This is a genomic window from Streptomyces sp. NPDC057428, from assembly GCF_042803195.1.
Classification (GTDB): domain Bacteria; phylum Actinomycetota; class Actinomycetes; order Streptomycetales; family Streptomycetaceae; genus Streptomyces.
Map to the genome: position 1 here is coordinate 1 of NZ_JBHVCT010000005.1, position 115343 is coordinate 115343.

Annotated in this window: 95 protein-coding genes, 2 tRNA genes, 1 other RNA gene, 4 pseudogenes and 1 riboswitch (1 of these 103 running past the window's edge); of the genes and pseudogenes, 67 read left to right on the forward strand and 35 right to left on the reverse strand. The window is 70.7% G+C overall.

The features are described 5' to 3' along the window. Positions 1 to 28: 28 nt before the first annotated feature. Positions 29 to 829 carry an ABC transporter ATP-binding protein gene (locus ACFU5K_RS03110; RefSeq protein WP_384056023.1) on the reverse strand — a complete coding sequence of 267 codons (801 nt, stop codon included), beginning with the start codon at positions 827 to 829 and terminating at the stop codon, positions 29 to 31. Beyond that, positions 822 to 1763, reverse strand: a complete 942-nt coding sequence (locus tag ACFU5K_RS03115; RefSeq protein WP_384056025.1) for an ABC transporter permease — start codon at positions 1761 to 1763, stop codon at positions 822 to 824. Before ACFU5K_RS03115 ends, ACFU5K_RS03110 begins: the two co-directional genes overlap by 8 nt. Before the next feature lie 139 nt (positions 1764 to 1902). Here ACFU5K_RS03115 and ACFU5K_RS03120 point away from each other — a divergent pair, with 139 nt between their 5' ends. Continuing rightward, the gene (locus ACFU5K_RS03120; RefSeq protein WP_384056029.1) at positions 1903 to 2508 is read left to right on the forward strand and encodes a TetR/AcrR family transcriptional regulator; all 606 of its coding nucleotides are present in this window, start codon (positions 1903 to 1905) and stop codon (positions 2506 to 2508) included. On the opposite strand, the gene ACFU5K_RS03125 is transcribed toward ACFU5K_RS03120, so the two are convergent. Continuing rightward, entirely contained in the window at positions 2498 to 5935 is a 3438-nt protein-coding gene (locus ACFU5K_RS03125) for a CDP-glycerol glycerophosphotransferase family protein (RefSeq protein ID WP_384056032.1), read from the reverse strand. The two genes, ACFU5K_RS03120 and ACFU5K_RS03125, sit on opposite strands and share 11 nt — an antisense overlap. A gap of 100 nt (positions 5936 to 6035) precedes the next feature. Between ACFU5K_RS03125 and ACFU5K_RS03130 the strand changes: the two genes are divergently transcribed. The 6 genes from ACFU5K_RS03130 to ACFU5K_RS03155 all read left to right on the forward strand — a co-directional run bounded on the left by ACFU5K_RS03130 (position 6036) and on the right by ACFU5K_RS03155 (position 17287). Next, entirely contained in the window at positions 6036 to 8051 is a 2016-nt protein-coding gene (locus ACFU5K_RS03130) for a CDP-glycerol glycerophosphotransferase family protein (protein WP_384056035.1), read from the forward strand. A 75-nt stretch (positions 8052 to 8126) separates the two neighbouring features. Next, on the forward strand, positions 8127 to 8837 hold the full coding sequence (locus ACFU5K_RS03135; protein ID WP_384056038.1) for a methyltransferase domain-containing protein: 711 nt from the start codon (positions 8127 to 8129) through the stop codon (positions 8835 to 8837). Between the two features lie 11 nt (positions 8838 to 8848). Then, entirely contained in the window at positions 8849 to 9712 is an 864-nt protein-coding gene (locus ACFU5K_RS03140) for a TylF/MycF/NovP-related O-methyltransferase (RefSeq protein WP_384056041.1), read from the forward strand. 116 nt (positions 9713 to 9828) lie between these two features. Next, on the forward strand, positions 9829 to 13281 hold the full coding sequence (locus ACFU5K_RS03145) for a CDP-glycerol glycerophosphotransferase family protein (protein WP_384056044.1): 3453 nt from the start codon (positions 9829 to 9831) through the stop codon (positions 13279 to 13281). Next, the gene (locus tag ACFU5K_RS03150) at positions 13278 to 16133 is read left to right on the forward strand and encodes a CDP-glycerol glycerophosphotransferase family protein (RefSeq protein ID WP_384056048.1); all 2856 of its coding nucleotides are present in this window, start codon (positions 13278 to 13280) and stop codon (positions 16131 to 16133) included. The genes ACFU5K_RS03145 and ACFU5K_RS03150 overlap by 4 nt, the downstream gene beginning before the upstream one ends. Further along, positions 16133 to 17287 carry a glycosyltransferase gene (locus ACFU5K_RS03155; RefSeq protein ID WP_384056050.1) on the forward strand — a complete coding sequence of 385 codons (1155 nt, stop codon included), beginning with the start codon at positions 16133 to 16135 and terminating at the stop codon, positions 17285 to 17287. Before ACFU5K_RS03150 ends, ACFU5K_RS03155 begins: the two co-directional genes overlap by 1 nt. Positions 17288 to 17342: 55 nt before the next feature. Here the strand turns inward: ACFU5K_RS03155 and ACFU5K_RS03160 are convergent, their stop codons facing one another. From ACFU5K_RS03160 to ACFU5K_RS03180, 5 genes are all read right to left on the reverse strand, one after another. Next, on the reverse strand, positions 17343 to 19574 hold the full coding sequence (locus tag ACFU5K_RS03160; RefSeq protein WP_384056053.1) for a CDP-glycerol glycerophosphotransferase family protein: 2232 nt from the start codon (positions 19572 to 19574) through the stop codon (positions 17343 to 17345). 169 nt (positions 19575 to 19743) lie between these two features. Next, entirely contained in the window at positions 19744 to 20658 is a 915-nt protein-coding gene (locus ACFU5K_RS03165; protein ID WP_384056057.1) for a carbohydrate ABC transporter permease, read from the reverse strand. Positions 20659 to 20758: 100 nt separating this feature from the next. Then, positions 20759 to 22126, reverse strand: coding sequence for a carbohydrate ABC transporter permease (locus tag ACFU5K_RS03170; RefSeq protein WP_384056060.1), 1368 nt, complete (start codon positions 22124 to 22126; stop codon positions 20759 to 20761). Between the two features lie 4 nt (positions 22127 to 22130). Further along, complete coding sequence (locus ACFU5K_RS03175; RefSeq protein ID WP_384056062.1) at positions 22131 to 23498, reverse strand: ABC transporter substrate-binding protein; 1368 nt, start codon at positions 23496 to 23498, stop codon at positions 22131 to 22133. 306 nt (positions 23499 to 23804) lie between these two features. Beyond that, the gene (locus ACFU5K_RS03180; protein ID WP_384056064.1) at positions 23805 to 27122 is read right to left on the reverse strand and encodes an FHA domain-containing protein; all 3318 of its coding nucleotides are present in this window, start codon (positions 27120 to 27122) and stop codon (positions 23805 to 23807) included. Between the two features lie 420 nt (positions 27123 to 27542). Between ACFU5K_RS03180 and ACFU5K_RS03185 the strand changes: the two genes are divergently transcribed. The 4 genes from ACFU5K_RS03185 to ACFU5K_RS03200 all read left to right on the forward strand — a co-directional run bounded on the left by ACFU5K_RS03185 (position 27543) and on the right by ACFU5K_RS03200 (position 32981). Beyond that, positions 27543 to 29195, forward strand: coding sequence for a serine/threonine-protein kinase (locus tag ACFU5K_RS03185; protein ID WP_384056066.1), 1653 nt, complete (start codon positions 27543 to 27545; stop codon positions 29193 to 29195). Between the two features lie 147 nt (positions 29196 to 29342). Then, complete coding sequence (locus ACFU5K_RS03190) at positions 29343 to 30578, forward strand: serine/threonine-protein kinase (RefSeq protein ID WP_384056068.1); 1236 nt, start codon at positions 29343 to 29345, stop codon at positions 30576 to 30578. Positions 30579 to 30647: 69 nt separating this feature from the next. After that, a complete protein-coding gene (gene prfB, locus ACFU5K_RS03195) occupies positions 30648 to 31754 on the forward strand; it encodes a peptide chain release factor 2 (protein WP_384056071.1) in 1107 nt (368 codons plus the stop codon). 348 nt (positions 31755 to 32102) lie between these two features. Then, positions 32103 to 32981 (forward strand): hypothetical protein, encoded by an 879-nt coding sequence (locus ACFU5K_RS03200; protein WP_384056073.1) that lies wholly within the window; start codon positions 32103 to 32105, stop codon positions 32979 to 32981. A gap of 133 nt (positions 32982 to 33114) precedes the next feature. Here ACFU5K_RS03200 and ACFU5K_RS03205 read toward each other — a convergent pair whose 3' ends face one another. Then, on the reverse strand, positions 33115 to 33306 hold the full coding sequence (locus ACFU5K_RS03205) for a hypothetical protein (RefSeq protein WP_384056076.1): 192 nt from the start codon (positions 33304 to 33306) through the stop codon (positions 33115 to 33117). A 258-nt stretch (positions 33307 to 33564) separates the two neighbouring features. Between ACFU5K_RS03205 and ftsE the strand changes: the two genes are divergently transcribed. The 5 genes from ftsE (at position 33565) to ssrA (ending at position 37530) form a co-directional block, all read left to right on the forward strand. Then, the gene (ftsE, locus tag ACFU5K_RS03210) at positions 33565 to 34254 is read left to right on the forward strand and encodes a cell division ATP-binding protein FtsE (protein WP_327118012.1); all 690 of its coding nucleotides are present in this window, start codon (positions 33565 to 33567) and stop codon (positions 34252 to 34254) included. Between the two features lie 68 nt (positions 34255 to 34322). Beyond that, positions 34323 to 35243 carry a permease-like cell division protein FtsX gene (gene ftsX, locus ACFU5K_RS03215; RefSeq protein ID WP_384056080.1) on the forward strand — a complete coding sequence of 307 codons (921 nt, stop codon included), beginning with the start codon at positions 34323 to 34325 and terminating at the stop codon, positions 35241 to 35243. Positions 35244 to 35311: 68 nt separating this feature from the next. After that, positions 35312 to 36499 carry a S41 family peptidase gene (locus ACFU5K_RS03220; RefSeq protein ID WP_384056083.1) on the forward strand — a complete coding sequence of 396 codons (1188 nt, stop codon included), beginning with the start codon at positions 35312 to 35314 and terminating at the stop codon, positions 36497 to 36499. 18 nt (positions 36500 to 36517) lie between these two features. Then, positions 36518 to 37006, forward strand: coding sequence for an SsrA-binding protein SmpB (smpB, locus tag ACFU5K_RS03225; protein WP_384056085.1), 489 nt, complete (start codon positions 36518 to 36520; stop codon positions 37004 to 37006). 136 nt (positions 37007 to 37142) lie between these two features. Then, positions 37143 to 37530, forward strand: a transfer-messenger RNA (tmRNA) gene (gene ssrA / locus ACFU5K_RS03230). Between the two features lie 84 nt (positions 37531 to 37614). On the opposite strand, the gene ACFU5K_RS03235 is transcribed toward ssrA, so the two are convergent. Further along, a complete protein-coding gene (locus ACFU5K_RS03235; protein ID WP_384056088.1) occupies positions 37615 to 38841 on the reverse strand; it encodes an MFS transporter in 1227 nt (408 codons plus the stop codon). Positions 38842 to 38924: 83 nt separating this feature from the next. On the opposite strand from ACFU5K_RS03235, the gene ACFU5K_RS03240 reads away from it, so the two are divergent. The 13 genes from ACFU5K_RS03240 to ACFU5K_RS03300 all read left to right on the forward strand — a co-directional run bounded on the left by ACFU5K_RS03240 (position 38925) and on the right by ACFU5K_RS03300 (position 55059). After that, positions 38925 to 39896 (forward strand): LysR family transcriptional regulator, encoded by a 972-nt coding sequence (locus ACFU5K_RS03240; RefSeq protein ID WP_384056090.1) that lies wholly within the window; start codon positions 38925 to 38927, stop codon positions 39894 to 39896. A 153-nt stretch (positions 39897 to 40049) separates the two neighbouring features. Then, positions 40050 to 40715, forward strand: a complete 666-nt coding sequence (locus ACFU5K_RS03245; RefSeq protein ID WP_384056093.1) for a hypothetical protein — start codon at positions 40050 to 40052, stop codon at positions 40713 to 40715. Next, positions 40716 to 42914, forward strand: a complete 2199-nt coding sequence (locus ACFU5K_RS03250) for a glycosyltransferase (RefSeq protein ID WP_384056096.1) — start codon at positions 40716 to 40718, stop codon at positions 42912 to 42914. Further along, on the forward strand, positions 42911 to 44272 hold the full coding sequence (locus tag ACFU5K_RS03255) for an acyltransferase (protein ID WP_384056099.1): 1362 nt from the start codon (positions 42911 to 42913) through the stop codon (positions 44270 to 44272). Before ACFU5K_RS03250 ends, ACFU5K_RS03255 begins: the two co-directional genes overlap by 4 nt. A gap of 158 nt (positions 44273 to 44430) precedes the next feature. Then, positions 44431 to 45762 (forward strand): nitrate/nitrite transporter, encoded by a 1332-nt coding sequence (locus ACFU5K_RS03260; RefSeq protein ID WP_384056102.1) that lies wholly within the window; start codon positions 44431 to 44433, stop codon positions 45760 to 45762. A gap of 130 nt (positions 45763 to 45892) precedes the next feature. Then, positions 45893 to 47038, forward strand: a complete 1146-nt coding sequence (locus tag ACFU5K_RS03265; RefSeq protein WP_384056104.1) for a uroporphyrinogen-III synthase — start codon at positions 45893 to 45895, stop codon at positions 47036 to 47038. Positions 47039 to 47058: 20 nt separating this feature from the next. Beyond that, entirely contained in the window at positions 47059 to 47622 is a 564-nt protein-coding gene (locus ACFU5K_RS03270) for a GNAT family N-acetyltransferase (protein ID WP_384056107.1), read from the forward strand. Positions 47623 to 47845: 223 nt separating this feature from the next. Beyond that, positions 47846 to 48433 carry a CGNR zinc finger domain-containing protein gene (locus ACFU5K_RS03275; protein ID WP_384056109.1) on the forward strand — a complete coding sequence of 196 codons (588 nt, stop codon included), beginning with the start codon at positions 47846 to 47848 and terminating at the stop codon, positions 48431 to 48433. A gap of 135 nt (positions 48434 to 48568) precedes the next feature. Beyond that, positions 48569 to 49156, forward strand: coding sequence for a sigma-70 family RNA polymerase sigma factor (locus tag ACFU5K_RS03280; RefSeq protein ID WP_384056112.1), 588 nt, complete (start codon positions 48569 to 48571; stop codon positions 49154 to 49156). Beyond that, positions 49153 to 50025, forward strand: a complete 873-nt coding sequence (locus tag ACFU5K_RS03285) for an anti-sigma factor family protein (RefSeq protein WP_384056114.1) — start codon at positions 49153 to 49155, stop codon at positions 50023 to 50025. The genes ACFU5K_RS03280 and ACFU5K_RS03285 overlap by 4 nt, the downstream gene beginning before the upstream one ends. 129 nt (positions 50026 to 50154) lie before the next feature. Beyond that, the gene (locus ACFU5K_RS03290) at positions 50155 to 52527 is read left to right on the forward strand and encodes a HelD family protein (protein WP_384056116.1); all 2373 of its coding nucleotides are present in this window, start codon (positions 50155 to 50157) and stop codon (positions 52525 to 52527) included. A 416-nt stretch (positions 52528 to 52943) separates the two neighbouring features. Next, positions 52944 to 54377, forward strand: coding sequence for an NAD-dependent malic enzyme (locus tag ACFU5K_RS03295; protein WP_384056119.1), 1434 nt, complete (start codon positions 52944 to 52946; stop codon positions 54375 to 54377). 400 nt (positions 54378 to 54777) lie between these two features. Beyond that, positions 54778 to 55059 (forward strand): HU family DNA-binding protein, encoded by a 282-nt coding sequence (locus ACFU5K_RS03300; protein ID WP_003968811.1) that lies wholly within the window; start codon positions 54778 to 54780, stop codon positions 55057 to 55059. 414 nt (positions 55060 to 55473) lie between these two features. On the opposite strand, the gene murA is transcribed toward ACFU5K_RS03300, so the two are convergent. Next, on the reverse strand, positions 55474 to 56814 hold the full coding sequence (gene murA / locus ACFU5K_RS03305) for a UDP-N-acetylglucosamine 1-carboxyvinyltransferase (protein ID WP_384056122.1): 1341 nt from the start codon (positions 56812 to 56814) through the stop codon (positions 55474 to 55476). A gap of 297 nt (positions 56815 to 57111) precedes the next feature. Here murA and ACFU5K_RS03310 point away from each other — a divergent pair, with 297 nt between their 5' ends. From ACFU5K_RS03310 to ACFU5K_RS03335, 6 genes and pseudogenes are all read left to right on the forward strand, one after another. Then, positions 57112 to 57672, forward strand: a complete 561-nt coding sequence (locus ACFU5K_RS03310; RefSeq protein WP_384056125.1) for a YqgE/AlgH family protein — start codon at positions 57112 to 57114, stop codon at positions 57670 to 57672. Positions 57673 to 57702: 30 nt separating this feature from the next. Beyond that, positions 57703 to 57999: a DUF3039 domain-containing protein gene (locus tag ACFU5K_RS03315; RefSeq protein WP_384056128.1), complete on the forward strand. Its 297-nt coding sequence runs from the start codon at positions 57703 to 57705 to the stop codon at positions 57997 to 57999. A 293-nt stretch (positions 58000 to 58292) separates the two neighbouring features. Beyond that, positions 58293 to 58493: pseudogene (locus tag ACFU5K_RS03320) on the forward strand (ABC transporter substrate-binding protein); the annotation flags it as partial. Further along, positions 58493 to 58624 (forward strand): annotated as a pseudogene (locus ACFU5K_RS03325) (ABC transporter permease subunit); the annotation flags it as partial. The pseudogenes ACFU5K_RS03320 and ACFU5K_RS03325, both read left to right, overlap by 1 nt. 152 nt (positions 58625 to 58776) lie before the next feature. Further along, positions 58777 to 59970: an RNA-guided endonuclease InsQ/TnpB family protein gene (locus ACFU5K_RS03330; protein ID WP_384056131.1), complete on the forward strand. Its 1194-nt coding sequence runs from the start codon at positions 58777 to 58779 to the stop codon at positions 59968 to 59970. 34 nt (positions 59971 to 60004) lie between these two features. Continuing rightward, positions 60005 to 60184: pseudogene (locus ACFU5K_RS03335) on the forward strand (carbohydrate ABC transporter permease); the annotation flags it as partial. Between the two features lie 37 nt (positions 60185 to 60221). Here the strand turns inward: ACFU5K_RS03335 and ACFU5K_RS03340 are convergent. Then, positions 60222 to 60917, reverse strand: a pseudogene (locus ACFU5K_RS03340) (RNA-guided endonuclease InsQ/TnpB family protein); the annotation flags it as partial. A gap of 10 nt (positions 60918 to 60927) precedes the next feature. On the opposite strand from ACFU5K_RS03340, the gene tnpA reads away from it, so the two are divergent. The 5 genes from tnpA to ACFU5K_RS03365 all read left to right on the forward strand — a co-directional run bounded on the left by tnpA (position 60928) and on the right by ACFU5K_RS03365 (position 68205). Beyond that, on the forward strand, positions 60928 to 61356 hold the full coding sequence (gene tnpA, locus ACFU5K_RS03345) for an IS200/IS605 family transposase (protein WP_384056133.1): 429 nt from the start codon (positions 60928 to 60930) through the stop codon (positions 61354 to 61356). Between the two features lie 102 nt (positions 61357 to 61458). Further along, positions 61459 to 63099, forward strand: a complete 1641-nt coding sequence (locus ACFU5K_RS03350) for a beta-N-acetylhexosaminidase (protein WP_384056135.1) — start codon at positions 61459 to 61461, stop codon at positions 63097 to 63099. Between the two features lie 249 nt (positions 63100 to 63348). After that, the gene (locus ACFU5K_RS03355) at positions 63349 to 64245 is read left to right on the forward strand and encodes an FAD binding domain-containing protein (RefSeq protein WP_384056138.1); all 897 of its coding nucleotides are present in this window, start codon (positions 63349 to 63351) and stop codon (positions 64243 to 64245) included. Then, entirely contained in the window at positions 64242 to 65795 is a 1554-nt protein-coding gene (locus ACFU5K_RS03360) for a 2Fe-2S iron-sulfur cluster-binding protein (protein ID WP_384056140.1), read from the forward strand. The genes ACFU5K_RS03355 and ACFU5K_RS03360 overlap by 4 nt, the downstream gene beginning before the upstream one ends. Before the next feature lie 76 nt (positions 65796 to 65871). Beyond that, on the forward strand, positions 65872 to 68205 hold the full coding sequence (locus ACFU5K_RS03365; RefSeq protein ID WP_384056143.1) for a xanthine dehydrogenase family protein molybdopterin-binding subunit: 2334 nt from the start codon (positions 65872 to 65874) through the stop codon (positions 68203 to 68205). A gap of 259 nt (positions 68206 to 68464) precedes the next feature. On the opposite strand, the gene ACFU5K_RS03370 is transcribed toward ACFU5K_RS03365, so the two are convergent. Then, a tRNA-Cys gene (locus ACFU5K_RS03370) sits at positions 68465 to 68539 on the reverse strand. Between the two features lie 229 nt (positions 68540 to 68768). On the opposite strand from ACFU5K_RS03370, the gene ACFU5K_RS03375 reads away from it, so the two are divergent. Together ACFU5K_RS03375 and ACFU5K_RS03380 are read left to right on the forward strand one after the other, a co-directional pair. Then, a complete protein-coding gene (locus ACFU5K_RS03375) occupies positions 68769 to 70256 on the forward strand; it encodes an MFS transporter (protein WP_384056146.1) in 1488 nt (495 codons plus the stop codon). A gap of 193 nt (positions 70257 to 70449) precedes the next feature. Beyond that, the gene (locus ACFU5K_RS03380; protein WP_327118080.1) at positions 70450 to 72231 is read left to right on the forward strand and encodes a DEAD/DEAH box helicase; all 1782 of its coding nucleotides are present in this window, start codon (positions 70450 to 70452) and stop codon (positions 72229 to 72231) included. A gap of 63 nt (positions 72232 to 72294) precedes the next feature. Here the strand turns inward: ACFU5K_RS03380 and ACFU5K_RS03385 are convergent, their stop codons facing one another. Genes ACFU5K_RS03385 through ACFU5K_RS03395 form a run of 3 tightly spaced genes read right to left on the reverse strand, consistent with a single transcriptional unit; the run spans position 72295 to position 75724 of the window. Then, positions 72295 to 72939 (reverse strand): hypothetical protein, encoded by a 645-nt coding sequence (locus ACFU5K_RS03385; protein ID WP_384056150.1) that lies wholly within the window; start codon positions 72937 to 72939, stop codon positions 72295 to 72297. Between the two features lie 41 nt (positions 72940 to 72980). After that, entirely contained in the window at positions 72981 to 75275 is a 2295-nt protein-coding gene (locus ACFU5K_RS03390) for a hypothetical protein (RefSeq protein WP_384056152.1), read from the reverse strand. Continuing rightward, positions 75275 to 75724, reverse strand: a complete 450-nt coding sequence (locus tag ACFU5K_RS03395) for a hypothetical protein (RefSeq protein WP_384056156.1) — start codon at positions 75722 to 75724, stop codon at positions 75275 to 75277. The genes ACFU5K_RS03390 and ACFU5K_RS03395 overlap by 1 nt, the downstream gene beginning before the upstream one ends. A 668-nt stretch (positions 75725 to 76392) precedes the next feature. On the opposite strand from ACFU5K_RS03395, the gene ACFU5K_RS03400 reads away from it, so the two are divergent. Together ACFU5K_RS03400 and ACFU5K_RS03405 are read left to right on the forward strand one after the other, a co-directional pair. Then, a complete protein-coding gene (locus ACFU5K_RS03400; RefSeq protein WP_384056159.1) occupies positions 76393 to 77034 on the forward strand; it encodes an IclR family transcriptional regulator in 642 nt (213 codons plus the stop codon). 65 nt (positions 77035 to 77099) lie between these two features. Beyond that, complete coding sequence (locus ACFU5K_RS03405) at positions 77100 to 77888, forward strand: S16 family serine protease (protein WP_384056161.1); 789 nt, start codon at positions 77100 to 77102, stop codon at positions 77886 to 77888. Here ACFU5K_RS03405 and ACFU5K_RS03410 read toward each other — a convergent pair. The 8 genes from ACFU5K_RS03410 to ACFU5K_RS03445 form a co-directional block, all read right to left on the reverse strand. Continuing rightward, positions 77818 to 79140, reverse strand: a complete 1323-nt coding sequence (locus tag ACFU5K_RS03410; protein ID WP_384056360.1) for an MFS transporter — start codon at positions 79138 to 79140, stop codon at positions 77818 to 77820. The genes ACFU5K_RS03405 and ACFU5K_RS03410 overlap by 71 nt on opposite strands. Before the next feature lie 2 nt (positions 79141 to 79142). Further along, on the reverse strand, positions 79143 to 79325 hold the full coding sequence (locus ACFU5K_RS03415) for a hypothetical protein (RefSeq protein WP_384056164.1): 183 nt from the start codon (positions 79323 to 79325) through the stop codon (positions 79143 to 79145). 13 nt (positions 79326 to 79338) lie between these two features. Beyond that, positions 79339 to 79956 carry an ArsR/SmtB family transcription factor gene (locus ACFU5K_RS03420; RefSeq protein WP_384056167.1) on the reverse strand — a complete coding sequence of 206 codons (618 nt, stop codon included), beginning with the start codon at positions 79954 to 79956 and terminating at the stop codon, positions 79339 to 79341. A 187-nt stretch (positions 79957 to 80143) separates the two neighbouring features. Next, entirely contained in the window at positions 80144 to 81115 is a 972-nt protein-coding gene (locus tag ACFU5K_RS03425; RefSeq protein ID WP_384056170.1) for a glycine betaine ABC transporter substrate-binding protein, read from the reverse strand. After that, entirely contained in the window at positions 81112 to 81966 is an 855-nt protein-coding gene (locus tag ACFU5K_RS03430) for an ABC transporter permease (protein WP_384056172.1), read from the reverse strand. Before ACFU5K_RS03430 ends, ACFU5K_RS03425 begins: the two co-directional genes overlap by 4 nt. Continuing rightward, positions 81963 to 83231, reverse strand: a complete 1269-nt coding sequence (locus ACFU5K_RS03435; protein WP_384056175.1) for an ABC transporter ATP-binding protein — start codon at positions 83229 to 83231, stop codon at positions 81963 to 81965. Before ACFU5K_RS03435 ends, ACFU5K_RS03430 begins: the two co-directional genes overlap by 4 nt. Continuing rightward, positions 83224 to 83871 (reverse strand): ABC transporter permease, encoded by a 648-nt coding sequence (locus tag ACFU5K_RS03440; RefSeq protein WP_384056178.1) that lies wholly within the window; start codon positions 83869 to 83871, stop codon positions 83224 to 83226. The genes ACFU5K_RS03435 and ACFU5K_RS03440 overlap by 8 nt, the downstream gene beginning before the upstream one ends. Before the next feature lie 16 nt (positions 83872 to 83887). After that, positions 83888 to 84361, reverse strand: a complete 474-nt coding sequence (locus ACFU5K_RS03445) for an Lrp/AsnC family transcriptional regulator (protein WP_384056180.1) — start codon at positions 84359 to 84361, stop codon at positions 83888 to 83890. A 122-nt stretch (positions 84362 to 84483) separates the two neighbouring features. Between ACFU5K_RS03445 and hppD the strand changes: the two genes are divergently transcribed. Then, positions 84484 to 85629: a 4-hydroxyphenylpyruvate dioxygenase gene (gene hppD / locus ACFU5K_RS03450; protein WP_384056183.1), complete on the forward strand. Its 1146-nt coding sequence runs from the start codon at positions 84484 to 84486 to the stop codon at positions 85627 to 85629. A gap of 120 nt (positions 85630 to 85749) precedes the next feature. Here hppD and ACFU5K_RS03455 read toward each other — a convergent pair whose 3' ends face one another. Then, the gene (locus ACFU5K_RS03455; RefSeq protein WP_384056186.1) at positions 85750 to 87378 is read right to left on the reverse strand and encodes a tetratricopeptide repeat protein; all 1629 of its coding nucleotides are present in this window, start codon (positions 87376 to 87378) and stop codon (positions 85750 to 85752) included. A gap of 97 nt (positions 87379 to 87475) precedes the next feature. On the opposite strand from ACFU5K_RS03455, the gene ACFU5K_RS03460 reads away from it, so the two are divergent. Then, entirely contained in the window at positions 87476 to 88843 is a 1368-nt protein-coding gene (locus ACFU5K_RS03460) for an FAD-binding oxidoreductase (RefSeq protein ID WP_384056189.1), read from the forward strand. A gap of 16 nt (positions 88844 to 88859) precedes the next feature. On the opposite strand, the gene ACFU5K_RS03465 is transcribed toward ACFU5K_RS03460, so the two are convergent. Further along, the gene (locus ACFU5K_RS03465) at positions 88860 to 89336 is read right to left on the reverse strand and encodes an SsgA family sporulation/cell division regulator (RefSeq protein ID WP_384056192.1); all 477 of its coding nucleotides are present in this window, start codon (positions 89334 to 89336) and stop codon (positions 88860 to 88862) included. A gap of 216 nt (positions 89337 to 89552) precedes the next feature. Here ACFU5K_RS03465 and ACFU5K_RS03470 point away from each other — a divergent pair, with 216 nt between their 5' ends. Continuing rightward, entirely contained in the window at positions 89553 to 91097 is a 1545-nt protein-coding gene (locus ACFU5K_RS03470) for an RDD family protein (RefSeq protein WP_384056195.1), read from the forward strand. An 89-nt stretch (positions 91098 to 91186) separates the two neighbouring features. Further along, entirely contained in the window at positions 91187 to 91855 is a 669-nt protein-coding gene (locus ACFU5K_RS03475) for an RDD family protein (RefSeq protein WP_384056198.1), read from the forward strand. A gap of 10 nt (positions 91856 to 91865) precedes the next feature. Here ACFU5K_RS03475 and ACFU5K_RS03480 read toward each other — a convergent pair whose 3' ends face one another. Beyond that, positions 91866 to 92162 carry a hypothetical protein gene (locus ACFU5K_RS03480; RefSeq protein WP_384056201.1) on the reverse strand — a complete coding sequence of 99 codons (297 nt, stop codon included), beginning with the start codon at positions 92160 to 92162 and terminating at the stop codon, positions 91866 to 91868. Positions 92163 to 92542: 380 nt separating this feature from the next. On the opposite strand from ACFU5K_RS03480, the gene ACFU5K_RS03485 reads away from it, so the two are divergent. Beyond that, entirely contained in the window at positions 92543 to 94942 is a 2400-nt protein-coding gene (locus ACFU5K_RS03485; RefSeq protein WP_384056204.1) for an immune inhibitor A domain-containing protein, read from the forward strand. Between the two features lie 121 nt (positions 94943 to 95063). Next, a complete protein-coding gene (locus ACFU5K_RS03490) occupies positions 95064 to 95408 on the forward strand; it encodes a hypothetical protein (protein ID WP_384056207.1) in 345 nt (114 codons plus the stop codon). Between the two features lie 70 nt (positions 95409 to 95478). On the opposite strand, the gene ACFU5K_RS03495 is transcribed toward ACFU5K_RS03490, so the two are convergent. Beyond that, positions 95479 to 96063: an isochorismatase family protein gene (locus ACFU5K_RS03495; protein ID WP_384056210.1), complete on the reverse strand. Its 585-nt coding sequence runs from the start codon at positions 96061 to 96063 to the stop codon at positions 95479 to 95481. 232 nt (positions 96064 to 96295) lie between these two features. Then, positions 96296 to 97627 (reverse strand): nicotinate phosphoribosyltransferase, encoded by a 1332-nt coding sequence (locus ACFU5K_RS03500; RefSeq protein ID WP_384056213.1) that lies wholly within the window; start codon positions 97625 to 97627, stop codon positions 96296 to 96298. A 79-nt stretch (positions 97628 to 97706) separates the two neighbouring features. Between ACFU5K_RS03500 and clpS the strand changes: the two genes are divergently transcribed. The 7 genes from clpS to ACFU5K_RS03535 all read left to right on the forward strand — a co-directional run bounded on the left by clpS (position 97707) and on the right by ACFU5K_RS03535 (position 102670). Further along, entirely contained in the window at positions 97707 to 98024 is a 318-nt protein-coding gene (gene clpS / locus ACFU5K_RS03505) for an ATP-dependent Clp protease adapter ClpS (protein WP_383191954.1), read from the forward strand. 50 nt (positions 98025 to 98074) lie between these two features. Further along, positions 98075 to 98659 carry a DUF2017 domain-containing protein gene (locus ACFU5K_RS03510; protein ID WP_384056216.1) on the forward strand — a complete coding sequence of 195 codons (585 nt, stop codon included), beginning with the start codon at positions 98075 to 98077 and terminating at the stop codon, positions 98657 to 98659. Positions 98660 to 99014: 355 nt separating this feature from the next. After that, entirely contained in the window at positions 99015 to 100562 is a 1548-nt protein-coding gene (locus ACFU5K_RS03515) for an alanine/glycine:cation symporter family protein (protein ID WP_384056219.1), read from the forward strand. A gap of 98 nt (positions 100563 to 100660) precedes the next feature. Then, complete coding sequence (locus ACFU5K_RS03520; protein ID WP_384056222.1) at positions 100661 to 101095, forward strand: Mov34/MPN/PAD-1 family protein; 435 nt, start codon at positions 100661 to 100663, stop codon at positions 101093 to 101095. 119 nt (positions 101096 to 101214) lie between these two features. After that, positions 101215 to 101328 carry a putative leader peptide gene (locus tag ACFU5K_RS03525; RefSeq protein WP_015577357.1) on the forward strand — a complete coding sequence of 38 codons (114 nt, stop codon included), beginning with the start codon at positions 101215 to 101217 and terminating at the stop codon, positions 101326 to 101328. 113 nt (positions 101329 to 101441) lie between these two features. Next, positions 101442 to 101720, forward strand: coding sequence for a MoaD family protein (locus ACFU5K_RS03530; RefSeq protein WP_384056225.1), 279 nt, complete (start codon positions 101442 to 101444; stop codon positions 101718 to 101720). Next, complete coding sequence (locus tag ACFU5K_RS03535) at positions 101720 to 102670, forward strand: PLP-dependent cysteine synthase family protein (RefSeq protein WP_384056228.1); 951 nt, start codon at positions 101720 to 101722, stop codon at positions 102668 to 102670. Before ACFU5K_RS03530 ends, ACFU5K_RS03535 begins: the two co-directional genes overlap by 1 nt. A gap of 99 nt (positions 102671 to 102769) precedes the next feature. On the opposite strand, the gene ACFU5K_RS03540 is transcribed toward ACFU5K_RS03535, so the two are convergent. After that, on the reverse strand, positions 102770 to 103240 hold the full coding sequence (locus ACFU5K_RS03540) for a type II toxin-antitoxin system PemK/MazF family toxin (RefSeq protein ID WP_384056231.1): 471 nt from the start codon (positions 103238 to 103240) through the stop codon (positions 102770 to 102772). Between the two features lie 172 nt (positions 103241 to 103412). Here ACFU5K_RS03540 and ACFU5K_RS03545 point away from each other — a divergent pair, with 172 nt between their 5' ends. Then, positions 103413 to 104165 carry an MBL fold metallo-hydrolase gene (locus tag ACFU5K_RS03545; RefSeq protein WP_384056234.1) on the forward strand — a complete coding sequence of 251 codons (753 nt, stop codon included), beginning with the start codon at positions 103413 to 103415 and terminating at the stop codon, positions 104163 to 104165. A gap of 82 nt (positions 104166 to 104247) precedes the next feature. Here ACFU5K_RS03545 and ACFU5K_RS03550 read toward each other — a convergent pair whose 3' ends face one another. Then, the gene (locus tag ACFU5K_RS03550; RefSeq protein WP_384056237.1) at positions 104248 to 105498 is read right to left on the reverse strand and encodes a PTS transporter subunit EIIC; all 1251 of its coding nucleotides are present in this window, start codon (positions 105496 to 105498) and stop codon (positions 104248 to 104250) included. 222 nt (positions 105499 to 105720) lie between these two features. Here ACFU5K_RS03550 and ACFU5K_RS03555 point away from each other — a divergent pair, with 222 nt between their 5' ends. From ACFU5K_RS03555 to rdgB, 4 genes are all read left to right on the forward strand, one after another. Next, complete coding sequence (locus tag ACFU5K_RS03555) at positions 105721 to 105954, forward strand: glucose PTS transporter subunit EIIB (RefSeq protein ID WP_014156020.1); 234 nt, start codon at positions 105721 to 105723, stop codon at positions 105952 to 105954. 125 nt (positions 105955 to 106079) lie between these two features. Next, a complete protein-coding gene (rph, locus tag ACFU5K_RS03560) occupies positions 106080 to 106817 on the forward strand; it encodes a ribonuclease PH (protein ID WP_384056240.1) in 738 nt (245 codons plus the stop codon). 101 nt (positions 106818 to 106918) lie between these two features. After that, entirely contained in the window at positions 106919 to 107308 is a 390-nt protein-coding gene (locus ACFU5K_RS03565) for a hypothetical protein (RefSeq protein WP_384056242.1), read from the forward strand. A gap of 66 nt (positions 107309 to 107374) precedes the next feature. Next, complete coding sequence (gene rdgB, locus ACFU5K_RS03570; protein ID WP_384056245.1) at positions 107375 to 107977, forward strand: RdgB/HAM1 family non-canonical purine NTP pyrophosphatase; 603 nt, start codon at positions 107375 to 107377, stop codon at positions 107975 to 107977. A 64-nt stretch (positions 107978 to 108041) separates the two neighbouring features. On the opposite strand, the gene ACFU5K_RS03575 is transcribed toward rdgB, so the two are convergent. The 3 genes from ACFU5K_RS03575 to bcp all read right to left on the reverse strand — a co-directional run bounded on the left by ACFU5K_RS03575 (position 108042) and on the right by bcp (position 110336). Further along, a tRNA-Leu gene (locus tag ACFU5K_RS03575) sits at positions 108042 to 108125 on the reverse strand. A 117-nt stretch (positions 108126 to 108242) separates the two neighbouring features. Beyond that, positions 108243 to 109739 (reverse strand): glycine betaine/L-proline transporter ProP, encoded by a 1497-nt coding sequence (gene proP / locus ACFU5K_RS03580; protein WP_384056248.1) that lies wholly within the window; start codon positions 109737 to 109739, stop codon positions 108243 to 108245. 129 nt (positions 109740 to 109868) lie between these two features. Beyond that, positions 109869 to 110336, reverse strand: coding sequence for a thioredoxin-dependent thiol peroxidase (gene bcp / locus ACFU5K_RS03585; RefSeq protein ID WP_384056251.1), 468 nt, complete (start codon positions 110334 to 110336; stop codon positions 109869 to 109871). A gap of 128 nt (positions 110337 to 110464) precedes the next feature. Here bcp and ACFU5K_RS03590 point away from each other — a divergent pair, with 128 nt between their 5' ends. The 3 genes from ACFU5K_RS03590 to ACFU5K_RS03600 all read left to right on the forward strand — a co-directional run bounded on the left by ACFU5K_RS03590 (position 110465) and on the right by ACFU5K_RS03600 (position 111718). Next, positions 110465 to 110785 (forward strand): DUF3618 domain-containing protein, encoded by a 321-nt coding sequence (locus tag ACFU5K_RS03590; protein ID WP_384056254.1) that lies wholly within the window; start codon positions 110465 to 110467, stop codon positions 110783 to 110785. 116 nt (positions 110786 to 110901) lie between these two features. After that, positions 110902 to 111237, forward strand: coding sequence for a co-chaperone GroES (locus tag ACFU5K_RS03595; RefSeq protein ID WP_073747983.1), 336 nt, complete (start codon positions 110902 to 110904; stop codon positions 111235 to 111237). A gap of 48 nt (positions 111238 to 111285) precedes the next feature. Continuing rightward, positions 111286 to 111361: riboswitch (guanidine-III (ykkC-III) riboswitch) on the forward strand. Positions 111362 to 111397: 36 nt separating this feature from the next. Then, positions 111398 to 111718, forward strand: a complete 321-nt coding sequence (locus ACFU5K_RS03600; RefSeq protein ID WP_384056257.1) for a DMT family transporter — start codon at positions 111398 to 111400, stop codon at positions 111716 to 111718. A 4-nt stretch (positions 111719 to 111722) separates the two neighbouring features. Here ACFU5K_RS03600 and ACFU5K_RS03605 read toward each other — a convergent pair whose 3' ends face one another. Next, positions 111723 to 114224 (reverse strand): transglycosylase domain-containing protein, encoded by a 2502-nt coding sequence (locus ACFU5K_RS03605; protein WP_384056260.1) that lies wholly within the window; start codon positions 114222 to 114224, stop codon positions 111723 to 111725. 167 nt (positions 114225 to 114391) lie between these two features. Here ACFU5K_RS03605 and ACFU5K_RS03610 point away from each other — a divergent pair, with 167 nt between their 5' ends. Further along, the gene (locus ACFU5K_RS03610) at positions 114392 to 115192 is read left to right on the forward strand and encodes an ABC transporter permease (RefSeq protein ID WP_384056263.1); all 801 of its coding nucleotides are present in this window, start codon (positions 114392 to 114394) and stop codon (positions 115190 to 115192) included. After that, a protein-coding gene (locus tag ACFU5K_RS03615) for an ABC transporter permease (protein ID WP_384056265.1) crosses the window boundary here: on the forward strand, positions 115185 to 115343 show its start. Its footprint extends 723 nt past the window's final position; 159 of the gene's 882 nt are visible here — the first part of the coding sequence; it begins with the start codon at positions 115185 to 115187; its stop codon lies off the right edge, out of view. The genes ACFU5K_RS03610 and ACFU5K_RS03615 overlap by 8 nt, the downstream gene beginning before the upstream one ends.

Consider the following 115343-nt stretch of genomic DNA (forward strand, 5'->3'; position numbering starts at 1 on the left):
GGCCTTCGCGGCCCGTCCGGCGGACGTGTCACTTCTTGGGCCTCCGGGGCTTGGCCGGGCCGGTGAACTCCTCGTAGGCCGCCACGACCTCCTTGGCCGGGCCGTCCATCCGGAGCGTGCCCGCCTCCAGCCAGATCGCGCGGTCGCAGGTGTCGGTGATCGACCTGTTGCTGTGGCTGACCAGGAACACCGTGCCGGCCTCCTCGCGGAGCTCCATGATCCGGTCCCTGCTGCGCCGCTGGAACTTCGCGTCTCCCGTGGACAGGGCCTCGTCGATCAGCAGGACGTCGTGGCTCTTGGCGGCGGCGATGGAGAAGCGCAGCCGGGCGCCCATGCCGGAGGAGTAGGTGCGCATCGGCAGGGTGATGAAGTCACCCTTCTCGTTGATGCCGGAGAACTCGACGATGGCCTGGTAGCGCTCACGGATCTGTTCGCGCGTCATTCCCATGGCGAGCCCGCCGAGCACGACGTTGCGCTCGCCGGTCAGGTCGCTCATCAGGGCGGCGTTCACCCCGAGGAGGGAGGGCTGGCCCTGGGTGTGGACCTGTCCCTTCGACGGCGGCAGGAGACCGGCGATGGCCTTGAGCAGGGTCGACTTGCCGGAACCGTTGGAACCGATCAGCCCGATGGCCTCGCCCTTGTACGCGGCGAAGCTGACGCCCTTCACGGCGTGCACCTGGCGCGCTCCCCGGGGCTGCTTGCGCGACACGATCCGGTTCAGCGCGGAGGTGGCGCTGCCCCGGCCGGTGCGGGCGCCGTTCACGGTGTAGGTGATGTGGACGTCGTCGACGACGACGGTGGGCACTCGGGTGTCGGGGGTGTCAGCCACGTCCGTACCTCTCCTCGGCCTTCCAGAAGTAGACGAAGCCGCCGATGCCGGCGACGAGCGCCCATCCCGTCGCGACGGCCCACACGTGCGGGGGCAGTTGCGCGCCGGTGAAGCTGTCGATCAGGGCGTAGCGCATCAGGTCGATGTAGACGGCGGCCGGATTGCATTCGAGTGCGAGCAGGACGAGCCGCGGGACCCGGTCCCCCGAGAGCAGGGTGTCCAGGCTCCACATGACGCCGGAGGAGTACATCCAGGTACGCAGGATGAAGGGGGTGAGCTGCGCGATGTCCGGGGTCCTGGCGGCGAGCCGCGCCACGACCATGGAGACGCCGGTGTTGAACAGCGCCTGGAGGGCGAGTGCGGGGATCGCCAGCAGCCAGGAGGGCTGCGGGTACTGACCGAACGCGAGCAGGATCAGGAACAGCGCGCCCAGGGAGAACAGCAGTTGCTGAAGCTGCTGGATGGCCAGCGCGATCGGGAGGGACGCCCGGGGGAAGTGCAGCGCCCTGACGAGTCCGGTGTTGCCGCTGATGGCCCGGGTGCCGGCCGTGATCGAGCTGGAGGTGAAGGTCCAGATGAAGACGCCGGTGACGAGGAAGGGCACGAAGTCGGGGATTCCGCGCTTGGTGCCTATCAGGACGCCGAAGATGAAGTAGTAGACCGTCGCGTTGAGCAGCGGGGTCATGATCTGCCAGATCTGGCCGAGCTTCGCCTGGCTGTACTGCGCGGTCAGTTTGGCGGTGGCGAAGGCGGTGATGAAGTGCCTGCGCCCCCAGAGCTGCCGGACGTACTCCCCGAGCGTCGGCCGGGCTCCGCTGACGGTCAGCCCGTGCCGGGCCGCGAGCGCGGCCAGCTCGCCGGGTTCGTACACGGGGAGGAGGGCGGGAGATGCGGTGTCCACCGGGGCCGGCGGGGCTGCTGTCTGGCTCACCACGATCGCTTTCGATGGGGGGCTTGGGGAGAGGGCGGACGACCCGGGCGGATGGGACGGGACCGTATCGTCGTAACGCTGACAGTAAGACGTATGTGCGTCGCAACGCAACCGTTTCGTCGTTACGGTCTATCATCGGGCCATGACCACCGAACGGCGAACCGGGCGCCGCACCCCGGCAGGTGCCGCGGTGCTGCGCGAGGACGTGACCGACGCGATCCGCGTCGCCGTCTTCGAGGAGCTGGCCGCCGTCGGATTCGCGCGGATGTCGATCGAGGGCATCGCCCGACGCGCGGGTGTGGGCAAGACCGCCGTCTACCGGCGCTGGAAGTCCAAGCTGCACCTCGTCCTGGACCTGGTCGCCGCCGTCGCGGCGCAGGGCATGCCCGCGCCCGCCACCGGTTCGCTGTACGGAGACGTGCGGGCCGTGCTCGAACTGGCCTCGTACGCCCTCCGGCACCCCGTCGCGGCCCAGGTGATCCCGGACCTGCTGGTCGAGGCGGCCCGCAACCCGGAGATCTCCGACGCCATCAAGGCGGCCCTGCTCGACCAGCAGCAGGGTGTGGCCGCCGTCGTCGTGCGCGAGGCGGTGGCCCGCGGCGAGCTGCCTGAGGGCAGCGACCCGGACCGGGCACTGGACCTCATCGTCGGACCGCTCTACTGGCGTCTCGCCGTCGTCCGCGGCAGCCTGCCGAAGGGCTACCTGGACGATCTGGCCGCCTCGGCGGTCCGCGCGCTCAAGGGCTGACGGGCCGGAGCCCTCCGGGCTCCTCGTCGAGCAGCCGGTCCACGACGCGGCGGGCGGCACCGCCGTCGGCCGGACCGCAGAAATCCCGCCGGAAGCTCTCGTAGGCGTCCGAGTGCAGCGCCGCCGACGCCGGAGTGGCCCGCAGCGCCTGGGCCACCTCCTGGGTGCTGACGAGGAGGGGGCCTGGCGCACGGGTCTCGAAGTCCAGGCAGAAACCGCGCACGGTGTCCCTGTAGTGCTCCAGGTCGTAGGTGTGGAAGAGCATCGGGCGGCCGGTGTGCGCGAAGTCGAAGGTCAGCCCCGCGTAGTCGGTCACCAGCACGTCGGCGATCAGCAGCAGCTCCGCGACGTCCGGATGGCCGGACACGTCCCGGAGCGCGGGGTGCGCCGGAACGCTGCCCGTCACTTGCGGGTGCCTGCGGACCAGTACCGTGGTGCGCCCGTCGAGCGACCGCGCCAGCTCCGCGTGATCGAGCGCCGGATCCCAGCGGTACAGCGGCGGGGACCCGGAAGGGAGGCTGCCCGGGGCGTGCGCGAGATGGTCGCGGTAGGTCGGTGCGTGGAGAACCACCCGGTGGCCGTCCGGGACGCCCAGCGAGCCGCGTACCCGCTCGGCCGTCTTGTCCCGGCCGGGTGCGGACAGCAGGTCGCCGGCCGGGGAGCCCGCCTCCAGCACCTCGCCCTCGTAGGCCAGCGCCCGGCGCAGGTGCGGGGTGGCGAAGGCGCTCGGGGAGACCAGGACCGACCACTGGGCGGATCGGTGGGCCAGCGTGTCCAGGTGCTGGTGGTCGGCGTACAGGGTGCCGGCGAGGTCCAGGCCGAACCGGCCGAGGGGGGCGCCGTGCCAGGTCTGCACGACCGTCTGGCCCGGACGGCGCTCGAACCACTCCGGCAGCTGACCCGCCGCCACGATGCGGCGGGCGCGGGCCAGCGCCTCGTACCACTGGGCACTGTGCGCCACGACGGGGACGGCGGTGGCCGGGACGCGTGCGGCGTCACCCGCCGACCCGTCGGTTACCCAGAGGTGCTCGGCGTCGGTGCTCCGGCGCACGAGCTCGGCGTGCACGGCGCGCGGCGAGCCGTCCCCGGCGTAGAGAACCGCGTCCCGCAGGGGCAGTCCCCGCTGCGCCGGGTAGTGCGCCGAGCGCAGCCGGCCGCGATGGTACGCGCTGCGCTCCGCGTCCCCGAGCGCCGGTGCGCAGCGCACGGTCAGCCGGTCGCCGTTGCGCCGGTCGAGCCGGAAGCGGGCACCGGCCGCGCTCACCGGCAGGCGGGCCGCGAGCAGGCCGGTCACGCGGACGGGCCTGCTGTCGAGGGACACCTCCCAGTCGCCCTCGCGGGGCGGCTCGGAGAACACCGCGCGGAAGCGTCCGTCCCGCTCCTCGACGGGCACGGTCACCGTCTCGCCGAGGGCGGTGTTGCGCAGCACGAGAACTCCTGATCCGGTCCCCTCGACCCACACTCCCCCGTCCGGAGCGGTCGAGGCGGCGTCCACGAGGGGTTCGCCGGACACCTCCACCACCAGGTGGCCGGCCGCGTCGGCGAAGAGGGGCGGCGGCAGGTCCGGTGCGGCGGCAAGGGGCAGGCGCGCGCCGTCATCGGTCAGGAGCAGGGCCCGCCACCGCGCACCGGGCGAAGGGGCGGCCGCGGGGCTTGCGGCGGGGGGCGGGCCGGACTCTGCGGCGAGCGCGGCCAGCGGGATACGGACGGCGAAGCGGGTCCCGGCCGGTCCGTCCCCGCCCCCCTCCTCGCCGGCCCCGCCGTTCGGGATCCGCAGCGGGCAGACGTGCTCGGCCGACCCGGTCCGCGTGAGCACGAGAGAGGCGGGGCGCGCGCTCCCGTACAGCCGGCCGGTCAGCTCCGCGGCCTCCGGACCGCCGTCATGGGCGAGAGCCATGGCGGGCAGACGCTCCACGGCCAGTTCGAGCCTGCCCTCCCGGTAGCCGAGCACCGCACGCAGCCCACCGCCCAGGTCGTGGACCAGCGGTTGGGCGGCGGCGGCCTCCACGGCACGCAGGGCTGCCCGGCGTACGACGCCGTGCCCGGCCACGACCACGCCCACCAGCCACCTGCCGGGTCCGAGCCGCCCCGGGTTCAGGACCATCTCGAAGCCCGCGTGGTCGTAGCGGTGCAGTTCCTGGCCGGAGTCCGCCGTGGCGGTGCCGGTCCGCACCGTGCGGACCGGCACCGCCCGCAGCCGTCTGCCGCCCGACTCCCTGACCAGACCCGCCTTCAGCGACTGCCGGGCCGTAGCCGCCGGGAGGTTGCGGACGTACGCGTAGCCGCGCAGCCGCAGCCGGCCGTCGGCGCCCCAGGAGGATTCCACGAGCCGTGCCACCGCGGGCAGATCACCGCTGCCGAGGCGCGCCGACACACCGCTGGAAGGCGCCACCCCGGGATGTGCGGCACGCCGCCTCCCCGGCAGTCCCTCGACGGTGAACGTGCCGCTCCCGTTCGCCCGTTCGAAGGCCAGGACGGCCAGCAGTTCGCCGAGCCGGCGCTCCCGGACCAGCCGCCACCTGATCCGTGCATCGGCGGGCAGACCGGTCAGGGCCGCGTCGCCCGCGCGGTCGAGGAAGGCGCCGGCGTCCTCCATGAACGCCGAGCGGTAATCGGGGCCGCCCATCGGCAGCCCTTCCAGGAAGTAGACGAAGTCGTCGCGCAGGCACGAGGCGTCGTAGCGCAGCCGCTGCCCGGGGCCGCGGTCCGCCAGGAACTCGCTGACCCGCTCGCAGGCCGCGATACGGTCCCGTACGCCCCGGACGTCCGTACGCCGCCGGGTGATCGACCCCTCTCGCACCCGCCAGAGGTAGACGTGCTCGTGGAGGACGTCCACCGACCCCGCGAGGTAGTGCGCGGGGATCATCACCGGCGTGTCCTCGTAGAGCCTGCCGACCGGGAAGGAGAAGGCGTGCCGGTCCCAGAACGCGCGCCGGAACACCTTGTTCCACGCGACCCGGTCGGCCAGCAGCCGGGCGTCGCGGGTGATGTGGGTGCGCGGGCGGTCGCCGGTGAGCCAGCGGTACTGCCAGGCCTGCTGCCTGCCGTGCTCGTTCAGCCGCCACACGTTGCCCGTGACCAGGTCCGAGCCCGTCGACTCCAGGGACGCCAGCATCCGTTCGTACGCGTCGCGGACGAGCACGTCGTCACTGTCGGCGAACGCCAGGTACGGCACCCCCGGGGTGGTGTGGGCGACTCCCGTGTTGCGGGCGGCACTCAGCCCGGCGTTGGGCTGGTGGACGCAGCGGAAGCGCCCGTCCCGGGCCGCGAAGTCCTCCGCGATGCGGCGGCTCCCGTCCGTCGAGCCGTCGTCGACCAGCACCACCTCGATGTCCCGCAGCGACTGGCCGGCCAGCGAGGCGAGGCACTCCTGAAGATAGTCCTCGACGTTGTGCACGGGGACGACGACGCTGAGGAGTGGCTTCATGTACGGCACAACCCGGGGGAGCGCCGGGGGTCACGCCGTTGACCCGAACGGGTGAAGATTTGTAGGTCGGGCCGTGCGGGCCGCACTACGCTCGGCTGCCATGCTCCTCAGTGTCGTCGTGCCCGCCCACCACGCCCGGGGCCGTCTGAGGGCGGCCCTGGAGTCCGTGACCGGACAGGCCGCTGCCGGAAGCGGGACGGTGGAGATCGAGCTGATCGCCGTCGGAACCGGCACCCCGGACGGCGCGCCGGAACTCGCCATCGCGCGGGAGTGCGCCGCGCTCGACCCCCGTCTGCGCGTACTGCTCCTCGACGGCCCCTGGGACACCGGCGCCGCCCGCAACGCAGGCGCGGCGGCGGCCCGGGGGACCTATCTGCTCTTCCTGGACGGGGACGACCTGCTGCTCCCCGGCGCGGCCGCGGAGATCGCCGCACGGCTGGCGGCGGACCGGCCGGACGTCCTGCGTGTGGGGCACGACCGCGTCGACTGGCGGGGGGTGCGGCAGCCGGGCCCGGCGCTCCCGGCCGCCCGTGGCCACCTGTTCCGCCGCGCCTTCTGGGACGACGCCCGGCTCCGCTTCACCGAGGGTCCGTACGGCGATGTCGTACCCGTCCACCGCGCCCTGCTCCTCGCCTCCGACGCGGGCACCCTGGCCGCGCTCGACCGGATCTGCGTGCGCCACCACCCGCGCCGCAGGGGCACACCAGCCACGACGCCGGGCCGCGCGCACTTCGCGGTGATCGACGCCTATGACCGGCTGGCCGGCGAGGGCGGCGACGGCCCCGGAACCGCTGCCGCGCGCACCGCGCATCTGACGGCGGTGCTCGGCGACCGGGGCCGCATCGCCCCCGCCGACCGCGCCGCGTTCTTCCGCGCGGCAGGTCTCCCCGGCCCGTACGCCGCGCACCGGCTCCGGGAGACCGTCCGCGCCGGGCGTGCCCGGGCGCGTGCGCTCCTGCGCGCGGGACACAAGTCGCTGCGCGCCCGCGTGATGCGGGCCGTCTACCGCGCCGACCTGCGCCGCCCGCTTGACCCCCGCCTCGCCGTCTACGGGGCCTACTGGAACAGGGGCGTCGCCTGCAATCCGGCCGCCGTCTACGAAAAGGCCCGCGAACTGGTCCCGCACATCAGGGGCGTATGGGTCGTCTCCTCCCGCCACCTGGACCGGATGCCGCCGGGCGTGCCGTACGTCATCGAGGGCTCGCGCGCCTACTGGCGGACCATGGCCACCGCGACGTACCTCGTCAACAACTCCAGCTTTCCCGGCGGCTTCACGAAGCGTCCGGGCCAGGTCTACCTGCAGACGCACCACGGGACCCCGCTGAAGACCATGGGCCTGGACCAGTACCCGTATCCCGCCCTCACCAACGGCGTCGACTTCGAGCGGATCGTGGCGCACACCGACCAGTGGGACTTCAGTCTCTCCGCCAACCCGCACAGCTCCGAGGTCTGGGACCGGGTGTACCCGTCGGCCTACGAGCAGCTGCCCTACGGCTATCCGCGCAACGACGTCCTGTGCACCGCAACGGCGGAACAGGCGGGGAAGATCAGGGCGGAGCTCGGTATCGCACCCGGCGCGACCGTCCTGCTGTACGCGCCGACCCACCGGGACTACCGCAGGGGTTTCGTCCCCCGGCTGGACGTGGAGCGCCTGGCCCGCGAGCTCGGTCCCGGGGGAGTGCTGCTGGTCCGCGCGCACTACTTCTACGGGCGCTCGGCCGGCACGGAGGCGACGGAGCGGGTCATCGACGTCACCGGACATCCACGGGTCGAGGAACTCTGTGTCGCCGCCGACGCGTTGATCACCGATTACTCGTCCCTGATGTTCGACTACGCGTGCCTGGACCGCCCGATCATCATCTACGCACCCGACTGGGAGGCCTACCGGGCATCCCGCGGTACCTACGTCGACCTGCTGTCCGGGCGTCCGGGTGACACCCCCGGGGTGGTGGCCACCACCGAGGACGAGCTGTCCGAGGCCCTGCGCACCGGCGCCTGGCGTTCGGAGGGGGCGGCCGCGCTGCGCGCCGCCTTCCGCAGCCGCTTCTGCCCGTACGACGACGGGAAGGCGGCGGAGCGCGTGGTGCGGCGGATCTTCCCGGTGAGCGCGGGCTGAAATCCCGGGTGTCCTCCGGACCCCGCCGTCGTTGTGTTCAACAGCGCGCGCACGTGGAAACGTTGGGAGAGGCACATGCACCGGTCCGCCTACGAGCAGATGCGGATCTGCATCGAGGAGTACCTGCCCAGAGACCGCAGGCACCGTGTCGTGGACCTCGGCTCGCGGATCTCGGGGAAACAGTCCCGCACCCATCGCGGCCTGCTCGCGGACCACGACATCGACTACTTCGGGGTCGACGTCCTCGACGGCCCCAACGTGGACGCCGTCATGAAGCGCCCCTACCGCATCCCAGCCCGCTCCCGCAGCGCCGACGTCGTCATGTCCGGACAGGCCTTCGAGCACATCCCGTTCTTCTGGGTGTCGATGATGGAGATCGCCCGGGTCCTCAAGCCCGGGGGCCACGCCTTCATCACCGCACCCTCGCGCGGCCACGCCCACGACGCCCAGGACTGCTGGCGCTACTACCCGGACGGCTTCCGGGCGATGGCCGCCCACTCCGGCCTCGAACTCCGCGAGGCGTACACGGACTTCCCGCCCACCAGGGGCATCTGGCACGACTACGGGTCCATCGACTCCAAGGCCGCCTACTGGGGGGACTCCGTCGGCGTCTTCCGCAGGCCGCCGCGCTATCGCGGGCTGACCATGTTCGCCGTGCGGGAGACGGCGGTGTGGTGGGCGAACCGGGTCGGCGGGGTGGACCGGGTCCCGGTGCCGCGCCCGCTCGACGGCCGCGAGCTCTGCGGGCGCCCGGACACGCGTACGGTCCCATCAACTACAGGTTGACGAAAGATGACATGAGCCGCAAAACGCGCGTACTGTCCCGCCCCATGGCTTGGCGCAACGCCGTCAACGGCGTCCTTCAGCAACTCACCGGGTACCAGCTCAGGCGCGCGACCGTGCCCGCTCCCCGGCCCGCGCCCGAGGCCGCCGAGGCCCCTGCCGCGGCGAAGCCGGCCCCCGCGAAGCCCGCCGCGAGGAAGCCGCAGTTCCCGGCGGACTACGACGACGAGGCGAAGGACATCATCCGCGCGGTCAAGCCGTACACGATGACCTCGCCGGAGCGGCTCAACGCCTTCGTCCTCGCGACACGGCACGTCGTCAAGCACGGCATCCCCGGTGACATCGTCGAGTGCGGGGTGTGGCGCGGCGGTTCCATGCAGGCCTGCGCCAAGACCCTGCTGTCGCTAGGCGACACCGGCCGCGACCTCTACCTCTTCGACACCTACGAGGGCATGACCCCGCCCACCGCCGAGGACCTGCGCCGGGACGGCAGGCCCGCTCAGGAGCTGCTGGACGCCCAGGGCAAGGACCGGCCCATCTGGGCGGTGGCCTCACTCCAGGACGTACAGGCCGGGTTCGAGCAGGTCCCGTACCCGAAGGACCGCGTCCACTACGTGCAGGGCAAGGTCGAGGACACCGTCCCCGGGCAGGCACCCGAGCGGATCTCTGTCCTGCGGCTCGACACCGACTGGTACGCCTCGACGAAGCACGAGCTGAAGCACCTGTACGGGCGGCTGGTGAGCGGCGGGGTGCTGCTGATCGACGACTACGGATACTGGCAGGGATCGCGCCAGGCCGTGGACGAGTTCCTGGAGGAGACCGGCGAGCAGCTTCTCCTGCTGCGCATGGACGAGGGCCGGATCGCCGTCAAACCCTGAACGGGCAGGTCCCGTTGCGAGCCCCGTGCCTCACCGGCACGGGGCTCGTTCCATACAGAGGACGTCCGTCGCAGAGGATGTCCGTCCGTCCTCCCGGAAGGATCGTGCGCAGCGCCATGGCACCCCGTCTCACCGTCGTCGTCCCGATCTACAACGTCGAGGATTTCCTCGGAGCCTGCCTCGGCTCACTCGCCGGACAGAGCATGGCCGACCTGGAAGTCGTCATGGTGGACGACGGTTCGACGGACGGCAGCGCCGCTGTGGCCCGGGAGTTCGCCGGGAGGGATCCGCGCTTCCGTCTGGTCAGCCAGAAGAACGCGGGGCTCGGGGCCGCCCGCAACGCCGGGGCCGGACACGCGCACCCGGACGCCGAGTTCCTGGCCTTCGTCGACAGCGACGATGTCGTCCCGCCGGACGCCTTTGCCCTGCTGCTGGGTGAACTCGACGCCTCCGGATCGGACTTCGCGACCGGCAACGTGCTCAGGCTGCGCGCCGGCGGCGTGCTCGAACAGTCGCCGATGTTCCGCAAGCCCATGGAGACGTCCCGCCGGGCCACGCACATCACCCGGGACTGGATCCTGCTCGGCGACCGCATCGCCTGCAACAAGGTGTTCCGCAGGTCCTTCTGGGACGGGCACGCCTTCGCCTTCCCCACAGGGGTCATCTACGAGGACATCGCCGTCGTCCTGCCGGCGTACTTCCTGGCCCGCAGCGTCGACGTCGTCGCCACGCCGGTCTACCACTGGCGGGACCGTGACGGCTCGATCACCACCCGGCGCGCGGTCGTCCGGGGCATCCGCGACCGGGTCACCGCGGTCTCCACCGTCAGCCGGTTCCTCGCGGACCGGGGTATGACGGAGGCGAAGCGGCGCTACGACGAGCACGCGCTCTCCGGCGACCTGTGGCTGTTCATCGAGGCGCTCCCGGACGGGGACGAGAGCTTCCACGAAGCCTTCCTCACCCACGCGAACGCCTTCGCCGACACTGTCGACCCGGCGGTCTTCGACTCGCTTCCGTTGCACCTGCGGGTCAAGTGGCGCCTTATCCGGCAGCGCAGGACGGCGGAGCTGCTCGCCCTCCTGGACCACGAGTCCACCGACCGCGACACCTTCCACGTCCGGGGCGCGCTGCGGCCACGGGCCGCCTACCCGGGTGTCGACGCCCCGCTCCCGCGCAGCGTCACCGCACTGTCCGCCGCGGACCTGCCCGTACACGCGCACCTGACCGAGGCCGTGTGGCGCGAGGGCCTGCTGCACCTCAAGGGGTACGCGTACGTGCGCAACGCCCCCGGCAGGTCGGCCGGAACCGGCTGGCTGCGGTCGGGCCGCAGGGTCATCCCGCTGCGGCTGCGCCGCTCCGCGACGGACGAGGCGGCGGCGGGCTCCGGCCGCTCGCTGCACGGCTACGAGCGGTCAGGTTTCGAGACCGTCGTCGACCCGCGGCGCCTCACGGGCAGGCGCACGGCCCGGGGGGTCCGCACCCTGTGGAAGCTGGAGTCCGTCGTCGTCGGCGCCGGACGCCCGCGCCGTGGCCCGATGCGCCTGCTGGGCAATCCGGCTCCGCCCGCCGTGCGGTACGTCGACGAGCGCACCCGGGTCGTCCCCCTGCTCTCCGGCAACAAGCTGGAGCTCAGGGCCGAGCGGATCGAGGCCGTGCTCGCCGGGCACCGGCCGACGGATGGGGGCGACGCGATCCGGTTCGCGGTGCGGTTGCTGAGCCGGGACACCGCGACGGCCCTGCGCATCCAGGAGTGGCGTTCGAAGCAGACCCGGGAGTTCCCGCTGGCACCGGGCGAGGGCGCGGACGGCCGTACCTTCGTCGTCGAGGTCCCCCTGGACGCCTTTCCCGGTACCGACGGCGACTGGGGCGTCCAGCTGGTCGGCGGGGCGCGCCGGCTGACGGTCGCCGCCCGGCCGGAGACGGAGACGGGGCGCTATCCCCTGGCCGACGGGCGCGAGGTGTACGCCGCGGCCAACCCCTCCGGGGACCTGGTCCTCACCGACCGTGCCGTGCCGCCCGTCGTCGCAGGCGTGTCCTGGACCGACGACGGCGCTCTGGTACTCGAAGGGACCTTCCCGGTCGGGCAGGAACGCGGGGTGGAGCTGGTCCTGCGCCACAGCGGTCACCACGAGGAGAACACCTTCGCCGTGGAGCACGGGCGGGGCGCCTTCCGCGCGGCGTTCTCACCCGCGGCCGTCGAGGGTCCCGGTGGCACGCTGCCGCTCGCCGAGGGCAGGTGGTACCCCTTCCTCCGCGAGCGCGGCGAGACCGATCCGGACCGCTACCTGCCGCTTCGGGTGGTCTCCCAGCTGCATGCCGGTCTGCCGCTGCACCGTGATGCGCGAGGCCGCCGCTTCACCCTGGAACGGCGCTTCCACGACCGGCTCTGCCTGTCCTCCGGCAGTGCCCTGCCGGTGCGCGACCGGGGCGCGTTCGGGCAACGCCGGCTGCGTGCTCGTCACGCGGCCGCGCGGGGCGCGGGGCTGCGGGACGCCGTCCTGTACTCCAGCTTCGACGGACGCCAGTTCTCGGACTCGCCCCGCGCCGTCCAGGAGGAGCTGGCCCGGCGCGACACCGGCGCCGAGCACCTCTGGGTGGTGCGCGACCAGCAGGCCGCCGTGCCGGCCGGGGTCCGCGCGGTCGCACTGCACAGCGCCGAGTGGCACGAGGCACTGGCCCGCAGCAGGTGGATCGTGACCAACACACAGCTGCCGGAGTGGTTCGAGCGGGCAGAGGGCCAGTTCGTCGTCCAGACCTGGCACGGCACCCCGCTCAAGCGCATCGGCCGCGACCTCGCGGGCACCGCCTGCGCGGACACGGCGTACATGGAGTCCCTGCCCCGGCGCGCCGCGCAGTGGAGCGTGCTCGTCTCGCCCAACCGCTTCTCCACCCCCGTCCTGCGGCGGGCGTTCGGGCACACGGGCGAGGTGATGGAGTGCGGCTACCCGCGCAACGACCTGCTGTACGCCCCTGACCGGGCGAAGACCGCCGCCGCCGTCCGGCAGGCGCTCGACGTGCCCGACGGCAAGCGGGTCGTCCTGTACGCCCCGACCTGGCGGGAGGACCAGCCCAAGCGGAGCGGGCGCTACGGGCTGGACCTCCAACTGGACCTGGAGCAGGCCCGGCAGGCCCTCGGTGACGATCACGTCCTCCTCGTGCGCCGCCACTACCTGGTCGGCGGCAGCATCCCCGGGAACGACTTCGTCCGTGACGTCTCGCGGTACCCGGACGCCGCCGAACTGATGCTGATCAGCGATGTGCTGGTCACGGACTACTCGTCCCTGATGTTCGACTTCGCGCAGACGGGCCGCCCGATGATCTTCCACACGTACGACCTGGAGCACTACCGGGACACCCTGCGCGGATTCTGCCTCGACTTCGAGAAGCTGGCGCCCGGTCCGCTGATCACCGCCTCGGCCGACGTCGTCGAGGCGCTGCGTGATCCGGACGCCGCGACGGCCGGCCACCGCGAGGCGTACGCGCGCTTTCGCGAGTCGTTCTGCGATCTCGACGACGGGACGGCGTCCGCCCGGGTAGTGGACCGGATGCTGAAGGGGGACCGTACATGAGCGCCCCCGACTTCAGCTGCGTCGTGACCGCCGCCGCCGAGTGCGGGCAGGAGGCGCTGCGGACGTCCGTGGAGTCCGTGCTCGGCCAGAGTCTGCGCGCCGTCGAGGTCCTCGTCGTCCTCGCCCCGGCGGCGTCCGACGAGGTGCGGAAGGCGGCCGGATCGATCGCGGGGCGTTCCCCCGGCCGCGTCCGCGTCCTGGATGCGGCGGCGGACTCCGCCGCCGTCCTGCGCAACGCGGGCCTGGACGCGGCGCGGGGCACGTACGTCCTCGTCCTCGACGCCGGCGAATGCCTCCAGCAGCACGCCTGCCGCAACCTCCTGGAGGCGGGTGCGCGCACCGGGGCCGACCTGGTCGCCGGGCGGTGGAGCCGGCTCACCCAGGACGGGGTCAAGGAGCGCGAACCCGGCTGGCAGCAGTCGCTGTTCGTCCGCTCCCGGACCGTCCGCCGCTTCACCGACGCCCCCGAACTGGCGGTGCACGACGCGCTGGTGTCCGGGTACTGCGTGCGGCGTGACGCGCTGGAGCGGCACGCCCTTCGCCATGCCGAGGATCTCACCCGCAGCGGGATCCTCTTCGGGCCGCTGGCGGCGTCCGTGGTCGGCCGTATCGCGCTCGTGCGCCGCCGGATCGTCTCGGGCCGGGCCCTGCCCGACGACGGACGGGACCTGGCCGGGCTGGTGGAGGCACACCGGAGGGTGTGCCATGTGCTGGTGGCCCAGGGACTGACCGAGCTGTGCGAGGAGCGGGACCGCGCCTTCCTGCGGGACCGGCTGGTCCCGCTCGTGCGTACGTTCCCCCAGCGGCCCGCCGCCGAGCGGGCCCGGATCGCCGCCACGGCCGCCCGCGTGCTGCCCGACTGCGTCCCGGAGGCAGCCCTCCTCGCCCTGCCGCCGGTCGAACGCGTCGGCGTACGGCTGCTGGAGCGGGGCGACGCGGACGGGGTGCTCACCGCGGCGTACGCCCTGCGCCGGCGGGGCACCGTGACAGCGCCCCTCTCGACGGGCGAGGACGGGCGCGTCCACTGGGACGACGGGACGGACCCCGCGCTCGACGTCACCGAACTCGGACACCAGTACCGTGCGTTCGGCGAGCTGAAACTGATGAACAGGCTCACCCGCTACCAGGCGGCCGGCCGCGGCGTCCTGCTCCGGGGGCGGATCGTCCTCCCCGCGCACACCGGCCCGGACCCCGACGGCGCCCTGGGCGCGCGCCTGGAGTTCCGCGTACGGGACGGCTCCCGGGCCTTTTGCGTCCCGGTGGACGACGTCCGGGCCGACGCCACCGGCATCGACTGGTCGGCCCGCTTCGACCTCACCGGAGCCGTCCGGCCGCTCGGTCCGCGCGACACGGTCTGGGACGCCCGGATGGTCGTGGAGGACGGCCGGGCCAGTTCGGTCACCGACCTCTTCGCCCCCCACGACCTCGTCGGTCCTGCGGACCGGTCACCGGCCCGGCCCCGGCTGGGCAGGCTGACCGGCGACACCTGGCAGCCCTACGTCACCACCCGGGACCACCTGGCGCTGCGCCTGGAGGCCCGCGGTCGGCCCGCCCGTACGGCACGCCGGCTGGTCCACTACGCCACGCACTTCCGCCCCGCGCGCAGGGTCAAGCTCCTGGTCCGGGCCCTCGGAAGGCGGTGGGACCGGCTGCAGGCCCGGGGCTTCAAGGTCTCCGTGTACCGCTCCTGGCTCCTGCGGCTGCCCGTGCGCAAGGGCAGCGCGGTGTTCGAGAGCCACATGGGCACCTGTTACGGCGACAGCCCCCGGGCCGTCCACGAGGAGGTGCGCGCCCGGGGACTCCGGCTGCGCTGCGTCTGGTCGTACGCCGACTCCCCGGAAGGTTTCCCGGCGGACGCCCGGCTCGTGCGCCGCTGGTCCTGGCGCTATCTGTGGGCCCTGGCCAGGGCGGAGTACTGGGTCGACAACCAGGGCTTCCCGCAGAACCTCGACAAGCCCCGGGGCACCACCTATCTGCAGACCTGGCACGGGTCGGCGTACAAGCGCATGGGGTTCGACGAGACGCGGGTGCGCATGCAGAACGCCCCGCAGCGCGAGCGGCTCCAGCACGCGGTCGGTCGGTTCGACCACTTCCTCGTCCGCTCACCGCACGACGAGCGCACGCTGGCGCGCGCCTACCGGCTGCCCGAGGCGACCCTGCTGCGCACGGGGTACCCGCGCAACGACGTCCTCCTCGCGGCGCGCGCCCGGGACGAGGCCGAGGGGCGGCTGCCGCGCCCGGCGCTCGCGGCCCGGCTGGGCCTCCCCGACCACCGCAAGGTCGTGCTGTACGCCCCGACGTTCCGGGGCGGTCCCGGCCGGCGCGGGCGGCAGCGGCTCCTGCTGGACGCGGCGCGCTTCGCGGAGCGTTTCGGCGACACGTACACCCTGCTGGTGCGGGCCCACTACCTGGAGGCGGCGAGCCTGCCGGCCTGCCCGCCCGGGACGGTCGTGGACGTCTCGGGCCACCACGACGTCAGCGAACTGCTCGCGCTCACCGACGTCCTGGTCACGGACTACTCGTCGATCATGTTCGACTTCGCGCTCCTGGACCGCCCGATCGTCCTGTTCGCACCGGACCTCGACGAGTACGCCGCCGAGCGGGGCAGCTATTTCGACCTGCGGGAGAAGGCTCCTGGGCCGGTGACCGCGACCGAGGAGGAGCTGTTCACCGTGCTCACCCGGCTGAAGAGCGCGGACACCGGTTTCCAGGACCAGCGCGCCGCCTTCGCAGCGGAGTTCGGTGCCTACGACCGGGGCGACGCGGCCCGTGCCGTCGTCGACGCCGTGTTCGCCCGGCACATCACCCCGTCCCGCACGTCCCGCACGACCCGCACCGGGGAGGACCGCTGATGAGCGTCAGCCGTGAACGTGACGTCTTCATCGTCGCCAACAGCACCGACGAACTCGGCGGTGTGACCGGATGGACGCACCGGACGGCCCAGCTCTTCCAGGAGGCGGGCCACCGGGTGCACACCGTCGGCGTCCACGCCTCCGAGCGGAAGATGGCCCTGCCCGAGGCACCCTCCTACCCCGTCACCGCCCTGTACCCGGCGCACCCGCCGACACCCTGGGCCCCCCAGGGACTGCGGGACCGCTTCCGGGTGGCCGCCCGGCGTGCCGAGGCGGCCCGCGCCGCGGAGAAGCGGCGCACCGTCGGCCGGCTCTCGGAGATCTTCCGGGGGGCCCGCCCGGGCGGTGTCGTGATCGTCAGCCAGGTGTGGGCGATGGAGTGGGTCGGCGAGGCGGACACGTCGGGGCTGCGGGTCATCGGGATGAGCCACGAGTCGTACGACTACTCGCGGGCGAGTCACCGCTACCGCTGGATCAAGAACCACTACGCGGCGCTCGACCGCTGGCTCGTCCTCACGGCACAGGACGCCGACAGCTGGGCGGGTGACGGGATGGACAACGTGGGCTTCATGCCGAACGCCCTGGCCGCCCTGCCCGAAGTGCCCTCCCCGCGCCGCGAGAAGTCGGTGGCGAGCATCGGCAGGCTCACGGATCAGAAGGGCATCGACATGCTCCTGGACGCCTGGGCGCTGGTGGCCCCGCAGCGCCCGGAATGGCGGCTGGACGTCTACGGGACGGGCGAGGACGAGCAGGCCCTCAGGGGGCAGTGCACCGGTCTGGGACTGGACGCCTCGGTCTGCTGGCGGGGGCGTACCGACGACGTCGCCGCCGCACTCGCGGAATCCTCCGTCTTCGTCCAGTCCTCCCGGGGCGAGGGGTTCCCGCTGGCCCTGATGGAGGCGATGGCGAGCGGGGTGCCGTGCGCGGCCTTCGACTGCGCCCCTGGCGTGCGCGAGATCGTCCGGGACGGCGAGGACGGTCTGCTCGCACCGGCCGGGGACATCGGTGCGCTCGCCGACCGGCTGCTGCGGATCACCGGCAACCCCCGCATGCGGGACGCGATGGGCGACCGTGCGCGGGTCAACGTCCAGCGCTTCTCCGAGGCGGAGATCATGTCGCGCTGGGACGAACTGTTCGCATTCCTGGAGCGCTGAACGACGGGCCCGGGCAGGGGGCGGGGCGGCCCCCGCGCCCCTGCGGGGGCCCGCCTCAGCCGTTGGTGTACTCCCGCACCGGCACCTGCCGGGGTACCCCCGTCGGCCCCCGCCCCGTCAGAGGCGCGGGGACCGGCAGTCCCGAGGTGTCCCCCAGGAAGACCCGGCGCACCACGCGCTCGGCCGCGTGCCCGTCGTCGTACGGACAGAACCGGGCCCGGAAGGCCGCCCGGCGCTGCGCGGAGCGCGGACCGCGCCAGTGGTCCGTCGCGAAGATCTCGTGCAGTTCCTCCTGGTCCCGTGCCACGGCCCCGGGAGGGAAGGCGGCCGGATCGAAGTACGTCCCGCGCGCCGCCTCGTAGGCCTGCGCGTCCTGCAGGTGCAGGACGACCGGGCGGTCGAGGTTGACGTAGTCGAACATCAGCGACGAGTAGTCCGTGATCAGCCCGTCGGACGCGAGGCAGAGCTCCTCGACGGACGGGTGGGCGCTGACGTCGATGATCCGCGGATGGCGCTGTCCGGCGGTCGCCCGGGACGTCGCGTCAAGGTAATGGGAGCGGGCCAGGACCACGAAACGCGGACCCAGCACGCGGACGAGCTGTTCCAGGTCCAGGCAGTGCCCCTGCTCCCGTCGGTAGTCGCGGTGGGTCGGCGCGTACAGCAGGGCCGTGCTGCCCGGGGGGACGCCGAGGCGCTCACGCAGCCGGGCGGTCTCCGTGGGGCCCGCGCGGTGGAACACGTCGTTGCGGGGGCTGCCGTACTCCAGCGTGGTGTAGCCGGACGGGTAGGTGCGCTCCCATACGAGCGTGGAGTGCTGGTTGGCCGAGAGCGAGAAGTCCCACTTGTCGATGTTGAGCAGCAGTTGTTCGAAGTCCATGGCCCCGGCTGCGGCGGGGCGGTGCACGAGGTCGGTGCCCATGGTCTTCAGGGGTGTGCCGTGGTGGGTCTGCAGGAGCACCTGTCCGCGTCTCTTCACCAGTCTGCGGTCGAAGTTGACGTTGTTGACGAGGTATCTGGAGCGGGCCAGGGCCGTCCAGTAGGCGGCGGTGCCGGGATGGAGCACCCGGGTCGCCTCGGGCACCGTGTGCGCGTCCTCGGGCCGGCAGATCCAGGAGGTGCGGATCCCCGGCACGAGGGCCCTGGCCGTGGCCTCCAGCGCCGCGGGACTGCAGGTGTAGCCACGGTGCCAGTACGCCGCGAACACCGCGTCCCCCGCCCGGACGGGAAGACGCAGTTGCACCCGGTAGTGCACCTGCAGGGCTGCCCCGCGTACCGCCCGCCGCACTGTCGTGCCGGCGCGCCCGAGCCGGGTGCGCAGCCGCTGGGCGGTCCAGAGCGCACGGTACGTGCGGTGGGCGCCGAGCCGGAACAGGGCGTGCCGCAGACGGGCGCGGCGCGGCACCGGGGCGCCGGGGGTGCGGTAGCGGCGGCAGTGGGCGCGGGCCCGGCGGAAGAACTCCCCCCGGGTGCCGCGCGGAAGGCGCCCCCGCGAGGTGAAGAGGGTCGAGAAGTGGTCGAGCATCCTGCGGAATATCACCGGGCGCCAGTCGGCGAGTCCGGGGCGGGAGTCGATGAAGGCGAAGACGCGGTCGTACTGGTCGAACACGTCGAAGTGCCGGCGGGTGGTGGTGGAGAGGATGTTGCCCCGGCGCCGCTGGCGGTAGCGGACGCAGACGGTGTCCAGGACGGCGATCGACCCGGCCGCCATCAGCACCGGGTAGGTCCACGGGGTGTCCTCGTAGTAGCCCGGCGGGAACGTGAACCCCTCCGCCTTGACGAACTCGCGCCGGTAGGCCTTGTTCCAGACGACCATGAGGACCTTGAGCAGTTCGGGGCGGTCCGCGAGTCGGAAGGAGGCCGGGCCGGTCTCGGCGAGGTGCTCGGCGAAGGTGTTGCGCACGCTCTCGCCCGACCAGTAGGTGCGGGCGTAGTCGTAGACGAGGACGTCCGGGTCGCCGGTGGCCGCCAGCCGGTCGGCGACGGCCTGCAGTGCCTCGGGGGCGAAGGTGTCGTCGCCGTCGAGGAAGAGGAGGTAGTCCCCGCCGGCGCGGGCGACCCCGGCGTTGCGGGCCGGCCCGAGGCCGGAGTTGCGCGGAAGGTGCACGACGGTGACGCGGGGGTCGCGGACGGCGTACTCGTCGGCGATGGGGCCGCAGGCGTCCGGTGAACAGTCGTCGACCACGATGATCTCGTAGTCCTTGAAGGACTGGTCGAGCACGGAGTCGAGACACGCGTGCAAGTACGCCTGGACCCGGTACGCGGGCACGATGACACTGAACCGGGGCACAACACATCCAGGGGTCGCTCGCGGGCGGGCAGGTGGCCCGCAAACGGCCGATGGAGTGACTTGGTTACGCCGGACGTGGCATTCGGGGGAAGTACGAGGTAGGGCGGCCCGAGCATGGGTGAACGGGCCGCCCTGATGTTGACGAACGTCTGTGCTGAACCGGCCTCTTCTACTTGACCGCCCCCGCCATCACACCGGAGACGAACTGCCGCTGGAAGGCGAAGAAGACCGCCAGTGGGATCACCATCGACACGAAGGCGCCGGGTGCCAGCACGTCGATGTTGTTGCCGAACTGCCGGACCTGTTGCTGCAGGGCGACCGTGATCGGCGGGGACTCCGAGTCCGCGAAGATCAGGGCGACCAGCATGTCGTTCCACACCCAGAGGAACTGGAAGATGCCCAGCGAGGCGATCGCGGGCCCGCCGAGTGGCATCACGACCCTGGTGAACAGCCGGATCTCGCCGGCTCCGTCCAGCCGTGCGGCCTCCAGGAGTTCGCGCGGGATCTCGGCGAAGAAGTTCCGCAGCAGGAAGATGGCGAACGGCAGGCCGAACGCCGTGTGGAACATGATCACACCGAACGTCGTCTCGAAGATCCCGATCGTGCCGAAGAGTTCGGACACCGGGATCAGCGCGACCTGCACGGGGACGACCAACAGCCCCACGACGACCAGGAACCACCAGTCCCGGCCGGGGAATTCCATCCACGCGAAGGCGTATCCGGCGAACGAACCGATCACGACCACGAGGAAGGTGGCCGGGACGGTGATCAGGACCGTGCTGACGAGGGAGCCCGTGATGGTCGAATTGTCAAGCAGGCGCTGGTAGTTGTCGAAGGTGAGCTGGGACGGGGCGGTGAAGACCTTCCACCAGCCGGTCGCCGCGATGTCGTCGGCACCGCGCAGCGACGACAGCAGCAGTCCGATGGTCGGCATCAGCCAGAAGAGGCCCACCAGGACGAGGAAGACCCGCATGCCCCCGCCGCCCGCCCGTGCGGCGATCCGCGCCCCGAGGGACCGCTCGGCACGGGGGGCCGCCTCCGCCCGGGGTGCCGGCTCAACCTTGGCGACCTCGGTCGTGGTCATCGGCGGCCCTCCTTCCGTATCCGGCGCACGTTGCTGAGTTCTTCCGGGGGGCGACCCCCGTACCCCCGGTGGGAGGCGGCTGCGGTGCGGGTCCGGGCGGTCATCGGCGGCCCTCCTTCCGTATCCGGCGCACGTTGAACAGCATCACGGGGATCACCAGCAGCAGAAGGAGCACCGCGATGGCGCTGCCGACGCCGAGATCGGCGTCCGTACCGAACGAGGAGCGGTACAGCTGCAGGGCCAGGACGTTCGCGTCGTCCTGGGAGGATCCGGGCGCGATGATGAAGACCAGGTCGAAGATCTTCAGGACGTTGATCATCAGGGTGACCAGCACCACCGCGAGCACCGGCGCGAGCATCGGGACGGTGATCCTGCGGAACACCTGCCACTCGTTCGCGCCGTCCACCCGTGCCGCTTCCAGGAGTTCGCGCGGCAGCCCCGCGAGCCCCGCCGCGATGAGCACCATCGCGAAGCCGGCCCACATCCAGACGTAGCTGCCGATGATCCCCGGCGTCACCAGGGACGGCCCGAGCCAGTCGACCCCGTTGTAGGGCTCACGGAAGTTGTCCGCCGGGAGCCGGAGCACCGATCCGTCCGCCGAGGCGGGCAGCGTGAAGACGCCGTCCGCGCCCGCCGTGGCCGTCGCGACGACGTTGCCGTCCTTGACCGCCTCGACGGTGATGCCTTTGAGGCCCAGCTCCTTGGGGTCGACGACATTGGGCTTGCCGCCGCCGCCCTTGGTGAAGTCGAGCCAGACCGTCCCGGTGACCCCCTCGCCGGAGGGGGCGGCCGTCTTCGCGGGGGCCGCGTCGCCGGGCATCTTGGAGGGCACCACGCCGACCAGCGGCAGGCTGACCGGCTCGCCGGCCCGCACGGCCTCCTTCGTGACGAAGGAGCCGCCGCCCCCCGCCTTCAGCGGGTGCACGGGCAGGGGATGCGCCTTCGGGAAACCGGACGACTCGGCGAACGAGTCGTGCACGCCCACCATGACGGCGTTGGCGACCCCGCGCTCCGGCGCCTGTTCGTACACGAGCCGGAAGATGATCCCGGCGGCCAGCATCGAGATCGCCATCGGCATGAAGACGATCAGCTTGAATGCCGTACCCCACCTGATCCGTTCGGTGAGCACCGCGAAGATCAGCCCCAGCGCGGTGGAGACCGTCGGGGCGAGGACGACCCACACCGCGTTGTTCTTGACCGCGGTGCGGATGGTGTCGTCCGTGAACAGGGCCTTGTAGTTGTCGAGGCCCGCGAACCCCGTGCCCGCCTGGTCGAGGAACGAGCGGTAGACGGAGTAGACGATCGGATAGACGACGAGGGCGCCGAGCAGCACCAGGGCCGGCAGCAGGAAGGCCGCGGCGACGGCCCTGCGCGTGCCGGTCACGCTTCGGCGCGTCCGCGTCTTCGGGTCGGGACGCTTGTCGGCGGGGGGCGCGGCCTGCGCGCCCCCCACTGTCGCAGTGGTCATCCCGTCAGCTCGTGTACGCCTTGGCCGCGTCGGACTCCAGTTTCGCCTGGGTCCCCGCGACGTCCTTCGGGTTCTTCAGGAAGTCCTGGAGCGTCTTCCACTCGCCCTTCCCCGGCGTCCCGCCGAACGACTGCGGGGCCTGGTCGGACATGTCGAACCTGACGTCGTCCCCGGCCGCGATCAGCGCCTCGGCGATCTTGCGCTGCACGTCGTTCGGGTAAGCGGCCGCGTCCAGACTCTTGTTGGGCGAGATGAACCCACCGGCCTCGGCCCAGATCCTCGCCGCGTCGGTGGACGCGAGCCAGGTGAGCAGCGCCTGGGCGCCCTTGCCGTCCTTCAGCGCCACGGCCGCGTCGCCACCCGTCACCACGGGGGAGTCCGCACCGACCGCGGGGAACGGGAACACCTTCGCGTCCGTGCCGATCTTCGCCTTGGTCTGCGCGATGTTGACGGACACGAAGTCGCCTTCGAACACCATCGCACCCTTGGGCTGGTCGCCGCCCGTGAACGTCTGGGTGACCGAGACGGGGAACTCGGTCTGCAGCGCACCGTCGGCGCCCCCGGAGATCAGGCTGGGCTTGCCGAAGAGCTCGGCGAGGGTGGTGAGCGCGTCCTTGACGGAAGCGTCCGTCCACTTGATCTCGTGCTTGGCTAACTGGTCGTACTTCTCCGGGCCGGCCTGCGAGAGGTAGATGTTCTCGAACCAGTCGGTGAGCGTCCAGCCGTCCGCGCCCCCGACCGAGACCGGGGTGACGCCCGAGGCGGACACCGTCTCGGCCGTGGCCATGAAGTCCTTCCAGGTCTTCGGCTCGCTCGCGCCCGCGTTCTCGAACGCCTTTGCGTTGTACCAGACCAGGGACTTGTTGGCGGCCTTGAAGTAGACGCCGTACTGGGTGCCGTCGACCGCACCGAGGTCCTGCCAGACCTGCCCGTAGTTCTTGCTCAGCTGGGCCTTGGCCTCGGCTCCCACCGGCTTGGCCCATTTCTTCGCCACGGCCTGCTGGATGGCGCCCACCTGCGGGATCATCGCCACGTCCGGGGGCTGGCCGCCCGCGATCTTCGTCCCGAGGAAGTTGACGATCGGGTCCTGCGCCGGCACGAAGGTGACCGTGGCGCCCGTGCGCTTCTCGAACTCGTCCAGAACCTTGGTGAAGTTGGTCTGCTCGGGCCCCGTCCAGACCGCGGCCACCGAGATCTTCTCGCCGTCGAGCTTGGGCAGGGTGACGCTCGACGGGCTGTCCTCGCCCTTGCTGGAGCCGCCGCCCGGCTTGTCCTTGCCGCTGCCGCCGTCGTCGCCGCAGCCGGTGAGTGCCAGCGCCCCGATGGCGGTGAACACCATTGCGGCCCTACGCATTCGAAGGGTTGTGCGCATCTCTGCCCCGTTTCTTCTGTGCGCATGAACGCGAAATCTTCTGTGCGCATGTATGCGAACCGGCACCGACTGCTGGGGGCCGCAGTGTCGTTCACGTCTCCCGTCGGTGGCGGTTCACGTCGTCCTGCGCACAGTCCTACGCCCGGCGCACCAGGGCCGCAATACCGTCATCGCCCTCAACTCGTTGATCGTGATGGGCTCGTGACGTCATGCCGAAACAGCGCGGACGCGCAACGTCCGCGATCCACGATGTCGCGGCGAACTGCCGGACCACGCACGCCCGGCACGATCCGGGGCGCGTCGGCCTCAGGAGTTCGGGAGCAGCGGGGACAGCCGCCCGGCGTTCACCGAACGGGCCGCCCGCTCCAGGGCGCTGGCCAGCAGGGCCAGGTCCGTGGGGCCGTTACCCAGCTCACGGACGGGCCGGCGGGCGGGAGGATCGCCCATTCGCTCCCACTCCAGCGGTACGACGGTGGGGCGCTGCGTCGCCGTGCGCGGGATGCGACCGGTGACCCGGCCACCCTGGAACGGGGTCACCCGGCCGTCCGGATGCCCCAGCCGCCCGCGGCCCGGCGCTGGCTCGTCCGGGGACGGGGGCACGACGGGCGGGTCGAGCACGATGCGCAGCTGGGCGCCCCGGGCCAGCTCGGTGTCCTCCGTGCGGTCGGGGCGGGCGGACGTGGCGACCAGGTGGACGCCGAGGCGCCCGCCGTCCCTGGCGACGGCTTCCAGTACCCGCACGACCGATCCGGCGGACGGACGCCCGGGACTGCCGAGGGCCGGAGCGACCAGTGCGTCGAAGTCGTCGGCCAGGACCACCAGCCGGGGCAGCGGGGAAGGACCCGGGTCCACGGGACGGGCCGCGGCGGGCCGCAGCCGCAGTGTGCCGCCTGCCGGTGTGTCGATGTCGCCGCGCTGTTCGGCGGAACCGGCGGGACGCCGGCCCGGGTGCGGTGCCTGTGACGCCTCGTACCGTGCGTGCCAGTCGGTGAAGTCCAGGTCCCCGAGCAGCTCCGCACGGCGCTTCAGTTCGCCGCCGAGTGCCTGGGCGAACTCCCGCATCCGGACGGGGTCCGAGGCCACGAGGTGGGTGAAGACGTGGGGCAGTTCGGTGCACGGACGGAGCCCCTCGCCCCGCTCCCCGTGGTCACCACCCGCCCCGTCGATCAGGAGGATGCCGAGCCGGTCCGGTCGGGCGGCTGACGCCAGGGAGGCGGCGACGGCGCGCAGCAGCTCCGTACGGCCGCTGCCGACGGGTCCCTCGATCAGGAGATGGGGTCCTTCGTCGGCCAGGTCCACGGACAGCGGGCCCCGGGGTCCGGCCCCGAGCACGATCACGGGACGGCCCGCGTAGTGCGACGACACGGAACCGCTCTCCGGCCGGCCGCTGTCGCGTCGCTGAGCGCCGATCCGGGGAGAACCGGCGCTGCCCGAGCCCGTCGGGTAGAGGGAGCCGCCCGATCCGGAGCTGGTCGGCCCGCTCCCCCGGAACGGGGTGTACTCGGGGGACTCGCGGGGCGCGCCCACCAGTGGACCGGTGCTCAGGGTGCGGCCGGAGCCTGCCGGGTCCAGGTCCGCGCCGGTCACCGCCGCGCGCACCGTCGCGCCGGGCTGATCCTCGGCGGTGGAGGCCCAGCGGGCCATCAGGGAGGCAGGTGTGGCCCGGGCGAGACCGAGCTCGTCCAGCAGCCGGGCGGACGGCGGCAGAGCCGCCGCGGCCATCGGCCGGCCGGGCAGGGACGCCTGGCCCTCGTCCCGCAGGGGGGCCAGTGCGCGCCCGAAGCGCTCGGCCCAGGCGGCCGAGACCGCGTCCACCGCGGCGACGGTGCCGTGGCCCGCGGCCTGCCCGTCCGCCGTGCGCAGCAGCCGCAGCGCGGTCGCCACATCCCCGCTCAGCATGGCGACCGCACCGCACTCGCGGAACGCGATCGAGGCCCGGCAGGCGCTGTCGTAGGTCGCGGCGACCGGGGACGTGGGAGAGGCGGCCGGTGTCTCCGCCAGGCAGATCAGATGGATCCCCGCAGCCGCACCGGAGCCGGCGAGCGCCGCCGTGGTCTCGCGCAGCGCCGCGGATCCGGGGTCACCGTCGACGATCACCACCGTGTAGGGCCCGGTGTGTCTGCGGGCCGCCGCGGCCACCGCGGACCGGTCCGCGCTGGCCCAGCCGGAACCCAGGGGCCCCTCCTCCACGCGTCGCGCCAGCTCCGCGGCGCGGGCGGCGGCCTGCTCGCGGTCGTACGCGAGGAGCAGCCGGCAGTCCTGGCCGTGCATGGGGCGCAGGTGCGGCAGCCAGCCGAGCCAGGACCACTCGCGCCGCCGCTCCTCCAGGCTCCGGGAGCGGTCCGAGCTGATCAGCACGATTTCCAGGTCGAACGGGGAGTGCAGCGCGGCGAGCTGTGCAACGGTCGAGCGGATGAGCCCGGACAGCCTGCCGCGGGGCCCGGACAGGCCGAGGGAGCCCGCTTCCCTGAGTCCCACGGTCACCGGCACGGCGGGCAGGTCCGCGCGCTCGGTCGTGCCCAGCCGCACGACCAGGGCCTCGGGGTGCGTGGTGTCGCGCTCCCACAGGCGCGGGCCGGGGCCGAGCGCCGTCAGGAGCACGGTCGCGGGGTCCGGCCAGGTCCCGGCCGGTGCCGAGGGCGCGGGAGCCGAGAAGGTGTGCGAAGCGAGGGCGGCACCCTGGGCGTCCTCCCGCGGCGCACCGTAGGGCGCCTCCGGGGCCGTGTCGCCGCTCCTGCCACCGGTGAGGCGCCGCGCCCAGGCTCCTATGCCGCCGCGTCTGGTGGCCCCGCCGTGGGTGAGGCCGGCGCCCTGGCCGTGGGTGTCCGGCGACAGGGCACCGTGGAGGTACGCGTCGTGTCCGGACGGGCCGTCGTCGGCCGGCTCGTGGGCATTCCGGAGCGAGGGCGCGGTGCTGTAGCCGTGCGTCTCCCCGGCGTCGGGCCCGCCGCCCGGTCCGTGGGCGCCGTCGGCCTCGGGCCGGGCCACCCGGAGATGACCCTCGCCGTCCGGCGCGGTCGTGAGTACGGGCGTACGGGTGCCGGAGGTGAGCCGGAGTGTGGACTCGCCCAGCCGCAGCAGGGCGCCCGGGAGCAGCGGGACCGGGCGGCCACCGACCTCCGCACCGTCAAGCGAGGTGCCGTTGGTGGAGCCCAGGTCGGACACCGAGACCCGGCCGTCCCCGGAGACCGTGACCGCGCAGTGCAGCCGTGACACGTCAGGGTCGTCCAGCGGGACATCGGCCTCGGCGGAACGGCCGATGCGGATCTGCCCGCCGTGCAGCAGGTGGACCCCCCCTGCGTCGGGACCGGCGATCACGTGCAGTCGTGCCGGGACGGCGTCGTCGGCCGCCTCGTCCTCGCCGGGCACCTGGAGCGAGAGCACCGCGCCGTCCACCAGGGGTGGCTCGCCGAGGGCGCAGCGCTGCGCGTCGAGTCGCTCGCGCCCGGCGTACAGCACGGTGGCGCCGCCGCCCAGGGATCCCTCGGGGCCGGACACCGCCGTGGCCAGCCCGGAGGCCACGGCCGCGAGTGCCGTCCCCGCTGGGGCGGTGACGAGCACGTCGCAGGCGCGTGCCGGGGTCTGGCCGCTGTGCGGCGCGAGGACGGTCAGCCGGATCTGCATCGCCGTCAGCGGTCCCTTCTGCGCGGGGCGCCCGGCAGGGGGACATTTCCTGTGATTCCCCCCACCCGGCACGGACGCGTCGTCCGGTACAGGTCGTCACGGAGCGTGAGTCCCCCGACCCCACGGTTCCGTGCTGCTGGCATCCTCGCACCTGCCACTGACAACACGCCCGGGGGTCACCGCTAAGTGATCTTGATTGGCCGAGTACGGGTGCAAAAGTTCCTGCTTGGTCCTGCCCGGGACGTGCTGCACACTCGTTCGGCAACCAACTCTTCCGTGTCGGCGTCTTTCCCCGAACACGACAGCAACACGACCGGAGGACGACCGGCCGGTGCCCCGTGAGGCGGCACTAGAGTGGGCCGGAACATCCGGGCGGGCCCGGGGGACCGCAGGCACAACGATCAGCAGGGAGCGCATGACGTGCGGCCGGTAGGCAGCAAGTACCTGCTCGAGGAGCCGCTCGGACGCGGCGCCACGGGCACCGTCTGGCGAGCCCGCCAGCGGGAGACCGCGGGCGCCGAGGCGGCCGTCGCCGGGCAGCCCGGCGAGACCGTTGCGATCAAGGTGCTCAAGGAGGAACTCGCCAACGACGCGGACGTCGTGATGCGGTTCCTGCGCGAGCGCTCCGTGCTGCTGCGGCTGACCCACCCGAACATCGTCCGGACCCGGGACCTCGTCGTCGAGGGCGACCTCCTCGCCCTGGTGATGGACCTGGTCGACGGCCCCGACCTGCACCGCTACCTCCGCGAGAACGGCCCGCTCACCCCGGTCGCCGCCTCGCTGCTCACGGCCCAGATCGCGGACGCGCTCGCCGCGAGTCACGCCGACGGCGTGGTCCACCGCGACCTGAAGCCCGCCAACGTGCTCCTGGACGAGCGCAACGGCGAGATGCACCCGATGCTCACCGACTTCGGCATCGCACGCCTGGCGGACTCCCCGGGGCTCACCCGGACCCACGAGTTCGTCGGCACCCCGGCGTACGTGGCGCCGGAGTCCGCCGAGGGCCGCCCGCAGACCTCGGCCGTCGACGTCTACGGCGCGGGCATCCTGCTGTACGAGCTGGTCACCGGCCGTCCGCCGTTCTCCGGCGGCTCCGCGCTCGAAGTCCTGCACCGGCACCTCAGCGAGGAGCCCCGGCGCCCCGGCAGCGTGCCCGAACCACTGTGGACCGTCATCGAGCGCTGCCTGCGCAAGGACCCGGACCAGCGGCCCAGCGCCGTCAACCTGGCCCGTGCGCTGCGTGCCGTCGGTTCCGGCATCGGCGTGCACGCGAACTCGGCGCAGATCGCGGCCGCCGAGGGCGTCGGCGCCCTGCTCGCCCCCGACCCGGCTCCCGCCGTCGTCCCAGACACCCCGGGCGCCGCGGACCTCACACAGGTGCTGCCCGGCAACGCGGGTTCGTACGACCCGTCCGCCCCGACCAGCGTCATGCAGCAGGCCGCGGGTGCGGGCGGCCAGGCCGACCCGACGGCGATGATGCCGCCCGTGCCGCCGCGCCCCGACGGCCCCCCGCGCCCCGACGAACCGCATCCGTGGCAGTCCCAGCTCAGGGCGGCCCGCGACCGCAACGAGCAGACGCAGGTCCAGTACCTCGACCCGAGCCAGGACCCGCTGCGCCGCCGCCCCCAGCGCCAGCAGCAGCCGCCGCAGGGACAGCAGCAGCCCCAGCGCCAGCAGCGCCCGCAGCACCAGCAGTACCCCCAGCAGCAACAACAGCGGCAGCCGCAGCAGCAACCCCAGCGCTACAGCCAGCCGCAGCAGCAGCCTCAGCGGCAGCAGTACGCGCCGCCGCAGCGACCCGCGCCCGAGCCGCCGGCCCCGCGTCAGCCGAGGCAGCGCAGTGCCAACCCCATGCGCATCCCGGGTCTCGGCTGCCTCAAGGGGTGCCTGTTCTCGGTGGTGCTGCTGATCGTCGCGGCCTGGCTCATCTGGGAGCTGACACCGCTTCAGGACTGGGTCGCCCAGGGGCAGAGCTTCTGGAGCGCCATAGGAGACGGCATCGACAAGGTCACCAACTGGTTCGAGGACCTGGGGAGCGGCTCGGGCAACTCGGGCGGTTCCAGCGGCCAGTAGGCGGTCCCGTCCTGAGTCTTTGTCGACTTCGATGGGGTCAATTCGCCCGCAGAAGTGAAGGTTGGCGCCGTCCAGGGCACGCAACCCCCCGATCGCCGCGTAACTTTGTCGCCCGGGGGGTCAACGCCAGCCGCTGAGGGAGCAGTCTTGGCACGGAATATCGGCAGCCGGTACACCGCGCACCAGATCCTGGGGCGTGGCAGCGCCGGCACGGTGTGGCTCGGCGAGGGGCCCGAGGGCCCGGTCGCCATCAAGCTGCTCCGCGACGACCTCGCGTCCGACCAGGAGCTCGTGGGCCGCTTCGTACAGGAACGCACCGCCCTGCTCGGCCTCGGCCATCCGCATGTCGTCGCCGTACGCGACCTCGTGGTGGACGGCACCGACCTGGCCCTGGTGATGGACCTCGTGCGGGGTACCGACCTGCGCACCCGCCTGGATCGCGAGCGCCGCCTCGCGCCCGAGGCGGCGGCGGCGATCGTCGCCGACGTCGCCGACGGCCTCGCCGCCGCGCACCGCGCCGGAGTGGTCCACCGCGACGTCAAGCCGGAGAACATCCTGCTCGACATGGAGGGCCCGCCGGGACCCGGTGGATCGCACCCCGCCCTGCTGACCGACTTCGGCGTCGCCAAGCTGATCGACACCCCCCGCCGCACGAAGGCCACCAAGATCATCGGTACGCCGGACTACCTGGCCCCCGAGATCGTCGAAGGCCTCCCGCCGCGCGCCGCCGTGGACATCTACGCCCTCGCCACCGTGCTCTACGAGCTCCTCGCGGGCTTCACCCCCTTCGGGGGCGGACACCCCGGGGCGGTCCTGCGCCGCCATGTGACCGAGACGGTCGTGCCGCTGCCGGGCATCCCCGAGGAGCTGTGGCAGCTCCTGGTCCAGTGCCTGGCCAAGGCACCGGCCTCCCGGCTGCGCGCGTCCGAGCTCGCGGCCGGACTCCGCGCCCTGCTCCCGCTCCTGTCGGGGATACCCCCGCTCGACGTCGACGAGCCGGACAACGAGGAACCGCAGGCCTACGACGAGCAGCAGTACGCCCCGGTCCCCGAGGAGCCCCGGCGCCGTGGCGCGGTTCCGCTCGTGCCCGGGTCCAGTCCCGACTCCAACCGGGACACCCACACGAGCATGCGCGTCCCCGGGCCCGACGAACTGGCCGGCGGCCCCCTCGGCACCGCGCGGGCCCCGCGTGCCCCCGGCCGCCCGCGGCCCGGTTCGGCCCGCAACAAGTCCGCGGCCGTCCGCAAGCGCAGGATCACCCTCGGTGCCGCCGCGGTGGCCCTGTGTGCGGTGGTGGGGGTCGGTGGCTGGCTGGCCACGGGCGGGGACGACACCGGTACGGCCCCCGAGGACACCCGCAATTCGGCGCCCGCGGCTCCCTGAGGGCCGACCCGGGGCGGCCCGGATCCGGGGGAGGGACAGGTTCACTCGTCCAGCCGTTACGCTGGACCCGTGGCAGTCGTCGATATTTCCGAAGAGCTGAAGTCCCTCTCCTCGACCATGGGGTCGATCGAGGCCGTCCTGGACCTCGATGCGCTGAGGGCCGACATCGCCGCGCTCGAGGAGCAGGCGGCGGCGCCGTCCCTCTGGGACGACCCGGAGGCGGCACAGAAGATCACCAGCAAGCTTTCGCACCTCCAGGCCGAGGTCCGTAAGACCGAGGCGCTGCGCGGTCGCATCGACGACCTCTCCATCCTCTTCGAGCTCGCAGAGGACGAGGGTGACGCCGATGCGCTGGCCGAGGCCGAGTCCGAACTGGAGTCGGTCCGCAAGGCGCTGGACGAGATGGAGGTCCGCACGCTCCTCTCCGGCGAGTACGACGCGCGGGAGGCCCTGGTCACCATCCGGGCCGAGGCCGGCGGCGTCGACGCCGCGGACTTCGCGGAGAAGCTCCAGCGCATGTACCTCCGCTGGGCTGAGCGGCACAACTACAAGACCGAGGTCTACGAGACGGCGTACGCCGAAGAGGCCGGCATCAAGTCGACCACCTTCGCGGTCGAGGTCCCGTACGCCTACGGCACGCTCTCCGTCGAACAGGGCACCCACCGGCTCGTCCGGATCTCGCCCTTCGACAACCAGGGCCGCCGCCAGACCTCCTTCGCGGGTGTCGAGGTGCTGCCCGTGGTCGAGCAGACGGACCACGTGGAGATCGACGAGTCCGAGCTCCGCGTGGACGTCTACCGCTCCTCCGGCCCCGGCGGCCAGGGCGTCAACACCACGGACTCCGCGGTGCGCCTGACCCACCTGCCGACCGGCATCGTCGTCTCCTGCCAGAACGAGCGCTCGCAGATCCAGAACAAGGCGTCCGCGATGAACGTCCTCCAGGCGAAGCTCCTCGAGCGCCGCCGGCAGGAGGAGCAGGCCAAGATGAACGCCCTCAAGGGCGACGGCGGAAACTCCTGGGGCAACCAGATGCGTTCCTACGTCCTGCACCCGTACCAGATGGTCAAGGACCTGCGTACGGAGTTCGAGATGGGCAACCCCGAAGCGGTCTTCAACGGCGAGATCGACGGCTTCGTGGAAGCCGGTATCCGCTGGCGCAAGCAGAGCGAGAAGTAGCCGTATCCGTACGGCGGTTGAGCCCGGGCAGGGAATGCCCGGGCTCTTCGCGTGTGCGGGGCCGCACCGCGATGTGGGGGAAAGTTGTGGTGAATGGGTCACAGTCGCACCCCTGAATAGCCGTCAAGACCCCCTATAACGCCGCGAATACCACCACAACCGCCTTGACGTAGTCCTTATCTCTGGACAGGGTGCTGGAGCAGCACGCGTATGTCCGGGACAGGCGTGATCGGGGGCGGGCGGGATGACCACGGTACGGCGTGGCCCTGCAGAGAGCGTGACCCCGCAGGGCCGAGGACCGCATATGGCTGCTCCATGGACGAGATCAGCTACTGGGGGTAGCAACAGATGACGAAGAAGACGCGAATCCGCGTCGCGCGTATAGCCGCGGGAGCGGTTATCGCAGCGGGCGCCTCGCTCACCGCAGCGGGCGCGGCCCAGGCCGTCGGCATCGGTATCGGTATCGGTGTCGACCAGGAAGGTGTCGACGCCACCGTTTCGCTGACCGGCGGCAACGACGGCAACCCCGCCGGCGGGGTAGACACGGGTGGGTCGTCGACCGGTGAGACCACGGGCGAGACGACGACCGGTGAGACCACGGGCGAGACGACCACGGGTGAGACCACTGGTGAGACGACGACCGGTGAGACCACGGGCGAGACGACGACCGGTGAGACCACGGGCGAGACGACCACGGGTGAGACCACCGGTGAGACGACGACCGGTGAGACCACGGGCGAGACGACCACGGGTGAGACCACGGGCGAGACGACCACGGGTGAGACCACCGGCGAGACGACCACGGGTGAGACCACCGGTGAGACGACGACCGGTGAGACCACGGGCGACACCTCCCAGGGTCCGACCGGCGGCTCCGGCAACAGCGGCGGCACCACCACCGACGGCGGGGCGAACGGTGGTGACACCGGCTCCACCGGCTCCACCGGCTCCACCGGCTCCACCGGCTCCACCGGCTCCGCGACCGGTGGGGACGGCGGCGCCGGCACCTGCACCGTCGACCTCGACGGTGCAGCCTGCGCCGACAACACCGACACGGACAGTGTCGGCAACCAGCCGGTCGAGCAGGGCAAGGGCAAGGACGAACTCGCCGAGACCGGTGCGGCCGAGACCACGTTCCTGCTGGTCGGCGCCGCGACGATGATCGCCGGTGGTATCGGCTTCCGCATCCTGCCGCGTCTGGCCGGCAGCGGTCGCACCGCCGCCTGACGTCCGCACACGCACGGTGAAGGGCCCGGGAGAGCCGTCATGGCCTCCCGGGCCCTTTCGTGGTCCGTAACGGCTCCAGCGGCCGTATGCGCGCGTCAGTGCCCCACCCGACGACGAGGAGCGGATCCGGGCGTCAGATCGCCTGGTTCGCCAGCAGTGCCAGGGCGGCCACCAGGATCACCATCAGAGCGATCAGCATCGCCGGGTTCAGTCCCGCGAACGGGCCCTGGTCCTGCATGCGCTCCCGGCTCGCCCGGCAGACGGGGCAACGCCCCTCGGCGACGGGCGACGCGCAGTTCGCGCACACCAATCGGTCATAGGTCATGCGCAGTCCTCCTCCCGCGCGGCGGAGCCGCATGTCATGTGCTCTCCGCTCAACGCTCAGGGAAACGCAACTGTTCCCCTCCCACTGTGCCAGCTCGGGACGATTTCGGCGCGGCCCGCCGGACAAGGTCCGGCACGCCCCGTTTCGTTCCAGGCCCCGTTCCGTCACAAATCCCTCATTGACGGACGCCGACTGCACGCCCGAGCCTGGTTCGCGTATGGTCACGCTCACCTACCCCCGGCCGACCGTGGTGCATTCGTGATCCGATTCGACAGCGTCTCCAAGACCTACCCGAAGCAGAGCCGTCCAGCTCTCCGGGACGTCTCACTCGACATCGAGAAGGGCGAGTTCGTCTTCCTGGTGGGCTCCTCAGGCTCCGGCAAGTCCACCTTCATGCGGCTCATCCTCCGGGAGGAGCGCGCCAGTCAGGGCATGGTCCACGTGCTCGGCAAGGACCTCGCGCGGCTGTCCAACTGGAAGGTGCCGCAGATGCGCCGCCAGCTGGGCACGGTCTTCCAGGACTTCCGGCTCCTCCCCAACAAGACCGTCGCCGAGAACGTCGCCTTCGCGCAGGAGGTCATCGGCAAGCCCCGCGGCGAGATCCGCAAGGCCGTGCCGCAGGTTCTCGACCTCGTCGGTCTCGGGGGCAAGGAGGACCGGATGCCGGGCGAGCTCTCCGGCGGTGAGCAGCAACGTGTGGCGATCGCCCGTGCCTTCGTCAACCGTCCCATGCTGCTGATCGCGGACGAGCCGACGGGCAACCTCGACCCGCAGACCTCCGTGGGCATCATGAAGCTGCTGGACCGGATCAACCGGACCGGCACGACCGTGATCATGGCGACCCACGACCAGAACATCGTCGACCAGATGCGCAAGCGCGTCATCGAGCTCGAGCAGGGCCGCCTCGTACGTGACCAGGCGCGTGGCGTCTACGGCTACCAGCACTGAGAGGGTTCACCCTCCGGCTGCCGGCCCCACCGAGCACCCGCACGAGCATCGAGTACTGAAAGGACGCCATGCGCGCCCAGTTCGTCCTGTCGGAGATCGGCGTCGGTCTTCGTCGCAACCTCACGATGACCTTCGCGGTCGTGGTCTCCGTCGCCCTCTCGCTCGCCCTGTTCGGCGGCGCGCTGCTGATGCGCGAGCAGGTCAGCTCGATGAAGACCTACTGGTACGACAAGGTCAACGTCTCGATCTTCCTCTGCAACAAGAACGACGCCAAGGACGTGCCCAAGTGCGCCAAGGGTGCCGTCACGACGGAGCAGAAGAACGAGATCAAGGCTGATCTCGAGAAGATGGACGTCGTCGAGAAGCCCGTCCAGTTCGAGACGGTCGACGAGGCGTACAAGCACTACCAGGAGCAGTTCGGCGACTCCCCGATGGCCGGCAACATCACGCCGGACCAGATGCAGGAGTCGTTCCGGGTCAAGCTCAAGGACCCGCAGAAGTACAAGGTGGTCGCGACGGCGTTCGCGGGCCGTGACGGGGTGCAGTCCGTGCAGGACCAGCGCAGCATCCTGGACAACCTCTTCGGGCTGATGAACGGCATGAACGTGGCCGCCGTCTTCCTGATGGCACTGATGCTGGTCATCGCCCTGATGCTCATCGTGAACACCGTCCGCGTCTCGGCGTTCAGCCGCAGACGCGAGACGGGCATCATGCGGCTGGTGGGGGCCTCGGGCTTCTACATCCAGATGCCGTTCATCATGGAGGCCGCCTTCGCCGGTCTCATCGGCGGACTGCTCGCCTGCGTCATCCTGCTCGCCGCCCGCTACTTCCTGATCGACGGCGGTCTCGCGTTGCAGGAGAAGCTGAACCTGATCGAGTTCATCGGCTGGGACGCGGTGCTCACGAAGCTGCCCCTGGTCATCGCGATCGGGCTGCTGATGCCCGCAGTTGCGGCTCTCTTCGCTCTGCGCAAGTACCTCAAGGTGTGACGAGCGCCCCGTGCGGCACGCGGCCAGCGGGCCGTGTGCCGGCTGGGCGTTGTCCTAGACTCGGCCACATGCCGGGCCCTACGCACTACATGAAACCCCGCGGTCTCCGCCGCGGAGCGGCCCTGACGTTGGTCTTCGCGAGCGTGCTGGCCACGGCGGCTGCCACCGGATCGCTGCCCCGTGAGGACGAGACGGGCACGGAGATAAAGGCCCGCGCCGTCTCCTCCACCGTCGGGCCCGTGGACCGCGAGGAGATCGCCGAGGCGGTCGCCGACGCGGAGGCCGACGGGAAGTCCGGCAAGGACGCGGCCGAGGAGGTCGTCAGCCGCAGCGGGGACCGCTGGGGCGCCGTCTACGACGAGCGCGAGTACGAGGACTTCGAGCGGTCCCTCGACGGCTCCTACACGGGGGTGGGCGTCTCCGCCCGCCGGTCCGTCCACGGAGAGGTCACCGTGACGGGCGTCCAGCCGGGCGGCCCCGCCGACCGGGCGGGCGTGCGCAAGGGCGACGTGCTGCGCACGGTCGACGGCCGCCGGGTCGGGAAGCGCCCCGTCGCCGAGGTGGTGGCGTTGCTGCGCGGGGACCGCACGGGGGCGGCCGAGGGCACCTCGGTGGTCCTCGGGCTGAGCCGCGGGGGCCACTCCTGGAGCACGGCGCTGCGCAGGGCCCGGCTCACCACGGACCCAGTGAGCGTCCACAGGCTGGGTACGAGCCCCTCGGCCGCCGTGCTGATCAAGGTCGCCGCCTTCACCAAGGGCGCGGGGACGGCCGTCCGCGAAGCCGTGGACGACGCACCGGGGGACGCGGGGATCCTTCTCGATCTCCGGGCCAATTCGGGCGGGCTCGTCACCGAGGCGGTCACCGCCTCCTCCGCTTTCCTGGACGGCGGGCTCGTCGCCACCTACGACGTGCACGGGGAGCAGCGCGCGCTGTACGCCGAGCCGGGCGGGGACACCCGGCGCCCCGTCGTCGTGCTGGTGGACGGCGGGACGATGAGCGCCGCCGAGCTGCTGACGGGTGCGCTGCAGGACCGGGGCCGGGCCGTGACCGTCGGGTCGCGCACCTTCGGCAAGGGCTCCGTGCAGATGCCCAGCAAGCTCCCGGGGGGTTCGGTGGCCGAACTGACCGTCGGCCACTACCGCACCCCCGCCGGCCGGACCGTCGAGGGAAGCGGCATCACACCGGACGTCGGGGCGGGCGCGGAGGCCCAGCAGCGGGGCGAGACGGTATTGAGTGGCCTCGGGGGTGGGTCGTAGTGCGAAAATGACCGCACTATGGCTAAGGAAAAAGACACCGGGCGCAAGATGATCGCGCAGAACAAGAAGGCGCGGCACGACTACCACGTCCTCGACACCTACGAGTGCGGTCTCGTGCTCATGGGCACAGAGGTCAAGTCGCTGCGGATGGGCAGGGCGTCGCTGGTCGACGGCTTCGTCCAGATCGACGACCACGAGGCGTGGCTCCACAACATCCACGTCCCCGAGTACGTCCAGGGCACCTGGACCAACCACGCGGCCAAGCGCAAGCGCAAGCTGCTCCTCCACCGGGCCGAGATCGACAAGCTGCAGTCCAAGTCGCAGGAGACCGGCCACACGATCGTGCCGCTCGCCCTGTACTTCAAGGACGGCCGGGTCAAGGTCGAGATCGCGTTGGCGAAGGGCAAGAAGGAGTTCGACAAGCGCCAGACGCTGCGCGAGAAGCAGGACACGCGGGAGACGAACCGCGCGATCGCGTCGGCCCGCCGGCGTCAGCGCCAGGGGTAACCGCCCCGCAGCCGGGGTGGTGGCCCCTGGGCCACCGGAATACGGTGGCGTCCGTGCGCGTTGGTCACGTACGATGGGATCTGCACCTCAGCGAAGGTGCGTGATTTGAACTGTTGTAAATTAAATACAGCAACATGGGGATGATCGGTTTCGACAGCGGATGTCGAGGCAGGGGAAGCGAGTCGAGGAAGCGACAATGATCTCGTAAACCATATGTCGCAAACAATAATCGCCAATTCTAAGCGCGATTCCTCCGCCTTCGCCCTCGCTGCCTAATTAGCAGCTAAGCGAAGACTCTGCGGAGTGTCAGCCCGGGGGTGATCCCGACCCGGATCCTGGCATCAACTAGGGATCTAAACTTCTGAGCCCGGTCACGGGGCTCTGAAGGAAATCTAACAGTGACTGGGCCTGTCGGAGGCTTGTTCGCGTGACCTCCGGGGCCGAGAAAAGCGCAGCGAACTGCACTCGGAGAAGCCCTGGTTCTGCACCGTTGGACGCGGGTTCGATTCCCGCCATCTCCACAATTCCCATGTGAACGAGGACCCCGCTGCCTTTCGGCAGCGGGGTCCTCGTTTTTCGTGTGCCCGCCAGGGATTGCGGGACAGCCCTCAGGTTCTGCGGGTGCCGGCCGCCGCGACGGCCAGGGCCAGGGCCGCCGCGCACACCGGCAGCGCGTAGCCGGTCGTCGTACCCGCGTGCTCCACCGTCCAGCCGCCGGCCGCCGAGCCCGCCGCTATCCCGCCCAGCAGTGCGGTGACGGCGAGCGTCATGCCCTCGTTGAGCTGGGCCGGCGGCGTGAGCCGCTGGACCAGCGTCATGCCGGTGACCATGGTGGGCGCCGTGGCCGCTCCGGCCAGAAGCAGGCAGCCGGCCAGGACGAGCAGGGAGTCCGTGGCCATCGCGGCGACGAGTGGCAGGGACATCAGAGCGGTCATCCCCGCCAGGCAGAGGAACAGCCTGCGCCGGATCGTGCCGGCGGGACGCAGCGAGCCGTACAGCAGTCCGGCGACGCAGGAACCGCCCGCCTGGAGTGCGAGGATGGCGCCCCCGGCATGGGCGATGGAGACGACCTCCATGGCGCCGAACACCGCCCCCGTCGCCAGGAAGACGGCCATCAGGGCGGGTACCCCCGGGGTGCGCAGCGGGGACGCCGCCCGGGTGCGGGGTGCCACCGGAGGCTCCGTGGCGCGCTGCGCGGCGAAGACCAGGACGCCGGTCATCAGCAGGACCGCCCCGGTCAGCGTGCCCGCCTCGGGGAAGAGCATCCCGCACAGGGAGGCGGCGAGAACCGGGCCGAGCATGAAGCACAGCTCGTCGACGGCCTGCTCGAAGGAGTTCGCGGTGTGCAGGGCCGCCGGATCGTCCCGGTGCAGATGAGCCCAGCGGGCCCGGGACATGCCGCCGGTGTTGGGGGTGGTGGCCGTAGCGGCGTACGCGGCGAAGAGCGTCCACACCGGAGCGTCGTAGTGCACGCAGAGCAGCAGGGCGAGCGAGCCCAGCGCGGCGAACGCGGTGGCCGGTACGGCGACCCTCGCCTGCCCGTACCGGTCGACGAGCCGCGCCGTCCAGGGTGCGACGACGGCCGTCGCGGCCAGTCCGGTCGCGGTGACGGCACCGGCCAGGGCGTACGAACCATGGGCCGCGGCGATCATGATGACGGCGCTGACGCTGAACATCCCCATGGGCAGCCGGGCGATGAGGTTGCCCGCGGTGAAGGCCCGTGCGCTGGGAGTGGCGAGCAGCCGGACGTACGGATTGCCCTTTCCGGCGGAGAAGGGGACGGCGGAGGCGGCGGGGGACGGCGCGGTGGGCGGGGCGGTGGTTTCGTGTGACACGTGTCCACCCTCGGGGCGGGCGCTCCGCACCGTCCAACACCTGCTCGGATCGCATTCACGCGGTTCTGTTGTAAGTTCTCCGCGTGCCCGCCCCCGACACCGACCCCCGGCTCCTGCGCGCCTTCGTCGCCGTGGCCGAGGAGTTGCACTTCACCCGCGCCGCCGCCCGTCTCTACGTGGCGCAGCAGGCGCTGAGCCGGGACATCCGCCGGCTGGAGCGGGAACTGGGCCGTGAGCTCTTCGTACGTACCACCCGGCAGGTCTCGCTCACCGAGGACGCGGAGCGGTTGCTTCCCCTCGCCCGGCGGGTGCTCGACGCCCACGCCGGGCTGACGGCGGCGTTCTCGGGCCCCGCGGACCGCCCGCTGCTCGTGGACCTGAACACCGACGGGATGACAGCCGCCCGGGTCCTGGCCCGGGCGCGGGAGCTCGCGCCGGAGTGCGAGCTGATGGCGCGCTTCGAGAGCGGACTCACCTGGGCCGCGGACGAGGTGCTCGCCGGCCGGCTCGACGTGTCCTTCGGCCGGGCCGCCGGGCTGAGCCCGGCGGTGCTCGCCGGGCTCCGTGTACAGCCCGTGCGGTACGAGCCGATGGCCGTTCTCCTGCCCCACGATCACCCGCTCGCCCGGCACGAGGCGATCGCCATGAGTGATCTGGCCGGCGAAACCGTCTACGCGGGGGCGGGCAATGCGCGCACGCGGGAGTGGACGGACCTCGCTGCCCTGCTCTTCGCGGAGTGGGACGTCGTCCTGGCTCCGCCCGCGCCGCTCGCGGTGGGAGTGGCCGAATTTCAACGGGTCATGGCGAAGAACGGCAACCCCGTACTGGCCGTGGCCGGCTTTCCGTCCCTGCCTGGAACGGTTCTGCGCCCACTCGTGCGACCGGTGCCGTTGTCCCCGCTCCTGATGGTGTGGCGCAAGGGCATCGACCACCCGGGACTGACCGCGCTGCGTGCCGCAGTGGCCGAACTGGCTGCGGCGGAAGGATGGATGGTTCGGCCACCGAAGTCGTGGTTGCCTGAAACCGATACGTCACTCATGCGTCACTGTTCATGAACAACAGGTGATATCAGGCGTCTCGAAGGTCGGCGTGCGCTACATTCGGTGCTTCGGGTGCACGGTGACAAGTGATGCGCGGACGGGGTGGGGGCCCTGTTCGTTGGCAAGATTCCAGTCATTCCCGCGCACCTGCTTCATTGAGTGGGGGAAGTGGCAACACCTGTGGAAAATTGGCGCGAAGGTACCCTGACCGGGCACACGCATGAGCCGAACGACGTCACCGTCCAGCTCGACGGACTGGGACGTCAGCTCTCCGAACTGCCGGTAGAACCCGGACCGACGGCTCCTTCCGACGGGCCGGTCTTCGTCGACGAGAGCGGCCGCCGCGGCAAGACCTACCGGCGGGTGGGCTGGGTGCTCGCCGCGATCTGTGCCGTCTACGCGGTGACGCTGGTCGTCGCCGTGCTCGGCGGGAACTCCAGTGCTCCCTGGCTGCCGCTCTCCGGGCAGGACGAGAAGAACGCGGAAAAGGTCGAGGTCCGGCCCGCGCCGAGCGAGGAGGCCGTCTCCGCGACCCCGGGGGCGATGCCCACCGCGTCCGCCCCGGTCTCCGGAGAGCCCGGTGCGGCTCCGCCGCCAGGTGCCTCCGCCTCGGGCCGGCCTGCCGTGGCCGACGCGAGTGCCTCCGCTTCCGCGTCCGCGAAGCCTCCCCGGGCCAACACCTCATCGGCCCCCGCCCCCGGCAACTCGGCCTCCGTGCCGCCGGTCGGTGAGCCGTCCGCGCCGGCCACCGTCGACCCGCCCGTCGAGGAGAGCCCGCCGACGTCCCCGGATCCCACGGATTCCCCGGTGCAACCACAAGAAGGCGCTCAGTAGATGACGACCCCCGTCCTGCGGGGCAGGCACAACCGGAAGAAGAAGCGGACCGTCCGGCGCGGGCTTCCCATGCGCTATCTGCTTCCGTCGCTCCTTCTTGTGGCCCTGCTCGCCATGCTCATGCTGCGCGGTTACGTGCACAGCGAGATCCTCGCCGACCACCGGATCCAGGCCCCGGCTCCCACCTCCCAGGTGCCCGACGACGTGCTCGACGGCGGCCCGGTCATCGACGCCCGCACGAAGGGCGAACCGGCCGAGACGCTGCGCATACCCGATCACAAGATCGTCCTGACCTTCGACGACGGGCCCGACCCGGTCTGGACCCCGCGGGTCCTGGACGAGCTCAAGAAGCAGCACGCGCACGGGGTCTTCTTCGTCACCGGCACCATGGCCTCCCGCTACCCGGGACTGGTCAAGCGGATGGTCGACGAGGGGCACGAGGTCGGGCTGCACACCTTCAACCACCCCGACCTCTCCTTCCAGTCCACCAGCCGCATCGACTGGGAGCTGTCCCAGAACCAGCTGGTGCTGGCGGGTGCCGCCGGCATCCGGACGTCCCTGTTCCGGCCGCCGTACTCCTCGTTCGCCGACGCCATGGACGACAAGTCCTGGCCGGTGACGCAGTACATCGGCAGCCGCGGCTACCTCACCGTGGTGAACAACACGGACAGCGAGGACTGGAAGCGCCCCGGTGTCCACGCGATCATCGAGCGTGCCACGCCCAAGCACGGCAAGGGCGCCGTCATCCTCATGCACGACTCGGGCGGCAACCGGTCCCAGACCGTCACCGCCCTGGGCAAGTTCCTCCCGCAGATGCGGGAGCGCGGCTACGACTTCACCAACCTCACGACGGCGCTCGGCGCCCCCAGCGCGCACACCCCCGTCACCGGGCTCGCGCTCTGGAAGGGCAAGGCGTTCGTCGGCGCGGTCGAGATCTCCGAGAACGTCACCGGTGTCCTGGTGGTCGGGCTCGCCGTCATCGGCGTCCTGGTGATGGTCCGCTTCGGGCTGATGCTGCTGCTCTCCTTCCTGCACGCCAGGAAGGTGCGCCGCAAGGACTTCAGCTGGGGCGAGCCGTTCACACGGCCCGTGTCGGTGCTGGTCCCCGCGTACAACGAGCGGGAGTGCATCGAGGCCACCGTGAGGTCTCTGGTGGCCAGCGACTATCCGATCGAGGTCATCGTCATCGACGACGGCTCGACGGACGGGACGGCCGATCTGGTCGAGGCGATGCGGATCCCGAACGTCCGGGTGGTCCGCCAGCGCAACGCCGGCAAGCCCGCGGCCCTCAACAACGGCATCGCGAACGCCCGTTACGACATCGTCGTGATGATGGACGGCGACACGGTCTTCGAGCCCTCCACGGTGCGCGAGCTCGTGCAGCCGTTCGCCGACTCCCGGGTCGGTGCCGTCGCCGGCAACGCCAAGGTCGGCAACCGCGACTCGCTGATCGGTGCCTGGCAGCACATCGAGTACGTGATGGGCTTCAACCTCGACCGCCGCATGTACGACCTCCTGGGCTGCATGCCCACCATCCCCGGTGCGGTCGGAGCCTTCCGCAGGACCGCGCTGGACCGCGTCGGCGGCATGAGCGAGGACACCCTCGCCGAGGACACCGACGTCACCATGGCCCTGCACCGCGACGGCTGGCGCGTCGTCTACGCGGAGAACGCCCGCGCCTGGACCGAGGCCCCGGAGTCCGTGCAGCAACTGTGGTCGCAGCGCTACCGGTGGTCGTACGGCACGATGCAGGCCATCTGGAAGCACCGCCGCGCGGTGATCGAGCGGGGGCCCTCGGGCCGCTTCGGACGCGTGGGACTGCCGTTCGTCTCCCTGTTCATGGTCGTCGCCCCGCTGCTGGCGCCCCTGATCGACGTCTTCCTCCTGTACGGACTGGTCTTCGGCCCGACGGGGAAGACGGTCGCGGCCTGGTTCGGAGTGCTCCTCGTGCAGGCCGTCTGCGCCGCGTACGCCTTCCGGCTCGACAAGGAACGCATGACCCACCTGATCTCCCTGCCACTCCAGCAGGTCCTCTACCGGCAGCTGATGTATGTCGTGCTGCTCCAGTCCTGGATCACCGCTCTGACCGGCGGACGGCTGCGCTGGCAGAAGCTGCGGCGGACCGGTGTGGTGGAAGCGCCCGGGGGCACCCAGGCCCGTCGCAAGGAGGCCGACAGGGACCGGAGGCCGGTGGCATGACGTATCCGGACCGTCCCCTGCAGGACGCCTACGGCGACGGCTCCTGGCCGTCCCCCGACGACCGGTGGGCGCCGTCGCATCAGGGCGGCGGATACCCGGCGCACGCCGGTGCCGCCCACACCGCCCCGCTGCCCGCGCACACCGCTCCCTCCGCCTTCTCCGTCCCCGCTCCGGCGGTGTCCCCGGAGCAGCCGAAGACACCGGACACCGTGGCCGGGGCCCCGGCGCCCCGGGCCAAGCCCGGCCGCGACCGGTATCTCGACCTGCTCAGGGCCGTGGCGCTCGTCCGTGTCGTGGTCTTCCACCTCTTCGGCTGGGCCTGGCTGACCATCCTGTTCCCGTCCATGGGCGTGATGTTCGCCCTGGCCGGATCGCTGATGGCCCGCTCGCTGGCCCGCCCGGCGGCGGGCGTCATCCGCAGCCGCCTGCGCCGTCTGCTCCCCCCGATGTGGGCGTTCGCGCTCGTCGTCGTACCGGTGATGTTCGCGCTGAGCTGGAAGCCGGTCCGGGAGGAGGGGCTCTGGTGGTTCATCAAGCTCGGCAGCTGGGTCCTCCCGCTCGGCTCTCCGCCCTACCCGGAGGAGAGCGGTTCGGAGAGCGGATGGCTGGAGCTGAACTGGGCGGACCAGGCGGCGGGTCCGCTCTGGTACATCCGGGCCTACCTCCTGTTCGTGCTCGCCTCGCCCCTGCTGCTCAAGGCGTTCCGCAGGCTGCCCTGGGTCACGCTGCTCGCACCGGTCGCCCTCACCGCCGTGATCGGCACCGGTCTGGTGACGGTGCCCGGCACCTTCGGTGAAGGGCTGCTCGACTTCGCGGTGTTCGGTTCCTGCTGGATCCTGGGCTTCGCGCACAACGACGGTCTGCTGAAAAAGGTCCCGCGCTACCTCGCGGTGTCCTCCGCCGCGATCGGGATGGGCTTCGGCCTGTGGTGGGCCTCCGGGCACCTCACCGAGGAGGGTTGGAACCTCGACGAGATCCCGCTCGCCCAGGCGACCTGGTCCCTCGGGTTCTGCGCGATCCTCCTGGTCTACGCGCCGTCGTGGCAGAAGCTCCCCGGCAGGCTCGCCGGGTGGGACGGCCTCGTCACACTGGCCAACAACAGGGCCGTGACGATCTATCTCTGGCACAACCTGCTGCTGATCCCCGCCGCGCACCTCGTGGACCAGCTCTGGTCCGTCCCGTGGTTCGGCGACACGTTCGGCACGTACATAGAGCGGTCGTACGAGGTGCTGGTCCTGATCGCGATCTGGCCCCTGATCGGGCTGGCGATCGTCGGGTTCGGCTGGGTCGAGGACGTCGCCGCGAAGCGCCGGCCGCGGCTGTGGCCGAACGGGGCGGGGCGGACCCGCGAAGCCTGAGTGCCCGGTGCGGTGCGGCGGGCCGGTCACGCGGCTCACCGCACCCCCGGTGCCCGAGTGAGAGCAAGGTCGCGCACCGGTCACCTCACGGCACCGCCCCGAAACGCGGACTCCCTAGCGTCGGACGCACAACACCCCGACCCCTGTGGAGGCGCGTGATGGCCGGTCGTTGGATCGAGAAGTGGGAGCCGGAGAACGAGACGTTCTGGCGGGAGACCGGGGAGCGGACCGCCCGCCGCAACCTGTGGTTCTCCGTCCTCTCGGAGCACATCGGGTTCTCGGTCTGGTCCCTGTGGTCCGTCATGGTGCTGTTCATGGGACCGGAGTACGGGGTCGACCCGGCAGGGAAGTTCTTCCTGATCTCCACGGCCACCCTGGTCGGCGCGATCGTCAGGGTGCCGTACACCTTCGCGGTCGCGCTGTTCGGCGGCCGCAACTGGACCATCTTCAGCGCCCTGTCGCTCCTGGCCCCGACCGTCGCCGCCCTCGTGGTGATGGAGCCCGGCACCTCCTACACCACCTTCCTCGTCGTCGCCGCGCTCACCGGCATCGGAGGCGGCAACTTCGCCTCGTCGATGACGAACATCAACGCCTTCTTCCCGCTGCGGAAGAAGGGCTGGGCCCTCGGACTCAACGCGGGCGGCGGCAACATCGGCGTACCGGTCGTCCAACTGGTCGGCCTGTTGGTGATCGGCACGGCCGGGGCGGCGCATCCGCGGATCGTGCTCGGCGTGTACGTGCCGCTGATCGTCGTCGCCGCGCTCGGCGCAGCCCTGCGCATGGACAACCTCAGGCCCGTGCGGAACGACACCGGGGCGGCGCTCCTGGCCGTGCGCGAGCCGCACACCTGGATCATGTCGGTGCTCTACATCGGCACCTTCGGCTCCTTCATCGGCTACAGCTTCGCCTTCGGCCTCGTCCTGCAGACGCAGTTCGGCCGCACCCCTCTCCAGGCCGCCTCGCTCACCTTCATCGGTCCGCTGCTCGGCTCCCTGATCCGGCCCGCGGGCGGCCGGCTTGCGGACCGGTACGGCGGCGCCCGGATCACCCTCTGGAACTTCGCCGCGATGGCCGCGGCGACCGGTGTCGTCGTCTACGCCTCCGGCATCGAGTCGCCGGCGGTGTTCCTCGTCGGCTTCATCGCGCTGTTCGTCCTGACGGGGCTCGGCAACGGCTCGACGTTCAAGATGATCCCCGGCATCTTCCACGCCCAGGGGATCGCCAAGGGTCTGCGGGCCGAGGAGGCGGCTGCCTACGGCCGGCGGCTCTCCGGCGCCGCCATGGGACTCATCGGCGCGGTCGGGGCCCTGGGCGGCCTCGCGATCAACCTGGCGTTCCGCCAGTCCTTCCGGACCTCGGGCAGCGGGACGGCCGCCTTCTCCGCCTTCCTGCTCTTCTACGCGGTCTGCTTCACCCTCACGTGGGCGGTATACCTTCGCCGTACGGCGGCGGTGGCCGCGAAGCCCCAGCTCAGCTATGCCGAGGTGTGAGGATGGCCATGAAGCGTCGTACGACGTAACGGGCGGGAAATACGGGAGAACCGAGACCGTCACGCAGTGTTGACAGTCTCGGTCCTCCGCACCACCGAGCAACAGCGGGACGAGAGCCGGGTATCACGCCATGCAGGACGACGACGCACAGCACGGGCCCCTCGCGGGCTTCACGGTCGGGGTGACCGCAGCCCGTCGCGCTGAGGAGCTCGGGACGCTCCTCACGCGCAGGGGTGCCTCGGTCCTGCACGCGCCGGCCCTGCGGATCGTGCCGCTGGCCGACGACAGCGAACTGCTGGCCGCCACCGAGCAGCTGATCGGCGACGCACCCGACGTCGTCATCGCCACCACCGCCATCGGCTTCAGGGGCTGGGTGGAGGCCGCCGACGGCTGGGGCATCGGCGAACAGCTCCTCGACCTGCTGCGGGGCGTGGAGCTGCTGGCGCGCGGCCCCAAGGTCAAGGGCGCCATCCGGGCCGCAGGGCTGACCGAGGCGTGGTCGCCGCTGTCCGAGTCCATGGCCGAGGTCATGGACAGGCTGCTGGAGGAGGGTGTCTCGGGCCGCCGGGTCGCCCTGCAGCTGCACGGCGAGCCGCTGCCCGGCTTCGTGGAGGCGCTCCGGGCGGCGGGTGCCGAGGTCGTGGGCGTGCCCGTCTACCGGTGGATGCCCCCGGAGGACATCGCCCCGCTCGACCGCATGCTCGACGTCACGGTCGCCCGCGGCCTGGACGCGCTGACCTTCACCAGTGCCCCCGCCGCCGCCTCGTACCTGAACAGGGCCGAGGCGCGCGGCATACTCCCGGAGGTGCTGGACGCCCTGGGCCATGACGTCCTGAGCGCCTGCGTCGGACCGGTCACGGCCCTGCCCCTGCAGGCGAAGGGCATCGACACCGTCCAGCCGGAACGCTTCCGGCTGGGCCCGCTCGTCCAGGTGCTCTGCGCCCGGCTGCCGACCCGCGCCCGCACCCTCCCGGTCGCCGGTCACACGGTCGAGATCCGGGGCCACGCCGTGCTGGTCGACGGCGCCCTGCGCCCGGTGCCGCCGGCCGGCATGGCCCTGCTGCACAGCCTGGCCCGCAGGCCGGGATGGGTCGTCTCACGCGCCGACCTGCTGCGTGCGCTGCCCGGCAGCGGCAGCGACGAACACGCCGTGGAGACGGCGATGGCCCGGCTGCGTACCGCACTCGGGGTGCCGCGGCTCATCCAGACGGTCGTCAAGCGCGGCTACCGGCTGGCGCTGGACCCCTCGGCCGACACCAAGTACGACGGCTCCTGACGGAGGAATACCGTACGGGGATGATCAATGACACCCACCCGCTGACCGACGGCGTCCACATGAGGCCCGCGGTCATCGGCGACGCGGAATCCTTCGCCGAGACCCTGACCCGCAGCCGTGACTACATGCGGCGCTGGGACCCCGTACGCCCCGACGCCTTCTTCACCTCCGAGGGTCAGGTGCAGCGGCTCACCGGGCTGCTCGCGGAGCGGGACGCGGGGCGCGCGATGCCCTGGGTGCTGGCCGACGGGGACGACCGTGTCGTGGGGGCGATGACTCTCGCGTCGATCGAGCGCGGGCCGTTCCGCAACGCCCGGCTCGGCTACTGGATCGACGTCGACCATGCCGGGAAGGGTCTGGCCACGGCCGCCGTCTCGCGGGTGTGCGAGCTCGCGCGGGACGCCCTGGGACTCCACCGGGTCGCGGCGGGCACGGTCCTGGACAACGTGGCGTCGCAGCGCGTACTCGTGAAGTGCGGATTCGAGCTCTACGGCACCGCGCCGCGCTATCTGCACATCAACGGCGCGTGGCAGGACCACCGGATGTTCCAGCGGATCCTGCACGACGGCCCTCCGCAGGGCTGAGCACCACCGCGCGGGAGTGCCGGTGCCCGCCCCGGAGACAGCGCGGCGGCCGGGCGGGAACGGCTTCGGCCATCGGGAAGCCGGACTTCTCGGCGACCCGGCAGGAGGCGTCGTTCATGCGGACACGGGTCGGCGGTGCCGTGAGGGGTTCCGGGCCGGGGCGGAAGCGGGCACTCTGGAGGCGGCTCTCCCCGACAGGTGACCCCGAGGCGGTGACAGGCTCATGGCGGCGGGTACGGGCGTCCACGACCGGCGGTTCGACTCCGGGCGCGTCTGCCTGGATCTGGTGGCGACGGGGGAGGGTTCCGGTGGCCGCGAGCAGCTCGACCGCCCCGCGCGTCTCGCCGAGTGGCTGGTGGCCTCGCGGCTGGTTCCGTACGGGACGCCGCTGGCGGCCGTGGACGAGAGCTGGGTGGCACGCTTCCGGCAGCTGCGCGGGGTCCTCGACCGCCTGATGGCGTCCCAACTCGGCGGCGAGGGGGCTGAGACGGCTCTGGCACAGGTCAACGCGCTGGCAGCCGAACCTCCTCCGGGGCTGCGGGCGGTGCGGGGCCGGGACGGTGCGCTCGTCCGGGTCCTGCCAGCTGTCCCGGCGTGCGGTGAACTGCTGGCGGCGGTCGCCCGCGACGCCGTGGACCTTCTGACCGACCCGGTGGCGCGCGCGGGGCTGCGGCGGTGCGAGGGCGACGCCTGTTCCCGGCTCTACCTGGACACGTCGAGGGGACTGCGGCGCCGCTGGTGCTCCAGTGAGGTCTGCGGCAACAGGGAGCGGGTGGCGCGGCACAGGCGACGCGTGCGGGCCGTTTCGTGACACGCCGCCACGAACCGACCGAGGGCCCCCAAATTCCTTGCGACGAAAGAAAGTTGCCAGGACTTTGAATGAACCCGGTCCCGTTCCCGTATCGATGGGCACAGAGCTCGACAGGGTCTCGACCGGGAGGTTCGTGTGCGCAAGGATGCGGCCGTGGCCGATGACCGTCCGCGCAGGGCCCGGCATCGTGGTGCACCGACCCGCTCCTCCTCCGACGTCCCCGACGAGGAGCTGATGCGGGCGCTGTACCGCGAGCACGCCGGTCCACTGCTCGCCTATGCCCTGCGTCTGGTGGCGGGTGACCGCCAGCGGGCGGAGGACGTGGTGCAGGAAACGCTCATCCGTGCCTGGAAGAACGCCGGTTCGCTCAACCGGGCCACCGGCTCTGTCCGCCCCTGGCTGGTGACGGTCGCCCGACGCATCGTCATCGACGGCCACCGCAGCCGGCAGGCCCGGCCGCGCGAGGTCGATCCGTCGCCGCTGGAGGTCATTCCCGCGGAGGACGAGATCGACAAGGCGTTGTGGCTGATGACGCTGTCGGACGCGCTCGACGATTTGACCCCGGCTCACCGGGAAGCATTGGTCGAGACCTACTTCAGAGGCCGTACGGTCAACGAGGCCGCCGAAGTGCTGGGGATCCCCAGCGGGACCGTGCGGTCCCGGGTGTTCTACGCACTCCGCTCCATGAAGCTCGCACTCGAAGAAAGGGGGATCACGGCATGAGCGACGACGGATGGCAGCCGTTCGGGCCTCCTCGGGCCGGTCCCCGAGGGCCGGCGGGCTCCTCCGGGCCTCCGCGCGCGTCCGACCCCTTCGGTTTCCCCGCGGAGGGCGCCGGCCATGACGCCGCCGGTGCCTATGTGCTGGGAATCCTCGACGACGCCGAGGCGAGCGCCTTCGAGGCCCATCTGGCCGGCTGCGCGCTGTGCGCCTCGCATCTCGACGAGTTCGCCGGGATGGAGCCCATGCTGGCGATGCTGGCCGAGGCGCCGGCGGCCGACCCGGGAGCACGGCCCGTTCCGCACGTGCCGGTGCCTCCCGCGCCCCGGCTGCTGGACGGGCTCGTCGACGAGGTCGCGCGGAAGCGCTCCCAGCGGCGACGGCGGGCCGGGTACCTGATCGCGGCGGCCGCCGTCCTCGTGATCGGCGGCCCCGTGGTCGCCGTCACCGCCACGGCCGGTGAGGACTCCGGAAAGCGGGTCGAGGCGGCGGACCCGCATCCCACGAGCCCCGCCGAGGACGCCTTCTTCAACCACATGCCGGAGAAGAAGACGGCGACCGACCCGGTGACGCGGGTCGACGCCACGATCGGCATGGAGTCCAAGGCCTGGGGCACGCACACGGTCCTGGAGCTGAAGAACGTCACGGGTCCCCGGAAGTGCAGCCTGGTCGCCGTGTCCAAGAACGGTGACGAGGAGGTCGTCACGTCGTGGTCGGTGCCGAAGTGGGGTTACGGGATCGAGGGCTCCGCCCACGAGAGCGCGGAGCACCCGCTGTACGTGCACGGCGGCGCCGCGATGGCCCGTGGTGACATCGACCATTTCGAGGTGCGGACCTTCGACGGGGAGCGGCTGGTGGAGATCGACGCATGAGAGTGGTTCATCCGGATCAGGCCCGATCCTGATGAAACGCCCAAAACGCAACACGGGCGGCAGGTGCGCTCGGGGCCCCCTTTCGCGTACGGTTGACGGCTGCCCGATGCACGTCAGAAGGGGGCCTCGGTGGCCGCGCAGGATGCCGCTGTCGATTCGTTGCGGGACCGGGAAACCGGTGTCGAACAAGAACATCTGGACCGGGTCTACCACCGTCTCGAAGAGAAGATCGACGAGGCGGAATTTCTCATGCGGGACGCCAGCAAACGGGGCCAGGTCGGAACTCCCGGGGCACTCGCCGAACGGGACGCGCAGGTCTTCCGAGCCGGAGTCCATCTCAATCGGCTGAACAGCGAGTTCGAGGACTTCCTGTTCGGGCGCATCGATCTGCTCCGCGGCAAGGACGGCGAGCGCGGTCCGGACGGCGCTTTCACCTCCGTGGAGGCGGCCGACGACGCCGTGCGTGAGGACAGCACCGCCGAGATCGCGGAGACCCTCCACATCGGCCGCATCGGAGTCCTGGACTCCGACTACGCGCCGCTGGTCATCGACTGGCGGGCGCCGGCCGCCGCGCCGTTCTACCGGTCGACGCCCAAGGAGCCCGGCCGGGTCGTCCGCCGCCGGGTCATCCGCTCCAAGGGCCGCAGGGTCCTCGGCGTGGAGGACGACCTCATGCGCCCCGAGCTGACCGCGTACCTGGGGGGCGACAAGCTGCCCGTGGTCGGCGACGGTGCCCTGATGGCCGCACTGGGCCAGGCCCGCAGCCACACGATGCGGGACATCGTCTCGTCGATCCAGGCCGAGCAGGACATGGTCATCCGCGCCCCCGCCGCGTCCGTCACCGAGGTGTCCGGCGGACCCGGCACCGGCAAGACGGCCGTGGCCCTGCACCGCGCCGCCTATCTGCTCTACCAGGACAGGCGGCGGTACTCGGGCGGCATCCTCGTCGTCTCGCCCACCCCGCTGCTGGTCGCCTACACCGAAGGGGTGCTGCCCTCGCTCGGCGAGGAGGGGCAGGTCGCGATCCGCGCCGTCGGGTCACTGTCGGACGAGGCTGCGGGTGTCGAGGGCGCGACCACGTACGACGAACCGCCCGTCGCCCGCATCAAGGGCTCCTCCCGGATGCTCCACGTGCTGCGCAAGGCGGCCCGCGGGGCGCTGGAGCAGCCCGCACCCCGCGCCGCCGCACGGGAGGGGCAGCTGGAGTTCGGGGAGACCGCCCCCGAGGAGGCGGGAACCCCCACCCGGCTGCGGGTGGTGGCCTTCGGTGCCCGGGTGGAGCTCGACGCCGAGGAGCTCCGGCGCATCCGGCACAACGTCCTCGGTGGCACCGCCCCGGTCAACCTGCTGCGCCCGCGCGCCCGCAAACTGCTCCTGGACGCCCTGTGGAGCAAGTCGTCGGGCCGGGGCCGCTACAACGATCCCGAGATGGCCGCGGAGCTGCGGTCCACGTTCGACGACGACGTGTCGACCGAGACGCCGTTCCTCGTGTTCCTGAACGCCTGGTGGCCGGAACTCACCCCCCGCCGGGTCCTGGCCGCGATGGCCGACGAGCGGCGGCTGAGCAGGTGGGCGCGCCGGATCCTCAACCAGGGCGAGGTGCGCCGTCTCGCCCGCTCGCTGAAGCGGCTGGACGGGGACGGCAAGGGTCCGCTCTCCGTCCACGACGTGGCGCTCCTGGACGAGCTGCAGACGCTGCTGGGCACCCCGGCCCGTCCCAGGCGCAAGCGCGAGCTCGACCCGCTGGACCATCTCACGGGGCTGGAGGAACTGATGCCCCAGCGCGAGGAGACGCAGCGCGAGCGTGCCGAGCGGCTGGCGGCGGAACGTACGGAGTACGCCCACGTCATCGTCGACGAGGCGCAGGACCTGACGCCGATGCAGTGGCGGATGGTCGGCCGCCGGGGCCGGCACGCCACGTGGACGATCGTCGGTGACGCGGCCCAGTCGTCCTGGTCGGATCCGGACGAGGCGTCCGCGGCCCGCGACGAGGCGCTCGGCAGACGGCCGCGGCGCCAGTTCACGCTCACCGTGAACTACCGCAACCCCGCGGAGATCGCCGAACTCGCGGCGAAGGTGCTGGCACTGGCCATGCCGGGGATGGAGTCCCCGGCCGCCGTCCGGTCGACGGGTGTCGAACCGCGTTTCGAGACGGTGCGGGACGGCGACCTCGCCTCGACCGTCCGCGAGGAGGCGCGCAGGCTGCTCGCAGCGGTGGACGGCACCGTGGGCGTGGTCGTGGCCATGAACCGCCGGGCCGAGGCCCGTGCCTGGCTGGAGGAGCTCGGCGAGCGGGTGGTCGCGCTCGGCAGCCTGGAGGCCAAGGGTCTGGAGTACGACGCCACGGTGGTCGTCTCGCCGGCGGAGATCGCCGACGAGTCCCCGGCCGGGCTGAGGGTGCTCTACGTCGCCCTCACCCGTGCGACGCAGCAGCTGACCGTGGTCTCCGGGGAGCGCGACATGCCCGACGAGGACGGTGTGCCGGACCTGCTGAGGGACTGAGGCGGCCGCGCGCGGAGCGTCTTTCCGAGTCAACCCGCCGTACGGGAATCACTTTTCCGGGGTCTTTGTTAGCCTGGAGTCGACACCGGCTCGATCCAAGCCCCCGGGCCCAACCTTCGTCGCTACGAGCGACCACTTGCCGCGAGGCGAGCATGGCGGGCCGGTGTCGTTCTACTGCTGGAAGACAGACCCGCGTCACCTGTTCGGTGGCGCGGGTCTGTTCGCGTTCACGGCAGCGATTCCCGGCCGACCGGGGTTACGTGCGGAGATCACTTCTCGTATGGCGGAAAAAAACTTCCGAAAAGTGGCAGTCATTACCGGCTACCAGCCGGTAGGTGCGACCATCGGAACGCACGTACGGGGCCCGGCCCCGAACACGTGCGGCAGCGAAGCTCAGAAAAGCGAAGGACTCGGCCATGGCAACGGCGCCCAGCGTCTCGTACTCGATGACGGTCAGGCTGGAGGTGCCCGCGAGCGGCACCGCGGTCTCCCACCTCACCTCTGCCGTGGAGTCCGCCGGTGGCTCGGTCACCGGCCTCGACGTGACCGCCTCCGGCCACGAGAAGCTGCGGATCGACGTCACCATCGCAGCCTCCTCCACCTCGCACGCGGACGAGATCGTGGAGGGTCTGCGCGGCATCGAGGGCGTCATCCTCGGCAAGGTCTCCGACCGTACGTTCCTGATGCACCTCGGCGGCAAGATCGAGATGGCGTCCAAGCACCCCATCCGCAACCGTGACGACCTCTCGATGATCTACACCCCCGGTGTGGCGCGGGTCTGCATGGCGATCGCCGAGAACCCCGAGGACGCCCGCCGTCTGACCATCAAGAGGAACTCCGTCGCCGTGGTCACCGACGGCTCCGCGGTGCTCGGTCTCGGCAACATCGGCCCCATGGCGGCGCTGCCCGTGATGGAGGGCAAGGCCGCCCTCTTCAAGCGCTTCGCCGGCATCGACGCCTGGCCGATCTGCCTGGACACCCAGGACACCGACGAGATCGTCGCCATCGTCAAGGCGATCGCCCCCGGGTTCGCCGGGATCAACCTGGAGGACATCTCCGCCCCTCGCTGCTTCGAGATCGAGGCACGGCTGCGCGAGGCCCTCGACATCCCCGTCTTCCACGACGACCAGCACGGCACGGCGATCGTCGTGCTGGCCGCGCTGACCAACGCGCTTCGCGTGGTGGGCAAGGCGATCGGCGACGTACGGGTCGTCATGTCCGGTGCGGGCGCCGCCGGCACGGCCATCCTCAAGCTGCTCATCGCCGCGGGCGTCAAGCACACCGTCGTCGCCGACATCCACGGTGTGGTGCACGCGGACCGTGAGGACCTGGTGGACGCCACCCCGGACTCGCCGCTGCGCTGGATCGCCGACAACACCAACCCCGAGGGCGTCACCGGCACGCTCAAGGAGGCCGTGGTCGGCTCGGACGTGTTCATCGGCGTCTCGGCTCCCAACGTGCTGGACGGCACCGACGTCGCGGCGATGGCCGACGGCGCGATCGTGTTCGCGCTCGCGAACCCGGACCCCGAGGTGGACCCGGCGATCGCGCGTGAGACGGCGGCGGTCGTCGCGACGGGACGCTCCGACTTCCCGAACCAGATCAACAACGTGCTGGTCTTCCCGGGTGTGTTCCGCGGTCTGCTGGACGCCCAGTCCCGCACCGTCGACACGGCGATGATGCTCGCCGCCGCGCGCGCCCTCGCCGACGTCGTGGCCGAGGACGAGGTCAACGCGAACTACATCATCCCGTCCGTCTTCAACGACAAGGTCGCGGGCGCCGTCGCCGGCGCCGTCCGGGACGCCGCCAAGGCGTCCGGAGCCGCGGCGGCCACGACCGACCCCGCGTAGGGCCGTCGGGCCGGACGGCCTGTCACACGCCGTCCGCAGGGGCCGGGCACGGCTCCTGCGGACGGTGCCGTACCTCACGTCCGGGCCCCCGTACGGCGCGTCGCGGGTCGCGGCGTCCCAAACGCCCCTTTAGGGTGGGCGGGCAGCGAGCCCCACAGGCCCTGCCACCGCTGCGGACCGCTCCAACAAGTCGACGGAACGTCATCACAGGCAATCGGTGGTGCTTTTCGTGTGACGTCGAGGGGTTTCGGATTGGCGTTAGCGCCGCAGGTGGGGGCAGGATGCGTATTCGGGCGCGAGGGTCTGACATCAGACCCGGGTCCGGGGACTGTCAGAGGGCCCTGGCAGCATCGGCTTCGATCTCACGCCTCACAGGCAAGAAGAACACGGGAGTACAAACATGAACCGCAGTGAGCTGGTGGCCGCCCTGGCCGACCGTGCCGAGGTGACCCGCAAGGACGCCGACGCCGTTCTGGCCGCGCTCGCCGAGACCGTCGGCGAGATCGTCGCCAAGGGCGACGAGAAGGTCACCATCCCCGGCTTCCTGACCTTCGAGCGCACCCACCGTGCCGCTCGCACCGCTCGTAACCCGCAGACCGGCGACCCGATCAACATCCCGGCCGGCTACAGCGTGAAGGTCTCCGCGGGCTCCAAGCTCAAGGAAGCCGCCAAGGGCAAGTAAGGCCCCAAGGCATCAAGAAGGGCGGCCGTCCTGACCGGGACGGCCGTCCTTCGGCATACCCGGACGGCGTCTCCTGGGCGCCAGGCGGAGCGCACACCGTCCCTGCGGGCCCTGTGAGGCCTCCTGCGGCGCCCCGGCGGCCCCGGATGGCCCCCGGGAGGGGTAATGGGCCCGTCCGGCCCTGCGGGGCGCCCTGCGGCGTCCGGTCGACGCGGCGCTTCGTGCGACGCGGGACGGGACAGCCGCCCGGGGTGCGCCGCGTTCGCCGGTGCCCGCGCGGGGCACGGGCGGGTGTACGCAGAAGTCCGCCGCCCCGGTCCCTCACGGGGGCCGGGGCGGCGGACTGTGGTGCGCAGGTGCGCAATGCTGTGTGCGGCAGCACTGTGCGCGCGCCGGAGCGCGCCCGCAACGGTGTCAGACGAGTGAGCCGCCCGGCAGTTCGACCTTGGCGCCGAGCTTCTCCAGCTTGTCCATGAAGTTCTCGTAGCCGCGGTTGATCAGGTCGATGCCGTGCACCCGGGACGTGCCCTGGGCCGCCAGCGCGGCGATCAGGTACGAGAAGCCGCCGCGCAGGTCGGGGATGACCAGATCCGCGCCCTGGAGCTTCGTGGGGCCGGACACGACCGCCGAATGGAGGAAGTTCCGCTGCCCGAAGCGGCAGTCGGAGCCTCCGAGGCACTCGCGGTAGAGCTGGATGTGCGCACCCATCTGGTTGAGCGCCGAGGTGAAGCCGAGCCGGGACTCGTACACCGTCTCGTGGACGATGGACAGGCCGGCGGCCTGTGTCAGGGCGACCACGAGCGGCTGCTGCCAGTCGGTCTGGAAGCCCGGGTGCACGTCGGTCTCCAGCGCGATGGCGTTCAGCGCGCCGCCCGGGTGCCAGAAGCGGATGCCCTCGTCGTCGATCTCGAAGGCGCCGCCGACCCGGCGGAAGGTGTTGAGGAACGTCATCATCGAGCGCTGCTGGGCACCGCGCACGTAGATGTTGCCCTCGGTCGCCAGGGCGGCGGACGCCCAGGACGCCGCCTCCAGACGGTCCGGGATCGCCCGGTGGGTGTACCCGTCGAGCCTGTCGACACCCGTGATCCGGATGGTCCGGTCGGTGTCCAGGGAGATGATCGCGCCCATCTTCTGCAGGACGCAGATGAGGTCCTCGATCTCCGGTTCGACCGCCGCGTTGGACAGCTCGGTGACGCCTTCGGCGAGTACGGCGGTCAGCAGCACCTGTTCGGTGGACCCCACCGACGGGTACGGCAGCCGGATCTTCGTACCGCGAAGCCGCTGGGGGGCTTCGAGGTACTGGCCGTCGGCCCGCTTCTCGATGATCGCGCCGAACTGGCGGAGCACCTCGAAGTGGAAGTCGATCGGCCGGCCGCCGATGTCGCAGCCGCCGAGACCCGGGATGAAGGCGTGACCCAGCCGGTGCAGCAGGGGGCCGCAGAAGAGGATCGGGATGCGCGACGAGCCCGCGTGCGCGTCGATGTCGGCGACGTTCGCGCTCTCGACGTGCGACGGGTCGAGGATGAGTTCGCCCGGTTCGTCGCCTGGTTTGACGGTCACGCCGTGCAGCTGCAACAGCCCTCGGACCACCCGCACGTCGCGGATGTCGGGCACGTTGCGCAGCCGGCTGGGCCCGCTGCCGAGCAGCGCGGCGACCATTGCCTTCGGCACCAGGTTCTTGGCGCCTCGGACGCGGATCTCGCCCTCCAGCGGGGTGCCGCCGTGGACAAGCAGGACATCGTCTGTGCCGGTCATGTATCTCGCGTTCCGGAGTGGTCGGGCAGGGGGCCAACAAAAGGGTAATGGCCGCAGACCCCCCTTCAGTAAGGCCCCGGGGGGCTTCGACGCGTCATGAATCCGCCACAACACGTTCTGCTCGCCGCCGCTTGCGCAGGGTTACCGTCCTGCGGCCGTGGCCGTACACCCCCCGATCGTGCGCTCCCCGTGTGCCCGTGCGGCGCCCGTGCGCCCTGAGCTGCGGACGGGCGGCCGCCGCCGACGGGAGTGCCACGCGGCGCCCGCGGAGGGCGAAGATGCGGGATCATCTGTGCCATGACGGAGGTGTCCTCGCTCACAGGCCGGCTGCTCGTGGCGGCTCCCGCCCTGGCGGACCCGAATTTCGACCGCGCGGTGGTGCTGCTCCTGGATCACGACGAGGAGGGTTCACTCGGAGTGGTCCTCAACCGGCCGACCCCGGTCGGCGTCGGCGACATCCTCGCGTCCTGGGCCGGCCTGGCTGGTGAGCCGGACGTGGTCTTCCAGGGGGGCCCGGTCTCGCTCGACTCCGCGCTGGGTGTCGCGGTGATTCCCGGGGACGAGGGTCCTCTGGGCTGGCGGCGGGTGCACGGGGCCATCGGCCTGGTGGACCTGGAGGCGCCCCCGGAACTGCTCGCGGCGGCGCTCGGCTCCCTGCGGATCTTCGCCGGGTACGCGGGCTGGGGGCCCGGCCAGCTGGAGCGGGAGCTGAAGGACGGCGCCTGGTACGTGGTCGAGTCGGAGCCCGGCGACGTCTCCTCGCCACGCCCGGAGAACCTCTGGCGGGCGGTTCTCCGCCGCCAGCGCAGCGAGCTGGCGATGATCGCGACGTATCCGGACGACCCTTCGCTCAACTGATGCCCGGAGCTTTCAGTACGCTTGGCAGTTATGAGCACTCTTGAGCCCGAGCGCGGGGCAGGTACGGGGACCCTCGTGGAGCCGACACCTCAGGTGTCGAACGGCGACGGCGACCACGAGCGCTACGCGCATTACGTCCAGAAGGACAAGATCATGGCGAGCGCCCTGGAGGGCACTCCCGTGGTGGCGCTGTGCGGCAAGGTCTGGGTCCCGGGGCGCGACCCCAAGAAGTACCCGGTCTGTCCCATGTGCAAGGAGATCTACGAGTCCATGGGCGCCGGTGGAGACAAGGACAAGGGCGGCAAGGACAACAGCGGCAAGAAGTAGTCCGCGCCTTTTTCCAGCCTTTTTCCGGACTTCCACCAGGCTGCCTTCCGGATCTCTCTCCGACCCCCTCCGGACTTCCCGGCCCCCGGACCCGGACATGGCCCCCGGGGCACGCGTCGCCGCGTGTCCCGGGGGCCATTCGCATGCCAGCGCGTTGCGCGGGCCGCACCGGGTGGTCACAGAGTGGTTGAGACCACTTGTCGGCGTACCGGCACGCCCTTAGTCTCCTGCCAGTTGTGCAGAACGAAACGTGCGTTGCATGGAGTGCAACGCTTGACCGGCAGGGGTCCCGGATGAAGCTTTCTGCCCGAATCGCCGCTCCGGCCGCGGCTCTTGTACTGGCGGGCGTCACCGCCACCGCCTGCGCGCCGCAGACCTCAGACACCGGCGCCGGTGGGGACGAGAAGACCGGGACCCTGCGCGTCTGGCTCTTCCAAGAGGTCGGCAACAAGCCCAAGGAGAAGGTCGTCGACGCCGCGGTGGCCGCCTTCGAGTGAAGGCCGTCCCGGACGCTCTGGAGGAGGCAGCCTGCATCGACGGGGCGAGCCGCGCCCGCTTCCTGTGGCAGATCCTCTTCCCGCTCGTCTTCCACGGCCTCGTCGCGACGAGCGTCTTCTCCTTCATCGGAGTCCTTTCGTGGATACCCCGGCCTTCAGGCCGGGGAGGAAACGAAACCCCTGCGGAGCAGGGCAACGGCGGGGTTTCGCCGCCAGGCGAAAGGCCGTGCTCCGACCAGCAGGTTCGATCTTCACGCAAGCTGCTGCTAGTTTGTGAGCCATGGCCACCAGTCACGTGAAGCGGGCGTTCAAGTACCGCTTCTATCCGACGGATGCGCAGGCGGCGGAGCTGTCGCGCACCTTCGGATGTGTGCGGAAGGTCTACAACCTGGCGCTCGCCGCACGCACGCAGGCGTGGACGCGTCAGGAGCGCGTCAACTACAACCAGACGTCGGCGATGCTCACCGCGTGGAAGAAGACCGACGAACTGGCGTACCTGAACGATGTGTCGTCGGTGCCGTTGCAGCAGTGCCTGCGGCACCTGCAAGCCGGCTTCGCGAACTTCTTCGCCAAGCGGGCCGAATATCCGCGTTTCAAGTCCCGGAAGAAGTCCCGCCGGTCGGCGGAGTACACCACCAGCGGCTTCCGTTTCCAGGGCGGCCGTCTCACTCTCGCGAAGATGAAGGACCCGCTGGACATCGTGTGGTCGCGGCCCCTGCCCGAGGGTGCTTCGCCGTCCACGGTGACGGTGTCGCAGGATCCGGCGGGGCGCTGGTTCGTGTCGGTGCTCGTCGAAGACCCCTCGGTGAAGGCGTCGCCCACCGTGGACGCGGCGGTCGGTATCGACGTGGGCCTCACCGCCCTGATGACCCTGTCGACCGGGGAGAAGGTTTCGAACCCGAGGCATGAGCGTCGCGACCGGGCCCGTCTGGCGAAAGCGCAGCGGAACCTGTCCCGGAAGGCGAAGGGCTCCAGCAATCGGGCGAAGGCCCGGCTGAAGGTTGCCAAGGTGTACGCCCGGATCGCTGACCGGCGTCGTGATCACCTGCACAAGCTGACCACCCGACTCGTGTGTGAGAACCAAACGCTCGTGATCGAGGACCTGACCGTCCGCAACATGGTCAGAAACCGTTCGCTGGCCCGCGCCATCAGTGACGCGGCATGGGCCGAGTTCCGCACCATGCTGGAGTACAAGGCCGGGTGGTACGGGCGGGACGTGGTGGTCGTTGACCGCTTCTTCCCCTCGTCGAAGCTGTGCTCGAACTGCGGCACCATCGCATCGAAGATGCCCCTGCACGTGCGAACGTGGACGTGCGGCTGCGGCACGGTCCATGACAGGGACGTGAACGCGGCGAAGAACCTTCTGGCGGCCGGGCTGGCCGTGACAGTCTGTGGAGCTGGTGTAAGACCTCAACGGAGTTCTCCGGGCGGGCAGTCGGCGACGAAGCAGAAAACCCCACGGCGCGAGCCGTAGGAATCCCCTCCCTCAGGGAGGGGAGGATGTCAACATCAGCGACACCTCCCAGTCGACGCTGCTCATGGCGCTGCTGGTCTTCTTCAAACCCGACGAGAACGACTGGGGAGGGATCATGGCCGCCTCCACGGTGATGACCATTCCCGTGCTGGTCTTCTTCGTCCTCGTACAGCGACGCCTCTTCTCCGGACTCGGCGGAGCGGTGAAGGACTGACGTGACTCCTCCCCCGGATGAATCCGGGGGCTTCTCGCTATGCCGGTTGGGCGTCGCGACGGACCAGCCCGGCCCGTAGAACGTTCAGGGCGCCCACCGTGTCCGCGTGTGCGTGGTGGCCGCAGGACTGGCAGTGGAACTTCTCCTGTGTGGGCCGGTTCTCCGCCGAGACGTGCCCGCACCGGGGGCAGGTGCGGGAAGTGTTGCGGGGGTCCACGGCGATCACTTCCCGTCCGGCGCTTTCAGCCTTGGCGTGCAGGATCGTCGGGAACACCCCCCATCCGGCATCGTGGATCGACTTGTTCAGCCCGGCCTTGCTCGCGGACCCGTTGGGCAGAAAGCTGCCGGGCCGTTCGGGGTCCGGCTTCGGTGCCGGCGCCTTGGCCATGTTGCGAATCCTGAGGTTCTCGTGCGCGATGAAGTCGTGCCGGCGTACGAGGTCGAGCGCGGTCTTGTGCGCGTGGTCCAGGCGCTGGCGGCGGACCTTGCGATGCAGGTCCGCAACCGTCTCAACCGCCCGCTGGTGGTTCTTCGTGCGCTTGTCCCGGCGGACTCGCGGGAACCGGGCGAGGGCCTGCTGTGCGGCTTCGAGCTTCGCGCCGGCCCTCCGCCCGTGGCGCGGGCTGGGAACGAACTCGCCGTCGGAGTCGGCGAGGAAGTTGGCTATCCCGAGGTCGATACCGACCACGCTGCCGGTCGCCGGCAGCGGGTCCGGTGCGGCCTGCTCGACGGTCGCTTGGAGTATGTCACCGCGTCGGGAACCAAACCCCGATATTCGCAACGGTCGCCACGTCACATACAACCTCCATGCCCATTTGGTGTTCGTCACCAAGTACCGGCGAGGCGTCTTCGATGACGTCATGCTCAAGCGGTGCGAGGAGATCATGCGCGAGGTGTGCAGCAGCTTTGACGTGGAGCTGCGCGAGTTCAACGGCGAGACCGACCACGTCCACCTGCTGGTGCACTACCCACCGAAGGTCGCTCTGTCCAAGCTGATCAACAGCTTGAAGGGTGTCAGCTCGCGCTATCTGCGCACCGAGTACACCAGCCGGATAAACCGGATCGGGATGGGCTCGGTGTTCTGGTCCCGCTCCTACTTCGCCGGATCATGTGGCGGAGCACCACTGACTGTGATCCGCCAGTACATCGAGAGCCAGAAACGTCCCACCTGACCGTCACCCCGGAGCCGCAGAGAACTCCGCCGCTGCGCGGCTCGGGGACAAGGATGCGTTTCCCTCCTCGGCAGAAGCCGGGGATACCACGCAAGATCAGGGATGGACAACCTGATTCCGGCGCCGGTGCGCACCGGCGGCGACGACAGCGGCGCATTCGTACTCGACGGTGCCACGACACTGACCGCGGGGCCCGGCACCGAGGGCACGGAGCGATGGCTGCGCAGCACCCTCGGGGGCGCCCTCGGTCTTCCCCTCGCCCCCGCACCGACGGGTGTCGCGAGCAGCACGAACACCGTCGAACTGCAGGTGGATCCCGCACTGGAGCCCGAGGGGTACCGGCTCGGCGTGGACCCCGTCCGGGGTGTGCGGATCAGCGGTGGCAGCGCCGCCGGGGTCTTCTGGGGGGCGCAGACCCTGCGCCAGCTCCTCGGCCCCGAGGCGTTCAGGCGGGCCCCGGTGGGTCCCGGCTCGGGAAGGCGCGTTCCCCTCACCGAGATCCAGGACCGTCCGCGCTTCGGATGGCGCGGTCTGATGCTCGACGTGGCACGGCACTTCATGCCCAAGGACGGCGTGCTGCGCATGCTCGACCTGCTGGCCGCGCACAAACTCAACGTCTTCCATTTCCACCTCACCGACGACCAGGGCTGGCGGATCGAGATCAAGCGCCATCCCCGGCTCACGGAGGCCGGCGCGTGGCGGGCACGCACCAAATACGGTCACCGCGCCTCCGAACTGTGGGACGAGACACCGCACGGTGGTTACTACACCCAGGACGACATCCGGGAAATCGTCGCGTACGCCGCCGAGCGGCATATCCGCGTGGTGCCCGAAATCGACATCCCGGGGCACTCGCAGGCAGCCATCAGCGCGTATCCGGAACTCGGCAACACCGATGTCGTCGACACGTCCGCCCTTTCCGTGTGGGACACCTGGGGCATCAACCCGAACGTACTCGCCCCCACCGACAACACCCTGCGCTTCTTCGAGGGCGTCTTCGAGGAACTGCTCGGCCTGTTCCCGGCGGAGACCTCGCCGTTCATCCATATCGGCGGCGACGAATGCCTCAAGGACCAGTGGAAGGCATCACCGGCCGCTCAGGCCCGCATGGCCGAACTCGGCCTGGCCGACGAGGACGAACTGCAGTCCTGGTTCATCCGCCACTTCGACCGCTGGCTGACCGGCAGGGGCCGCCGCCTCATCGGCTGGGACGAGATCCTCGAGGGTGGCCTCCCTGAAGGCGCCGCGGTGTCGTCGTGGCGCGGCTACGCGGGCGGCGTCGCCGCCGCTGAAGCCGGCCACGACGTCGTGATGTGCCCGGAGCAGCAGGTCTATCTGGACCACCGTCAGGACGGCGGCGCCGACGAGCCGATGCCCATCGGTTTCGTGCGCACCCTGGAGGACGTCTACCGCTTCGAGCCGGTCCCCCCGGGCCTCTCCGACGAGGCGGCCGGGCACATCCTCGGCACCCAGGCCAACGTCTGGACCGAGGTCATGCAGAACCAGGCCCGTGTCGACTACCAGGTCTTCCCGCGGCTCGCGGCCTTCGCCGAGGTCGCCTGGTCGCCGCTCCCGGCCCCGGGGGAACGCGACTTCGCCGACTTCGACCGGCGCATGCGCACCCACTACGCCCGGCTCGACGCCATGGGCGTCGACTACCGGCCGCCCGCCGGCCCCCTGCCGTGGCAACGCCGGCCCGGTGTCCTGGGTCGCCCGATCGAAGGACCGCCCCCGACCAGGTGACCGCTGTCCCGCCCTCCGGTCAGGGGAACTGTATAAGGCGTACGAACTTGCTGAAGAGAAGCAATTCGTGTACTGGGCAGAACACCTGTCAAAGGTGATTTTTCGCCTGGTCGGAGACGGAAACGCCCTTCGCGGACCCTCGCGTCGGGCCGCCCGGAAGATGTGCCAGAGTTGCCACGTCCCGGCCGTGAGCACGTACCGTACGGCGGACAGGCGGGACTGCCGGGACACCGGGAAGGGGCAGCTGGGTTGACCACGCACGCACCGCAGGCGATGCGGTCGGTAACGCTGCCGGCCTCGCTCGACGAGGCCGTGGCGGCTCTCGGCGCCATGCCCGCCGCCGTCCCCGTGGCCGGCGGCACGGACCTCATGTCCGCCGTCAACAAGGGGCAGCTGAGGCCCTCGGGACTCGTCGGCCTCGGCCGGATCAGCGAGCTGCGCGGCTGGCACTACCAGGACGGCCACGCCCTCCTCGGGGCCGGCCTCACCCACGCACGCATGGGGCGGCCCGACTTCGCCGCCCTCATCCCCGCACTGGCGGCCTCGGCGCGCGCCGCGGGACCGCCCCAGATCCGTAACGCCGGAACACTCGGCGGCAACATCGCCACCGCGGCCCCGACCGGCGACGCGCTGCCGGTCCTGGCGGCCCTGGAGGCCGAGCTGGTCATCGCGGGCCCCGAGGGCGCCCGCCGGGAGATCCCCGTCTCGCACCTGCTGGCGGGTCGCGAGATGCTCGAACCCGCCGAGCTGATCGGCTTCGTCCGCGTACCACTGCTGCACGCCCCCCAGGTGTTCCTCAAGGCGACCGGCCGCACCGGCCCCGGCCGCGCCACAGCATCCGTCGCGATCGTCCTGGACCCGGCCCGGCGCGGCGTGCGCTGCGCGGTCGGCGCGATCGCGCCGATGCCGCTGCGGCCCCTGGAGGCCGAGCGCTGGATCGCCTCCCTGGTCGACTGGGACGGCGAACGGGGCCTGGCCCCCGACGCGCTGGCCGCCTTCGGCGAGTACGTGGCCGCGGCCTGCATCCCCGACCAGGAACCACCGGAAGACGGCGGCGAGGCACCGCCGCTGTCACCCGCCGTCCTGCACCTGCGGCGCACGGTCGCCGCGCTCGCCCGACGCGCGCTGGGGAGGGCACTGTCGTGAGCAATGAGGAAAACCCCGGGCAGCGGCACGTGCAGCCCGACCCCTACGCCGGCTGGGAGCCGACCCCGCAGGGCGGTGAGTACGACGCGGAGGCCACCGCCTTCGTCCACCTGCCCCCGGAGGACTTCGCGGACCTCGGAGGCGACCCGCTGGCCGCTCCCGGGCACAGCTACGTGCCGCCCATGATCCTTCCGCTGACCCCGGCCGCCGGGCTCGACCCCGCGGTCACGGGCAGTTGGGTCCTGCAGACGCAGGGCCAGCAGGAGCGGGCCGCCGAGCACGCCGGTCCGGAGGCCGCGCCGGACGCGGTGCGGTGGCCCGACCCGAACCAGCAGCAGGAGCAGTACCAGCAGCCGTACCCGGACACGTCCCAGTACGCGCAGACGTCGTCCACGACGGCCCACTGGAACTTCAACGAGGCCGCACACCCCGCCGAACCCGAACCCGAGCCGTCCCCCGAGCCTGCCGGGCACACCGGGCAGTGGACGGTCCCGGTCGCCGGCGGCGACATTCCGGAGGAGTCCGGCGAGTTCGCGGCCTCGGCGATGGCCCAGTGGTACGCGGACAGTCCCCCCGTCACCCTTCCCGGCGGCGCTCGCGCGCCGTGGGCGACGCAGGAACCGGTGGTGCCCGAGCCGTCGGAGCCCGCCACCGTGGCCGAGGAGGGCCCTGGGGCGCCGCAGGAGGCCGCTGAGACGCCGCAGGAAGCCGCAGAGACAGGGCAGACCCCCGAGGGCGCCGAGGGCGCCCATCCGGCCCCGGACGCACCCTCGGAGGCCCCGGAGACCCCCGGTGAGCCGGAGGAGGTCGCGGACACCGCCGGGACCCCGGAGACCCCGGAGACGGAAGACGCCCCGGACACCGAGGCCGAACGCGTCCCCGAACCCGAACATGCCCTTGAGCACGCCCTCGAGGACCCCCTCGTGCCGGCCGACGAGCCGGCGGCCGCCGCCATGGACGCACCGAGCGAGCACGCCTCCGCCTCGTACGTCCTCCACGTGAACGGAGCCGACCGCCCCGTCGCCGACGCCTGGATCGGGGAGTCGCTGCTCTACGTCCTGCGGGAGCGCCTCGGCCTCGCCGGCGCCAAGGACGGCTGCTCGCAGGGCGAGTGCGGTGCCTGCAACGTCCAGGTCGACGGCCGCCTCGTCGCCTCGTGCCTGGTGCCCGCCGCCACTACCGCCGGCAGCGAGGTCCGCACCGTCGAAGGGCTCGCGGTGGACGGCGAACCGTCCGACGTCCAGCGTGCCCTGGCCAAGTGCGGGGCCGTCCAGTGCGGCTTCTGCATCCCGGGCATGGCCATGACCGTCCACGACCTCCTTGAGGGCAACCACGCCCCCAGCGAGCTGGAGACGCGGCAGGCCCTGTGCGGCAACCTCTGCCGTTGCTCCGGCTACCGCGGTGTGCTCGACGCCGTACGCGAGGTCGTCGCGGGCCGCGAGGCGGTTTCGGAGCCGGCGACGGGCACGCTGGATGACCTCGAACCGCGCATCCCGCACCAGGCCGCCCCCGGTGAGGGCGGCGTCCAGCACGAGGGAGACGTCCGGTGAACTCCGCGCCGTCCCCCGCACGACCGCTCACCTCCACCACCAGCCGCCGCAACGGAGCGAACGACAAGGAGGCGGCGTGACCAGCGACGCAGCCACCGCGACCAGCACCACGCGCACCAGCCCGCAGTCCGAGGGCACCGAACCGGACCAGGAGCTGCCCGCGCTCGGTCTGGGCGCGTCGCTGCCGCCCGCCGACGTCCGTGCCAAGACCGAGGGCACGTTCCCCTACGCGGCCGACCTGTGGGCCGAGGGACTGCTCTGGGCCGCGATGCTGCGCTCCCCGCACCCGCACGCACGCATCCTCTCGATCGACACCTCGGCCGCCGCCCGGATGCCGGGCGTCCGAGCCGTCGTCACGCACGAGGACATCCCCGGGGACGGCGCGTACGGCCGCAGCGTCGTCGACCGGCCGGTCTTCGCCTCCGACCTCGTGCGCCACCACGGTGAGGCCATCGCCGCCGTCGCCGCCGACCACCCGGACACCGCGCGGCTGGCCGCCGCCGCGATCACCGTCGAGTACGAGGTTCTCGAACCGGTCACCGACCCGGAGAAGGCCTTCGCAGCCGAAGCGCTGCACCCCGACGGCAACCTCATCCGGCACATCCCCCTGCGTTACGGCGACCCGGACACCGTGGGCGAGGTCATCGTCGAGGGCCTCTACCGCATCGGGCGTCAGGACCCCGCCCCGATCGGCGCGGAGGCCGGCCTCGCCGTACCCCGCCCCGACGGTGGCGTCGAGCTCTACACGGCGTCCACCGACCCGCACACCGACCGCGACCTCGCCGCCGCCTGCTTCGGGCTGGACCCCGAGCGCGTCAAGGTCGTCGTGACCGGCGTCCCCGGGGCCACCGGTGACCGCGAGGACCCCGGTTTCCAGATCCCGCTCGGCCTGCTCGCCCTGCGCACCGGCTGCCCGGTCAAGCTGGCCGCCACCCGCGAGGAGTCCTTCCTCGGCCACGCCCACCGCCACCCGACCCTGCTGCGCTACCGCCATCACGCGGACAGCGAGGGCCGGCTGGTCAAGGTCGAGGCCCAGATCCTCCTCGACGCGGGCGCGTACGCCGACGCCTCGTCCGAATCCCTGGCCGCCGCCGTCGCCTTCGCCTGCGGCCCCTACGTCGTCCCGCACGCCTTCATTGAGGGCTGGGCGGTCCGTACGAACAACCCGCCCTCAGGCCACGTACGCGGCGAGGGTGCCATGCAGGTCTGCGCCGCCTACGAAGGCCAGATGGACAAGCTGGCGGCGAAGCTGGGCATCGACCCCGTCGAACTCCGCCTGCGCAACGCCCTCTCCACCGGCGACATGCTGCCCACCAGCCAGACGGTGACCTGCCCCGCGCCGGTCGCCGAACTCCTCGGCGAGCTGCGCGACTTCCCGCTGCCGACCCTGCCGAAGGATTCCCCGGAGGACGACTGGCTCCTCCCGGGGGGGCCGGAGGGCGCGGGTGAGCCCGGTGCCGTACGCAGAGGGGTCGGCTACGCGCTTGGCATGGTCCACATGCTCGGCGCCGAGGGCGCGGACGAGGTCTCCACGGCCACGGTCCGGGTCCACGACGGTGCCGCCACCGTGATCTGCGCGGCCGTGGAGACCGGCCAGGGCTTCACCACGCTCGCCCGCCAGATCGTCCAGGAGACCCTGGGCATCGAGGAGGTCCACGTCGCGGCTGTCGACACGGACCAGCCCCCCGCAGGCCCGGCGACGCACGGCCGTCACACCTGGGTCTCGGGCGGCGCGGTCGAGCGCGCCGCCAAGATGGTCCGGACCCAGCTGCTGCAGCCGCTGGCCCACAAGTTCGGCATGTCGACGGAGCTCCTGCAGATCGCCGACGGCAAGATCACCTCGTACGACGGTGTGCTGTCCACGACGGTCACGGAGGCGATGGACGGCAAGGAGCTCTGGGCCACCGCCCAGTGCCGCCCGCACCCCACCGAACCCCTCGACGAGTCGGGCCAGGGCGACGCGTTCGTGGGCCTGGCCTTCTGCGCGGTCCGCGCGGTGGTCGACGTGGACATCGAACTCGGCTCGGTCCGCGTGGTGGAGATGGCCGTCGCCCAGGACGTCGGCCGGGTCCTCAACCCGTCCCAGCTGGCGATCCGTATCGAGGCGGGTGTCACGCAGGGGATCGGCGCCGCGCTGACGGAGAACCTCCGCACCGCGCGCGGCCTGATCCGGCACCCGGACCTGACGGGATACGCGCTTCCGACCTCGTTGGACGCACCGGACATCCGCATCGTGAAACTGGTGGAGGAGAGGGACGTGGTCGCCCCCTTCGGTGCCAAGGCGGCATCCGCCGTACCGGTGGTGACCTCCCCGGCGGCCGTGGCGTCCGCGGTGCGCGCCGCGACAGGCCGCCCGGTCAACCGGCTCCCGATCAGGCCCCAGGCCGCGGTGGCCGCCGCGAAGTCCTGACGCGTGATTCACGTTGCACTTGCAACCCGGGGGTGCGGTGTGTCACCGGTGCTGACCAGGGGGCTGGGCTCCGCGTCGAATGGCGCCTTCGTGGGGTTTGCCTGCCGGAGCAGCGACCTGGTCGGTTCTGGGCGAAAGAGCTGGCCTGCGAGAACGACGGAGGGCTCACAGTGCGGCCCTCGCTGGACCCTGCGTAGCGCACACGGAAACGGCCGCCCCCGCACCATGGAGGCGGCCGTTCCCCTTCGTGCGCTTCCGCTGGAGGCCGTGACCGGATTCGAACCGGTGTAACTCGAGTTGCAGTCGAGCCCCTGAACCACTCGGGCACACGGCCGTGCGTTTCTTGATCTGCTGTCGACCGTACGGGCCGGGCCGGGCCGCCTCAACAGTGTCGTGGGGGCCGCAATGCGACTGCCACACCGCGTTCACGTTCGGCGAGCCGCCGCGGTGGCCCACACCGGGCCGGCCCGTCTCACGGGCGTCGGTCGTACGTCGAAGGGACCAGCCCGATACCCGCCCTCCGACAGGGGTCACCCGGCGTATAGCCCCTTACTCTGGGGGCCATGACTGCCGTGGAACCCAGTGACGCCGAGGTCACCGCAACCCTTGTGGAGACCACCGCGCCGGCCGGTGTACCCGATGCGGCGGCCGATTCGGCGGAAGGCGTGCTCGGGCGTACGTACAGGGCGCTGAGCATCGGCATCGTGTCCGTCGTCCTGCTGATCGCCTTCGAGGCGACCGCCGTCGGTACGGCGATGCCGGTGGCGGCCCGGGAGCTGGACGGCATCCCGTTCTACGCGTTCGCGTTCTCCGCGTACTTCACCACCAGCCTCTTCGCGATGGTGCTCTCTGGGCAGTGGGCGGACCGGCGCGGCCCGCTCGCCCCGCTCGCCACCGGCATCGGGGCCTTCGGGGCGGGGCTGCTGCTCTCCGGTACGGCGGGGAGCATGTGGATGTTCGTCCTGGGCCGGGCCGTCCAGGGTGTCGGCGGCGGGCTGGTGATCGTGGCGCTGTACGTGGTCATCGGGCGGGCCTACCCGGAGCGGATCCGGCCGAGCATCATGGCCGGGTTCTCGGCGGCCTGGATCGTCCCGTCCGTCGTCGGGCCGCTCGCCTCGGGGACCGTGACCGAGCACCTCGGGTGGCGGTGGGTCTTCGTGGGCATCCCGGTGCTCATACTCCTGCCGCTGGGCCTCGCGCTGCCCGCGATCCGCCGCATGGCGGGCGGGCCGGCCGACGCGCGGGCGGCGGCCGAACCGTTCGACCGGCGGCGCATCTGGCTCGCGCTCGGGATCTCGCTGGGGGCGGGGCTGCTGCAGTTCGCCGGGCAGGAGCTGCGCTGGGCGTCGCTGCTGCCCGCCGCCGTCGGCGCGGCCCTGCTCGTGCCCGCCGTGCGCGCGCTGCTGCCCCGGGGGACCGTGCGGGCAGCGCGCGGTCTGCCGGCCGTGATCCTGCTGCGGGGGATCTCGGCGGGGTCGTTCATCGTGGCCGAGTCCTTCGTCCCGCTGATGCTCGTGACCCAGCGCGGACTGTCCCCGACCCTGGCCGGCCTCTCCCTGGCCGCCGGCGGGCTGACCTGGGCGCTCGGTTCGTACGTGCTGGCACGGCCCCGGATGGAGCCGCACGGGGGGAGGCTGATGGTGGCCGGGATGGTGCTGGCCGCCCTCGCCATCGTGGCCGCGCCGAGTGTGCTGATCGATTCGGTGCCGGTGTGGACGCTGGCCGTGGTCTGGGGTGTCGGGTGCTTCGGCATGGGCATCGTGATCGCGTCGACGAGCGTGCTGCTGCTGAAGCTGTCGGCCCCGGAGGAGGCGGGGGCCAATTCGGCCGCGCTCCAGATCTCGGACGGTCTGGCCAATGTGCTGCTGCTCGCCGTGGGAGGCGCGGCGTTCGCCGCGCTGGGCGGCGGCGCGGTCGGCGCGGCCGCCCACGGAGCCGTGGGGAGCGGTACGGCGGGTGCGCACCCGGGCGCGTTCACCGTCGTCTTCCTGCCGATGGCGGCGGTCGCGCTGATCGGGGTGTGGGTGGCGGGTCGGGTGAAGGAAGCCTGAGGGCTGTCCCGGGCTCGCCGGTGAATCGGGCCCCGCCTGTGAAGAGGGTCTCAGCGGTACCGGACGGCGGCTTGTTCATACGAGGTCCGGCCGTGCCCGCCGGTAGGGTGGCCCGGTTGTCGTATCGCGTACGCGCCCGTCCCGGTCCGTGCGGACAGCGCCCCACGTACCCGAGAGCCCCGAACCGGAGACCGTGACTACTACCGCCTCCCACCACCTCTCACCCGCCTTTCCCGGCCGCGCCCCCTGGGGTACGGCCGGGAAGCTGCGAGCCTGGCAGCAGGGTGCGATGGAGAAGTACATCCAGGACCAGCCGCGCGACTTCCTCGCCGTCGCGACGCCGGGCGCGGGGAAGACCACCTTCGCGCTGACCCTCGCCTCATGGCTGCTGCACCACCACGTGGTGCAGCAGATCACCGTCGTGGCGCCCACCGAGCACCTGAAGAAGCAGTGGGCGGAGGCCGCGGCCCGCATAGGCATCAAGCTCGACCCCGAGTACAGCGCGGGACCCGTGAGCAAGGAGTACCACGGGGTCGCGATCACGTACGCCGGTGTCGGCGTGCGCCCCATGCTGCACCGCAACCGGTGCGAGCAGCGCAAGACGCTCGTGATCCTCGACGAGATCCACCACGCCGGTGACTCGAAGTCCTGGGGCGAGGCGTGCCAGGAGGCGTTCGACCCGGCGACCCGGCGCCTGGCCCTGACGGGCACGCCCTTCCGGTCCGACACGAACCCGATCCCGTTCGTGGCGTACGAGGAGGGCAACGACGGCATCCGGCGCTCCTCGGCCGACTACACCTACGGCTACGGCAACGCGCTCTCCGACGGTGTCGTGCGCCCCGTGATCTTCCTCAGCTACAGCGGCAACATGCGCTGGCGCACCAAGGCCGGTGACGAGATCGCGGCCCGGCTCGGCGAGCCGATGACCAAGGACGCGATCGGGCAGGCTTGGCGCACCGCACTCGCGCCGACCGGTGACTGGATCCCCAACGTGCTGGCCGCCGCCGACAAGCGGCTGACCGAGGTGCGCAAGGGCATTCCGGACGCCGGTGGCCTGGTCATCGCGACGGACCAGGAGTCGGCGCGCGCCTACGCCAAGATCCTCAAGTCGGTCACCGGGGAGAAGCCGACCGTGGTCCTCTCCGACGAGAAGGCCGCGTCAAAGAACATCGACAAGTTCAGCCAGGACGGGTCGCGGTGGATGGTCGCGGTCCGGATGGTGTCGGAGGGCGTCGACGTACCGCGCCTCGCGGTCGGCGTGTACGCGACGACCATCTCCACCCCGCTGTTCTTCGCCCAGGCCGTCGGACGTTTCGTCCGGTCGAGGCGGCGCGGCGAGACCGCCTCGGTGTTCCTGCCGACGATCCCCATGCTGCTCGACTTCGCCAACGAGATGGAGGTCGAGCGCGACCACGTGCTCGACAAGCCGAAGAAGGGCAGCGACGAGGAGAACCCCTTCGCGGAGGAGGACCAGCTACTCGCGGACGCGGAGAAGCTGGAGGACGAGGAGACCGAGGACCAGCTGCCCTTCGAGGCGCTGGAGTCCGACGCGGTCTTCGACCGGGTGCTGTACGACGGTGCCGAGTTCGGCATGCAGGCGCACCCGGGCAGCGAGGAGGAGCAGGACTACCTGGGCATCCCGGGGCTCCTCGAACCCGACCAGGTGCAGCTGCTGCTCCAGAAGCGGCAGACCCGGCAGATCGCCCACAGCCGTCAGAAGCCGGCCGCTGAGGCCGATCTCCTGGAGAAGGCCGCGGAGGACCGGCCCGTCGTCACGCACAAGAAGCTGCTGGAGCTGCGCAAGCAGCTCAACACGATGGTGTCGGCGTACACCCACCAGAGCGGCAAGCCGCACGGCGTGATCCACACCGAGCTGCGGCGGGTCTGCGGCGGTCCGCCGAGCGCGGAGGCGACGGCCGGGCAGATCCAGGACCGGATCAAGAAGGTCCAGGAGTGGGCCACCCGGATGCGGTGAGCCTGGCGTGACGGGCCCCGGTGCGGGGGCGGTGCGATCCGCCTCCGCACCGGGGCCGTGGTGTCATCCGGGCAGGGCGTCCGGCACTACGGCGGGCAGTTTCGCCTGCGCGGCGCAGCCCAGTTCTTCAGCCAGGGCTCGGGACACGGCGGCCAGGACGGCCATCTGGTCCTTGTCTGTACTGTCGGGCCCGACTTGCCCCTTCGTCACCGTGAGCCTTGCCCTCACGTAGGGAGTGCTTTCCCCGCCTCCTTCCGTGGGGCAGGAGAAGACCAGAGTGGCACCGCCGCCCTTGTGCGTGACCGCGAATCGGCCCAGAGGGTAGATAGACAGATCGTCCGCAGACACGTTTGTCGGATCCGAGTGGCTGTCCCGCGCCTCGAAATCGATGCTGAGCACCGGGAAGTCGTTGTCAGCCTTGTACGGCTGGCACTGATTACGGTCACTCAGGTCGTCATGGAGATGCTGCGCCGCGAGCGGCAGGGAGAACGCATTCGGATCTCCGGCCTCGTTGGAGCCGTCGAGCTCCGTGAAACGGTCCGTGCCGCTGATGCGTTTCAGTGCGGACTCACCCGAGGGCCCCAGGGATCCGTCGCAGATCTGAGACGCGGGGAGTTCCTTCGGTTGCTCAGGTCCGTCGGTGCTGCACCCGGTGAGCACGGCGACCACCAGGGCTCCGCAGAGCGCCAGGCGCACCGTCGCGCCCACGGGGGTTGCGTCCTTCACGTTCATGACTCTCCGTCGCACGATCAGTCCTTGTACGGGGCGCGCCCGCGGTAGTCGTTCTGACTCGATCCCAGGTCGTAGCCGTCCTCGATGTCCTGCGTCCAGTCCTGGTGATCTGTCGTATCACCCAACTGCGGATTATCCTTCAGATACGCCTCGTAGGTAAGGCCGAGTTGGTCGGTCCCCTTGTTGTAGAACTCCTGGCTGGTCATCTGCGACTTTTCGGTGGCGTCCTGCTCCGCGTCGTCGATGCTCTTGTCGACCTCGTGGCCGATAAACGTATTCACCATGTCGCCGACGGTGTCGGCCGCCATGGGAGCGACCACCAGTGCGGCGGCGGTGGAACCGGGAAGCGGGATGGCCGCGATTCCGCCTCCGACGACCACCCCGGCGCCCAGCTTGACCCAGTCCCCAGACCGCCCGAGAGACTTGTTGGCCTGATCGGCGTCATCCTTGTACGTTGTCTCGGCTTGCTGCACGCGTGAGTGGTCCAGGATGCCGCGTGCCTCGGCACCTGTTGTCATCGCGTCGTGAGCGGTGTCGATGTTCGCCTCACTCGTGGCCGGGAACGCGTCCAACGCGCTGAGGGTGTAGAGGTGCTGCGCGGCTGAGACAACTCCATGTGACGTCTCGTTCTGACCCAGCACGCTGAGGAAGTTGACGGCACCCTCATTGCCGAAATTCGCCCGCCCTGCGTACTTGGCGGGGTAAGCACCGTCGTCCAGTGCGTGGTTGCCGATGCCCGACAGGCTGTAGTCGATGTCGTCGATGTACGCCGCGCCCATCTTGCCCAGACTGTCCGCCAGCTCCGACTGCTTGTGCAGCATCTCGGGGCCCTTCTCGCTCCCGTACAGGTATGCCACCTGCTCCATGACCCCTGCCGTCGCAGCCGTGCGGTGGTCCCCGCTGCCGGGATGAAGGGGGTCCTTGCCGGTCATCGGGTCGGCGTCGTACGCGTACCCGGTGGTGGCGGATTCCAGAGCGTGGCCCAGCGCGTCGTAGCCCGCGTTCACCTTGTCGTCGCCGTCCAGCGTCGGGTCCGGGAGCCAGATGCGGTCCTTGGTCAGGTACGTGAGGTGTTCGTTGACCTCTCCGTCCTTGTTGACTGTGTCTCCCGCGCCTTCGGGCTGGGCGAAGAACTGGGTGGAGGCCTCGGGGTTGTGGCCCAGGGCTTCCATGAAGCCGGTCATCGGGTCGCGGCCCCGGTCGTTCTTGTCCCAGAAGTTGAGGTCGCCCTGGTTCCAGTTGTTGATCCAGGGGCTCATGTCCTCGATGTTGCGTTCCTTGTCGTACGCGATGAGCTTGTCACCATAGGAGTTGAGGAACTGGTCGTCGTAGTCGCCGAACCGCATGAGGTTGCTCATGACCCCGAAGCCCGTGGGGTCGTTGGCGTCGTCGATGCCGAGCCGGTCCGTGCCCAGCTTCACCATCTTCTCCTCCCAGCGCTGCATCGTGTCGCTGTCGGAGAGCGTGGCAGTGCCCAGAGTGATGCCGAGGTTCTTCTGGAGCCGCTTCGCCTGCTCGTAGAACTTCGGGTCCCTGCCCATGCCCTGGTACGGGTCGGCGACTGCGGCGTAGAACTCGAGTACCTTCTTCGGTTCCACCTGGGTGGCGAACCGCTCGGCGAAGAGCGGGTCGTTCTTGTATGCGGCCAGGGTGGTGTTGAGGGAGTTGAGCTCGGTCAGCGTGACGTCGTGCGGGTCCTTCTTGAGGATCTTGCCGACCCTCTCCGCCTCCTCCACCGCCTTGGCCGCGGAGTCCCGGTCTGCGTAACTGGCCTCGGAGAAGCCGTATTTCGCCTGGTCGACCAGGAGCGTGAGCACCTTGGCCGCCGATGTGTCGCTCTCCGTGGCCTTCTTCAGGATGTTCTGGATCTCGTCGCGGAACGCATCGACGTCCTGCTGAGTGTGCTCGGGCACCGTGGTGCCCTCCGCCGCACGGTCGGGGTGGATGTTCATGGTGACGGTGAAGGACCCCTCGCCCGTGTCACGCACGGTGAGGTTCTTCTTGAGTCCGCGGTCGATCGCCGCGTCGAGCTGAGTGCGATAACTGACGAGTTCACCGCGGGTGTCGGTGATGATCTTCGTGATCGTGCCGGCCTGGGTGTGGGCGTCGGTGAACTCGCCCGCCGTCTTGTCCACGAAAGCGCGGGTGACGGTGGCGTTCTCTCCGGCCCAGTTCGCTTTGTCGGACTTGGCCTTGAGGTCGTCCTTGGCATCTCCTTGGAGAATCTTGAGTTTTGCGACCATTTGTTCCCAGTCGGTGATCGCCGCGTCAAGGTCGGAGAAGTTCGCGAAGCGCAGGGAATCGAGATCCATCAGCCGCCGGACCTTTCGTCGAAGCCCTTGTCGAGGGTCTCGATGTTGCTGACCACCGTGGCGATGTAGGCCTCGTCGCCGGCGTGGGCGGCCTTGGTGTAGTCGAGGTGGTTCGAGATGTGGGCGCAGGCGTCCATCAGGGAGCGGACCTGGTCGATCCAGCGTGAGGCCACGTGATCGAGGGCTCCGCCCAGGGCGAACGTCTCCGTCGTCAGAGTTCCGGCTGCCTTCTGGGTGGAGGCGCGGGCGTGGTCACCGGCCTTCTCGAGGTCGCCGTACATCCGGTACGCGACATTGCCGATCGCCGCCAGATCCTTCTGGTTCACCTTCAGGTCGCCCTGGGCCGGTGGACCTCCTCCCGCTTCGGGCGGCAGCTGGTTCAGCTGCATCCGGGCGGAGCTTTTCTCGGCCGCCTCGGCTTTTAGCTGTTCCCATTCGTCCCACGCCATTGGTGATTGCCCTCCCCGTAGCGCCGATAAGTTCCCGTATGTCCCTCTTGCAAGGGCCTGCGGAAGGCCAATCTATCGACTTGGTCCGACGGCTTCCGCAGGAGTTGACCATTAATTGAAATGATCGAGCGTGAGCAATATGTGAAGAATCTGTGACACCCGATGTGAGGGCTCGGACGCGCGGGGCCCGGTGCGTCTCCTCGTCGCGGTGCGTGAGTGGTCGGGGTGGATGGTGCACTCCGCGTGACGACGGGTGCGCGGGGTGCACGCCGCCCTCCGGGTGCGTGTGAGGGTCCGAGGGGCGCCCCTCGGAATATTTTTCACGAGAATTATTCACGCTGGGTCAACTGTCGTCCACGCGTGGTGTGTGGAGCGTTGGCGTCACGTCATCAGACGTGAACGCGCGTAGATGTTCGCTTTCCGGACGCTTTCCCGCTGACCGGTGGTTTTGCCGCCACGTTCAGGAGGGGGACCGGATTCTGGACGAGGTCTTCCGCTGAGCGGACCCGCTCGCTAATGTCCCCGGAACATGAACGCTTCGTGGCAGTGTGGCCGCGGAGCGCAGCCGGTGCCATGGCCAGTCGGCGGCCTCTCGGTGCGTCGCCGCGGGACCGGCGTCGGCATCTCCGGAGAGACAACCGCCCGCTCACCAAGAGGGAGAGGGCGTCGTGACCGCGGAGACTTCTCAGACGCTCGACCGGGGACTGCGTGTCCTCAAACTGCTCGCCGATACCGACCACGGCCTCACCGTCACCGAGTTGTCGAACAAACTCGGCGTCAACCGCACGGTGGTCTACCGACTGCTCGCCACCCTGGAACAGCACGCCCTCGTCCGGCGCGACCTGGGCGGCCGCGCCAGGGTGGGGCTCGGGGTGCTCCGCCTGGGGAGGCAGGTGCACCCACTCGTCCGGGAGGCGGCGCTGCCGGCGCTGCGTTCCCTGGCCGAGGACATAGGAGCCACCGCCCACCTCACGCTGGTCGACGGGGCGGACGCCCTCGCCGTCGCGGTGGTCGAGCCGACGTGGACGGACTACCACGTCGCCTACCGGGCCGGGTTCCGCCACTCCCTGGACCGGGGCGCCGCGGGCCGTGCGATCCTCACCGCCCGGCAGAAGACCGTCGACCACCCCGGCTACACCCTCACCCAGGGCGAGCTGGAAGCCGGTGCCTGCGGAGCCGCCGCACCGCTGGTCGGGGTCTGTGGGGTGGAGGGCAGCGTGGGTGTCGTGATGCTCGCGGATGCGGTGCCGGAGCGGGTCGGGCCGAGGGTGCTCGACGCCGCCCGGGAGGTCGCGGACGCGCTTCGGTGAGGGGTGCCGCCCAGGTCACACCGGGGCGGGCGGAGCCGGAGGCGCGTGGCGGCTAGATTGGGCGGGTGGCCATTCGTCTCTCACGCCCCCGCGCCCTCGCCCTCTGCGCGCTGCCCGTTCTCGCGCTCTTCGGCACCGCGGCCTTCGCGCCGCTGCCGTTCACCGTGGCGCAGCCCGGTACCACGGCGAACGTCCTCGGGGACAGCAAGGGCGAGCCGGTCATCACGATCAAGGGCGCACCCACCCGCACCACCGACGGTCAGCTGCGGATGACGACGATCCTGGCGACCTCGCCCACAGCCGACGTCCGGGTGGCGAGTGTGGTTGACAGCTGGTTCCGCGGGGACCGTGCCGTCATGCCGCGCGACTCGGTCTATCCGACCGGCGGCTCCGAGAAGGAGATCGAGCGGCACAACCTCCAGGACATGGAGAAGTCGCAGAACTCCGCCGTCGACGCGGCCCTGAACTTTCTGGACAAGCCCGCCGGTTCCGTGGACGTCACCCTGCACCTGGAGGATGTCGGCGGGCCGAGCGCCGGCCTGTTCTTCGCGCTGGGGATCGTCGACAAGCTGGTCGGTGACGGCTCGGGCGGCGACCTGACCGGCGGCCGCACCGTCGCCGGTACGGGGACCATCGAGCCCGACGGTGCGGTCGGCGCGGTCGGCGGGGTCTCCCTGAAGACACAGGCCGCCCGGCGTGACGGCGCGACCGTCTTCCTCGTCCCGAAGGCGGAGTGCACGCAGGCGAAGTCCGAGCGCCCGGAGGGCCTGCGGCTGATTCCCGTCACGACACTGAAGAACGCGGTGTCCTCGCTGCGGGCCCTTGAGCAGGGGGACAAGGTCCCGAGCTGCTGACCTGCCCTCCGGGGCTCTCCATGGACCGCCAGGCGGGGAACACCAGCGGGCTCAGCGTCGCGAGGAAGTAGACCCCGCCCATCGCCAGCAGCGCTCCGGCCGCGCCCATGGTCTCCACGAGCAGCCCCGCCGCGAGGCCGCCGACCGGCATGGCCAGCTCGCAGCCCGCCGTGAGTGCGCCGGACACCCGGCTCCGCAGCTCCTCGGGGACACGCTCGTACGTCATCGTCGTCAGGATCGGGTTCAGCATGCCCCCGGCGACGCCGCCCAGGGCCATCGTGACCGCCAGCGGCAGCGTCGTCCCGGTCAGGCCCGCGACCGCGAACCTCGGCGCTCCGCAGAGCATCACGCACACCGTGAACACCGTCCGTCGCGAGAAGCGGTGACCGACCGCGCCGTACAGCAGCGCGCCCGCCAGCCCGCCCGCCCCGAACAGCGCGGTGAGCAGGCCGAGATCGGTGGCCCCGCCCAGCTCCGCCTCGGCGTGCACGGGAAGCAGGACGGCGTTCCAGCCCTGGTCCGTGCCGTTCATGAACATCACCATGACGACGACGGCGAGCAGGAGCCGGTTGCCCAGCAGGTAGGCGTAACCCTCCCGCAGTTCACCGCGGTACGTGCGCAGCGAGACGGGGGCGGCGTCCTTGCGGGGCTCGGCCGCGCGGACCCCGCGTACACCGGCCGCCACCAGCACGGAGGACAGCGCGAAGGTGGCGGCGTCCAGCAGGAGCACGGTCTCGGCGCCGACGACGGCGATCAGCACGCCCGCCAGGGCGGCGCCGACCATACGGGCGCCACGCGACACCGCGTCGAAGAGACTGGCCGCCCGGGCGAGTGTGGTGCCCGCGTGCTCTGCCAGGTCGGGCACGAGGACGTAGCGCGCGGTGTTCCCCGGTGTGTGGGCCAGCCCGTTCAGCGCCATCAGGGCGCACAGCATCCAGAATTCGAGCAGGCCCGCGTAGTGCAGCAGCGGGACCGCGGCGACGGCCGCGCCGCAGACCGCGTCGGATCCCACGGCAACGCGGCGCCGGCCCAGCCGGTCGATGACCGGCCCGCCGACCAGGGCGGCGACGACGATGGGCAGGGTCGCGCAGAAGGCGACCACACCGGCCCGGCCGGCGCTTCCGGTGGTCTCCAGGACGAACCACGGCACACCGATCAGGGTGAGTGAAGTGCCTGCCGTCGATATGGAGTTGGCCGTCAGGACGGCCGCGAGCGGCGTGCGGCCGCGCAGGGCCGGCTTCCCCTCGTCCATCGTCATGCCACTCGCGGAGTACGGGCCGGGACCGGTGACGTCTGGGCCAGCCGGAGACCCAGCTCGACCAGCGTCCAGCCCATCCGGTGGCGCAGCCCCGGGCGCGCCGGGTGGAATGCGGCCGTCGTCCCGTGGAGTTCGGCGGCACGGAGGGTGTGCAGCACGAGGTGGATGTCGCAGTGCATGACGGTGGTCCCTTCAGTCGGTGGAGCGCGGGAACATGTGCAGGTGGGTGCGGACGACACCCGCGCCTTCGGCGCCGTCGGGGACGCGGTCCCGGTAACTCTTCATCAGCGCGTGCATCTTCTCGTTGAGTTCCAGGGCGAGCTCCGGTGTGAGCCGCAGCTTGAAGTCGCTGATATCCATCGTCCGCTGCCACTCCTCGGGCCACTCGTGCATGGTCCCGAGCCAGGTGTTCAGCTCCTGGGCGTGCGTGGTCGCGACCTCGTGGAGCACCACCCCCATGGCGCCGCGGACTTCGGGGTCCGCGTGGTGCGTGAAGTCGACGGCGGGCCCGAACACGGTCCCCGTGTGTGCGGCCTTCCACCACCGCTCCCGGCCCTTGCCGCGCTCCGGATCGTCCTCGACGAAGCCGTACGCCGCGAGCTGGCGCAGGTGGTAGCTGGTGGCCCCGCTGGACTCGCCGAGCCGGTCGGCGAGCCCGGAGGCGGTGGCGGGCCCGAACTCCCGGAGAGCGTTGAGCAGCCGGATGCGCAGCGGGTGGGCGAGGCCGCGCAGGGTGCGGGCGTCGACCTGGTGGAGTTGGGGGTCGTCGGCGTACAGGGACGTGCGGTCTGCGGGATCGTTCGGTGCCATGGTGCGAGAGTAGAGTTGCAAAGACTGCTTTGCAACAGATTTTTTGCAACGACTCCTTTGGATCTCGGTCGCCGGGGCGTGTCGCCGGGGCGTGCGGGGCCACACGGACCCGCACGCCGAAGCCGGGACCCCCTCCGCGAACTGCGGTGGAGGCCCCGGCTTCGGTGAGGGCGGCGGTGCGTCCCGCTCAGCCCTCCTTGATGAATCCTTCCTTCAGCAGCCAGTCCTTCGCCACCTCGTGCGGGTCCTCGCCGTCCACGTCCACCTTGGAGTTGAGCTCCTGCGCGAGCTCGGTGGTCAGCTTCCTCGTCACCGGCGCCAGCATCTCCGCGATCTCGGGATACTTGTCCAGGGTCGCCGTGTGGATGGCCGGGGCCGCGTTGTAGTTGGGGAAGAACTGCCTGTCGTCCTCCGTCACGTCCAGGTTCATCGCCTTGATCCGGCCGTCCGTGGTGTACACCTCGCCCAGCAGGCACGAGCCGGACTTGTTGACCTGGGTGTAGATGATCCCGGCGTCCATCTTCTTGATGTTGGCGGCCGGCAGGTTCATCCCGTACTTCTTCTGCATGCCGGGCAGCCCGTCGTCGCGCGAGGCGAACTCGTTCTCCACGCAGAGCGTCACGGCCTTCGGGTCCTTCTTCGCGAGTGCCGCCACGTCGGACAGGGTCTTCAGGTGGTACTTCGCGTTGTTCTTCTTGCTGATGGCCAGGGCGTAGGTGTTGTCCAGGGTGGCCGGCGGGAGCCATGTCACCCCGTTGCCGATGTCCTCGTCACGCACGGCCTTCCACTGCTTCTGCGGGTCGGCGATCGGTTCGGCGTGACCCAGATAGGTGATCCACGCCGTGCCCGTGTAGTCGTACAGCGCGTCCGCCTCACCCTTGACGACCGCCTCGCGCGCACTGATCGACCCCGGAAGGTTCGTGCGGTCCAGCACCTCGGCGCCGGCCGCCTTGAAGATCAGGCCGATCACGTTGCCGAGGATGATGTTCTCGCTGAAGTTCTTCGAGGTCACCGTGAGGGACGCGCCCTTGAGGGGCTGCCCCTTGCCGACCGACCCCGGCACCACGTCGTCCACCAGCGGCGATCCGCTCTTCAGCCCGCATCCCGTGAGCACGAGAGCGAGCGCGGCCACCGATGCGAGGCCCGTACGTACCCTCACGCTTCCTCCAGTCCGCGCGGCGTCAGCCACAGTTCGACCAGCGACGCCAGCCAGTCCACCAGCAGCGCCAGGACCACCGTCAGTACGGAACCGAGCACCAGCACGGGCATGCGCTGCGTCTGGATCCCGGAGGTGATCAGGTCGCCCAGCCCGCCGCCGCCCCCGAAGGTGGCGAGGGTCGCCGTACCCACGTTGAGGACCAGCGCCGTCCGCACGCCCGCCAGGATCAGCGGGACCGCGAGCGGCAGTTCGACCTTGGTGAGCGTGCCCATCGCCGACATGCCGATGCCCCGGGAGGCCTCCACGAGGGTCGGCTCGATCGCGTTGAGCCCCGCCACCGTGTTGGAGAGCACCGGCAGGACCGCGTAGATCACCATTCCGGCGATCGCGGTGGACGGCCCGATGCCCAGCCAGATCACGAGCAGCGCCAGCAGCCCGATCGCGGGGGTGGCCTGGCCGATGTTCGCGATGGCCGTGACCCCGGGCGCCGCCTTCTTCAGGCCACGCCGGGTCAGCGCGATGCCGAGCGGGATCGCGATGATCAGCACCCAGAAGGTGGAGATGGCGGTCAGCCTGACGTGCTGCCACCAGCGCACCTCGACGATGTCGCCCGCGATCGAGTTCTCGGCGACCGAGTCGAGTTCGGCGTTGGAGATCCAGAGATAGGTGGCGACCAGGACGACCGCCAGGACCGCCGGTACCACCACAAGCTTCTGCCAGGTGATCCGGCGGGCGGGCGCGGACTGCGCGGGTGCCGGTTCCGCCCCCTCGTCACGGAAGGCGTGGCCCTTCACGTCGTGCTCTCCGGGTGGCCGCGCCCCCGTGGGAGGCGCCTGATGACTGGGGGTCACAGCCCGTCGTCACCCCCCTCGAGCTCCTGCTCCGTCCGGTGGCTGCGCAGTTCCTCCAGGTCGTGCTCATGCTCCATCGCGGTGAGCCGGTCCGCCTCCAGGAGCTCCTGCACGGAGTTCATCAGGGTCTGCATGTCGACGACGCCGATGAACTCACCGCGCCGTCCCGTCACGGCGACCCGCCCGCCGCTGTCCGTCAGCACGGCCTCCAGCGCGTCGTGCAGCGTCGCGTCCCGGGTCACCGTGTCGTGCACCAGCTGTCCGGCCCGGGCGAGCGAACCCTTGGCCCGCATCAGGTCGCCGCGCCGCAGCCACTTGTACGGACGATTGCGGCGGTCCAGCATCAGCAGCTCGTTGTGCTGACCGTCCCGCAGCTTGTTGAAGATCGACTGGAGCGGGTCCTCGACGGTGACCGTGGGGAAGTCGGCGATGCCCACGTCCCGCACACGGGTCAGGTTGAGCCGCTTCAGCGCGGCGCCCGCACCGACGAAACCGGAGACGAAGTCGTCGGTCGGATTGGTGAGGATGGCCTCGGGGGTGTCGAACTGCGCGATGTGCGAACGCTCCCGCAGCACCGCGATCCGGTCGCCGAGCTTGATGGCCTCGTCGAAGTCGTGGGTGACGAAGACGATCGTCTTGTGCAGCTCGTGCTGGAGCCGGATCAGCTCGTCCTGGAGGTGGTCCCGGGTGATCGGGTCGACCGCTCCGAAAGGCTCGTCCATCAGCAGTACGGGCGGGTCCGCGGCCAGTGCCCTTGCCACGCCCACGCGCTGCTGCTGCCCGCCGGAGAGCTGGCGCGGATACCGTCCGTGGAACTCCCTCGGGTCGAGCCCGACCAGGTCGAGCATCTCCTCGACCCGGTCCTTCACGCCCGACTTCGACCAGCCGGTCATCTTCGGCACGAGGGCGATGTTCTCCGCGACCGTCATGTGCGGGAAGAGACCGGAGGACTGGATCGCGTAACCGATCTTCCGGCGCAGCTTCACCGGGTCCATGTCGGTGACGTCCTCGTCGTTGATCCTGATCCGCCCGGACGTCGGCTCGATCAGACGGTTGATCATCTTCAGCGTCGTGGACTTCCCGCAGCCGGAGGGGCCCACGAGGATCACGGTCTCGCCGGCCTTGATGTCCATGGACACGTTGTCCACGGCAGGGGCGGGGCTGCCGGGATAGGACTTGCTGAGGTTCTCCAGCTGGATGGTGGCACCCGAGGCGGTGGTGCGTTCCGGGGTCGACTCCGTCGGCCCGGTGGCGGTCTCAGGCACGGATCCCCCTGGGGATGGTCAGCCGCCCGAGGAGGACGTAGGCGGCGTCGAAAAGCAGAGCGAGGATGACGATGCCGATGGTGCCGGCGAGGACCTGGTTGATGGCGTTCGCGCTTCCGAGTGAGGCGAGGCCGCGGAAGATCTCGTTGCCGAGTCCGGGGCCCGAGGCGTAGGCGGCGATGGCGGCGATCCCCATCAGCATCTGGGTGGAGACCCGGATGCCCGTGAGGATGGGCGGCCACGCGAGGGGCAGTTCCACCTTGAGCAGCCGCCGCGTCCGGGACATCCCGATGCCCTTCGCCGCGTCGACGAGGGTCGGGTCGACACCGCGCAGCCCGACGTTGCAGTTGCGGACGATGGGCAGCAGCCCGTACAGCGTCAGGATGATCACGGTGGGCGGGACTCCCAGGCCGACCAGCGGGATCAGCAGGCCGATCGCGGCGAGCGAGGGGATCGTGAGGATCGCCGAGGTGGACGTGACCGCCAGGGAGCCGCCCCAGCCGCTCCGATAGCTGACGACACCGATCAGGACGCCGAGGAGGGTGGCGATGACCATGCACTGGAAGACCGCGCTGGCGTGCTGATACGTGTCGGTGAGCAGTTGCTGGTGGCGGGTGCCCACATACTCCCAGAAGTTCACATTTTGCTCCGTAGGCTCAGTTCTTGTCCTCTGCAGCCTGCTCAACCAGCGGGATAATACGCAGCGGTACCGGGTTTTCCATGACGATCGCCGTGGAGGCCCGGACGATGCCATCAAAGCCGACCACGCGGTCGATCACCCGCTGGAGGTCGGCGTTCGAGCGGGCGACCAGCCGGCAGAGCATGTCGCCGTGCCCGGTCGTCGTGTGCAGCTCCAGCACCTCCGGCACGCCACTCAAGTGGGCTCTTACGTCGGCTCCTTGCCCCTGCTTGATCTCCAGCGTGGCGAAGGCGGTGACGGGGTAACCGAGCGCCGCCGGATCCACGTCCGGACCGAAGCCCCGGATGACGCCATTCGACTGAAGGCGGTCCAGCCGGGCCTGCACGGTCCCGCGGGCCACCCCGAGCCGCCGCGACGCCTCCAGCACACCGATGCGAGGCTCGCGGGCCAGCAGCAGGATGAGCCGGCCGTCCAGATGATCGATCGCCATGATCCGTCTCCCGATGGTCAGCCTGTACACATAGTCCGCTCATCCTCACACCTGGTTGCACACATTGACCAGTGGATGCGCGAACTGTTGCGCACCTTGCAAAGCGGGGAGAACCTTCGGACATGACTGAGACTCTGCACACCACGCCCGACACCGCCCGGCAGGCCGATCCCTTCCCGGTCAAGGGAATGGACGCGGTGGTCTTCGCCGTGGGCAACGCCAAGCAGGCCGCGCACTACTACTCGACCGCCTTCGGCATGAAGCTCGTCGCCTACTCCGGACCGGAGAACGGCAGCCGAGAGACCGCGAGTTACGTCCTGACCAACGGCTCGGCCCGCTTCGTCCTCACCTCCGTCGTCAAGGCGTCCACCGAGTGGGGCACCTTCCTCTCCGACCACGTGAACGCCCACGGTGACGGTGTGGTCGACCTCGCCATCGAGGTCCCCGACGCCCGTAAGGCCTACGCCTACGCCGTCGAGCACGGAGCGACGGGCCTCACGGAGCCCCACGAGGTCAAGGACGAGCACGGCACGGTGGTGCTGGCCGCCATCGCCACGTACGGCAAGACCCGCCACACGCTCGTGGAGCGCTCGGGCTACGACGGCCCCTACCTCCCCGGCTACGTCGCGGCGGAGCCGATCGTGGAGCCGGCCGCCAAGCGCACGTTCCAGGCCATCGACCACTGCGTCGGCAACGTGGAACTCGGACGGATGAACGAGTGGGTGACCTTCTACAACAAGGTCATGGGCTTCACCAACATGAAGGAGTTCGTGGGCGACGACATCGCCACCGAGTACTCCGCGCTGATGTCGAAGGTCGTCGCCGACGGCACGCTCAAGGTGAAGTTCCCCATCAACGAGCCGGCGATCGCGAAGAAGAAGTCGCAGATCGACGAGTACCTGGAGTTCTACGGCGGCGCGGGCGTCCAGCACATCGCGCTCGCCACGAACGACATCGTGGCGTCCGTGAGGGCGATGCGTGCGGCCGGCGTGCAGTTCCTCGACACCCCGGACTCCTACTACGACACCCTCGGCGAGTGGGCGGGCGAGACCCGGGTCCCCGTGGAGACGCTGCGCGAGCTCAAGATCCTGGTCGACCGTGACGAGGACGGCTACCTGCTGCAGATCTTCACCAAGCCGGTCCAGGACCGGCCCACGGTCTTCTTCGAGATGATCGAGCGTCACGGCTCGATGGGCTTCGGCAAGGGCAACTTCAAGGCGCTGTTCGAGGCCATCGAGCGCGAGCAGGAGAAGCGCGGCAACCTGTAGGGCTCTCGTCAGGATCGTGCCGGGCTCGCGTGCCCTGGGCCCGAGCGGGTCCCGAGCGGACCTGGACCTGAACGAAGGGTGCCCTCCTCCCGGCCGGGAGGAGGGCACCCTTCGCGCTGTCTACGCGCTCGCCGACGCGCTCGGTTTCGCCGCACGGGGCGACGGGGCCGCCGACGGCGTCGGCTCCGGGTTCTGCCCGGCCCCGGACTCCGGCGTCGGATCGGGCGTGGGATCCGGCTTCACCGGGGCGGAAGCCGAGGGCGTGGACTCCGGCTCGGGCGGCGGCTGCAAGTCCGCCGGGCCGCCCGACTCCGGATCGCCCAGCGATTCCAGTGCCTCCTGGGCCAGGGGAGCCGCCAGCGGTGAGAAGTCCGGATTCGTCCGCAGGGCCTCCTCGAGGTGACCGCGGGCCGGGCCGTCCTGGCCGAGGGCGGCCTCGATCACGCCCAGGTGGTAGGCGTACGAGGCATCCCGTACGCCCGTCTCCACGGCCTGGTCGGCGTACTGCATCGCTTCCTCGGACTGCCCCGCGCGGTGCAGCGACCAGGCCAGGGTGTCCGCGATCTCGGCGCTGCGGCGCTGCGCCGCCCACTCGGTGCGCATCAGCTCCACCGCCGTCTCCGGGTCGCCGTGGTCGGCCTCGAAGCGGGCCTCCGTCAGCGACTCGTCGACCCCGGCGGCCTTGGCCTGCGCGAGGAGTTCGCGGAGCTTGCCGTACTGGGTACGGGCGTCGCCGTCCAGTTCCAGCGACTCGTAGAGCTCGCCCAGTTCCAGCACGTACTCGGGGCGGGGCAGCTTCGTCGTCACCGTCCGGTAGTCCGTCTGCGCCTCGTCCGTGCGGCCCAGCGCCACCAGTGCGCGGGCCCGGCCTGCCCGGGAGGCGAGGTGGCCGGGGTCCGTGCGCAGCGCGGCATCGTACTGCGCCAGGGCCTCGGCCGGTTCGCCGCGCTCCGCGGCCAGGTCGCCGAGCCGGTGCAGGGCCGCCGCCTTCTCGGCGGGCGCCGAGGCCCGGTCCGCGGCCTCCTGGGCGGTCGCCAGTGCGTCTTCGCGCCAGCCTTGGTTGCGGTACATCTGGGCCGTCCTGGCCAGGGCCGGGGCGCCCTTGCGCAGGGCCGCGAACTTCTCCGTCGCCTTGGCTGCCGCCGCGTACTCGCCGAGGCCGTTGTAGGCGTCGATGAGGACCGGGTACGCCGTCCAGGTCTTCGGCGACCGCGCGCGCACCGTCTCGCCCCACTTCTTCGCCGCGAGGTAGTCGTGCCGGGCGTTGGCCAGGGCCCCCAGCCCCACCCAGGCCGCCGTGTTCCCGCGCTCGCCCGGCTGGGCGGCCAGCGAGCGCTGCAGCGCCTGTTCGGCCCGGGTGAAGTAGGCCGCGTCGGCGGAGCGCCGTCCCCACTCGGCGTAGGCCGTGCCGAGCACCGCCCATGACGGCGCGTCGGACGGGTGCGTCTCCACCCACTTCTGCCGGTCGCCGATCAGAGCCGTCAGATCGGACAGGGACGCCGGGGAACCCGCCGCCGCAGCGGTCTCGGCCCGTGCGACGGGTCCCGGCAAGGGGGGCGCGGCCTCCTTGGAGCCGTCGGGTACGGCGATCACCGCACCGGCGACGAGTACCGCGCCGGCCATCGCGCCGAACGCCGCCCGGCGCAGGGTGGTGCGCATCGTCGCCGGAGGCGGCGGGACGGACGTCGCACCCTGGGGCGGCAGGGTGGAGGTGGGCGGCTCCTGGTTCTGCTGCGGCATGGCATCCATGGGCATCACTGTGCGTCAGTATGAAGATCACATCGCGATGGACGAACGTCGACGCAGACGGGTTCACACCATTGGCCCTGGGTGTCACGCTTGGATCATGAACGCACTCCTCGAACGACTGCGCGTGGGCCTTCCGGCCGAGGCGCTGATCACGGACCCGGACATCACCGCCTCGTACGCCCACGACATGGCGAGCTTCTGCGAGGCGGGAAGTCCCGCCGTCGTGGTGCTGCCGCGCACGGTCGAGGAGGTCCAGCACGTCATGCGGACCGCGACCGCCCTCAGGGTTCCCGTGGTGCCCCAGGGGGCGCGGACGGGCCTGTCGGGTGCGGCCAACGCCTCCGACGGATGCATCGTGCTCTCGCTGGTCAGGATGGACCGGATCCTGGAGATCAGCCCGGTCGACCGGATCGCGGTGGTCGAGCCGGGCGTCCTCAACGCCGCGCTGTCCCGGGCCGTCAACGAGCACGGGCTCTCCTACCCGCCGGACCCGTCGAGCTGGGAGATGTGCACCATCGGCGGCAACATCGGCACCGCCTCCGGCGGGCTGTGCTGTGTGAAGTACGGCGTCACCGCCGAATACGTCCTCGGCCTGGAGGTCGTCCTGGCCGACGGACGGCTGCTGAACACCGGCCGCCGCACCGCGAAGGGCGTCGCGGGATACGACCTCACCCGGCTCTTCGTCGGCTCGGAGGGCAGCCTCGGCATCATTGTCAAAGCCGTGCTCGCGCTGCGCCCCCGGCCGCCGGAGCAACTCGTGCTCGCCGCCGAGTTCCCCTCCGCCGCAGCCGCCTGCGACGCGGTGTGCCGGATCATGGAGCGCGGACACACCCCGTCACTCCTCGAACTGATGGACCGTACGACCGTGCGTGCCGTCAACGCGACGGCCTCCATGGGCCTCCCCGAAGCGACCGAGGCACTGCTGCTCTGCGCATTCGACACGCCCGATCCCGCCGCCGACCTCGCTGCCGTCGGAGAACTCTGCGTCGCGGCGGGCGCCACGGAGGTCGTGCCCGCCGAGGACGTCGCCGAGTCCGAACTCCTGCTCCAGGCGCGCCGGCTCGCGCTGCCGGCCCTGGAGACGGTCAAGTCCGCCACGATGATCGACGACGTCTGCGTGCCGCGTTCCAGGCTGGGGGCGATGATCGAGGGCACGGCCGCCATCGCGGAGAAGTTCGGTCTCACCATCGGTGTGTGCGCCCACGCGGGCGACGGCAACACCCACCCCGTCGTCTGCTTCGACCACACCGACGCCGACGAGTCCCGCAGGGCCCGTGAGTCCTTCGACGAGATCATGGCGCTCGGCCTCGAACTCGGCGGGACCATCACCGGCGAGCACGGGGTGGGCGTGCTCAAGAAGGAATGGCTGGCCCGTGAGCTGGGCGAGGTGGGCGTGGAGGTGCAGCGCGGCATCAAGGCGGCCTTCGACCCGCTGGGGCTGCTCAATCCCGGCAAGCTGTTCTGACGGCCCCGCCCCGCCGTCAGAGCTCACCGTCCGTGGTCTCGTCCTGGGACCAGGGATCGCTCAGCCACAGGTCGTCGGCCGGGAGCGGGGTGAGCAGCTCTGTGAGGGCGCCGTCCAGGCCGAGCAGGTTGCTCTCCGTGCCCGGCGGGACCACCCGCAGGGTTCGCTCCACCCAGGCGGCCACCGCGACGGACGGCACCTCCAGCAGTGCGTCGCCGTCGGGAGAGGTGAGGGCGAAACAGATGACGCCCTGGTCCCCGGCCTTGGTCGGCCAGATCCGTACGTCGCCGTGTCCGCAGGGCCGGAACACCCCTTCCACCAGCAGCTCCCGGGCGAACGTCCAGTGCACGGGGGAGTCGGAGCCGATGTGGAAGACGACGTGCACCGCGTACGGGTCGTCGGTGAGGTAGGAGAGGCGGGCGGGCACGGGGACGGACCGCTCGGGCGACAGGACCAGCTTCACTTCCAACTCGCGTTCCACGGCGTTCTGCATGAGGGTGCACGACCTTCCGATGCTCGTGGGCCCGGTCCCGTGACCGGCCCGCACGGGGAGAGAGCGCCCTCCCGGACGTCTATGACGCGACTTCCCAGCAAAACTTCCCGCGACCTGGAAAGTGGTCCAAACGACAGGACGGGCCCGGGGGTGCTCGGTGTTCTGATAGATGTGGACCCTTGTATTGAGGCCTAGAAGAGATACGGGACCACGGTGATGAGCGCCCCAACCCCGGCACCCGGTGACGAACGCCCCAGCGAGGGGTATTACCCCGACCCGTCCATCCCCGGATACGTCCGGTACTGGAACGGTGCTTCCTGGGTCCCCGGCACGAGCCGGCCCGCACCCGCCCAGAGCGGGCCCGCACCCGCGCCGCAGCCCGCCCCGCCGGCGCAGGCGGCTCCGCGACGTCCGGCCGCTCCGGTCGAGGAGACCGGACCGATGTACTTCGACGAGGTGCAGGGCACGGCCGACGGCGCGCGCGCGACCGGCACCGGAGGGTCAGACGCCCCCGGACGGCCCCGGGCGGCGTCCGCGTGGCAGGCGGACACCTCCCGGCAGACCGGCTTCGGCGGCGAACGGGACCACCGCGTCTCGTGGGGCGGCCAGGATCCGCGTACGCCCGACCCCTCGGCCCCGGCCGCCTCCGCGCAGCCCGCCATCCCGGCGGACCGGTCTCCCGTCGACCCCGCTCCGGCCGCCGCCCCCGATCCGACGCGTGGCGCGCTGCCGGGCATGCGGGACCGCGGAGTCGGCGACCAGGGGTCCGGCGAGACCTCCGCGGACGGGAACGCGAACCGTCCGCCCACGGACGGCACGGTCACCATCCGCGCCGCGGGGCCGGGCACGACGACCCGCCCCCCGGGTCCCGGTGCGGAGGGCCCCGCGCACGCCGACGGGACGATGGCGATCCGCGCGGCGCAGCCCGGCACCACCCCGCAGCCCTCCGCCGCCGCTCCTGCCCCCGCGTCGGCTCAGCAGCAGGCGCGGCCAGCCGCGCCGCAAAGCCCCCAGGCACCTCACGTACCGCAGGGGCAGGCGCCGGGGCTGAACACGCCCCTGACACCCGGTCCCGGTGGTGGTTCCGCGTCCTGGGCGCAGCAGGCACACCAGCTCGCGCGGCCCGGGCAGACCGCCCGCCCGCAGCAGCACCGGCCCCAGCCACAGGGTCCGATGCCGTCCCAGCAGCAGGGCGCCCGTGCCGAGCAGCAGCCGCCGGTCGTGCCCTGGAAGCCTCCGGTCGACGACCCCTTCCAGCAGCTGGCGCGCGCTCAGGCCTCCGCCCGGCCCGCCGGACTCGGCAGGCGACTGGCCGCGCGGCTCGTCGACACGGTCGTCCTGGGGGCGCTGGTCGGAGCGGTCGCGCTTCCGCTGGTCACCCGCGCCGTGGAGCACATCGACCGGAAGATCGAGGCGGCCGAGCAGTCCGGCGAGACGGTCACCGTCTGGCTGCTGGACTCCACCACGGCCGGCCTGTTCGGCGGGGTGCTCGCCGCGTTCCTGGTGCTCGGCTTCCTCCTGGAGGCCCTGCCCACCGCCAAGTGGGGCCGCACGCTGGGCAAGCGGCTGTGCGGTCTCGAAGTGCGTGACATCGAGTCCCACGACTCGCCCTCCCTGGGGGCCGCCGTGCGCCGCTGGCTGGTCTACGGGGTACTGGCCCTCGTAGTCGTCGGCGTGGTCAATGTGCTCTGGTGCCTGGTCGACCGGCCGTGGCGCCAGTGCTGGCACGACAAGGCCGCCCGCACGTTCGTCGCGGGCTGAGACCGCCCGTACGCCCGTGTGCTGACGCACCGTCCCCCGAAAGCACCTCAGCCGTTGCGGGCCCCTGCGGGCCGGGGTGCACTGCCCCCATGAGTAATGAACCACCGCCTCCGCCGCCGGGGCAGCCTCCCGAGGACGACCCCTTCTCCAAGCGGCCGCCGCAGGGGCCTCCGTCCGGCGGTTCGCCCTACGGCGGAGGGGCACCCCCACCCCCGCCTCCGCCTCCGCCTCCGAACGACCCGTACGGCGGCGGAGGGCCGTACGGCGGTGCCGATCCGCTGGCAGGAATGCCGCCGCTCGCGGAGCCGGGCAAGCGGATCCTGGCACGGCTGATCGACTTCCTCATCATCTCGATCCCGCTGTACCTGATCTCGCTGCCCTGGGGCGGGGCCGTCGACGTCTCGGACGACGACGACGACTTCGGCAACGCGGTCGGGGACGCCTACAGCGGGCATCAGCTGGTCTGGTCGCTGATCGCGCTCGTGCTGTACGTCGCCTACGACACGTACTTCACGCACAAGGACGGCCGGACGCCGGGCAAGCGGCTGCTGAAGATGCGCGTGGCGATGCTCAACGACGGATCCGTGCCCGATACCAGTTCCTCGTTGATGCGGGCCGTGGTGCTGTGGGCCCCGGCGCTGCTCTGCTGTCCGTGTCTGTGGTGGCTGATCAACATCGTGCTGATGTTCACCAGCAAGCCCTACCGGCAGACACTTGAGGACAAGGCGGGCAGGACAGTTGTCGTCAGCACACGCTGAGAAGCGGTGTTCAGCGGTGCAGCGAGTGCTCGCCGATGCGCTCGCGCCGCGCGGCCGCCGGCTCGATGTCCTCGACGGTGCGGTGCACGCGGGCGGCGGCCGAGGGCGCGGCGGCCCTCGGAGCCTTCTTCGCGCGGGTGGGCAGCGGCACGGTCAGGGCGACCAGGAGGCCCAGCGCCAGCGCCGCGACGCAGACGACGCCGACCCCGGTACCGGATTCCGTCCGGGACAGGAGAAGCATGGCGAACGCCGAGAAGACGACGGTGGCCGAACCGTAGAGGAACTGTGCGGCAGTCGGACGCGGCATGGCGGTATCCGTCCTCGGGGCGTCGGATAGGGAAGTCTCTCGACACGTTCGCACCGCCGATCGACCCTACGACGGTGGATGCCCGCGAGGAGCGTGCGGTAAGCGTGACCTAACCCACGGTACCGGTGCACGGGGGGCGCACGGAGTCACGCCGTCGACGGCAGCGGGATCCGGCGTGCCGGTGGGGCGGGGTGCCGGCCGGGAGGTCCGTCCGGATAGCGGAACCAAGCTCTCGCATAGTGCACTTGGCTTGTGCAAGTCAAGGTCTGTCTTTTCTCTCATAACTCCGATCAAATGTCGTCACTTGTGACGCGTTAATCGCGCGCGGCCCCGATTTCGCCCCAGGCCGCGGACGCGAACGCCGGGGAGGACTGCATCAAGTGACCACTCAGAGACGAGCGCTACGCGCCGCGGCCGTAGCCGTGGCCCTGGCCGCCACCGCCGCGACGGCATCCGCCTTCGCCACCGCGCAGGCGTACGACGGAACGTCAGCATCAGGCGCTTCCACCGTGGACCGGCGCGACCCCGCGCCGGCCAAGGCGCACGAGCACGACCTGGAAGGCCCCTTCAGCAAGGAGCAGGACGCCCAGCGTCAGGCCGCGCTGGAGCAGGTCCTGTCCGGCGACAAGAAGGTGACCACCAAGGGCGGTTCCAAGGTCGTCAAGCTCGGTAAGAGCAAGTACGTCGAGCTCGGCCGGGAGAAGACCGACAAGATCTTCACCATCCTCGTGGAGTTCGGCGACAAGGTCGACGACACCACGATGTTCGACCCGGACGGCGACGGCCCCAAGCCGCCCGTCAAGAAGTACGGCGGCACGCCCGGCCCCCTGCACAACAAGATAGCCAAGCCGGACCCGAAGAAGGACAACAGCACCGCCTGGCAGGCCGATTACAACCAGGCCCACTTCCAGGAGCTGTACTTCGGTCAGGGTGCGGGCAAGGACTCCCTCAAGACGTACTACGAGAAGACGTCCTCCGGGCGCTACTCGGTCGACGGCGAGGTCTCCGACTGGGTCAAGGTCCCGTACAACGAGGCCCGGTACGGCTCGGACTACTGCGGCCAGACCAACTGCGCCAACGTCTGGGACACGGTCCGCGACGGCGTCAACGCCTGGGCCGCCGACCAGAAGGCCAAGGGCCGCACACCGGCCCAGATCAAGGCCGACCTGGCGCAGTACGACGAGTGGGACCGTTACGACTTCGACGGCGACGGCAACTTCAACGAGCCCGACGGCTACATCGACCACTTCCAGCTGGTCCACGCCGGCGAGGACCAGTCCGCGGGTGGCGGAGCCCAGGGCTCCGACGCCATCTGGGCGCACCGCTGGTACGCCTACGGCACCAACGCCGGTGCGACGGGCCCCGCGAACAACAAGGCCGGTGGCGCCGAGATCGGTGACACGGGCATCTGGGTCGGTGACTACACCGCGCAGCCCGAGAACGGCGGCCTGGGCGTCTTCGCCCACGAGTACGCCCACGACCTGGGCCTCCCGGACCTGTACGACACCTCCGGTGGCGGCGAGAACTCGGTCGGCTTCTGGTCCCTGATGTCGGCGGGCTCCTGGCTCGGCACCGGCAAGGGCGAGATAGGCAACCTCCCGGGCGACATGACCGCCTGGGACAAGCTCCAGCTCGGCTGGCTCGACTACGACACGGCCAAGGCCGCCACGAAGTCGACCCACAAGCTGGGGGTCTCGGAGTACAACACCAAGGACAAGCAGGCGCTCGTCGTCGAGCTTCCCGACAAGGAAGTCACCACCACCGTCACGAAGCCCGCTGAGGGCTCGAAGCAGTGGTGGAGCGACATGGGTGACGACCTGTCGAACACCCTGACGCGCTCGGTCGACCTGACCGGCAAGACGTCCGCCTCGCTGGACCTGTCCGGCTGGTACGACATCGAGGCCGACTACGACTACCTCTACACCGAGGTCTCGGACAACGGCGGCTCCTCCTGGACCGCGCTCGACGGCACGGCGGACGGCAAGGCCATCCCGCGTGACGCCAGTGACAAGCCGGCCCTGACCGACGTCTCCGGCGCGGTCAAGAAGCTGTCGTACCCGCTGAACGCCTACGCGGGCAAGAAGATCGACCTGCGCTTCCGCTACCAGACGGACGGCGGCGCGGGCGGCAAGGGCTTCACCGCCGACGCCATCACCGTCACCGCCGACGGCGCCGTGCTCTTCACGGACAACGCCGAGGGCGACGACAACGGCTGGACCGCCAAGGGCTTCTCGCGGATCGGTGAGTCGTTCACCAACGACTACCCGCAGTACTACATCGCCGAGAACCGCCAGTACGTCTCGTACGACAAGACCCTCGAGGTCGGCCCGTACAACTTCGGCTTCTCCGCCAGCCGTCCGGACTGGGTCGAGCACTACGCGTACCAGAACGGCCTGATGGTGTGGCTCTGGGACACCTCCCAGAAGGACAACAACACCTCGCAGCACCACGGCCAGGGTCTGATCCTTCCGGTGGACTCGCACGCCAAGCCGCTGAAGTGGACGGACGGCTCGCTCCTGCGCAACAAGATCCAGCCCTTCGACGCGCCGTTCAGCTGGTACCCGAACAAGGGCTTCACGCTGCACAACGCGGACGTGGCGCTCAAGATCAAGCCGTCGCTGGGCGTCCCGGCCTTCGACGACCGCAAGGGCACCTACTGGTACGAGGAGAACCCGACGGGAAGTGTCAAGGTTTCTGACACCAACACCCGGATCAGCATCGTGAGCGAGCCGCGCAGCGGTTCGACGATGACGGTCAAGGTCGGCCCCTCGGCCAAGTAGTCGACAAAGCAGCAGGTCACAGCATGATCGGCCGTCGCCCTCTAGCGGGCGGCGGCCGATCGTGTTTAGGTGCGTCCTACCGATCCTTATTGACACGAAGTCTTACGGGGGAGCGCGAAGCATGGCAGGCGGAGGTTTCTGCAGGTTGCCCAACGGCAGGGTGGTGGTGGCACTGGCCCTGAACAGACCGGCGGACGGAGCTGGACCGGGAGGACCCGTACGGGTCCTCGTCCACGCGGCGAACCGGGCGCGCGCCCTGACCAGGCTGCGCAATCTCGGACTGCGCGCCGTCTACCTCCGGGGCAACTCCCATCCGCCCACCCCGGACGAGATAACGGCGGTCCTGCATCACCCGGACGGGCTGCTGTGGCGGACCGCGCCGCAGGCGGGACAGGAACTCTGGCACCCGATCCGGGCCCTGCTCAAAACCTCCGGACACGCCGGGCCCGCCCGCCCGGCCGCCTGAGAGCCTGTCGGGCGCGGGACTGCTCCAGGAACGACCGGGCCGGTGTCCCGGCCGGGTCGTCCCGGGCAGGTCAGACGACCGGCTTGCCCGACAGCTCCACGCCCGCGGTCCGCATCTCGCCCAAGGCCCGCTCCGTCGTCCCCTCGGCGACACCGGCGGTCAGGTCCAGCAGGACGTGCGTGGCGAAGCCCTCGCGGACGGCGTCCAGGGCCGTGGCCCGCACGCAGTGGTCCGTGGCGATGCCGACGACGTCGACGGCCGTCACCGACCGGTCCCGCAGCCACTGGGCGAGCCCGGTGCCGTTCTCGTCGACGCCCTCGAAGCCGCTGTAGGCGGCCGCGTGGGCACCCTTGTCGAACACGGTGTCGATGGCACCGGAGGCGACGGCCGGGGCGAAGTTCGGGTGGAAGCCCACGCCCTCCGTCCCCGCGACGCAGTGCGGGGGCCACGAGCGCTCGAAGTCGGGGGACGCGGAGAAGTGGTCGCCCGGGTCGATGTGGTGATCGCGGGTGGCCACCACATGGCTGTATCCGGGCTGGGCCTCGCCGATCAGGTCGGTGATGGCGGCGGCGACATCTGCGCCGCCCGCCACCGCGAGGCTGCCGCCCTCGCAGAAGTCGTTCTGAACGTCGACGACGATCAAGGCGCGATGCATGACGGTTGTCCTTCGGTGGGGGTCCGCCGGTATCCGCGGACTGGGACGGTGGGGATGTCATCGAGCCTAGAGACTCCACGCACCCTGCGGGAGGGGGCGCACCTGTCGGCTCTCCTTCCCGGCACGCCCGGCGGGGCGTGACCGGTTCCGGCGGACGGACGAGTGGGCCCGTCCGCCGCGGGCCAGGCGCCCTCGCGCGTACCGCGAGGGCCGCACGGCGGTACGCGCGGCCTCAGACGTACTCCGTGGGCAGCACCGGCTCTCCGCGCGACAGCTGCATCGCCGACATCGGCAGTCCGGCCCGGGCCGCTGTGTGGCGCTCCCGAGCCGCCTCCAGCGACTCCCTGGCCACCACCTCGCCACCCCTGACGAGTTCCACGAGGAGCTGCCTGTCCATGAGCTCCTGGGGTACCTCACCCGTACCGATCACCTCGGCCTCCGCGACCCCGTACTCGTCCAGCCGGCGCGCCGCCCACTTGCGTCCGCCCCTCGACGACTTCGCGCCCATCGACTTCTTCGCCACCGGCAGCAGCACCGGGTCCGCCGGATCGGCCGACCGCGCACGTGCCACCAGCTTGTAGACCATGGAGCACGTGGAGTGCCCGCTGCCGGTGACCAGCTGCGTACCCACGCCGTAGGCGTCGACCGGCGCGGCGGCCAGTGAGGCGATGGCGTACTCGTCCAGGTCGGAGGTCACGACGATCTTCGTCTCCGTGGCACCCAGCTCGTCCAGCTGCTGCCGGACCCGGTGCGCGACCAGCAGCAGGTCACCCGAGTCGATGCGTACGGCGCCGAGCTCCGGCCCCGCGACCTCCACCGCCGTGCGCACGGCCTCGGCCACGTCGTAGGTGTCCACCAGCAGCGAGGTGCCCCGGCCCAGCGAGTCCACCTGCGCCTGGAAGGCGTCCCGCTCGCTGTCGTGCAGCAGGGTGAAGGCGTGCGCGCTCGTCCCGACGGTCGGGATGTTGTAGCGGAAGCCCGCTGCGAGGTCCGAGGTGGTGTGGAAGCCGCCGACGTACGCGGCGCGGGCCGCCGCCACCGCCGACAGCTCGTGCGTGCGCCGGGCGCCCATCTCGATGAGCCGCCGGCCGCTCGCCGCGGCTGACATCCGGGACGCGGCCGCCGCGATCGCCGAGTCGTGGTTCAGGATCGACAGGATCGCGGTCTCCAGCAGCACGCACTCGGCGAAGGAGCCCTCGACCCGCAGGAGCGGCGAGCCGGGGAAGTACACCTCGCCCTCCGGATAGCCCCAGATGTCTCCGCTGAAGCGGTAGCCGGCCAGCCAGTCGACGGTGGCCGCGTCCACGATCTTCTGGTCGCGCAGGAAGGCGAGCATCTCCTCGTCGAAGTGGAAGTTCTCCACCGCGTCCAGCACTCGCCCGGTTCCCCCCACCACGCCGTAGCGCCGGCCATCGGGAAGGCGCCGGGTGAAGACCTCGAAGACGGAGTGCCGGTCCGCGGTGCCCGCCTTCAGTGCGGCCTGCACCATCGTGAGCTCGTACTGGTCGGTGAAGAGCGCGGTCGACGGCACACCGACCCGTCGCCCAAGGTCCGCTGAGTTCATGCCGGGGATGCTACTCCCTATTCGTCAGAGTGACGAGATGGGGGCGCCGTTTGTGCGCCGACCCCTCCCTGGTGGCAGCATGGGGTGGGTGAGCGTTGCTGCCCCCGTAGAGATCGAACGTCCCGAATCGGCCGAGGAGACCTTCGCCGTCCCCGAGCCCGACGTCCCCTGGGTGACGCTGGTGCACAACGACCCGGTGAACCTCATGAGCTACGTGACGTATGTCTTCCAGGCCTACTTCGGCTACTCGAAGGACAAGGCGCACAAGCTGATGCTCGACGTCCACCAGAAAGGCCGCGCGGTCGTCTCCAGCGGAAGCCGCGAGGAGATGGAACGCGACGTCCAGGCCATGCACGGCTACGGGCTCTGGGCCACCCTGACCCAGGACCGGAACTGACCGGCCGCCGCCCCTTTCCCCCTCCGTCCGACCCACCCATCGGAGAATCCATGGCCGGCCACTTCGAGGCCAACCCAGGCGGCGGCGCGTCCGTCGCGCTCGACGAGGTCGAGATCGCCATCCTGCGCTCCCTCGCCGTCCAGCTGCTCGAACTGATCGGTCCCGGCGACGAACCGGCCGAGGGGGAGGACCCCCTCGCCGCCCTCTTCGCCGAGGGCCCCAGCGAGCCGCCCTCGGACCCGGCCCTGGCCCGGCTCTTCCCGGAGGCCTACGGGGACGAGGACAAGGAGCTGCGCGAGGCGTCCGCGGAGTTCCGCCGCTTCACCGAGAACGACCTGCGCACCCGCAAGCGCGACGACGCCCTGGCCGTCGTCCGGTCGCTCGACGCGCTCGCGCCCGCAGCCGACAGCGGTGCCGTGCTCACCCTCACCGGCGACGAGTGCCACCACTGGCTCGGCTCGCTCAACGACCTCCGGCTCACCATCGGCACCAGGCTCGAGGTCTCGGACGAGGACGAGGGCCAGGACGGGTCGCTCTACCGGCTGCCCGACGACGACCCCCGCAAGCCGATGGTGATGGCCTATCTCTGGCTCGGTGCGCTCCAGGAAACGCTCGTCGAGACACTGATGGCATAGACGCGTCGGGCGTCCACGTCCTGTCGCTCAACGGACGCTCAAATCCGCATAACGATAATGTCGCCGTTCCGGGAGAGAGTCCCGGAACGGCGACTTTTCCCATATGGGCGTGACGTGCGTCACACTTTGGGCCGGCAGTGCCGTGGTATTACTTCACAACTCATTTTTCGGCACCACCCCTCGCCGCACCGATGAGTACCGGCCGATCGCCGGAGTACAACACCTGGCACGGGCAGGTCCGCGTCCACGGACCCGCCATCCCCCATACGCCGATCGGACACCGGCGCTTACTCCAAGTCCGCACCCGCTATGTCCGCCCCACGCGCGGACAGCCCTGCGCCACTGAGGTAGCCAGATGTCACTTGACTCCATGACCCAGAACATCGACGAGGCCGTCAGCGGATTCTTCGAACCCATTGCCGAATGGCTGGGCAAAGTCGTTTTCTACGAGGTGTCCGTCTTCGGCACCGGCCTTCCACTGATCGTCGCCTGGCTCGTAGTGGCCGGTCTGGTCTTCACCGGCTGGTTCGGCTTCATCCAGATCCGTAGGTTCCGCCTCGCCGTCGACGTGGTGCGGGGGCGCTTCGACGAGAAGGGCGCACCGGGCGAGGTCAACCACTTCCAGGCACTGACAGCGGCGGTCTCCGGAACGGTGGGACTCGGCAACATCGCCGGTGTGGCCGTCGCCGTGACCATCGGCGGTCCCGGCGCGACGTTCTGGATGATCCTCTGCGGCCTGCTCGGCATGGCCACCAAGTTCGTCGAGGTCACCCTCGGCGTGAAGTACCGGGAGGTGCACGCGGACGGCACTGTCTCCGGCGGGCCCATGCACTACCTTCCCAAGGGCCTCGCCGAACGGTTCGGCACCCGGGGTGGGCAGTTCGGCAAGTTCCTCGCCGTCCTCGCCTCCGCGATGATCCTCTTCTTCGGGCTCTTCGGCGGCAACCTCTTCCAGGTGAACCAGAGTTACGCCCAGCTCGTCTCGGTCACCGGCGGCGAGGACGGAGCCGTCGGTTCCTCCGCCGGCGCGCTCCTCTTCGGTCTGCTGGTCGCCGCGATCGTCGGCGTCGTACTCCTGGGCGGCATCCGCTCCATCGCCTCCGTCACCAGCCGTCTCGTTCCCGCCATGGCCGGGCTGTACATCCTGGCCTGCCTCACCGTGCTCATCGTCAACGTCAGCCAACTGCCCGCCGCCGTAGGCACGATCATCGAGGGCGCGTTCCATCCGGAGGGTGTCGCGGGCGGCATCCTCGGTGCGCTGATCGTCGGCTTCAAGCGTGCCGCGTTCTCCAACGAGGCCGGTCTCGGCTCCGCCCCGATCGCCCACTCCGCGGTGAAGACCAAGCACCCCGCGAGCGAGGGGCTGGTCGCCCTGCTGGAGCCGTTCATCGACACCGTCATCGTCTGCACCATGACCGCGCTGACCATTGTCGTGGCCGACCCCACCAGCTGGAGCGAGGCCCGCTCGGGCGAGGACATCGGTGGTGTCACCATCACTTCCGACGCGTTCGCCACGGTCATGCCCTGGTTCCCCCACATCCTGACCGTCGCCGTCATGCTGTTCGCGGTCTCCACCGTGCTGACCTGGGGCTACTACGGACTCAAGGCGTGGACCTACCTCTTCGGCCGGTCCAGGACCAGCGAGACCACCTACAAAATCCTCTACACGGTCTTCGCGGTCGCCGGCTCCCTGCTCACGCTGCAGACCCTGATCGACATGGCGGACGCGGTGCTCTTCACCCTCGCCGTGATCAACATCATCGGGCTGTACCTGCTGGCGCCTCTCGTCAAGCGGGAACTGACCTCGTTCCTCGAGTACGTCCGCAGGCACAAGACCGGAGGGACGGACTCGGTCGGTTCGACGGACGACGGCCAGGAGATGGCGCCGGCGAACGTGGGCTGACCTTCGGAGGCGGCCTCCCCGGGCCCCATTTCCACGGCATCGGGACGGGCCCGTACCTCACTCGGTACGGGCCCGTCCCGTCTGCTTATCCTGGCGCCATGCTGACCCTCACCCAGGCGCTCCACGACCAGATCGTCGCGCACGCCCGCGCCGACCACCCCGACGAGGCGTGCGGAGTGGTCGCGGGCCCGGCCGGGACGGGCCGCGCCGAACGCTTCGTCCCCATGCTCAACGCCGCGCGCTCGCCCACGTTCTACGAGTTCGACTCCGGGGACCTGCTGAAGCTCTACCGCGAGATGGACGACCGCGACGAGGAGCCGGTGATCATCTACCACTCCCACACCGCGACCGAGGCCTACCCCTCGCGCACCGATCTCACCTACGCCAACGAGCCCGGCGCCCACTACGTCCTGGTCTCCACCGCGGACACCGACGACGCCGGCCCCTTCCAGTTCCGTTCGTACCGCATCGTCGACGGCGAGATCACCGAGGAAGAGGTCCAGGTCGTGGAGGCGTACCCCACCGCCACCTGACACGCCGGGGCGGCGCCACAAGCGCCGCCCCGACCCGCCTGTCCGGCCGGCGAACGCTCGCCATCCACCATGTGGGATCACACTCCGGGTTCCCGTTGGGGAATCGATACGATGAGCCCATGGTTCCCCATGACGTGAGCGACAAGACGCCGGGCATGCTGCTCGTCGCGCGGCTGCACGTCGACCTGTGCAGGCTGTCCAGCGCGATGTGTCCGGCCGCGGCCTGCCCGTGAACCGCCCGGCCTGAGCCGCGGACCGAGCGCCACCACGTACGCACCACCCCCGCGCGGGGGCCGTCACACGCGCGCCCCACGCCACCTCCCCGCATTCGACAGGAGCCCACGCCATGGCCATCGAGGTCCGCATCCCGACCATCCTCCGCACCTACACCGACGGCGCCAAGGCGGTCGAGGGCAGCGGGGAGACCATCGCCGACCTCCTCGCCGACCTGGAGAGCCGCCACTCCGGCATCCGTGAGCGCATCGTCGACGGAGACCAGCTGCGCCGCTTCGTGAACGTCTACCTCAACGACGAGGACGTCCGCTTCCTCGACGGCATCTCCACCAAGCTCACCGACGGCGACAACGTCACCATCCTCCCGGCCGTCGCCGGCGGCATGCGCTGATGCGGTACGACTCCCCGCTGGCGGCCGTGGGCAACACCCCCCTCGTCCGCCTGCCGCGGCTGTCACCGTCCGACGACGTCCGGATCTGGGCCAAGCTCGAGGACCGCAACCCCACCGGCTCCGTCAAGGACCGCCCCGCGCTCCACATGGTCGAACAGGCCGAGAAGGACGGCCGGCTGACGCCCGGCTGCACCATCCTCGAACCGACCAGCGGCAACACCGGGATCTCGCTCGCCATGGCGGCCAGGCTCAAGGGCTACCGCATCGTCTGCGTCATGCCCGAGAACACCTCGCAGGAACGGCGCGACCTCCTCACCATGTGGGGCGCGGAGATCATCCCGTCGCCCGCCGCGGGCGGCTCCAACACCGCCGTCCGCGTGGCCAGGGAGCTCGCCGCCGAGCACCCCGACTGGGTGATGCTCTACCAGTACGGAAACCCCGACAACGCGGGCGCCCACTACGCCACCACCGGCCCGGAGATCCTCGCCGACCTTCCCTCCGTCACCCACTTCGTGGCGGGACTCGGCACCACAGGAACCCTCATGGGCGTCGGCCGCTACCTGCGCGAGCACAAGCCCGACGTGAGCATCGTGGCCGCCGAACCGCGCTACGACGACCTCGTCTACGGCCTGCGCAACCTCGACGAGGGCTTCGTCCCCGAGCTCTACGACGCCTCCGTGCTCACCACCCGCTTCTCCGTCGGCTCCGCCGACGCCGTCACCCGCACCCGCGAGCTCCTCCAGCAGGAGGGCATCTTCGCGGGCGTCTCCACCGGCGCCGCACTCCATGCCGCGATCGGCGTCGGCCGGAAGGCGGTCAAGGCGGGGGAGAGCGCGGACATCGTCTTCGTCGTCGCCGACGGAGGCTGGAAGTACCTGTCCACCGGCGTCTACACCGCGCCCACGACGGAGGCCGCGATCGAGACCCTGCACGGCCAGCTCTGGGCGTAGCACGGGCCCGACGGGAACAGGTCCAGCACGCACACCGGGACCCAGGACGTCAGGAGGCGTGGGGCGGGAGCACGACCCCGCCCCACGCCTCCCGTGTGTTCACCCCAGGTCGCGCACCCGGTCCCACAGCCCCGGGTCCACCTCACCGGCCTTACGGCGGAACCCCGACACCGCCACGTCCCGCAACTCGCCCGTCTCCAGGAAGCTCTGCCTGCCCCGCGCGTCCCCCACCGCACCCTGCGGCAACGCGATCACCCCGGGCCGCTCCTCGTGGTGCTTACTGGTGATCTTGGCGACGACCGCGGTGCCGCCTCGCACCGACAGCACAAGACACGGCCGGTCCTTCGACCCGGGCCCGTCCTCGTACGGCACGTCCGCCCACCAGATCTCCCCGGGCCGCGGCTCGCCGTGCGGCCGCCCCCTCTTCCGCTCCGGAGCCCGCCCCGGAGGCCGGGTCCGCCCGCCCGGGCGCCGCGGACCACGCCCGCCCCGGCCCCGCGCATCGGAGACCGTCGCCACGAGCGCCAGCAGGACCACGGCGGCCAGTGCCGCCCACCACCACGTGTTCATCCCCAGACCGTACCCGCGCCCCACGACCCCCGGTCTTCCATCGAACCGGTGACAGCACAGGTGAGTTCCCCCACAACGGCAGGCCATGGAGGAGCGACCGGCTCTTTCGCGCCTTACGCTCGACGGACCGCACGAACCCTCCCCGTTCCCATGCCTCGGAGGTTCACGCTCCATGAAGCTCACCGTCGTCGGCTGCTCCGGCTCGTTCCCCTCCCCGGGATCGGCATGCTCGAGCTACCTCGTAGAGGCCGACGGCTTCCGGCTGCTCCTCGACATGGGCAACGGTGCCCTCGGCGAGCTGCAGCGCCATGTCGGTCTCTACGACCTCGACGCCATCTTCCTCAGCCACCTCCATGCCGACCACTGCATCGACATGTGCGCGTACTTCGTCGTCCGCTACTACCGCTTCGACGGCGGCCGGCCGGCCGCGATCCCCGTGTACGGACCCGAGGGCACCGAGCGGCGCCTGACCACTGCTCACGCCGACACCCCGTCCGACCACGCGATGAGCGAGGTCTTCGACTTCCACACCCTGAAGTCCGGATCGTTCGAGATCGGCCCCTTCTCGGTCCGTACGGAGAAGGTCTGCCACCCCGTCGAGACCTTCGGTATCCGCATCGAGCACGAGGGCCGCGCCCTCACGTACTCGGGCGACACGGGCGCCTGCGAGGCGCTGGCCGAACTCGCCCAGGGCGCCGACCTGTTCCTCTGCGAAGCCTCGTTCGTCCACGGCAAGGAGGACATCCCGGGCCTCCACCTCAACGGCCGCGAAGCCGGCGAGTACGCCGCACGCGCCGGAGCGGGCCGCCTCGTCCTGACCCACATCCCGCCGTGGACGGATGCCGAACGCAACCTCGCCGATGCCCGCGAGGTGTACGAGGGGCCGGTCGAGGTGGCGGCACCCGGCGCGGTGTACGAGGTCTAGAGCTGTCGAGAGCCGGAACAGCCGCGAAGCCCCCCACCTCCCGCGCGGGAGGTGGGGGGCTTCGGTCATGGCAGGCCCGGGGCTACGCCTTGGTGAGGTCCTCGACCTCCTCCTCGGGCTCACGGCCCGGGGTGGTGAGGTTGAACTTCGTGATGGCGAACCGGAAGACCACGTAGTAGATCACCGCGAAGACCAGGCCGATCGGGATGATCAGCCACGGTTTCGTGTCCAGGTGCCAGTTGACGACGTAGTCGATCAGCCCCGCCGAGAAACTGAAACCGGCGTGCACGCCGAGCGCCCAGGTGACGCCCATCGAGACGCCGGTGAGGATGGCGTGCACCCCGTACAGCAGCGGTGCGACGAAGAGGAACGAGAACTCGATCGGTTCCGTCACACCCGTCACGAACGACGTCAGCGCCACGGAGAGCATGAGTCCGGCCACCTCCTTGCGCCGCTCCGGACGTGCGGTGTGCGCGATGGCAAGCGCGGCGGCGGGCAGGCCGAACATGAAGATCGGGAAGAAGCCCGAGGTGAACTGGCCCGCCGACGGGTCCCCGGCGAAGAACCGGGAGATGTCGCCCTGGACGGTCGCCCCGTCCGCGCCGGTGAACTCGCCCGCCTGGAACCAGAAGAAGGTGTTCAGGAACTGGTGCATGCCGATGGGGATCAGCAGCCGGTTCGCGAACCCGAAGATCGCCGCACCCCAGGCGCCCAGATCGATCAGTTGCTTGGCGAACCAGGTCAGCGCGTCACCGACCGGCTGCCAGAGCAGGCCGAACAGCGTCCCCAGGATCACGCAGAGGAACGCCATCAGGATCGGGACCAGGCGGCGGCCGTTGAAGAAGCCCAGCCAGTCGACCAGTTTGGTGCGGTGGTAGCGCTGCCAGACGACGGCGGTCAGCAGGCCGATGATGATGCCGCCGAGGACCCCCGGGTTCTGCGGCGTCCCGGCGGGCAGCGCCTTGGTCACCGTCCCGTCGACCGGGAACGCCGTCAGCACGCCTCGGTAGACGAGGAACCCGACCACCGCCGCGAGTGCGGTCGAGCCGTCCGCCTTCTTCGCGAAACCGATGGCCACGCCGATGCAGAACAGCAGGGGCAGCCCCAGGTCGCCGTTGAGGATCGCCCCTCCGCCGTTGAGGAGGACCTTGGCGAACTTGTCCCAGAAGGCACCGTGCAGCGATGAGCCGAAGAGATTGCCGAGGCTGACCAGGAGTCCGGCGGCGGGCAGGACGGCCACCGGCAGCTGCAGGCTACGGCCCACCTTCTGCAAGCCCTGGACCGGCCCGTTCCACCACTGCCGCTGCGGTACTGCCGCCGCGCTCGAACTCATCGGCTTCCTCCCGGAACAAGCCTGGTTTGGCGGTCGTTGGAAACTGGTGTAGACCAGTTCCGATACGGTGCGGAGCTCTGCCGGAAGACAGGGTGCCGGTGATCGTCATCATTGGGGACCGGGCGAATATCCGCCCGCGAAATTGGGCTAATCGTGCGTTAACGTGACGAAACGGACCCACGGTGGGCCGCCCCACGCACGCACAGAACCAGGGAGAAGGACATGGCCAGCAAGGCTGAGAAGATCGTCGCCGGGCTCGGCGGTATCGAGAACATCGACGAGATCGAAGGCTGCATCACCCGCCTCCGCACCGAGGTCCACGACCCCAGCAAGGTCGACGAAGCCGCGCTCAAGGCCGCCGGAGCCCACGGCGTCGTCAAGATGGGCACCGCGATCCAGGTCGTCATCGGCACCGACGCCGACCCCATCGCCGCCGACATCGAAGACATGATGTGACCGGCTGACGCCACCGGCCCACCCGAAGCCCACGCGCAGGCCCCGCTCCGCCCCCGACCGGCTCGGAGCGGGGTCTGCCGTGCACCCGAACAGACCCGGCGTCCTCAGCCGATAGGCTCGACGCCATGTCTCGTATCGACGGCCGCACCCCCGAACAGCTCCGCCCCGTCACCATCGAACGTGGATGGAGCAAGCACGCCGAAGGCTCCGTACTCATCTCCTTCGGCGACACCAAGGTCTTCTGCACGGCCTCCGTCACCGAAGGTGTCCCGCGCTGGCGCAAAGGCAGCGGCGAAGGCTGGGTCACCGCCGAGTACTCCATGCTGCCCCGCGCCACCAACACCCGAGGCGACCGCGAATCCGTACGCGGAAAGATCGGCGGCCGCACCCACGAGATCAGCCGGCTCATCGGCCGTTCGCTGCGCGCGGTGATCGACTACAAGGCCCTGGGCGAGAACACCATCGTCCTCGACTGCGACGTCCTCCAGGCCGACGGGGGCACCCGCACCGCGGCCATCACCGGCGCCTACGTCGCCCTCGCCGACGCCATCGCCTGGGCCCAGGGCAAGAAGATCATCAAGCACGGCCGCAAGCCCCTCACCGGCACCGTCGCCGCCATCAGCGTCGGCATCGTCGACGGCACCCCCCTCCTCGACCTCTGCTACGAGGAAGACGTCCGCGCCGACACCGACATGAACGTCGTCTGCACCGGCGACGGCCGCTTCGTCGAGGTCCAGGGCACCGCCGAGGCCCAGCCCTTCGACCGCGCCGAACTCGACGCCCTCCTCGGTCTCGCCACCGCCGGCTGCGTCGACCTCGCCAAGCTCCAGGAAGAAGCACTCGCCCGCACACTCGGCGAGTAAAGAAGCAACCAAAAGCGCAGCGCACAGCGTCGTGACGAGTACGGGCGCACGGGTCGAACCGTGCGCCCGTCCACGTATCCGCTCCGGGGAGGGACCGCATCATGGCCTCGCGCCGCCACCACCGCACCGCACTCGCCGTCACGGCAACCCTGCTGACCATCACGGCCGCGGCAGGCTGCGGCGCCGTCGACAAGGCCCTCGACTGCGTACGCACCGCCGACGCCATCGCCACCAGCGTCAACAGCCTCCAGCAGGCCATATCCAACGCGTCCGACGACCCGACGCAAGCCTCGGAAGCCCTGGACCAGATCGACAAGGACCTCAAGGACCTCGGCGACACCACCGACAACGCCGACCTCAGCGAGGCGGTCGACGACCTCCAGGCCGGCGTCACCAACGTCCGCGCCTCCATCGACAAGGGCGACGCCACCCCCGACATCACCCCCGTCACGGACGCCGCCACCGAGATCGGCAAGGTCTGCACCCCCTGACCGGACGGGCCGTCACCTGACGACCACCGCGGGGGACCCCCGTGAACAGGCGGCGATAATCGACGCATGACGCGCCTGATCCTCGCCACCCGCAACGCCGGGAAAATCACCGAACTCCACGCGATCCTCGCCGACGCGGGTCTGACCCACGACCTCGTCGGCGCGGACGCGTACCCGGACGTCCCCGACGTCAGGGAAACCGGCGTCACCTTCGCCGAGAACGCACTCCTCAAGGCCCACGCCCTGGCCCAGGCCACCGGCCACCCCGCCATCGCCGACGACTCCGGCCTCTGCGTCGACGTGCTGGGCGGCGCCCCCGGCATCTTCTCCGCCCGCTGGTCCGGCACCCACGGCGACGACCGGGCCAACCTGGACCTGCTCCTCGCCCAGCTCGGCGACATCGACGCGGCCCACCGCGGCGCCTACTTCGCCTGCGCCGCCGCCCTGGCCCTGCCCGACGGAACTGAACGCGTGGTCGAGGGACGCCTCAACGGCACGCTCCGCCACACCCCGGCCGGCACGCACGGCTTCGGCTACGACCCGATCCTCCAGCCGGACGACGAGACCCGCACCTGCGCGGAACTCACGCCGTCGGAGAAGAACGCGATCAGCCACCGGGGCAAGGCGTTCAGGGCGCTGGTGCCGGTGGTGCGGGAGCTGGTGGGCTGAGTCCCGCACCACCGCAGACCGAGAGGGGCCCCCGACCTCGGTCGGGGGCCCCTCTCGGTTTCCGTGCGGCCGGTGGGACTCGAACCCACACGGGATTTCTCCCACGGCGATCTAAACGCCGCTCGGCTGCCAGTTACGACACGGCCGCATGCCATCGACCATGCTAACGGGATCACGTCCCGCACGGGTACGCCGAGGCGGATCGGGTTCCCGTTCCGTACCGCTTCACACGAAGCGGTACGGGCCCCTCCGTCAGGAACGCGCGTCAGAACTTCGGTTCCGGGCTCTGGGCCTGGACCAGTTCTGCCGCCTCCTGCTCCGTCTCCACCGAGGGCGGGGAACCGGCGAGCGGCTGGTTGGCGGTCTCCTTCATGCAGGCCACCGCGATCACGCCGACCAGGGCCGCCGCCATCGCGTAGTACGCCGGCATGAGGTTCGTGCCGCTCCAGCTGATCAGGGCCGTGATCACCAGCGGAGTCGTGCCGCCGAAGATCGAGGCCGACAGGTTGTAGCCGACCGACAGGGCGCCGTAGCGGACGTTGGTCGGGAACAGGGCCGGAAGGGCTGCCGACATCGTTCCCAGCAGGCAGACCAGGGAGAAGCCCAGCATCAGCATGCCGATGATGATCGCGGGGATGCTGCCCTGGCGGATCAGCAGGAAGGCCGGCAGGGACAGGAACAGGAATCCCAGCATTCCGGTCATCAGCAGGGGCTTGCGGCCGAGGCGGTCGGAGAGCTTGCCGAACCTGCTGATGACCACCATCAGGACGACCATGACGCCGAGCAGGATGAGCAGCCCGTGGGTCTCGCTGTAGCCGAGCTCGTCGGAGAGGTACGTCGGCATGTACGACAGGAGCATGTAGTCGGTGATGTTGTACGCACCGACCAGGGCGATGCAGAGGATCAGCGTCGGCCAGTACTGGCGGAAGATCTTGGCCAGGTCGCCCTTGGCGGTGGACTCGACGTGGTCGGCGGCCTCCGTGGCGTGGGCCGTGCCACCTTCGAGCTTCTGGAAGGCGGGGGTCTCGTCCAGGCGGAGTCGCAGGTAGAGGCCCACCAGGCCGAGCGGACCGGCGACGAGGAACGGGATGCGCCAGCCCCAGGACTCCATCTGGCCGGTGTCCAGGAGGGCGTACAGGAGGGTGACAAGGCCGGCGGCGCCGACGTATCCGGCGAGGGTGCCGAATTCGAGGAAGCTGCCGAAGAAGCCCCGGCGCTTGTCGGGCGCGTACTCGGCGATGAACGTCGAGGCGCCGCCGTACTCGCCGCCGGTGGAGAAGCCCTGGAGCATCCGGAAGAAGATCAGGAGGACCGCGGCCCAGACGCCGATGGTGCCGTGGGAGGGGATGAGGCCGATCGCGAAGGTGCCGACCGCCATGAGGATCATGGTGAGGGCGAGGACCTTCTTGCGGCCGATCTTGTCTCCCATGGGGCCGAAGAACATTCCGCCGAGCGGCCGTACGAGGAAGGCCACGGCGAAGGTGGCGAACGACGAGAGGAGCTGGGTGGTGTCGTTCCCGGACGGGAAGAAGACCTGCCCGATGGTGACGGCGAGGTAGGAGTAGATGCCGAAGTCGAACCACTCCATGGCGTTACCGAGCGATGCCGCCTTCACCGCGCGCTTGACGGCCTGGTCGTCGGTGACCGTGATGTCCGTCCGGCGGAGCCGGGGGTTCCGGCGCTTGCGGATGGCCCGGAAGAGCGCAGGGTGCCGCTTGACCGCATCAGGATCGGCCGCCTGGTGGGGGTCGGAGGCCGCCATGGCCGGTTCCTTTCGTCGAACGGTGTTCCAGGAAAGGCTTCTGCGCGGTCATGGCGGTTGCAAACCGAATTCGCTGCCGATTGCGACCTCGGTCACATCCTCTTCGGCAGGGATCGCCCCGGACCGGGGTCAGATACCCAGGTCCTTGATGATCTTGGCGACGTGGCCGGTCGCCTTGACGTTGTAGAGGGCCTTCTCCACCTTGCCCTCTTCGTCGACGACGATCGTGGAGCGGATGACGCCCGTCACCACTTTGCCGTAGAGCTTCTTCTCGCCGTATGCGCCGTACGCCTCCAGGGTTTCCTTGGAGGGGTCGCCGACCAGTGTGACCTTGAGGTTCTCCTTCTCACGGAACTTGGCGAGCTTCTCGGGCTTGTCGGGCGACACGCCGATGACGTCGTATCCGGCGCCGGTCAGCAGCTCCAGGTTGTCGGTGAAGTCGCAGGCCTGCTTGGTGCAACCGGGGGTAAGCGCCGCGGGGTAGAAGTAGACGATGACCTTGCGGCCCTTGTGGTCCGCGAGCGAGACCTCCTTGCCGTCGGCGTCCGGAAGGGTGAAGGCGGGGGCGGTGTCGCCTGTCTGCAGTCGCTCGCTCATGGCTCTCCTCAAGTGGCACGCGGGCTGTGTCGCACCGAGCGTAATAGGGGGTGCCGCCGGGTGTAGGGGCGGTCGAGCTGACAGACTGTCGATGAAGGCTTACCGACGACGACCACGGAGGCGGCGCAGTGTCGGATACGAGGACCCCTGCGCAGATCGAGGCGGACATCATCAGCAGGCGGCAGCAGCTTGCGTTGGTGCTGGACGAGATCGGCGTACGGGTGCACCCGAAGACGATCGTGGGTGACGCGAAGGCCAAGGTCGCGTCGACGGTGGACCGGACGGCCGGGCGCGCTTTCGTCGCGGTGAACCGTTCGGTTTCGGACGTGCGGGCGCAGTTCGTGTCGGAGGACGGTTCGCCGCGGCTGGAGCGGGTGATTCCGGTGGCGGTGGTCGTGGTCGGCGCGGTGGCTCTGCTGACGCTGTCGAAGAGTCGCGGGAAGCGCTGAGGGCCGGTGTCCCGCGCCGCACGGGGCGCCGGGGTTCGGCGCCGGTTTCCGGGCGGCCCCTGGGGCGTGTCGTGCGGTGCGGGGCAGGTAGGTTTCTGCACGTGAGCGACAACGGCATGAGCAACACCGACGACAAGCTGCCGATCCGGATGCTGCACGACCGTGTGCTGGTCCGGTCGGACTCGCCGGAGGGCGAGCGGCGTTCCGGCGGCGGCATCCTGATCCCGGCGACGGCGGCGGTCGGCCGGCGCCTTGCGTGGGCCGTGGTGGTCGCGGTGGGGCAGAACGTGCGGACGGTCGAGCCCGGTGACCGGGTGCTGTACGACCCGGAGGACCGTGCCGAGGTCGAGGTGCGGGGTGTGGCGTACGTGTTGATGCGGGAGCGGGATCTGCATGCCGTGGCCGCTGACCGGTTCGAGGGCTCGGTGGACTCGACGGGGCTGTACCTGTAGGGCGCGGTGTTTGGTCCGTGAGGCCTGGTGACGGTTGTCACCAGGCCTTTTTCCTGCCCTTTGCTACGGTGGCTGGACCCCGACGAGACGCGCCGTACCGGGTTTTCCGTAAAGACGACGCACCCGTTCTGTTCGCGAGTTCCGTCGTGGAGGTGCTGTCGTGGCCTGGGTTCTGTTGATCGTCGCCGGTCTGCTCGAGGTGGGCTGGTCGATCGGGATGAAGTACACCGACGGGTTCACGCGGCTGTGGCCGAGCGTGTTCACCGGTGTGGGGATCGTGGCCAGCATGATGCTGTTGTCGCAGGCGGCGAAGACGCTGCCGATCGGTACGGCGTACGGGGTGTGGGTCGGTATCGGTGCGGCGGGTGCCGCGGTGCTGGGCATGGTGGTGCTGAACGAGCCGGTGACGGCGGCCCGGATCTTCTTCGTCTGTCTGCTGCTCGTCGCCGTGGTGGGCCTGAAGGCGACGTCCGGGCGCTGACGGTTCAGGTGCGGCCGGGGGTGAGGGGGGCCGCCATGTCGTCGCGGTCGTGTTCCTCGGCCTGCCTGCGGTGTTCCTCGGCCTGCCTGCCGCGTTCCTCGGCCTCGTCAGCCTGCCGGTTCCGGTCCCCGTCCGGGTGCTTGCCGGCGGGGGCCCCGGGGTCGCCGCCGGGGTTCTCGCGGTCTCCGGGCTCCCGTCCCGCCGCTTCCCGTCGGGGGGCGGGGGTGGCGGCGTCGGCGGGGTCGGCGGTGCGGGGTGACCGCGGGGCGCGGGGGCTCTCGGTGGTGGTGCGGGTGTCGTCCTGCTCCTCGCGGGATTCGCGCGATTCGCGGGGGCCGGGGGACTTCTCGGTGTCCTGCGTGTCCTCGGTGTCTTCCGTGTCCTCCTCCTCCGCACTCTCGTCCGGGTCGGGTTCTTCGGGGCCTTCGTCGGCCTCCAGGTCGAAGTCCTGTACCTCGGTGCCTTCCAGGGCCGCCCGGGTGTAGGCGGCCCAGGTCTGGGCGGGTGCGCCGCCACCGTTCATGCGGGCAAGGCCGAGGGCGCCGTACAGCGGTTTCTGTACGCCGGTTTCGGGGTCCTGGCCCATGACGGCGATGACGGTGGCGAGGTCGGGGGTGTAGCCGGCGAACCAGGCGGCCTTGTCCTCCTCGGCGGTGCCCGTCTTCCCCGCGGCGGGCCGGCCGGCGCCTTGGGCGGCGGTCCCGGTGCCGCCGTCGACGACGCTGAGCAGTACGGAGGTCGTGGTGTCGGCGGCTTCGCGGCTGATGGCGCGCCGGGTGGTCCTGGCGGGGAGTGGGAGGGAGGTGCCGTTCTTGCTGATCTTGGCGACGAGGGTGCTGGGGCGCTGTTTCCCGTGGTCGGCGAGGGTGGCGTAGGCCGACGCCATGTCGACGACGCTGGCGGTGGCGGGGCCGAGTGCGATGGAGGGGGAGGCGGTGAGGTCCGGGGTGCTCCGGGGGATGCCGAGGGCGACCGCGGTGTCCTTGACCTCGTCGGGACCGACGTCCTGGGCCATCTGGGCGTAGACGGCGTTGACGGATTTGTCGGTGGCCTCGCGGACGGTGATCGAGCCGTAGTCGACGTCGTCCTCGTTGGCGGGCGAGTAGCCGGTGGATCCGGTGGCGCTCCTGACGGTGCGTTCGTTGGTGCCGTCGTAGCGGGTGTTGGGGGTGATCGCGCGGCCCTTCTGGGTGGTGGACCCGTTGGCGATGGCGGCGGCGAGGACGAAGGGCTTGAAGGTGGATCCGACCTGGTAGTCGCGTCGGGTCGCGTTGTTGACGTACTGCTTCGTGTAGTCGATGCCGCCGTAGAGGGCGACGACGTGGCCGTTGGCGGGGTCGACGGAGGCGCCGCCTGCGCGGACGTTGCGGTCGGCGGCACGGTCCTTGCTGGTCTTCTCCAGGACGTTGTCCTGGACGGCTTCGACGAGGGCGCGCTGTTTCTTCTTCTGGAGGGTGGTGGTGATGCGGTAGCCGCCGGTGGCGAGGGTGTTCTCGTCGATGATCCGGTTGGCGGCGAGGTAGCCGTTCACGGCCTGGACGATGTAGCCGCGCTGGCCGGAGAGGGCGGTGGCGGGCTTGACCTTGCCGGGGACGGGGAACTTCATGGCGGCGCGGTCGGCGGGGGTGAGCCAGTTCTGCTTGACCATGCCGTCGAGTACGTAGTTCCAGCGGGCGAGTACGGCGGCCTTGTTCTCAGGGTGGGCGACGACGTCGTAGGAGCTGGGTGCGTTGAGCAGGGAGGCGAGGTAGGCGCCTTCGCCGGCGTCGAGGCGGTCGACGTCCTTGCCGTAGTAGGCGTGGGAGGCCGCCTGGATGCCGTAGGCGTTGCGCCCGAAGTAGCTGGTGTTGAGGTAGCCCTCGAGGATCTCGTCCTTGCTCTGTTCGCGGTCGAGCTTGATGGAGATGAAGAGTTCCTTGGCCTTGCGGACGATGGTCTGTTCCTGGCCGAGGTAGTAGTTCTTGACGTACTGCTGGGTGATCGTGGAGCCGCCCTGCCTGCCTTTGCCGGTGGCGGTGTTCCAGCCGGCGCGGAGGGTGGCCGTGATGTCGATGGCGTCCTCGGAGTAGAAGTCCCGGTCCTCCGCGGCGAGTACGGCGTGCTGGATGGTGCGGGGGATCTTGCGGAGCGGGATGTTCTCGCGGTTGATCTCGCCGTCGCGGGCGATGACGGTGCCGTCCTCGTAGAGGTAGACGTTCGACTGCGCGGTGGCGCTGGCGTTGGCGGCGGGGATGTCGACGAGCTGGTAGCCGGCGATGAATCCGCCGACGAGGACCAGGGCGAGGAAGAGGAAGCCGGCGAGGGTCATGCGCCAGGTGGGTACGGCTCTGCGCCAGCCCGTGCGGCGGGGGCGCTTGGGGCGTTTCGTGCGCCCTTTGCCGTCCTGTGCGCCGTCGGGCTGCGCCGGTCCGGGGGTTGCGGCCGGGGTCGAGGGGTCCCCGGGGGTCCAGCCCCCGGAGCCCTGCTGACCAGGGTCTCCGCCGTTCTGCGGTGGCTCGTGGCTCATGACTGTGGAGGCTCCTCGACTACGGATGATTATCCCATAGTGCACTTTTCGGACCGATAACCCTCGGATCCCTCCACGGAAACGGGGTCGCGGCGGCACGACGCCATGGACTAGCGTCGTGCGCTTTGGTCCTGACTGGCGGAATGACGCGTGGGGGAGGGGCTTCGGTGCGGCTCTATGCGGTGGTAGCGGCCGGCGGATTCAGGCGGTACGCCACCTACCGGACGGCGACGGTGGCGGGGGTGTTCACGAACACCGTCTTCGGTTTCATCGTCGCCTACACCTATATGGCCCTGTGGGACGAGCGGCCGCAGCTCGGCGGCTACGACCAGTCCGAGGCCCTGACGTATGTGTGGCTGGGTCAGGCGCTGCTGATGACCTGCGCGATGATGGGCGGCGGCTTCGAGAGCGAGCTGACGGAGCGGATCCGTACGGGCGACATCGCGGTCGACCTGTACCGGCCCGCCGACCTCCAGTTCTGGTGGCTGGCCGGAGACCTGGGCCGGGCGGCGTTCCATCTGCTGGGGCGCGGGGTGGCGCCGATGGTGCTGGGGTCCCTGGCCTTCGACCTGGCGCTGCCGGGCTCGCCGTGGACGTGGCCGGCCTTCCTGGTGTCGGTGCTGCTCGGGGTGGTGGTGAGCTTCGCGCTGCGCTTCCTGATCGCACTGTCGGCGTTCTGGCTGATGGACGGGGCGGGTGCGCTGCAGATGGCCATGCTGGCGGGGCTCTTCTTCTCCGGGATGCTGCTGCCCCTGACGCTGTTCCCGGGTGTGCTGGGGGAGGTGGCGAGGGCGCTGCCGTGGTCGTCGCTGCTCCAGGTCCCGGCCGATGTCTTCCTCGGCAAGTACACGGGGTGGGGCCTGTTGAGGGCGTACGCCTTCCAGGCCGGGTGGGCGGTTGCGCTGCTGCTGGCCGGGCGCATGCTGCAGTCCGTCGCGACCAGGAGGGTGGTGGTGCAGGGTGGCTGAGGTCGAGGTGGAGGCGGTGGTCGCGCCGGGGCCGGAGGCTGCGGAGGTCGCCTTCGCCGACCGGTCCCGGCTGGTCGAGGGTGTCCGCGCGTACGGGCTGATCGTGGCGATGTGGCTGCGCTCGACGCTTGCGTACCGGGCGTCGTTCGTG

Coding starts and splice junctions, on each gene's coding strand:
- ACFU5K_RS03120 (WP_384056029.1), top strand. CDS start 1,903: ATGACCACCGAACGGCGAACCGGGCGCCGCACCCCGGCAGGTGCCGCG.
- ACFU5K_RS03125 (WP_384056032.1), bottom strand. CDS start 5,935: ATGAAGCCACTCCTCAGCGTCGTCGTCCCCGTGCACAACGTCGAGGAC.
- ACFU5K_RS03130 (WP_384056035.1), top strand. CDS start 6,036: ATGCTCCTCAGTGTCGTCGTGCCCGCCCACCACGCCCGGGGCCGTCTG.
- ACFU5K_RS03135 (WP_384056038.1), top strand. CDS start 8,127: ATGCACCGGTCCGCCTACGAGCAGATGCGGATCTGCATCGAGGAGTAC.
- ACFU5K_RS03140 (WP_384056041.1), top strand. CDS start 8,849: ATGAGCCGCAAAACGCGCGTACTGTCCCGCCCCATGGCTTGGCGCAAC.
- ACFU5K_RS03145 (WP_384056044.1), top strand. CDS start 9,829: ATGGCACCCCGTCTCACCGTCGTCGTCCCGATCTACAACGTCGAGGAT.
- ACFU5K_RS03150 (WP_384056048.1), top strand. CDS start 13,278: ATGAGCGCCCCCGACTTCAGCTGCGTCGTGACCGCCGCCGCCGAGTGC.
- ACFU5K_RS03155 (WP_384056050.1), top strand. CDS start 16,133: ATGAGCGTCAGCCGTGAACGTGACGTCTTCATCGTCGCCAACAGCACC.
- ACFU5K_RS03165 (WP_384056057.1), bottom strand. CDS start 20,658: ATGACCACGACCGAGGTCGCCAAGGTTGAGCCGGCACCCCGGGCGGAG.
- ACFU5K_RS03170 (WP_384056060.1), bottom strand. CDS start 22,126: ATGACCACTGCGACAGTGGGGGGCGCGCAGGCCGCGCCCCCCGCCGAC.
- ACFU5K_RS03175 (WP_384056062.1), bottom strand. CDS start 23,498: ATGCGCACAACCCTTCGAATGCGTAGGGCCGCAATGGTGTTCACCGCC.
- ACFU5K_RS03180 (WP_384056064.1), bottom strand. CDS start 27,122: ATGCAGATCCGGCTGACCGTCCTCGCGCCGCACAGCGGCCAGACCCCG.
- ACFU5K_RS03200 (WP_384056073.1), top strand. CDS start 32,103: ATGACGAAGAAGACGCGAATCCGCGTCGCGCGTATAGCCGCGGGAGCG.
- ACFU5K_RS03205 (WP_384056076.1), bottom strand. CDS start 33,306: ATGACCTATGACCGATTGGTGTGCGCGAACTGCGCGTCGCCCGTCGCC.
- ftsX (WP_384056080.1), top strand. CDS start 34,323: ATGCGCGCCCAGTTCGTCCTGTCGGAGATCGGCGTCGGTCTTCGTCGC.
- ACFU5K_RS03220 (WP_384056083.1), top strand. CDS start 35,312: ATGCCGGGCCCTACGCACTACATGAAACCCCGCGGTCTCCGCCGCGGA.
- smpB (WP_384056085.1), top strand. CDS start 36,518: ATGGCTAAGGAAAAAGACACCGGGCGCAAGATGATCGCGCAGAACAAG.
- ACFU5K_RS03250 (WP_384056096.1), top strand. CDS start 40,716: ATGACGACCCCCGTCCTGCGGGGCAGGCACAACCGGAAGAAGAAGCGG.
- ACFU5K_RS03255 (WP_384056099.1), top strand. CDS start 42,911: ATGACGTATCCGGACCGTCCCCTGCAGGACGCCTACGGCGACGGCTCC.
- ACFU5K_RS03260 (WP_384056102.1), top strand. CDS start 44,431: ATGGCCGGTCGTTGGATCGAGAAGTGGGAGCCGGAGAACGAGACGTTC.
- ACFU5K_RS03265 (WP_384056104.1), top strand. CDS start 45,893: ATGCAGGACGACGACGCACAGCACGGGCCCCTCGCGGGCTTCACGGTC.
- ACFU5K_RS03270 (WP_384056107.1), top strand. CDS start 47,059: ATGATCAATGACACCCACCCGCTGACCGACGGCGTCCACATGAGGCCC.
- ACFU5K_RS03275 (WP_384056109.1), top strand. CDS start 47,846: ATGGCGGCGGGTACGGGCGTCCACGACCGGCGGTTCGACTCCGGGCGC.
- ACFU5K_RS03285 (WP_384056114.1), top strand. CDS start 49,153: ATGAGCGACGACGGATGGCAGCCGTTCGGGCCTCCTCGGGCCGGTCCC.
- ACFU5K_RS03295 (WP_384056119.1), top strand. CDS start 52,944: ATGGCAACGGCGCCCAGCGTCTCGTACTCGATGACGGTCAGGCTGGAG.
- ACFU5K_RS03300 (WP_003968811.1), top strand. CDS start 54,778: ATGAACCGCAGTGAGCTGGTGGCCGCCCTGGCCGACCGTGCCGAGGTG.
- murA (WP_384056122.1), bottom strand. CDS start 56,814: ATGACCGGCACAGACGATGTCCTGCTTGTCCACGGCGGCACCCCGCTG.
- ACFU5K_RS03310 (WP_384056125.1), top strand. CDS start 57,112: ATGACGGAGGTGTCCTCGCTCACAGGCCGGCTGCTCGTGGCGGCTCCC.
- ACFU5K_RS03315 (WP_384056128.1), top strand. CDS start 57,703: ATGAGCACTCTTGAGCCCGAGCGCGGGGCAGGTACGGGGACCCTCGTG.
- ACFU5K_RS03330 (WP_384056131.1), top strand. CDS start 58,777: ATGGCCACCAGTCACGTGAAGCGGGCGTTCAAGTACCGCTTCTATCCG.
- tnpA (WP_384056133.1), top strand. CDS start 60,928: ATGTCACCGCGTCGGGAACCAAACCCCGATATTCGCAACGGTCGCCAC.
- ACFU5K_RS03350 (WP_384056135.1), top strand. CDS start 61,459: ATGGACAACCTGATTCCGGCGCCGGTGCGCACCGGCGGCGACGACAGC.
- ACFU5K_RS03375 (WP_384056146.1), top strand. CDS start 68,769: ATGACTGCCGTGGAACCCAGTGACGCCGAGGTCACCGCAACCCTTGTG.
- ACFU5K_RS03390 (WP_384056152.1), bottom strand. CDS start 75,275: ATGGATCTCGATTCCCTGCGCTTCGCGAACTTCTCCGACCTTGACGCG.
- ACFU5K_RS03395 (WP_384056156.1), bottom strand. CDS start 75,724: ATGGCGTGGGACGAATGGGAACAGCTAAAAGCCGAGGCGGCCGAGAAA.
- ACFU5K_RS03410 (WP_384056360.1), bottom strand. CDS start 79,140: ATGGACGAGGGGAAGCCGGCCCTGCGCGGCCGCACGCCGCTCGCGGCC.
- ACFU5K_RS03415 (WP_384056164.1), bottom strand. CDS start 79,325: ATGCACTGCGACATCCACCTCGTGCTGCACACCCTCCGTGCCGCCGAA.
- ACFU5K_RS03420 (WP_384056167.1), bottom strand. CDS start 79,956: ATGGCACCGAACGATCCCGCAGACCGCACGTCCCTGTACGCCGACGAC.
- ACFU5K_RS03445 (WP_384056180.1), bottom strand. CDS start 84,361: ATGGCGATCGATCATCTGGACGGCCGGCTCATCCTGCTGCTGGCCCGC.
- hppD (WP_384056183.1), top strand. CDS start 84,484: ATGACTGAGACTCTGCACACCACGCCCGACACCGCCCGGCAGGCCGAT.
- ACFU5K_RS03455 (WP_384056186.1), bottom strand. CDS start 87,378: ATGGATGCCATGCCGCAGCAGAACCAGGAGCCGCCCACCTCCACCCTG.
- ACFU5K_RS03460 (WP_384056189.1), top strand. CDS start 87,476: ATGAACGCACTCCTCGAACGACTGCGCGTGGGCCTTCCGGCCGAGGCG.
- ACFU5K_RS03465 (WP_384056192.1), bottom strand. CDS start 89,336: ATGCAGAACGCCGTGGAACGCGAGTTGGAAGTGAAGCTGGTCCTGTCG.
- ACFU5K_RS03470 (WP_384056195.1), top strand. CDS start 89,553: ATGAGCGCCCCAACCCCGGCACCCGGTGACGAACGCCCCAGCGAGGGG.
- ACFU5K_RS03475 (WP_384056198.1), top strand. CDS start 91,187: ATGAGTAATGAACCACCGCCTCCGCCGCCGGGGCAGCCTCCCGAGGAC.
- ACFU5K_RS03480 (WP_384056201.1), bottom strand. CDS start 92,162: ATGCCGCGTCCGACTGCCGCACAGTTCCTCTACGGTTCGGCCACCGTC.
- ACFU5K_RS03490 (WP_384056207.1), top strand. CDS start 95,064: ATGGCAGGCGGAGGTTTCTGCAGGTTGCCCAACGGCAGGGTGGTGGTG.
- ACFU5K_RS03495 (WP_384056210.1), bottom strand. CDS start 96,063: ATGCATCGCGCCTTGATCGTCGTCGACGTTCAGAACGACTTCTGCGAG.
- ACFU5K_RS03500 (WP_384056213.1), bottom strand. CDS start 97,627: ATGAACTCAGCGGACCTTGGGCGACGGGTCGGTGTGCCGTCGACCGCG.
- clpS (WP_383191954.1), top strand. CDS start 97,707: ATGGGGTGGGTGAGCGTTGCTGCCCCCGTAGAGATCGAACGTCCCGAA.
- ACFU5K_RS03510 (WP_384056216.1), top strand. CDS start 98,075: ATGGCCGGCCACTTCGAGGCCAACCCAGGCGGCGGCGCGTCCGTCGCG.
- ACFU5K_RS03515 (WP_384056219.1), top strand. CDS start 99,015: ATGTCACTTGACTCCATGACCCAGAACATCGACGAGGCCGTCAGCGGA.
- ACFU5K_RS03520 (WP_384056222.1), top strand. CDS start 100,661: ATGCTGACCCTCACCCAGGCGCTCCACGACCAGATCGTCGCGCACGCC.
- ACFU5K_RS03525 (WP_015577357.1), top strand. CDS start 101,215: ATGGTTCCCCATGACGTGAGCGACAAGACGCCGGGCATGCTGCTCGTC.
- ACFU5K_RS03530 (WP_384056225.1), top strand. CDS start 101,442: ATGGCCATCGAGGTCCGCATCCCGACCATCCTCCGCACCTACACCGAC.
- ACFU5K_RS03535 (WP_384056228.1), top strand. CDS start 101,720: ATGCGGTACGACTCCCCGCTGGCGGCCGTGGGCAACACCCCCCTCGTC.
- ACFU5K_RS03540 (WP_384056231.1), bottom strand. CDS start 103,240: ATGAACACGTGGTGGTGGGCGGCACTGGCCGCCGTGGTCCTGCTGGCG.
- ACFU5K_RS03545 (WP_384056234.1), top strand. CDS start 103,413: ATGAAGCTCACCGTCGTCGGCTGCTCCGGCTCGTTCCCCTCCCCGGGA.
- ACFU5K_RS03550 (WP_384056237.1), bottom strand. CDS start 105,498: ATGAGTTCGAGCGCGGCGGCAGTACCGCAGCGGCAGTGGTGGAACGGG.
- ACFU5K_RS03555 (WP_014156020.1), top strand. CDS start 105,721: ATGGCCAGCAAGGCTGAGAAGATCGTCGCCGGGCTCGGCGGTATCGAG.
- rph (WP_384056240.1), top strand. CDS start 106,080: ATGTCTCGTATCGACGGCCGCACCCCCGAACAGCTCCGCCCCGTCACC.
- ACFU5K_RS03565 (WP_384056242.1), top strand. CDS start 106,919: ATGGCCTCGCGCCGCCACCACCGCACCGCACTCGCCGTCACGGCAACC.
- rdgB (WP_384056245.1), top strand. CDS start 107,375: ATGACGCGCCTGATCCTCGCCACCCGCAACGCCGGGAAAATCACCGAA.
- proP (WP_384056248.1), bottom strand. CDS start 109,739: ATGGCGGCCTCCGACCCCCACCAGGCGGCCGATCCTGATGCGGTCAAG.
- bcp (WP_384056251.1), bottom strand. CDS start 110,336: ATGAGCGAGCGACTGCAGACAGGCGACACCGCCCCCGCCTTCACCCTT.
- ACFU5K_RS03595 (WP_073747983.1), top strand. CDS start 110,902: ATGAGCAACACCGACGACAAGCTGCCGATCCGGATGCTGCACGACCGT.
- ACFU5K_RS03605 (WP_384056260.1), bottom strand. CDS start 114,224: ATGAGCCACGAGCCACCGCAGAACGGCGGAGACCCTGGTCAGCAGGGC.